This window comes from Vreelandella arctica, assembly GCF_037070215.1.
Classification (GTDB): Bacteria; Pseudomonadota; Gammaproteobacteria; order Pseudomonadales; family Halomonadaceae; genus Vreelandella; species Vreelandella arctica.
In genome coordinates, this window is record NZ_JBANSN010000013.1 from 1 (window position 1) to 114,514 (window position 114,514).

General features: G+C 54.0%; 107 protein-coding genes and 4 tRNA genes (1 of these 111 cut by a window edge). 67 read left to right on the forward strand and 44 right to left on the reverse strand.

All coding sequences use genetic code 11. The annotated features are described in order from the left end of the window. The 3 genes from V8L70_RS12975 to V8L70_RS12985 form a co-directional block, all read left to right on the forward strand. Positions 1-645, forward strand: a 645-nt coding sequence (locus tag V8L70_RS12975) for a hypothetical protein (protein WP_336269559.1), incomplete at its 5' end; no start/stop codon positions are given. Further along, positions 642-935: a DEAD/DEAH box helicase family protein gene (locus tag V8L70_RS12980; RefSeq protein WP_336269560.1), complete on the forward strand. Its 294-nt coding sequence runs from the start codon at positions 642-644 to the stop codon at positions 933-935. The genes V8L70_RS12975 and V8L70_RS12980, both read left to right, overlap by 4 nt. 417 nt (positions 936-1,352) lie before the next feature. Then, positions 1,353-2,021, forward strand: a complete 669-nt coding sequence (locus tag V8L70_RS12985) for a DEAD/DEAH box helicase (protein ID WP_336269561.1) — start codon at positions 1,353-1,355, stop codon at positions 2,019-2,021. Between the two features lie 495 nt (positions 2,022-2,516). On the opposite strand, the gene V8L70_RS12990 is transcribed toward V8L70_RS12985, so the two are convergent. The 3 genes from V8L70_RS12990 to V8L70_RS13000 form a co-directional block, all read right to left on the reverse strand. After that, positions 2,517-2,729 carry a PA3496 family putative envelope integrity protein gene (locus V8L70_RS12990; protein ID WP_008959622.1) on the reverse strand — a complete coding sequence of 71 codons (213 nt, stop codon included), beginning with the start codon at positions 2,727-2,729 and terminating at the stop codon, positions 2,517-2,519. 189 nt (positions 2,730-2,918) lie between these two features. Continuing rightward, positions 2,919-3,353, reverse strand: coding sequence for a PAS domain S-box protein (locus V8L70_RS12995; RefSeq protein ID WP_101147827.1), 435 nt, complete (start codon positions 3,351-3,353; stop codon positions 2,919-2,921). A 184-nt stretch (positions 3,354-3,537) separates the two neighbouring features. Then, the gene (locus V8L70_RS13000; protein ID WP_336269562.1) at positions 3,538-4,851 is read right to left on the reverse strand and encodes an MFS transporter; all 1,314 of its coding nucleotides are present in this window, start codon (positions 4,849-4,851) and stop codon (positions 3,538-3,540) included. Between the two features lie 116 nt (positions 4,852-4,967). On the opposite strand from V8L70_RS13000, the gene V8L70_RS13005 reads away from it, so the two are divergent. Genes V8L70_RS13005 through V8L70_RS13015 form a run of 3 tightly spaced genes read left to right on the forward strand, consistent with a single transcriptional unit; the run spans position 4,968 to position 6,376 of the window. Then, on the forward strand, positions 4,968-5,237 hold the full coding sequence (locus V8L70_RS13005) for an Rdx family protein (RefSeq protein WP_008959619.1): 270 nt from the start codon (positions 4,968-4,970) through the stop codon (positions 5,235-5,237). Continuing rightward, positions 5,234-6,106: a DMT family transporter gene (locus V8L70_RS13010; protein WP_336269563.1), complete on the forward strand. Its 873-nt coding sequence runs from the start codon at positions 5,234-5,236 to the stop codon at positions 6,104-6,106. Before V8L70_RS13005 ends, V8L70_RS13010 begins: the two co-directional genes overlap by 4 nt. Before the next feature lie 18 nt (positions 6,107-6,124). Continuing rightward, positions 6,125-6,376, forward strand: a complete 252-nt coding sequence (locus V8L70_RS13015; RefSeq protein WP_101147830.1) for a hypothetical protein — start codon at positions 6,125-6,127, stop codon at positions 6,374-6,376. A 65-nt stretch (positions 6,377-6,441) separates the two neighbouring features. On the opposite strand, the gene V8L70_RS13020 is transcribed toward V8L70_RS13015, so the two are convergent. After that, entirely contained in the window at positions 6,442-7,140 is a 699-nt protein-coding gene (locus tag V8L70_RS13020) for an arylesterase (protein ID WP_336269564.1), read from the reverse strand. 106 nt (positions 7,141-7,246) lie between these two features. On the opposite strand from V8L70_RS13020, the gene V8L70_RS13025 reads away from it, so the two are divergent. The 4 genes from V8L70_RS13025 (at position 7,247) to V8L70_RS13040 (ending at position 12,831) form a co-directional block, all read left to right on the forward strand. Continuing rightward, on the forward strand, positions 7,247-8,035 hold the full coding sequence (locus V8L70_RS13025) for an ABC transporter ATP-binding protein (protein WP_336269565.1): 789 nt from the start codon (positions 7,247-7,249) through the stop codon (positions 8,033-8,035). Next, a complete protein-coding gene (locus tag V8L70_RS13030) occupies positions 8,032-10,635 on the forward strand; it encodes an ABC transporter permease (protein ID WP_336269566.1) in 2,604 nt (867 codons plus the stop codon). The genes V8L70_RS13025 and V8L70_RS13030 overlap by 4 nt, the downstream gene beginning before the upstream one ends. Before the next feature lie 220 nt (positions 10,636-10,855). Continuing rightward, positions 10,856-11,791, forward strand: a complete 936-nt coding sequence (locus V8L70_RS13035; protein WP_336269567.1) for an alpha/beta fold hydrolase — start codon at positions 10,856-10,858, stop codon at positions 11,789-11,791. A gap of 14 nt (positions 11,792-11,805) precedes the next feature. Further along, entirely contained in the window at positions 11,806-12,831 is a 1,026-nt protein-coding gene (locus V8L70_RS13040) for a patatin-like phospholipase family protein (protein ID WP_336269568.1), read from the forward strand. Positions 12,832-12,834: 3 nt separating this feature from the next. On the opposite strand, the gene V8L70_RS13045 is transcribed toward V8L70_RS13040, so the two are convergent. Further along, on the reverse strand, positions 12,835-13,404 hold the full coding sequence (locus tag V8L70_RS13045) for a Smr/MutS family protein (protein ID WP_008959605.1): 570 nt from the start codon (positions 13,402-13,404) through the stop codon (positions 12,835-12,837). A 175-nt stretch (positions 13,405-13,579) separates the two neighbouring features. Between V8L70_RS13045 and prmB the strand changes: the two genes are divergently transcribed. The 5 genes from prmB (at position 13,580) to phaC (ending at position 18,890) form a co-directional block, all read left to right on the forward strand. Beyond that, positions 13,580-14,539, forward strand: coding sequence for a 50S ribosomal protein L3 N(5)-glutamine methyltransferase (gene prmB, locus V8L70_RS13050; protein WP_101147836.1), 960 nt, complete (start codon positions 13,580-13,582; stop codon positions 14,537-14,539). A gap of 13 nt (positions 14,540-14,552) precedes the next feature. Continuing rightward, entirely contained in the window at positions 14,553-15,644 is a 1,092-nt protein-coding gene (aroC, locus tag V8L70_RS13055) for a chorismate synthase (RefSeq protein ID WP_008959602.1), read from the forward strand. A 90-nt stretch (positions 15,645-15,734) separates the two neighbouring features. Then, entirely contained in the window at positions 15,735-16,142 is a 408-nt protein-coding gene (locus V8L70_RS13060; protein ID WP_101147837.1) for a hypothetical protein, read from the forward strand. Between the two features lie 226 nt (positions 16,143-16,368). After that, entirely contained in the window at positions 16,369-16,779 is a 411-nt protein-coding gene (locus tag V8L70_RS13065; protein ID WP_035563231.1) for a phasin family protein, read from the forward strand. A 203-nt stretch (positions 16,780-16,982) separates the two neighbouring features. Beyond that, a complete protein-coding gene (phaC, locus tag V8L70_RS13070) occupies positions 16,983-18,890 on the forward strand; it encodes a class I poly(R)-hydroxyalkanoic acid synthase (protein ID WP_336269569.1) in 1,908 nt (635 codons plus the stop codon). A gap of 109 nt (positions 18,891-18,999) precedes the next feature. On the opposite strand, the gene ahpF is transcribed toward phaC, so the two are convergent. Beyond that, positions 19,000-20,556 (reverse strand): alkyl hydroperoxide reductase subunit F, encoded by a 1,557-nt coding sequence (gene ahpF / locus V8L70_RS13075; protein WP_336269570.1) that lies wholly within the window; start codon positions 20,554-20,556, stop codon positions 19,000-19,002. A gap of 210 nt (positions 20,557-20,766) precedes the next feature. Next, entirely contained in the window at positions 20,767-21,324 is a 558-nt protein-coding gene (ahpC, locus tag V8L70_RS13080) for an alkyl hydroperoxide reductase subunit C (RefSeq protein ID WP_431313221.1), read from the reverse strand. Between the two features lie 388 nt (positions 21,325-21,712). On the opposite strand from ahpC, the gene V8L70_RS13085 reads away from it, so the two are divergent. The 4 genes from V8L70_RS13085 to V8L70_RS13100 all read left to right on the forward strand — a co-directional run bounded on the left by V8L70_RS13085 (position 21,713) and on the right by V8L70_RS13100 (position 25,891). Continuing rightward, a complete protein-coding gene (locus tag V8L70_RS13085) occupies positions 21,713-22,816 on the forward strand; it encodes a polyamine ABC transporter substrate-binding protein (protein WP_101147840.1) in 1,104 nt (367 codons plus the stop codon). A 102-nt stretch (positions 22,817-22,918) separates the two neighbouring features. Further along, positions 22,919-24,100, forward strand: a complete 1,182-nt coding sequence (locus V8L70_RS13090; RefSeq protein ID WP_176304563.1) for an ABC transporter ATP-binding protein — start codon at positions 22,919-22,921, stop codon at positions 24,098-24,100. 52 nt (positions 24,101-24,152) lie between these two features. Further along, a complete protein-coding gene (locus V8L70_RS13095; RefSeq protein ID WP_101147842.1) occupies positions 24,153-25,064 on the forward strand; it encodes an ABC transporter permease subunit in 912 nt (303 codons plus the stop codon). Continuing rightward, a complete protein-coding gene (locus tag V8L70_RS13100; protein WP_101147843.1) occupies positions 25,061-25,891 on the forward strand; it encodes an ABC transporter permease subunit in 831 nt (276 codons plus the stop codon). The genes V8L70_RS13095 and V8L70_RS13100 overlap by 4 nt, the downstream gene beginning before the upstream one ends. Positions 25,892-25,897: 6 nt before the next feature. Here the strand turns inward: V8L70_RS13100 and V8L70_RS13105 are convergent, their stop codons facing one another. Continuing rightward, on the reverse strand, positions 25,898-26,107 hold the full coding sequence (locus V8L70_RS13105) for a zinc ribbon domain-containing protein (RefSeq protein ID WP_101147844.1): 210 nt from the start codon (positions 26,105-26,107) through the stop codon (positions 25,898-25,900). 144 nt (positions 26,108-26,251) lie between these two features. Between V8L70_RS13105 and V8L70_RS13110 the strand changes: the two genes are divergently transcribed. Further along, positions 26,252-26,680 (forward strand): DUF3617 domain-containing protein, encoded by a 429-nt coding sequence (locus tag V8L70_RS13110; protein ID WP_101147845.1) that lies wholly within the window; start codon positions 26,252-26,254, stop codon positions 26,678-26,680. Positions 26,681-26,763: 83 nt separating this feature from the next. Here V8L70_RS13110 and V8L70_RS13115 read toward each other — a convergent pair whose 3' ends face one another. Both V8L70_RS13115 and V8L70_RS13120 read right to left on the reverse strand, forming a co-directional pair. Then, positions 26,764-29,907 carry an efflux RND transporter permease subunit gene (locus V8L70_RS13115; protein WP_336269579.1) on the reverse strand — a complete coding sequence of 1,048 codons (3,144 nt, stop codon included), beginning with the start codon at positions 29,905-29,907 and terminating at the stop codon, positions 26,764-26,766. After that, positions 29,907-30,989 carry an efflux RND transporter periplasmic adaptor subunit gene (locus V8L70_RS13120; protein WP_101147847.1) on the reverse strand — a complete coding sequence of 361 codons (1,083 nt, stop codon included), beginning with the start codon at positions 30,987-30,989 and terminating at the stop codon, positions 29,907-29,909. Before V8L70_RS13120 ends, V8L70_RS13115 begins: the two co-directional genes overlap by 1 nt. Before the next feature lie 145 nt (positions 30,990-31,134). On the opposite strand from V8L70_RS13120, the gene V8L70_RS13125 reads away from it, so the two are divergent. Next, positions 31,135-32,319, forward strand: coding sequence for a BaiN/RdsA family NAD(P)/FAD-dependent oxidoreductase (locus V8L70_RS13125; RefSeq protein ID WP_336269663.1), 1,185 nt, complete (start codon positions 31,135-31,137; stop codon positions 32,317-32,319). A 34-nt stretch (positions 32,320-32,353) separates the two neighbouring features. Here the strand turns inward: V8L70_RS13125 and V8L70_RS13130 are convergent, their stop codons facing one another. From V8L70_RS13130 to V8L70_RS13145, 4 genes are all read right to left on the reverse strand, one after another. Then, positions 32,354-32,665, reverse strand: a complete 312-nt coding sequence (locus tag V8L70_RS13130; protein WP_101147848.1) for a YqjK-like family protein — start codon at positions 32,663-32,665, stop codon at positions 32,354-32,356. After that, positions 32,640-33,044, reverse strand: coding sequence for a phage holin family protein (locus V8L70_RS13135; RefSeq protein ID WP_101147849.1), 405 nt, complete (start codon positions 33,042-33,044; stop codon positions 32,640-32,642). Before V8L70_RS13135 ends, V8L70_RS13130 begins: the two co-directional genes overlap by 26 nt. Then, positions 33,044-33,376 (reverse strand): ElaB/YgaM/YqjD family protein, encoded by a 333-nt coding sequence (locus tag V8L70_RS13140; RefSeq protein WP_101147850.1) that lies wholly within the window; start codon positions 33,374-33,376, stop codon positions 33,044-33,046. Before V8L70_RS13140 ends, V8L70_RS13135 begins: the two co-directional genes overlap by 1 nt. Before the next feature lie 77 nt (positions 33,377-33,453). After that, on the reverse strand, positions 33,454-34,485 hold the full coding sequence (locus tag V8L70_RS13145) for a phospholipase A (protein WP_101147913.1): 1,032 nt from the start codon (positions 34,483-34,485) through the stop codon (positions 33,454-33,456). A gap of 233 nt (positions 34,486-34,718) precedes the next feature. Between V8L70_RS13145 and mscK the strand changes: the two genes are divergently transcribed. Next, positions 34,719-38,018 (forward strand): mechanosensitive channel MscK, encoded by a 3,300-nt coding sequence (gene mscK / locus V8L70_RS13150; RefSeq protein ID WP_232774971.1) that lies wholly within the window; start codon positions 34,719-34,721, stop codon positions 38,016-38,018. Positions 38,019-38,027: 9 nt separating this feature from the next. Here the strand turns inward: mscK and V8L70_RS13155 are convergent, their stop codons facing one another. From V8L70_RS13155 to V8L70_RS13165, 3 genes are read right to left on the reverse strand one after another with little or no spacing between them, the layout of a single operon-like run. Then, positions 38,028-38,786 carry a TlyA family RNA methyltransferase gene (locus V8L70_RS13155; protein WP_101147851.1) on the reverse strand — a complete coding sequence of 253 codons (759 nt, stop codon included), beginning with the start codon at positions 38,784-38,786 and terminating at the stop codon, positions 38,028-38,030. 30 nt (positions 38,787-38,816) lie between these two features. Continuing rightward, positions 38,817-40,859: a hypothetical protein gene (locus tag V8L70_RS13160; RefSeq protein ID WP_008959581.1), complete on the reverse strand. Its 2,043-nt coding sequence runs from the start codon at positions 40,857-40,859 to the stop codon at positions 38,817-38,819. 30 nt (positions 40,860-40,889) lie between these two features. Next, positions 40,890-42,113 (reverse strand): ATP-grasp domain-containing protein, encoded by a 1,224-nt coding sequence (locus V8L70_RS13165; protein WP_008959580.1) that lies wholly within the window; start codon positions 42,111-42,113, stop codon positions 40,890-40,892. Between the two features lie 206 nt (positions 42,114-42,319). Here V8L70_RS13165 and V8L70_RS13170 point away from each other — a divergent pair, with 206 nt between their 5' ends. The 3 genes from V8L70_RS13170 to V8L70_RS13180 all read left to right on the forward strand — a co-directional run bounded on the left by V8L70_RS13170 (position 42,320) and on the right by V8L70_RS13180 (position 44,035). Then, positions 42,320-42,649 carry a DUF1820 family protein gene (locus V8L70_RS13170; protein ID WP_008959579.1) on the forward strand — a complete coding sequence of 110 codons (330 nt, stop codon included), beginning with the start codon at positions 42,320-42,322 and terminating at the stop codon, positions 42,647-42,649. A gap of 88 nt (positions 42,650-42,737) precedes the next feature. Continuing rightward, positions 42,738-43,373 carry a TIGR04211 family SH3 domain-containing protein gene (locus tag V8L70_RS13175; protein WP_101147852.1) on the forward strand — a complete coding sequence of 212 codons (636 nt, stop codon included), beginning with the start codon at positions 42,738-42,740 and terminating at the stop codon, positions 43,371-43,373. Between the two features lie 29 nt (positions 43,374-43,402). Beyond that, positions 43,403-44,035 carry a class I SAM-dependent methyltransferase gene (locus V8L70_RS13180; protein ID WP_101147853.1) on the forward strand — a complete coding sequence of 211 codons (633 nt, stop codon included), beginning with the start codon at positions 43,403-43,405 and terminating at the stop codon, positions 44,033-44,035. A gap of 50 nt (positions 44,036-44,085) precedes the next feature. Here V8L70_RS13180 and V8L70_RS13185 read toward each other — a convergent pair whose 3' ends face one another. Continuing rightward, on the reverse strand, positions 44,086-44,679 hold the full coding sequence (locus tag V8L70_RS13185; protein ID WP_008959576.1) for a YajG family lipoprotein: 594 nt from the start codon (positions 44,677-44,679) through the stop codon (positions 44,086-44,088). 169 nt (positions 44,680-44,848) lie between these two features. Here V8L70_RS13185 and V8L70_RS13190 point away from each other — a divergent pair, with 169 nt between their 5' ends. Continuing rightward, complete coding sequence (locus tag V8L70_RS13190) at positions 44,849-45,466, forward strand: alpha-ketoglutarate-dependent dioxygenase AlkB family protein (protein ID WP_101147854.1); 618 nt, start codon at positions 44,849-44,851, stop codon at positions 45,464-45,466. A 57-nt stretch (positions 45,467-45,523) separates the two neighbouring features. Here the strand turns inward: V8L70_RS13190 and V8L70_RS13195 are convergent, their stop codons facing one another. The 4 genes from V8L70_RS13195 to cysP are packed head-to-tail and all read right to left on the reverse strand — an operon-like array spanning position 45,524 to position 49,333. Then, on the reverse strand, positions 45,524-46,618 hold the full coding sequence (locus V8L70_RS13195; RefSeq protein ID WP_008959573.1) for a sulfate/molybdate ABC transporter ATP-binding protein: 1,095 nt from the start codon (positions 46,616-46,618) through the stop codon (positions 45,524-45,526). Then, positions 46,615-47,442: a sulfate ABC transporter permease subunit CysW gene (gene cysW / locus V8L70_RS13200; RefSeq protein WP_101147855.1), complete on the reverse strand. Its 828-nt coding sequence runs from the start codon at positions 47,440-47,442 to the stop codon at positions 46,615-46,617. The genes V8L70_RS13195 and cysW overlap by 4 nt, the downstream gene beginning before the upstream one ends. Beyond that, the gene (gene cysT, locus V8L70_RS13205) at positions 47,442-48,296 is read right to left on the reverse strand and encodes a sulfate ABC transporter permease subunit CysT (RefSeq protein ID WP_101147856.1); all 855 of its coding nucleotides are present in this window, start codon (positions 48,294-48,296) and stop codon (positions 47,442-47,444) included. The genes cysW and cysT overlap by 1 nt, the downstream gene beginning before the upstream one ends. 26 nt (positions 48,297-48,322) lie before the next feature. Then, on the reverse strand, positions 48,323-49,333 hold the full coding sequence (cysP, locus tag V8L70_RS13210) for a thiosulfate ABC transporter substrate-binding protein CysP (protein WP_101147857.1): 1,011 nt from the start codon (positions 49,331-49,333) through the stop codon (positions 48,323-48,325). A gap of 275 nt (positions 49,334-49,608) precedes the next feature. Between cysP and rpe the strand changes: the two genes are divergently transcribed. Beyond that, entirely contained in the window at positions 49,609-50,304 is a 696-nt protein-coding gene (rpe, locus tag V8L70_RS13215) for a ribulose-phosphate 3-epimerase (RefSeq protein ID WP_101147858.1), read from the forward strand. Between the two features lie 36 nt (positions 50,305-50,340). Here the strand turns inward: rpe and V8L70_RS13220 are convergent, their stop codons facing one another. After that, on the reverse strand, positions 50,341-51,639 hold the full coding sequence (locus V8L70_RS13220) for an NAD(P)/FAD-dependent oxidoreductase (protein WP_101147859.1): 1,299 nt from the start codon (positions 51,637-51,639) through the stop codon (positions 50,341-50,343). Between the two features lie 116 nt (positions 51,640-51,755). On the opposite strand from V8L70_RS13220, the gene V8L70_RS13225 reads away from it, so the two are divergent. Continuing rightward, a complete protein-coding gene (locus tag V8L70_RS13225) occupies positions 51,756-52,496 on the forward strand; it encodes a phosphoglycolate phosphatase (protein ID WP_101147860.1) in 741 nt (246 codons plus the stop codon). Positions 52,497-52,510: 14 nt separating this feature from the next. Here the strand turns inward: V8L70_RS13225 and V8L70_RS13230 are convergent, their stop codons facing one another. After that, positions 52,511-53,425 carry a metal ABC transporter substrate-binding protein gene (locus tag V8L70_RS13230; RefSeq protein WP_101147861.1) on the reverse strand — a complete coding sequence of 305 codons (915 nt, stop codon included), beginning with the start codon at positions 53,423-53,425 and terminating at the stop codon, positions 52,511-52,513. A gap of 382 nt (positions 53,426-53,807) precedes the next feature. Here V8L70_RS13230 and V8L70_RS13235 point away from each other — a divergent pair, with 382 nt between their 5' ends. From V8L70_RS13235 to trpC, 3 genes are read left to right on the forward strand one after another with little or no spacing between them, the layout of a single operon-like run. Next, positions 53,808-54,443 (forward strand): anthranilate synthase component II, encoded by a 636-nt coding sequence (locus tag V8L70_RS13235; RefSeq protein ID WP_101147862.1) that lies wholly within the window; start codon positions 53,808-53,810, stop codon positions 54,441-54,443. Positions 54,444-54,482: 39 nt separating this feature from the next. Then, complete coding sequence (trpD, locus tag V8L70_RS13240; protein ID WP_101147863.1) at positions 54,483-55,502, forward strand: anthranilate phosphoribosyltransferase; 1,020 nt, start codon at positions 54,483-54,485, stop codon at positions 55,500-55,502. 38 nt (positions 55,503-55,540) lie between these two features. Continuing rightward, a complete protein-coding gene (trpC, locus tag V8L70_RS13245; protein WP_101147864.1) occupies positions 55,541-56,344 on the forward strand; it encodes an indole-3-glycerol phosphate synthase TrpC in 804 nt (267 codons plus the stop codon). Between the two features lie 43 nt (positions 56,345-56,387). Here trpC and ydiJ read toward each other — a convergent pair whose 3' ends face one another. Both ydiJ and V8L70_RS13255 read right to left on the reverse strand, forming a co-directional pair. Continuing rightward, positions 56,388-59,513 carry a D-2-hydroxyglutarate dehydrogenase YdiJ gene (ydiJ, locus tag V8L70_RS13250; protein ID WP_101147865.1) on the reverse strand — a complete coding sequence of 1,042 codons (3,126 nt, stop codon included), beginning with the start codon at positions 59,511-59,513 and terminating at the stop codon, positions 56,388-56,390. 90 nt (positions 59,514-59,603) lie between these two features. Further along, positions 59,604-60,194: a DUF4202 domain-containing protein gene (locus V8L70_RS13255; protein ID WP_101147915.1), complete on the reverse strand. Its 591-nt coding sequence runs from the start codon at positions 60,192-60,194 to the stop codon at positions 59,604-59,606. 177 nt (positions 60,195-60,371) lie between these two features. On the opposite strand from V8L70_RS13255, the gene serS reads away from it, so the two are divergent. Further along, complete coding sequence (gene serS, locus V8L70_RS13260) at positions 60,372-61,649, forward strand: serine--tRNA ligase (RefSeq protein ID WP_101147866.1); 1,278 nt, start codon at positions 60,372-60,374, stop codon at positions 61,647-61,649. On the opposite strand, the gene V8L70_RS13265 is transcribed toward serS, so the two are convergent. After that, positions 61,594-62,496: an SIMPL domain-containing protein gene (locus tag V8L70_RS13265; protein ID WP_101147867.1), complete on the reverse strand. Its 903-nt coding sequence runs from the start codon at positions 62,494-62,496 to the stop codon at positions 61,594-61,596. The genes serS and V8L70_RS13265 overlap by 56 nt on opposite strands. Positions 62,497-62,727: 231 nt before the next feature. On the opposite strand from V8L70_RS13265, the gene V8L70_RS13270 reads away from it, so the two are divergent. Continuing rightward, positions 62,728-63,825, forward strand: coding sequence for an AI-2E family transporter (locus tag V8L70_RS13270; RefSeq protein WP_008959555.1), 1,098 nt, complete (start codon positions 62,728-62,730; stop codon positions 63,823-63,825). A gap of 88 nt (positions 63,826-63,913) precedes the next feature. On the opposite strand, the gene trxA is transcribed toward V8L70_RS13270, so the two are convergent. After that, positions 63,914-64,237, reverse strand: coding sequence for a thioredoxin (gene trxA, locus V8L70_RS13275; protein WP_008959554.1), 324 nt, complete (start codon positions 64,235-64,237; stop codon positions 63,914-63,916). 372 nt (positions 64,238-64,609) lie between these two features. Between trxA and cysB the strand changes: the two genes are divergently transcribed. Next, positions 64,610-65,584 carry an HTH-type transcriptional regulator CysB gene (gene cysB, locus V8L70_RS13280; RefSeq protein WP_101147868.1) on the forward strand — a complete coding sequence of 325 codons (975 nt, stop codon included), beginning with the start codon at positions 64,610-64,612 and terminating at the stop codon, positions 65,582-65,584. 13 nt (positions 65,585-65,597) lie between these two features. On the opposite strand, the gene V8L70_RS13285 is transcribed toward cysB, so the two are convergent. Both V8L70_RS13285 and pabB read right to left on the reverse strand, forming a co-directional pair. Beyond that, positions 65,598-66,218: a phosphoadenosine phosphosulfate reductase domain-containing protein gene (locus V8L70_RS13285; protein WP_101147869.1), complete on the reverse strand. Its 621-nt coding sequence runs from the start codon at positions 66,216-66,218 to the stop codon at positions 65,598-65,600. A gap of 117 nt (positions 66,219-66,335) precedes the next feature. Then, a complete protein-coding gene (gene pabB / locus V8L70_RS13290; protein ID WP_101147870.1) occupies positions 66,336-67,691 on the reverse strand; it encodes an aminodeoxychorismate synthase component I in 1,356 nt (451 codons plus the stop codon). 347 nt (positions 67,692-68,038) lie between these two features. Between pabB and V8L70_RS13295 the strand changes: the two genes are divergently transcribed. The 6 genes from V8L70_RS13295 to prpD all read left to right on the forward strand — a co-directional run bounded on the left by V8L70_RS13295 (position 68,039) and on the right by prpD (position 76,404). After that, positions 68,039-68,725, forward strand: a complete 687-nt coding sequence (locus V8L70_RS13295; RefSeq protein WP_101147871.1) for a GntR family transcriptional regulator — start codon at positions 68,039-68,041, stop codon at positions 68,723-68,725. Positions 68,726-68,783: 58 nt separating this feature from the next. Continuing rightward, positions 68,784-69,674, forward strand: coding sequence for a methylisocitrate lyase (gene prpB, locus V8L70_RS13300; RefSeq protein ID WP_101147872.1), 891 nt, complete (start codon positions 68,784-68,786; stop codon positions 69,672-69,674). 74 nt (positions 69,675-69,748) lie between these two features. Next, positions 69,749-70,876, forward strand: coding sequence for a bifunctional 2-methylcitrate synthase/citrate synthase (gene prpC, locus V8L70_RS13305; protein ID WP_101147873.1), 1,128 nt, complete (start codon positions 69,749-69,751; stop codon positions 70,874-70,876). Between the two features lie 66 nt (positions 70,877-70,942). Then, positions 70,943-73,552: a Fe/S-dependent 2-methylisocitrate dehydratase AcnD gene (gene acnD, locus V8L70_RS13310; protein ID WP_336269600.1), complete on the forward strand. Its 2,610-nt coding sequence runs from the start codon at positions 70,943-70,945 to the stop codon at positions 73,550-73,552. Positions 73,553-73,650: 98 nt separating this feature from the next. Beyond that, positions 73,651-74,850 (forward strand): 2-methylaconitate cis-trans isomerase PrpF, encoded by a 1,200-nt coding sequence (gene prpF, locus V8L70_RS13315; protein ID WP_101147875.1) that lies wholly within the window; start codon positions 73,651-73,653, stop codon positions 74,848-74,850. A 57-nt stretch (positions 74,851-74,907) separates the two neighbouring features. Next, entirely contained in the window at positions 74,908-76,404 is a 1,497-nt protein-coding gene (gene prpD, locus V8L70_RS13320; RefSeq protein ID WP_101147876.1) for a 2-methylcitrate dehydratase, read from the forward strand. A gap of 80 nt (positions 76,405-76,484) precedes the next feature. Here prpD and V8L70_RS13325 read toward each other — a convergent pair whose 3' ends face one another. Next, positions 76,485-76,769 (reverse strand): ComEA family DNA-binding protein, encoded by a 285-nt coding sequence (locus V8L70_RS13325; RefSeq protein ID WP_101147877.1) that lies wholly within the window; start codon positions 76,767-76,769, stop codon positions 76,485-76,487. A gap of 270 nt (positions 76,770-77,039) precedes the next feature. Here V8L70_RS13325 and pyrF point away from each other — a divergent pair, with 270 nt between their 5' ends. Next, positions 77,040-77,741: an orotidine-5'-phosphate decarboxylase gene (pyrF, locus tag V8L70_RS13330; protein ID WP_101147878.1), complete on the forward strand. Its 702-nt coding sequence runs from the start codon at positions 77,040-77,042 to the stop codon at positions 77,739-77,741. A 21-nt stretch (positions 77,742-77,762) separates the two neighbouring features. Here pyrF and lapB read toward each other — a convergent pair whose 3' ends face one another. From lapB to V8L70_RS13345, 3 genes are all read right to left on the reverse strand, one after another. Next, positions 77,763-78,968 (reverse strand): lipopolysaccharide assembly protein LapB, encoded by a 1,206-nt coding sequence (lapB, locus tag V8L70_RS13335; protein WP_101147879.1) that lies wholly within the window; start codon positions 78,966-78,968, stop codon positions 77,763-77,765. Then, complete coding sequence (locus V8L70_RS13340; protein WP_008959541.1) at positions 78,969-79,274, reverse strand: LapA family protein; 306 nt, start codon at positions 79,272-79,274, stop codon at positions 78,969-78,971. Positions 79,275-79,372: 98 nt separating this feature from the next. Continuing rightward, positions 79,373-79,669: an integration host factor subunit beta gene (locus V8L70_RS13345; protein ID WP_008959540.1), complete on the reverse strand. Its 297-nt coding sequence runs from the start codon at positions 79,667-79,669 to the stop codon at positions 79,373-79,375. A 206-nt stretch (positions 79,670-79,875) separates the two neighbouring features. On the opposite strand from V8L70_RS13345, the gene V8L70_RS13350 reads away from it, so the two are divergent. Both V8L70_RS13350 and V8L70_RS13355 read left to right on the forward strand, forming a co-directional pair. Further along, a complete protein-coding gene (locus V8L70_RS13350) occupies positions 79,876-80,169 on the forward strand; it encodes an FAD assembly factor SdhE (protein ID WP_008959539.1) in 294 nt (97 codons plus the stop codon). Then, entirely contained in the window at positions 80,129-80,560 is a 432-nt protein-coding gene (locus V8L70_RS13355) for a hypothetical protein (protein WP_232774969.1), read from the forward strand. The genes V8L70_RS13350 and V8L70_RS13355 overlap by 41 nt, the downstream gene beginning before the upstream one ends. A 9-nt stretch (positions 80,561-80,569) precedes the next feature. Here V8L70_RS13355 and nadB read toward each other — a convergent pair whose 3' ends face one another. The 7 genes from nadB to uvrY form a co-directional block, all read right to left on the reverse strand. Further along, the gene (nadB, locus tag V8L70_RS13360; RefSeq protein WP_101147881.1) at positions 80,570-82,153 is read right to left on the reverse strand and encodes an L-aspartate oxidase; all 1,584 of its coding nucleotides are present in this window, start codon (positions 82,151-82,153) and stop codon (positions 80,570-80,572) included. A 225-nt stretch (positions 82,154-82,378) separates the two neighbouring features. After that, positions 82,379-82,465, reverse strand: a tRNA-Leu gene (locus V8L70_RS13365). A gap of 59 nt (positions 82,466-82,524) precedes the next feature. Further along, positions 82,525-82,598, reverse strand: a tRNA-Cys gene (locus tag V8L70_RS13370). A gap of 77 nt (positions 82,599-82,675) precedes the next feature. Continuing rightward, positions 82,676-82,750, reverse strand: a tRNA-Gly gene (locus tag V8L70_RS13375). A gap of 84 nt (positions 82,751-82,834) precedes the next feature. Continuing rightward, a complete protein-coding gene (gene pgsA, locus V8L70_RS13380) occupies positions 82,835-83,383 on the reverse strand; it encodes a CDP-diacylglycerol--glycerol-3-phosphate 3-phosphatidyltransferase (RefSeq protein ID WP_336269610.1) in 549 nt (182 codons plus the stop codon). Between the two features lie 96 nt (positions 83,384-83,479). After that, positions 83,480-85,294: an excinuclease ABC subunit UvrC gene (gene uvrC, locus V8L70_RS13385; RefSeq protein ID WP_176304403.1), complete on the reverse strand. Its 1,815-nt coding sequence runs from the start codon at positions 85,292-85,294 to the stop codon at positions 83,480-83,482. Positions 85,295-85,334: 40 nt separating this feature from the next. Next, positions 85,335-85,985 carry a UvrY/SirA/GacA family response regulator transcription factor gene (gene uvrY / locus V8L70_RS13390; RefSeq protein ID WP_008959534.1) on the reverse strand — a complete coding sequence of 217 codons (651 nt, stop codon included), beginning with the start codon at positions 85,983-85,985 and terminating at the stop codon, positions 85,335-85,337. Positions 85,986-86,191: 206 nt separating this feature from the next. On the opposite strand from uvrY, the gene V8L70_RS13395 reads away from it, so the two are divergent. Next, positions 86,192-86,267, forward strand: a tRNA-Ala gene (locus V8L70_RS13395). 89 nt (positions 86,268-86,356) lie between these two features. On the opposite strand, the gene argF is transcribed toward V8L70_RS13395, so the two are convergent. Further along, positions 86,357-87,277 (reverse strand): ornithine carbamoyltransferase, encoded by a 921-nt coding sequence (argF, locus tag V8L70_RS13400; protein WP_008959533.1) that lies wholly within the window; start codon positions 87,275-87,277, stop codon positions 86,357-86,359. Between the two features lie 195 nt (positions 87,278-87,472). On the opposite strand from argF, the gene grxD reads away from it, so the two are divergent. The 8 genes from grxD to V8L70_RS13440 all read left to right on the forward strand — a co-directional run bounded on the left by grxD (position 87,473) and on the right by V8L70_RS13440 (position 93,480). Beyond that, positions 87,473-87,823: a Grx4 family monothiol glutaredoxin gene (gene grxD, locus V8L70_RS13405; RefSeq protein ID WP_008959532.1), complete on the forward strand. Its 351-nt coding sequence runs from the start codon at positions 87,473-87,475 to the stop codon at positions 87,821-87,823. Positions 87,824-87,963: 140 nt separating this feature from the next. Next, complete coding sequence (gene dnaX / locus V8L70_RS13410) at positions 87,964-89,913, forward strand: DNA polymerase III subunit gamma/tau (protein ID WP_336269614.1); 1,950 nt, start codon at positions 87,964-87,966, stop codon at positions 89,911-89,913. Between the two features lie 59 nt (positions 89,914-89,972). Beyond that, the gene (locus tag V8L70_RS13415; RefSeq protein ID WP_008959530.1) at positions 89,973-90,299 is read left to right on the forward strand and encodes a YbaB/EbfC family nucleoid-associated protein; all 327 of its coding nucleotides are present in this window, start codon (positions 89,973-89,975) and stop codon (positions 90,297-90,299) included. Positions 90,300-90,302: 3 nt separating this feature from the next. Beyond that, a complete protein-coding gene (gene recR, locus V8L70_RS13420) occupies positions 90,303-90,908 on the forward strand; it encodes a recombination mediator RecR (RefSeq protein ID WP_008959529.1) in 606 nt (201 codons plus the stop codon). A 46-nt stretch (positions 90,909-90,954) separates the two neighbouring features. After that, complete coding sequence (gene rnd / locus V8L70_RS13425; RefSeq protein ID WP_008959528.1) at positions 90,955-92,088, forward strand: ribonuclease D; 1,134 nt, start codon at positions 90,955-90,957, stop codon at positions 92,086-92,088. Further along, on the forward strand, positions 92,088-92,402 hold the full coding sequence (locus V8L70_RS13430) for a YcgL domain-containing protein (protein WP_008959527.1): 315 nt from the start codon (positions 92,088-92,090) through the stop codon (positions 92,400-92,402). Before rnd ends, V8L70_RS13430 begins: the two co-directional genes overlap by 1 nt. A gap of 12 nt (positions 92,403-92,414) precedes the next feature. Next, on the forward strand, positions 92,415-92,990 hold the full coding sequence (locus tag V8L70_RS13435) for an acyl carrier protein phosphodiesterase (RefSeq protein WP_336269622.1): 576 nt from the start codon (positions 92,415-92,417) through the stop codon (positions 92,988-92,990). A 34-nt stretch (positions 92,991-93,024) separates the two neighbouring features. Continuing rightward, a complete protein-coding gene (locus V8L70_RS13440; RefSeq protein WP_336269624.1) occupies positions 93,025-93,480 on the forward strand; it encodes a YcgN family cysteine cluster protein in 456 nt (151 codons plus the stop codon). A gap of 11 nt (positions 93,481-93,491) precedes the next feature. Here V8L70_RS13440 and V8L70_RS13445 read toward each other — a convergent pair whose 3' ends face one another. After that, positions 93,492-93,647: a hypothetical protein gene (locus V8L70_RS13445; RefSeq protein ID WP_008959524.1), complete on the reverse strand. Its 156-nt coding sequence runs from the start codon at positions 93,645-93,647 to the stop codon at positions 93,492-93,494. Between the two features lie 253 nt (positions 93,648-93,900). Beyond that, on the reverse strand, positions 93,901-95,994 hold the full coding sequence (locus V8L70_RS13450) for a S9 family peptidase (protein ID WP_336269627.1): 2,094 nt from the start codon (positions 95,992-95,994) through the stop codon (positions 93,901-93,903). 62 nt (positions 95,995-96,056) lie between these two features. Between V8L70_RS13450 and V8L70_RS13455 the strand changes: the two genes are divergently transcribed. The 15 genes from V8L70_RS13455 to V8L70_RS13525 all read left to right on the forward strand — a co-directional run. Next, entirely contained in the window at positions 96,057-96,482 is a 426-nt protein-coding gene (locus V8L70_RS13455) for a hypothetical protein (protein WP_008959522.1), read from the forward strand. Between the two features lie 46 nt (positions 96,483-96,528). After that, positions 96,529-97,308, forward strand: a complete 780-nt coding sequence (locus tag V8L70_RS13460; protein WP_336269630.1) for a class II glutamine amidotransferase — start codon at positions 96,529-96,531, stop codon at positions 97,306-97,308. 208 nt (positions 97,309-97,516) lie between these two features. Next, entirely contained in the window at positions 97,517-99,202 is a 1,686-nt protein-coding gene (locus V8L70_RS13465; RefSeq protein ID WP_336269631.1) for an AMP-binding protein, read from the forward strand. A 240-nt stretch (positions 99,203-99,442) separates the two neighbouring features. Then, entirely contained in the window at positions 99,443-103,447 is a 4,005-nt protein-coding gene (gene hrpA / locus V8L70_RS13470) for an ATP-dependent RNA helicase HrpA (protein WP_336269633.1), read from the forward strand. A 128-nt stretch (positions 103,448-103,575) separates the two neighbouring features. Further along, positions 103,576-104,697, forward strand: coding sequence for a beta-ketoacyl-ACP synthase III (locus tag V8L70_RS13475; protein ID WP_336269635.1), 1,122 nt, complete (start codon positions 103,576-103,578; stop codon positions 104,695-104,697). 42 nt (positions 104,698-104,739) lie between these two features. After that, positions 104,740-105,579, forward strand: coding sequence for an MlaA family lipoprotein (locus V8L70_RS13480; RefSeq protein ID WP_336269637.1), 840 nt, complete (start codon positions 104,740-104,742; stop codon positions 105,577-105,579). Positions 105,580-105,587: 8 nt separating this feature from the next. After that, positions 105,588-106,781: a PP2C family protein-serine/threonine phosphatase gene (locus tag V8L70_RS13485; protein ID WP_336269669.1), complete on the forward strand. Its 1,194-nt coding sequence runs from the start codon at positions 105,588-105,590 to the stop codon at positions 106,779-106,781. After that, positions 106,771-107,289: an STAS domain-containing protein gene (locus V8L70_RS13490; RefSeq protein WP_336269639.1), complete on the forward strand. Its 519-nt coding sequence runs from the start codon at positions 106,771-106,773 to the stop codon at positions 107,287-107,289. Before V8L70_RS13485 ends, V8L70_RS13490 begins: the two co-directional genes overlap by 11 nt. A 184-nt stretch (positions 107,290-107,473) precedes the next feature. Then, the gene (locus V8L70_RS13495) at positions 107,474-108,664 is read left to right on the forward strand and encodes a multidrug effflux MFS transporter (RefSeq protein WP_336269642.1); all 1,191 of its coding nucleotides are present in this window, start codon (positions 107,474-107,476) and stop codon (positions 108,662-108,664) included. A gap of 41 nt (positions 108,665-108,705) precedes the next feature. Further along, positions 108,706-109,437: a sulfite exporter TauE/SafE family protein gene (locus tag V8L70_RS13500; RefSeq protein ID WP_336269644.1), complete on the forward strand. Its 732-nt coding sequence runs from the start codon at positions 108,706-108,708 to the stop codon at positions 109,435-109,437. A gap of 127 nt (positions 109,438-109,564) precedes the next feature. Beyond that, positions 109,565-110,578: a substrate-binding domain-containing protein gene (locus tag V8L70_RS13505; RefSeq protein ID WP_101147904.1), complete on the forward strand. Its 1,014-nt coding sequence runs from the start codon at positions 109,565-109,567 to the stop codon at positions 110,576-110,578. 153 nt (positions 110,579-110,731) lie between these two features. Further along, the gene (gene pstC / locus V8L70_RS13510; RefSeq protein ID WP_101147905.1) at positions 110,732-111,982 is read left to right on the forward strand and encodes a phosphate ABC transporter permease subunit PstC; all 1,251 of its coding nucleotides are present in this window, start codon (positions 110,732-110,734) and stop codon (positions 111,980-111,982) included. 18 nt (positions 111,983-112,000) lie between these two features. Continuing rightward, on the forward strand, positions 112,001-113,167 hold the full coding sequence (pstA, locus tag V8L70_RS13515) for a phosphate ABC transporter permease PstA (RefSeq protein WP_101147906.1): 1,167 nt from the start codon (positions 112,001-112,003) through the stop codon (positions 113,165-113,167). A gap of 24 nt (positions 113,168-113,191) precedes the next feature. Beyond that, positions 113,192-114,031, forward strand: a complete 840-nt coding sequence (pstB, locus tag V8L70_RS13520; RefSeq protein ID WP_101147907.1) for a phosphate ABC transporter ATP-binding protein PstB — start codon at positions 113,192-113,194, stop codon at positions 114,029-114,031. 191 nt (positions 114,032-114,222) lie between these two features. Beyond that, a protein-coding gene (locus V8L70_RS13525) for an ArsJ-associated glyceraldehyde-3-phosphate dehydrogenase (RefSeq protein WP_336269647.1) crosses the window boundary here: on the forward strand, positions 114,223-114,514 show its start. The gene runs 740 nt beyond the window's last position; 292 of the gene's 1,032 nt are visible here — the first part of the coding sequence; its start codon is at positions 114,223-114,225; the stop codon falls past the right edge of the window.

A 114,514-nucleotide genomic window follows, 5' to 3' on the forward strand; every position in this document is an offset into this window, starting at 1 on the left:
GGCGATTCCGGAAAACTGCCCAAAATCGGTCACGATAAAACGGAATGCGCGGTCACCATCATCCAGAACAGACGGTCACGTTCAAACGGAATGGGCGGTCACGATAGGGCGGAATACGCACGGGATCAGTACATTGAGCAATACGACGTAAATCCAGTGCATAAAGCGCCACTGCGTCGCTTTATTTATGAGCGCGTCAGAAAGTTAATTAAGGCCCAATTTGTAGAGAAGGACAGTGAGATAAAGAGCCGCGGCCAGAAGTACCATGTAAGCTCTATGATGATAGAAGCTGATCTTGATGCTGATGAAGATGACTTTGTCTCATGGCTACAACGTACTCACCCTCAAACACCGAAAGAGCCAGTCATCAATGATGCGAGCCAGTCAAATAGCGAAGAGAACAGGCAAGCACTGAAGGCGCCTGCCGATAGCTACACGGTATTGGAAAAAAAGTTAAATGAGGCTCAAAGTCGGTTTTTGGAATCTTTAGGGGAAGTGGAGGCCTTCCAGCAGCTTATGAAGGATCATCCGGAGCTTAATAATAGCCTTTCAATTGACTACCGCAGTGCTCACGAGCGTAGCTCACGTCTTTTAGGCCATGTCAGCGCTTTAGAAAAGGCCATAAGCCGCCTCAGTGGCTCATGATTGTATTGCGGAAGTGGCAAGCGGACTGTTTAGACAAGGCCAAAGCACACTATCAGAGCCACCGTGATTATTTCGTTCAGGCAACCCCGGGTAGCGGGAAAACGCGTCTTGCTGCCGAATTGGCCAAGTGGATGCTTGAAGAACAGCTTATCGACTTCGTTATCTGCTTTGCCCCTACGCGGGAAGTGGTTGCAGGTATGCAGCGCACGTTTTCTGCTGTTTTAGATCAGCGTTTTGGAAACGTCATTGCATCCGCAGGAGCCGCTTATACTTACCAGTCCATGGAATAACAACAGGAAGAATTTTGGGATATTTTTAAAAAATTCCGCGTATTAGCTATCTTCGACGAAATTCATCACTGCGCAGGTCATGATCCTCTCCTTAGTAACACATGGGGGCAGCAGATTATTCGGAATATCCAGGATCAAGCTACTTATACCCTCGGCTTGTCAGGAACCCCTTGGCGTTCTGATGACCTTCCTATCGCGTTGGCACGGTACTCTGATCCAGAAGGGCAGCTGATCTGTGACTATCGTTATGACCTACAAAGTGCTGTGAATGAGGGCGTTTGCAGAGCCCCACGGATTACGCTGATCGATAACCCTTTAATCAGGCTCGTCGAGGAAAAAGAAAACAATGAGTCTGTTCGAGGGTTTTCATGCTTCTCTCAACTACTCAGTGAGTCACCCGTTAGCTACGAAAACCTGTTGCGCCATGACGACATCCTCCATGCTGTGCTGGATATAGGTATTCAGCAGCTGAGTGAAACCCGACATAAGACCCCTCAAGCTGGGGGGCTAGTGGTGGCAACGGATATTGAGCATGCCCACCAAATTGCTGGAATACTGAATGCTAAGCATCAAAGCTATGTCGTGGTCACCAGTAAAGCACCTCGGGCTCAGCAACTAATCGACCGGTTTAGAAATGACACCACCTGCTGGATTGTAGCGGTTAGCATGATTTCTGAAGGCACAGATATACAGCGTCTTTCAGTTTGCTGTTACCTCAGTCGCATTCGTACCGAGCTTCACTACAGGCAGGTTCTTGGTCGCATCTTAAGAAAGATGGGCAATGATGACAGAGAGGCGTGGCTTTACGTGATCGCTGAACCTACCCTAAGAAAATACTCACAAAGAATTGCTAATGATCTTCCGGAAGATTTGTCGTCGCTACAGGAAAAAAAGATACATGACCGCGTAATTAAATCACACGACAAGCAAGCCAATGGCGATACAGATAGCATGATACAAAATGAAGATAATTCGCTTTCCACGACAGAGCCTACCGGCAAGGAAGAGCTGCACATAGCCGAGACCTCCCTGCTAACTCTCAGCTTTTCTCAATACTACCGGCAGTACCTCTTGTCGCTGATGTAATCACATCTATCCTCATATACCATTTCCACCTAGTGCAATGGGCATGGACAAAGCTGCCTCAAACAAGCGGAAGTGACTCCAATCCCATTCGCGTGAAAATGCCCCTTAACGTATCGACGAATTGCTGCACTGACAATTTATGGAGTGACTAAAAAGTTAAGTTTTGGGGCCTATATTCGTCTCAAGAACAGAGAATTTAACTAAAATTCCAATTTTTTATAGATGTTGAGCAGGATTTGCTGTGTAAGGAGTCCTGAAACTCCTTGTTGTAGGGCATTCCAGCCTCCCATGTACCAAAGTTAACGGAAAAGTTATGGGATAGATTAGAGTATTGCGCCATGGAGATCCGTTAGGTTGTTGATAGAAAAAAGCGACAGCAGCAGGCTACTGGCTAAGGAGTGATGATAGTGGTCTGCGCCAGGAAAGGCTAGGCTGCTTAAGGTGCGCGGCTAGCCAGGCCCACTCATTGGCTGAGAAGGCCAAGCTATTCAACGCTTACTCTTCTTCGTCCCAGTCGTCTTCTATGGCTCGCTGAAGTCGACGCTCTTCTAGCCATGCTTCTACTTGGCGTCGTGCGCGTAAGCTGTCTGCTTTGCTAGGCTTGCTTTTACCGTAATGGTCATCATTAACGGCGTCTAAACTTTCGAACTCGTCTGAGTCGATTGCTTCACTGGTAAACGTTTCACGATTTAGGGGATCACGGCTCATGTGATGTCCTCCAACCCAGCCGGCGTGCCGGCGTAACAACGGCTCCACTTATTAGCACATACGGATCAAAAAGCATGTGTGGATTGCAAAGTGAAGCGCCTAGCGCAAATTAAGCGCCTTGCGGCTATATAACGCCAGTAGGGATGAAGTTCAAGCATTGATCGGTTTTTTTAGTGAGAAAGTTAATAATTAGCGGTTATCTCGCTGTTTTTGTAACTCCACAAGCGCAAGCTGGGCCTCTACACGTTCCGTTACGTCTTTTTGTACGCCAATGTAATACATCAGCTCGTCTGCTTCGTCGTAGACCGGTGTAATGGATAATTCATTCCAAAACATGGTGCCGTCTTTACGGTAATTACGCAGTACTTCGCGAGAAGGGCTGCCATTTTTAAGCGCGTCTCGGATAGAGACCAGGGCATCCTGGTCGCGGTCTTCGTTCTGTAAAAAACGACAGTCGCGATACAGAATTTCATCCGCGCTATAGCCCGTTAAGCGCTCAAAGCCTTTATTGACGTAGATGAGGATATTTTCATCGCCTTCCTGTTCAGCAACAACAATACCGTCTTCCGAGGCGTCAATTATGCGTTCGAGCAGCTCTGGACTGATCAATGGAGATCGTTTCATCAAGGGGTTCCTGTTGCAGCTCCAATCCTTCCCGCCGTTCAAAGTGGCTTTTTTTTGCCTGTGAACGGGCAGGATTTCAAATCATTTATTATCAGCAGCATAGCAAGGGCTCCAATCTACCGCTGCTATCTGGCTCTATCATGGCGAGCGTTGTCACGCATTGCAATCGTGTACGCGCACCGTCTCATTCGACCTCGGGTAATTGGTGGGCGCTCAATACAGCCCCCACAGCGGTTGCAGCAAGTATTAGCAGTAGTATGGTGCTACCAAACCATTGTGCAAGAGCGCCAATAATGCCGCCTACCAAAAGCATTAATACGCCTGTTAGCGTATTAGAGAGCGCAACGTAAAGCGCCCGATTATCTTGACTCGCCATATCAATGAGGTAGGTTTTTCGCCCCAAGCGTACGCCATGGTGAATAATCACTAAGAGCGCGTAAACCACCGCATAGGGCCAAATACTTTGTGCCCACCCGCCTGGCAGCCAGACCACGCTGGCGGCTAATAAACAGCAAATAGCCGTACCTACCGCTGCATCGCGCATAACGCTGCGGCTCGATTGGTCGGCGCGCTTGCCCCAGACCGGGCTTGCCACCATCGCTGCAAGCCCGGATACCACAATCAAAATACCCAGGCCACCGAGGTCGGTGCCACTTTGGTTCTGCCCCAACAGAGCGATGTAAGGCAAGGCGAGTGCACTTGATAGCAGTAATGCCCTGGCAAGGTTGAAGTGTAGAAAAGTGCGATCATTTTTTAGCAGCGACAGACCTAGCTTAATACTGTCCCAGCCGTTTTCTCCGCCTTCAACGGCGCCAGGAGCTTCTTTAATACGGGCTGCGGCTAAGGCATTCATTAGCCAGCCGCTAGCGGCGACTGCGAGTAAGAGCGCCACGATGACATTGCCGGGGCGATTGTCGAACAGCATGAGTACAGCGCCCGCCGCCAGCGTAGCGCCACCGGCAAAGCTGCCGCTCCAGCCCATCAACGTGCCGCGGCGGCGTTTGGAAATAGTCTTACCCAGCACGTCTTTGGTCGCGATAGAGGATAAGCCCCGTGCCAGCGAAAGCAGCACGAGCGCGGCTAACACTAATGCACCGCCCAAAGAGCCGGTGGCGAACAACGCAAGTAGGGCCAGCACTAATGCGGCTAGTGCCTGAATCAGTGCACCTGTTACCCATACCCATTTCCTTTTGGGTTTTAAGCGGATAAAACCCGCCACAAAAATTTGTGGCAGTAGCGCACCCGCCTCACGGATGGGCACTAGCAAGCCTACCATCCACACCGGTGCCCCAATAATGCCCATCAGCCACGGCAAAACTAAGCGTGCGCTAGATAACTCGTCAGCCAACTTATTGCCTAAAGAAGCCCATAAGTGTAGGAAAAAATTGCGTGGCTGTTCGTTGCAAGCACTATCAGGTATGTCATCACACATGCGGCTATCTTCATCGCCTGTTAGCCACTCATAAAGGCGAGACTGTGAAACATCCGGTTGAGCCATGACGGTTCCTTGGCGATTGCTAATTTAAGATGACAAAATGTTTTCTGAGAACGACCAAATAGATGCTGAGAATTACATAGTATCCTGCAAAGGAATTTACCGATAAGGAACTCTCAATGTCACGCATTCAAATCCGCTACTGCACTCAATGTCAGTGGCTATTGCGTAGCGCTTGGTATGCCCAAGAACTGCTATCGACCTTTGGTGAGCAACTGACTGAGGTCGCGCTATCACCCTCTCATGGCGGCACTTTCGAGATATGGTGTGATGAACTACTGCTCTGGGAGCGTAAGCGTGATGGCGGCTTTCCCGATATAAAACTTCTCAAGCAACGCGTGCGAGATCAATTGGATCCAGAGCGAGATTTAGGGCATATCGACCGATGAGTCAGGATAAGCAAGCCGTCCTCTATGGCCTGGGGGCGGTAGCGCTTTGGTCGACAGTGGCAACGGCTTTCAAAGTAGCACTCGCATGGATGAGCCCTTTGGAATTGATGTGGCTAGCGGCATTCGTTTCCTGGGCATTAATGGGAGCGCTAGTCATCAAGCAGGGAAATTTGCCCACGGCGCTATGCAGTGGTTGGAAAACAGCTGCGTGGGCGGGATTGATGAATCCCGTGGCTTATTATTTAGTGCTGTTCGCCGCCTATGACCGACTCCCAGGACAAGAAGCCATGGCGCTGAATTATACCTGGGCGTTAGCGATGGCGTTTTTAGCGGTGCCTTTGCTTGGTCAACGCTTGACTCGAATAGATATCGTTGCTGGGTTCGTCGCTTACGCAGGCGTTTGGGTGATCGCTACACGTGGCTCGGTTTTCAATGTCTCTTTCGCCGATCCATTAGGGGTTGTACTGGCGCTCGCTTCGACGCTGCTGTGGGCACTTTATTGGCTGCTCAATGCACGCGATAAGCGACAGCCTCTGGTAGGCCAATGGCAAAACTTCAGTGTGGGTCTGCCTGTGCTGACGGTTTTGTTACTGCTTGGCCCAGGTATGCAGTGGCATGGTTGGCCAGCGTTTGGGGCGGGCGTTTATGTAGGCCTGTTTGAAATGGGTGTGGCGTTTATTTTGTGGCAGCTGGCGGTACACCAAGTGTCGCGCACCGCCAAAGTCTCCAACCTGATTTTTCTTTCACCGCCTGTGTCGCTGTTTTTGCTTTATCTCGTGGTAGGAGAGCCAATTTTGCCTTCAACCCTGGTCGGATTGGTGCTCATTTTGCTGGGATTAGGGCTTCAGCAAGCACAAAAGAGTAGCTAGCCAATGATTACTCGGTAAGTGAAGACTCTCGCGATAAACCAGCAGTGCGCGACCGAAATAGCGCAACCGATAGTGATTTATTTATTGCCAACCGATTGGGTTGATGTGGTAAATGGTGAGCGCGCTGAATACCCGATTTCACGTGGAGTGGATGCAACTAGAGCTTATGTTAGTGGTGAAACGCTACCTAGCCCAGCACCTCAAAAACAAGACGACTATTTTTCAGCAACACTGCTGATGTTTGCCCATATGGCAGAAGCTATGCGCTAACGTTTATTTCAAAATGGCTGTTTATCCACCCGTCGATAAAGTAGATAAACAGTTTTTTGTTAACCCTAATTAACCGCTGCCTGATGCGTTGTCTCTAATAATGGCTCAATCAGCGGCTCAAGCTCGGGCCACACATTGTCGAGGATAATCGGCTGCGCATCGGCGGTAGGGTGAATGCCGTCACTTTGCATTAGCGCGTCGTTTAGGGCGATATCCTTCAGTAAGAAAGGCACTAGAGAAATGTCGTACTCTTCAGACAACGAGAGGAAAACCCCGGTAAAGGCGTCCCGGTACGCTTGGCCATAGTTGGGCGGTATATCGATCCCTAGTAGCAGTACTTGTGCTCCTGCCTTTTGGCTCTGCTCAATCATGCTGGCTAAGTTCGCCTGCATTTGATTGGGTGCCAGACCGCGCAAACCGTCATTGCCGCCTAATTCCAGTAGAACAATATCCGGCTGCTGCTGTCCGAGAATATCAGAGAATCGTTGTAGACCTCCGGATGTGGTTTCACCGCTAATGCTGGCGTTAATGACGTTCACTTCGCCTTCTAAACGCTCTGCCAGCAGGCTCACCCAACCCTCCTCACGCTCAATACCGTAGGCGGCGCTTAAACTATCGCCCATCACTAATAGGCTGGGTGACTGTTCGGTATTGGTAGGCGCTGCGTTGATAGGCACCGAGGCAAAGGTGACTATCAGCAACACCAGCCATCCGGTTACCATGCGGTTCAGTCCATGCCATGCCACAGGGATGCCACGCTTCATGTCTTACTCCTTAAATCAAAACCCTTCAGATCAAAGCCCTTCAAACTCAGGCTCTTCAAATCAAAGCTCCTCAGATAAAACTGCAGATACTGCTACGGAACTATCAATGTCGAGCGAGTCACCCCGCAGTGAACGCCAGCCTGATAACGACAACCAAGTGTTAAGCGATGTTCCACAAGGCGCCGTTAGGCATCCTGTTCTGCATGCCGACAAGCTGTCTAAAAAAGTGACGAGCGGTGAACGCTCACTAACTATCTTACACGACCTATCGCTAAGCGTGGCGGCAGGTGAAAGTGTGGCGATTCTAGGCAAGAGCGGTGCGGGAAAATCAACCCTACTAGGGCTACTGGCTGGCCTTGATACCCCAAGCGACGGTGAGCTAACACTCTTCGGCCATGCGCTGAGCCGCTTGGATGAAGATGGGCGAGCTGCGCTACGCGCTGGGCGAGTGGGCTTTGTGTTCCAGAACTTCCAACTGCTGCCCACCTTGAGCGCGCTTGAGAACGTCATGCTACCCCTCGAACTCTCACCGCGTGCAGGGGAGACCCAAACCGCTGCTCAGTGGTTGGAGCGTGTTGGGCTTGGCGAGCGAGTCAATCACTTACCCAAACAACTTTCCGGTGGCGAGCAACAGCGCGTTGCCGTCGCCCGTGCCTTTGTTACCGACCCCGAGCTAGTCTTTGCCGATGAGCCCACCGGTAATTTGGACCCTGACACCGGCGCGCAAATCATTGATCTGCTTTTCACCTTAAACCGTGAGGCAGGCACCACGCTGATTTTAGTGACTCACGACCATGCTCTGGCGCGCCGCTGTGATCGCTGCCTACGATTAGATCATGGAAAATTAGAAGCGTTTGTACCCACCGCGGCTCCGATTGACGAGGGCACGCAATGAGTGATGTGAATTGGCGCTTGGCCATGCGCAGCCTCAGGCGAGACCTGCGAGCCGCCGATGTACGTGCGCTGTTTATCGCCCTGGTATTGGCGGTCGCAGCTTCCACCATGATTGCGTTTTTCCTTGATCGCCTAGAGCGCGGCCTAGAGCGCCAGGCGGGCCAGATGCTGGGCGGCGATCTAGTGCTAGAGCAGCGTGATCCGTTTTCAGAGGAGCTGCGAGAACGCCTTGAAAATGCAGGTTTCGTACTGAGTGACCAAGTCGATCTGGTATCAATGATTAGCCGCGATGGACGTTTTCAACCGGCTAGCATAAAAGCCGTGGATGAGTTCTACCCTCATTACGGCGCCTCTTCCGTCGACTTTGGCAATGGCACCGAACAAATAGCGTCTGGTCCAGCCCCTGGTGAAGCATGGGCTGACCCACGCTTGATAGAGCTGGTTGAGATAGGACTGGGGGACCGGGTCCAAGTGGGCCAGACCGAACTTGAGATAACAGGGATCATTGAACGCGAAGCGGACCAGTCCGGCGGTTTCAGTAATTTTAATCCACGTTTGATGATCAATACCGCCGATGTCGAAGCCACCGGCCTGGTTCAAGAAGGCTCGCGGATTGAGTTTGAAATCCTGGCAGCAGGCCCGCCGGAAGCGCTTGAACAAGTGCAAGGCCTGCTTACTGAGCTACGCCGCGATGGAGTAGAGGTGCGGGATGTCCGCGTTGATCGCCCCCAACTTGGCAATGCCTTGCAGCGTGCAGAGAGCTATCTGGGGCTGGCCGGTTTAGCAGCGGTACTGTTGGCGGGCGTGGCAGTGGCGATGTCGACTCGCCGTTATGTGGAGCGCCACCTGGATACCGCCGCACTGTTGCGCTGCTTTGGCGCCAGCCAGCGGCAACTAGTGACGATTTTTTCGCTTCAGCTAATAGGTTTGGCGCTGGTAGCCGCAGTGATTGGGGCGCTGCTTGGGCTGATTGGCCAAGCGGTTCTTATCTGGCTGTTGGTGAGTTTCTTACCCATGACGCTACCGCCGCCGGGTCTTATGCCGTTGGGATTAGGCGTATTTACGGCTCTTGCCGTGCTGGTGGGGTTTGCTGGGCCAACCCTGCTGCGTATCAAACGAGTGAGCGCATTAAAAGTGCTGCGTCGCGAATTAGATCCGCTGCCGCCTTCGGCCTGGCTCGTGGTGGGCGTGGCAAGCCTAGTGTTTGGCGGGCTGCTGTGGCTCTACTCGGGTAGCCTGCCGCTGGCGATTGCGCTGTTGATTGGTGGGGCGGCTCTGCTCGGTGTGCTGTGGATGATTAGTGCGCTGCTGCTTAGCGGCTTGTTGCGCGTTGTACAGCGATTTTCCGGGCGTAGTGAGTGGTCTCAGGCGCTCCGCTTAGGCGGCCGCCAGCTAGCACGGCGTCGCCAAGCGGGCCTAGGCCAGTTATTGGCCTTTTCTGTGACCTTCTTTGCCATGGCGATGATTGTACTGGTGCGGGGAGATCTGCTTAGCACTTGGCAGGATCAATTGCCTGACGATACCCCTAACTACTTTGCCATCAATATCCAGCCTTCCGAACGCGATCCTTTCGAGGCGGCAGTCTCTCCAAGGGTGGAAACCCAAAGCACTCTCTACCCCATGGTGCGTGGGCGAGTGATTGCGATTAATGACCAGGCACCCAGAGATGCCGTGCCGCCTGATGCCCGCGGTGATAACTCGCTGCGCCGGGAGCTCAATCTGACGTGGCAATCTGAAGTGCCCGAAGGCAATGCTGTGGTGGCCGGTGAGTGGTTCTCGCCAGCCCAGTTGGGAGGCGACGCTAACAGTGAGGAGGGTAATGAAGAGGGCAGTGAAGGCCAAGGCTGGATGAGCGCCGTTGAGGCAACGCAGCAAGCGGCGCCAGTGCCCATCTCCATGGAGGATGGGCTCGCTGAAAGGCTTGGCTTAAGCATCGGTGATGAGGTGACCTTCTCGGTGGGTAGCGATGAAATCACCACCCAAATTACCAGCCTGCGCAGCCTGAATTGGGATAGTTTTCAGCCTAATTTCTTCGTCATTTTTCCGCCAGGCGTGCTGGAACAGTTTGGGCATAGCTACATTACCGCCTTTCATCTGCCTGAAGCGGAGCAGGGGTTGATCCGGGAGCTTATTACCGAATTCCCGGGGGTTTCCTTGCTGAATGTTGATGCCATTTTGGGCCAGGTGCGGGATGTACTCGGCCAGGTTACACGGGCGGTGGAGTTAGTCCTCGCATTGGTCCTGTTGGCTGGGGTAAGCGTACTGTATGCCGCACTGACCGCAAGCTTACCGGTGCGTGCCCATGAAAGCGGCCTATTACGCGTATTTGGCGCAGGCAGTAAAATGATTTCAAGGGTGCAGGGCGCTGAATACGCGTTGCTGGGCTTGGCCAGTGGGTTGATGGGCGCGGTGCTGGCCGAACTAACCACGGCTGCGCTGTACATCTTTTTGTTGGATCTAACCCCGCGCCTTCATCTGGGACTATGGATTTTCCTCCCCATTGGCGGTGCTGTGCTGATTGGCGTGATAGGTCATGCACTCTCGCGGGGATTACGTCGCCAAGCGCCAGCGGCCAGCCTGGGGCTACTCGGTGAGGCTTGAGCCTATTTTGCGAGCCAGAAACCGACCACCAGGGCGCTGATGACAGCAACAAAAAAGACCAGATTACGAGCGCGGGTATCGCGGTGTGGTTTCATAATGGCACCAAATGCGGGTGGAGGTAAAAGAGGCGGAAGCATTACGCCGGGCATGGTAACGTTTGTCGCTTACGTCGTCATCTTGCTTGCCTTATGACGTTGCCGTTTGTTCAGGATGGTTGATTATGCCCCACACCGAAACTACGGCTGCACGCAGCGTTGCGCCGCAGCCGCTTTCTCTTGCCCAGGGTCGCCTGGCCGCCCTTAGTTGGGGGCGCGCTGATGCCCCGGTTTGGCTGGCTCTGCACGGCTGGCTGGATAATGCGGCCAGCTTTTCACGCTTAGCTCCCCTGCTGGTGGAAAAGCTCGGTATTCGCATAGTAGCGCTGGATTTTCGTGGTCATGGCCAGTCGGCGCACTTACCACAAGGCAGTGACGATGCCTTTTTTGACTACGCGCTATGGGGCTACTGCCATGATGTTTTGGATGCCATGGAAGACCTCGGCCTTAACCAAGTTAGCGTGTTGGCCCACTCCATGGGCGCCGCAGTGGCCTGCCTGCTTGCTGCTGCGATGCCGGAGCGCGTTGAGCGGCTAACGTTGATTGACGGGCTGGGGGCGCTCAATATGCCCATTGAAGAGACCGCCAGCCAACTGCGCAAAGGATTGATAGCCCACCGTCGGCCACTTTCCCGCGCGCCGCGCTACCCGGATATCGAGAGTGCCATCGCTGCACGTGTTGCCGGAGGTGTCACGCCGGTGGATACCATTACGGCCACACCGCTAGTGGAGCGCAACACCCAGCCCACCGCCGATGGTCATGTGCAAATGCGCACCGACAGTCGCTTGCTGAAGCCTTCATTGGTGCGCTTCACACCCGAACAGGTGTTGTCATTGCTGGCGGAAATTAGCGCTCCAGTGCTATTGGTTGAAGGTGAGCAGGGGATTCTGTGTGAACGTGCCTGGGCGGTTCAGGCGCGGCAAGCAGTCAAGGAATTGACCCGCCACGTGCTTAATGGTGGCCATCATTTGCATCTGGAGCCCCGCGCCGTAGCGCAAGTCTCTGCAGTAATCAGCGCTCATTGGGTTATGAGCGACAGGGTTAAGAGCGATAAGGCCTAGCGATGGATGGCAGTATGAACGAATTGGTGCATGTCAGTAGTGGGAACAAGGTCGCTCTGGTGTTGGGCAGCGGCGGTGCGCGCGGCTATGCGCACATTGGGGTGATTGAAGCACTTGAGGCGCGGGGCTTTGACATCATCGCCGTATCAGGATGCTCGATGGGCGCGCTGATCGGTGGTATTTACGCGGCAGGCAAGCTGCCTGAATACCGCGATTGGGTGTGCAACCTTGACTACCTGGATGTACTTAAACTGGTCGACGTGACCTGGAGCCCCATGGGTGCGATGCGTGCCAGCAAGATCATGAGCAAGCTGGAAGCGCTGGTGGGCGATATATTAATTGAAAACCTCGCGATTCCAGTGACAACGGTGGCAACGGATCTGGTTCGCCAGCGGGAAGTGTGGTTTCAAAATGGCCCCTTATTGCAAGCGATTCGCGCCTCAATTGCCGTGCCGGGAGTAATAACGCCAGTGCATTTGGGTGATCAGGTGTTGGTGGATGGCGGGTTGCTCAATCCGCTGCCGATTATGCCTGTGGTAGCGGCTCATCAAGCGGATTTTGTGGTGGCAGTCAACGTGACCGCGCATAGCCCGCTGCCAGTCACCATGGAGGAGTTGCTGCCTAAGGAAGAGGAGGCGACCGATAGCCGTAGCAAAAAAGAGATTGAGCGCGATCAAAACATGGGTAACTGGATGGGGGATGTGCGCGCCGCTACGCGAAAACTGTGGGCGGGGCTGGGCGCTAATGGGGAGGGGGCAGCCGGAGAGGGCGAAGAGCTGGAGGAGACCACTGAAGCCCGTGGCAAGCGGGAGTGGAGCAAGCTCGATATGATTCTGGAGTCGTTTGATATTACCCAGGCGGCGCTGGCCAAGTACAAGGTGGCGGGCTACCCGCCCGACGTGCTGATCGAAATACCCAAAACAGTCTGCAGTACCTATGAATTCCACCGCGGCAAGGATTTGATTCGCCTGGGCCGGCATCTGGCTGATGAAGCACTGGAGCGGCGCATGCCGAGCATCGCATCCGACGCGACCGAGTAACGGCTACTGACCCCGCTTCCGCAGCAAGATATATACCGCCCCGGTGCCACCATCGATATCGATAGCGGAGCAGAAAGCCAGTACGCCCGGCCACTCACGTAGCCAAGCATTAGTATGGCTTTTAAGTACAGGAAAGTCGGACGTGGTGCCCCACGCTTTGCCATGCACCACCAGTACGCAGCGCAAGCCTTGGCTGGCGGCGTCGCGCAAAAAACTCTCCAACTCCACACGCGCCTCTTCCAGCGTATAGCCGTGCATATCAAGTCCCGCTTGCCACGCCGTTTGCCCACGTTTTAGTTGGCTAAAAGTACGCCATGGTAAATCCGGCACACAAAACTCTAAATACTCAGAAGGGCGCACGGCCTCCACCCGGCCATCAGAGGTGCGCCCGCTGGACTGAGGCGTATTGCTTTCAACAGCCGCATGGCGTCTAGCTTCATGGGCCTTGCCGTCAATTTTAGGTTTGCCAGGGTCGGCCTGGTTAGTCGCGATACGGCGCACGCCTGCCGCCTTTAACGCATCGCGAAAGGCATTGATATCGTCATCGTCGGGCAGGTGGCGGCGTCGCGTCATGGTAGGCTCGGGTGGCAAAAAAGTGGCAAATAAAGGTGAAACAGATAAAGAGGCACAGTATAGCGGGCTGAGCGTTGCTGTGAACCGGGCGGCGTGAAAGGTACAATCTTTTTATTCGTTGCATGAATAAGGCTTTATCAGCTGTATTCATCATTATCGTCAATCAGGAGCCGCTGTGACCACGCATCTAAACGTTGAGCATTCTCACTCAACCCTTTCCCTGTCGGAGTCGTTGCTGGTGAGCCAGCTCTTTACCCTACGCGACTATCTGCGCTGGGTCTCCAGCGAGTTTTATCTGGCGGGCCTGCACTACGGCCATGGCACCGATTCTGCCTGGGATGAGGCGGTAGCGCTCTGCTTAGGCGCGCTGCACTTGCCGTGGAACATCGATCCCGGTGTGCTCGAGGCGCGGCTACTGCCCGTAGAACGGCAGCGGATTATTACTCTGGCGCGGGAACGTGTTACCACCCGCCGTCCGCTCCCCTATTTATTGGGCGAGAGCTTTTTTGCCGGCCATCCGTTCAGTGTCGATGAACGGGTACTGATACCGCGTTCGCCGATTGCCGAGCTGATTGAAGACGGCTTTGCCGCCTGGTTTCCTGAAGAGCCGCCTGCCAGTGTGCTGGATTTATGCACCGGTTCTGGCTGTATCGGCATTGCGACGGCACTTTATTTACCGACCTGCGAAGTGGCGCTTGCCGATATTAGTCAGGAGGCCTTGGCCGTCGCGCGTCAGAATATTACCCGCCATGATGTGGGCGACCGGGTACGGGCGGTAGAGTCGGATGTCTTCAGTGGCTTAGAAGGTCGACGCTTTGATTTGATTGTCTCTAATCCGCCTTATGTCGATGCCCGTGACCTTGCCACCATGCCCGCCGAGTTTCGCCACGAGCCTTCGCTCGCCCTGGGAGCCGGTAGCGATGGGCTGGATATTGTGCGGCGTATTTTGCGCGAGGCGCGGGAACACTTAACCGATGAGGGCTGGCTGATTGTAGAAGTCGGCAACTCTGACCGCCATGTGGAAGCGGCATTTCCGGATGTCGCTTTTCTATGGCTTGAATTCGAGCGTGGCGGCCAGGGTGTTTTTGCTCTGAGCGCCGCTGAACTCGACGCCCATGCGGCGTCTTTCGTGTGAGGAATTAACGGCCATGTCTGGCAATACGTTTGGCAAACTATTCAGTGTGACTACCTTTGGTGAGAGCCACGGACCAGCGCTCGGCGCTATTGTGGATGGTTGTCCGCCTGGGCTGCCGTTAAGCGAAGCCGATTTACAGCTCGACCTGGATCGCCGCAGGCCGGGCAGTTCGCGGCATACCACTCAGCGCAAAGAACCCGATCAGGTGCGCATCCTTTCCGGGGTGTTTGAAGGCAAAACCACCGGTACCTCGATCGGCCTGCTGATTGAGAACACCGATCAGCGCTCTAACGACTACTCGAAAATCAAAGAGCAGTTTCGGCCAGCCCACGCGGATTACACCTACCACCATAAATATGGCCACCGGGACTATCGTGGGGGCGGGCGCTCCAGTGCCCGTGAAACTGCTATGCGCGTGGCAGCGGGGGCGATTGCCAAGAAGTATCTAGCCGCCCAGGGCGTCCAGATTCGTGGCTATATGAGCCAGTTAGGCCCTATCAAGATTGAGTTCAAACAGTGGGAATCGGTGGGTCAAAATGCGTTTTTCTGCCCCGACCCGGAGCGCGTCGCTGAACTGGAAGCCTATATGGACCAATTACGACGCGACCAGGATTCGGTCGGTGCCGAAATTACCGTGATTGCCGAAGGCGTACCGGTAGGGCTGGGCGAACCGGTGTTTGACCGCCTGGATGCTGATCTGGCGCATGCTTTGATGAGTATCAATGCGGTAAAAGGGATTGAGATCGGCGCAGGGTTTGGCTGTATCGCCCAGCGCGGCAGCGAGCATCGTGATGAGATGACGCCAGAGGGTTTTCTTTCCAACCATGCAGGCGGCGTGCTTGGTGGCATCTCTAGCGGGCAGCCGATTGTAGCGCGCTTAGCGCTGAAGCCCACTTCCAGTATCACTACGCCGGGCCGCTCTATCGATATTCATGGTCAGGCAGTTGAGGTGGTGACTAAAGGGCGCCACGACCCTTGCGTAGGGATCCGCGCAACGCCTATCGCTGAGGCGATGATGGCGATTACGCTGTTGGATCACTGGCTGCGTCAGCGTGGTCAGAATGGCGATGTCAGCGTTGATACACCGCGTTTAACTCAGCGTTAACGCATAACGGTGAGGTTTGCAGTTCGCTGCTACACTCAAACAAAACAAATGCATGAGCAGTCGTCATGAAAAACAGTGCAGGAGCCGCCTATGAAGATTAACGTTGAGTTTGATCTTACCCCCGATGAGTTTCGCCAATCACTGGGACTGCCTGATGTCGAAGCTTTCCAGAAAAATCTGCTAGAGAATATTCAACGGCAGATGGAGTCTGGGGTGGAAGGTTACGATCCTATGAGCCTAATGCGGCCTTTCCTGCAGCAACCGATGATGCAGCAGGGGCTTTCTCAAGGGCTAGCTAATTTCGGAACCTACCAGCAAATGATGCTCGATATGTTGCGGCAAGCGGGCAGCGCCAGCGCTTCTTCGGCCCACAGCAATGATGATGAGAAGTCGGGGGGGGCTAGCTCTAAAAGCAATTCAGAAAGCGCTACTTCCAGCAAAGCAAAGTCAACGGCATCGTCACGTTCCCGTTCTGAATCCAAACGCAGCGGCACATAGATTGAAGCAAGCAGTTAACGCGCATTAACTTAACAGGTGGTTCTCCACCTGTTGAGGTAGGGCAGGGTAATATGGCAAAGCGGTTCAGGCTTGCACGGTGATACTGAAATGACACCACTGTTGCAATGCAGCATGCCAAAGATTACTCTTTTTGCAGTGCAGCAAAGCTACATCACGGTGAGTCACTCCAAGGCTCATGCCAAGGAACGATACAGGAGCAGACACTATGCAAGACAATATGATGGACGCCTTTAACGCCCAAACTAAGCAGATGTTTGAGCCCATGCGAAAAATTAATTCGCTGATGCTCAACAATATGGAAAAAATGACCCAGTATCAGCTGGAAGCCATGAAGCGCTACAGCCAGATGGGTACCGAGCGCATTCGTAGCGCCACTGAAATTCAAGACGCAGAAAGCCTGCGTGATTTCGGCACCAAGCAAGCCGAGATGATGAACGAACTTTCCCAGCAGATGCAGGAAGACGCGCGGGTGATGAGCGAAATGAGCCTGCAGTTTAAATCTGAGATGGAAAAGATGTTCAGTGAAGCCGGGCAGCAAATGTCCGACCAAGCCAAGGCTACTGCGAAAGGTGAGCAGCCTGCGAAAGCCTCCAGTCAGTCAACGCGCAAAAGCTGATTGACGACATCATCGCGGCGCCTTAGGGCGCCGCGATGCATTTAAAACGCTGCAACTATAAATAAAACATTGCAACGATAAAACCTTGTCATATAGAAGCCTTATCGTATAAAAACTTTATCGTATTAAAAACTCAGCTATATAACAGCTTGGTCTTGGTCAAAGTGGTTGGTGCGCCTGGAGAGGGCGTAGGGAGAGTTAGTATGCAGTCAGCGTGGCACAATCCGTTCCAGGCATTATCATCAGGGCTTTCTCAAGGGCTAGCCGATGAAATAGCCAAGGGCTTACCTGAAGGGTTATCTCAGGCAGAGCTTGAAGAGTGGAATAATCAGCTCAAAGAGATCGGTGAGCAGTACCAAGGATTGATGCAGGATCTGCTTTCCCGTATCGCACCAAGTGAAGCCGCCGACTCCATTTATAGCGATATGCGCGAAAGCTTTGAAGCGGGTGCGCAGTCGCTGATGCAGAATCCTACCCTGCTGTGGGAAACCCAGGCCCGGTTGGTGCAGGATCAATGGTTGTTGTGGCAGCAAGCCATGCGCGGGATGGCTGGCGAGCAGGTCACTCCGTTGATCACGCCAGCCAAAAATGACCGCCGTTTTAAAGACGAGGCGTGGACACAAGACCCGCACTATATGGCTATCATGCAGCAGTACCTACTGTTTTCGCAGATGGTGGAAGAGCTGGTTGAAAGCCTAAGCGGTTTAGACGAAACCAAAAAGCGTAATCTGATGTTTTACGCGCGCCAGTTGGTCAACGCGATGGCGCCGACAAATTTTATGAGCACCAACCCTGAAGTCATGCGCCGCACGCTTGAAACCCGTGGCCAGAACTTGGTGGACGGGTTAGCCCGCCTACGCGAAGATTTGGGGAATTCTGCCGAGGGTATCAATGTCCGCATGACGGATCGTGGCGCTTTTGGCGTGGGTGAAAATATCGCCGTAACGCCCGGGGCAGTGGTCTACGAAAACGAATTGATCCAGTTGATTCAGTACATCCCCACCACGGAAAAAACTTTTAAAACGCCGTTGCTAATGGTGCCGCCGTGGATCAATAAGTACTACATTCTTGATCTACGTGAAGATAACTCAATGGTTAAGTGGCTGGTGGATCAAGGCCATACAGTCTTTCTGATCTCCTGGCGTAACCCTGGCCCTGAACAGCGAGATATCACCTGGGCCGACTATATGCAGATGGGACCCATCAGCGCGATGGAAGCCATCGAACAGGCCTGTGGTGAGAAGTCGGTCAATCTACTCAGCTATTGCGTGGGGGGCACACTAGCCGCCTCTACTGTGGCCTACCTCACCAGCACGCGGCGTGGGCGCAAAGTAAAGTCGGTTACTTATATGGCGACGCTGCAGGATTTTCGTGACCCTGGCGATATCGGCGTATTTCTTAATGAGCGAGTGGTAGAAGGCATTGAGCAGACGCTGCAGTTGAAAGGCTATCTTGATGGTCGTTCAATGGCTTATACCTTCAACTTGCTGCGTGAAAATGATCTGTTTTGGTCGTTTTACATCAATAATTATTTAAAGGGCGAAACGCCCGCCGCCTTTGACCTGCTTTACTGGAACACCGATGGCACCAACCTTCCTGCCGGGACGCACGCTTGGTACCTGCGCTATATGTACCTGGAGAACCGCCTGGTTGAGCCTGGCGGTATTGAATTGGATGGTGTGAAAATAGACCTGCGTAAAGTCTCCACGCCCAGCTATTTCGTATCCACCAAAGAGGACCACATCGCCAAGTGGAACAGTACCTATTATGGGGCGTTGTTACCTAAAGGGCCGGTTACCTTCGTATTGGGCGGATCGGGCCATATCGCGGGTATTGTTAATCCGCCCCATAAAAACAAGTACGGCTACTGGACGAACGATGCGCTGCCGGAAACGCATGAAGAGTGGCTAGCAAACGCAACGCCTCATGAAGGCTCCTGGTGGCCCCACTGGCAGTCTTGGATGACTGATAATGGCTATGCCGATAGCGAAAAGATGGTGCCTGCGCGCCAACCTGGCGATGGAGAACTCAAAGTGATTGAGCCTGCGCCAGGGCGCTATGTGAAGATGACGATTCCAGAGGTGCTAGGGGAAATTCCAACTAAATCTTAATGGATACCTAAAAGATTGTACGTGGGTATCGTAACGGGTCGCGAGTTAAAGGTACTTCCCAACAGAAAAGCCCGCCGACAAAATGTCAGCGGGCTTTTCTTCGTCACGGTCAGTTACGAATCAAGTAGTCGAAAGCGCCGAGCGATGCTTTCGCACCTTCGCCCATGGCGATAATGATCTGCTTGTAGGGAACGGTGGTCACATCGCCTGCGGCAAACACGCCGGGTACGGATGTCATGCCATGGGCATCGACAATGATTTCACCACGCGGCGTCATTTCGATCGGTGAGCCTTTTAACCACTCGGTGTTAGGTACCAAACCAATCTGAACAAAAATACCTTCTAACGTGATGGATTTGCTCTCATCCGTCGTACGGTCTTTATAGTTCAAGCCATTGACACGGCTGCCGTCACCGGTGACTTCGGTCGATTGTGCGTTGAGAATGATATCAACGTTAGGCAGGCTCTTGAGCTTCTTCTGCAGCACCGCATCAGCACGCATCTCGCCCATAAACTCTACCAGTGTGACGTGGCCGACAATGCCCGCTAAGTCAATCGCCGCTTCAACACCTGAGTTACCGCCACCAATGACCGCTACCCGCTTGCCTTTGAACAACGGACCGTCACAGTGAGGACAGTAGGCAACCCCTTTGTTGCGATACTGCTGCTCGCCGGGTACGTTCATCTCACGCCAGCGGGCGCCGGTCGCCAGTACTAGCGTCTTGCTCTTCAGCTTAGCGCCGGACTCAAATGATACTTCGTGTAGGCCGCCTTCTGTCTCGGCGGCTTTAAAGGAAGTAGCCAGCTGCAGGTTCATGACGTCAACTTCGTAATCTTTGACATGTTCTTCAAGCGCGCTGACCATTTTCGGGCCTTCGGTGTGTGACACCGAAATGAAGTTTTCAATGCCCATGGTGTCCGCCACCTGACCACCGAAGCGCTCAGCGGCAACACCGGTATTGATGCCTTTGCGCGCCGAGTAGATAGCCGCCGCAGCGCCTGCCGGGCCACCACCAATGACGAGCGTATCGAAAGCGGCTTTTTCGCTCAGCTTTTTGGCATCGCGTTCGGCGGCACCGGTATCAACCTTGGCCAGAATCTGTTCAAGCGTCATACGGCCCTGGTCGAACGGCTTACCGTTCAAATAGACGCTCGGCACCGACATGATTTCGCGAGACTCGACTTCATCCTGAAACAGCGCGCCGTCGATAGCGACGTGGCGCACGTTTGGGTTGAAGATGGCCATCAAATTGAGTGCCTGAACCACGTCCGGGCAGTTCTGGCACGACAACGAGTAATAGGTCTCGAAAAGCATCTCGCCATCTAATGCTCGAACCTGATCAAGCAAGTCGTCAGACGTCTTAGGCGGATGACCACCAATGTGCAGCAGAGCAAGCACTAACGAGGTGAACTCGTGGCCCATAGGAATGCCTGCAAACACCACGCCAGTCTCTTCACCGGGGCGGTTGATCGCAAACGATGGCGTACGTGCATCCTGACCATCGCTGTGGAGGGTAATCTTGTCGCTCAGGCTGCTGATATCTTCCAACAGACCGAGTAACTCTTGTGACTTGGCACCGTCATCGAGGGACGCAACGATCTCGAACGGCTGAGTCACTTTTTCCAGATACGCTTTTAACTGGGATTTTAAATTGGCGTCCAGCATGACAGTAGCTTCCTCGCAGATAACAGACGTATTGAACACACGTGTGTGACGGTGCTAATCATTAACATTTTAAAAAACTGTTTTAAAAAACAGTTTTAACAACAGGTTTAATAACAGCTTTAAAACAGAACGCCCGGGCGAAACCCGGGCGTTGAACATACACGCACTTGCGCAGCAAAAAAGAGCAAGGGCGTGAAAACCGCGAGCGGTTTAGATCTTGCCTACTAGATCCAGCGAAGGAGCGAGAGTCTCTTCACCCTCTTTCCACTTGGCTGGGCACACTTCGTTCGGGTTGGCACGAACGTATTGAGCGGCTTTCACTTTGCGCAGCAGTTCTTCGGCATTACGACCGATGTTGCCTGCGTTAATTTCGACGATCTGGATTTTGCCGTCGGGGTCGACAACAAAGGTGCCGCGCTCGGCAAGACCAGCTTCTTCGATCAAGACTTCAAAGTTACGTGAAATGCGCAGCGTCGGATCCGCAATCATCGGGTACTGAAGTTTGCCGATGGTGTCAGAGCTGTCGTGCCATGCCTTGTGAGTAAAGTGGGTATCGGTTGAAACGCTGTAGATTTCAACGCCCAGTTTTTTGAATTCAGCATAGTTGTCGGCTAAGTCGCCAAGCTCAGTCGGGCAAACAAAGGTGAAGTCAGCGGGATAGAAGAAAAAGATGGACCACTGACCCTGCATGTCGGCTTCAGTAACATCAACAAATTCGCCATTCAAATAGGCAGTTGCTTTAAACGGCTTAACTTCAGTGTTGATCAATGACATTCAGATAATCTCCAGGATTGGTAAATGAATAATGTGAAATTGTTGATAATACTAATGGCTAACGACTAATGGCTAAAATTAAGAATAGCCATGCCATCAATAGCATTTCTCTATTGGCCAGGCCGTTGTCGTTGTACTGGCTGGTTAATGGGGTCGATGAAGCAAAATACAAGAATTTTTCACATTGGCTTGCGGTAGGCGTCACTGCACCGCAAAATTCGCACGGTCAGCGTTATGACCTACGCTATTGTTAGCCGTGGGCCAGCTGGCACAAAACAGCCGTAGCCAAGCGTTATTAACAGCGAGAGCTAAAAACGAGTGGCTCAAAAACGTCGCTAATAGAGCTTAGACAAATAGAGCTTTGACATTAGGAGCAGTGATAATGGGGAACATCCACAAACTTTCCGCGGCCGTTGCGGCCATTTCGTTTGCCGCAGCGGCTAGCGCTGCCCACGCCGACGAGGTGCGGGTGTTTAACTGGTCAGATTATATTGCCCCGGAAACGCTGGAAAAATTCACCGAGCGTACCGGCATTGAAGTGACCTACGACGTTTATGACAGCAATGAAATTTTGGATGCCGCGCTGCTCGCTGGGCGCTCCGGCTACGATGTGGTGGTACCCTCTACCCACTATTTTACTCGTCAATTAAGCGCCGGTGTTTACCAGCCGCTTAACCATGAGCTACTGCCCAATTTAGACAATCTCAACTCCGACCTGATGGCCAACTTGGAAGCTATTGATGCGGGTAGCGAATACTCGGTTCCTTATATGTGGGGCACTAACGGTGTTGGCTATAACGTTGAGCGTGTAAAGGAAATCCTCGGTGACGACGCCCCCTTGGACAGTTGGGCGCTGCTGTTTGATCCTGAAATAACCGCTGCGTTGAGCGAGGCAGGTTGCGGCTTGTCGATGTTAGATTCAGGTGATGAAATGCTCTCGCCCGCCATGGCGTATTTGGGCTTGGACCCGCTTAGTGAAAGTATTGATGACCTGGAAGCTGGCGGCGAGCTGATTGCCGACGTTCGCGACGATATGACCTACTTCCACTCCTCGCGTTATGTCTCTGATCTGGCGAATGGCGATATTTGCGTCGCCGCAGGTTACTCCGGTGATATTTTCCAAGCTGCGGCGCGTGCTGAAGAAGCTGGTCGTGATTTCAGTATTGGTTACAGCATTCCCAAAGAAGGCGCTGCCCTTTGGTTCGATATGATGGCGGTACCCGCCGATGCGCCGAACACTGAAAACGCCCATGCGTTTATCAACTTTATTCTTGATCCGGAAATCGCCGCTGAAATTACCGAGTATGTGCGGTATGCCAACCCCAACGCGGCGGCCAATGAATATCTCTCTGATGAGATTATCAATGACCCGGCTATTTACCCGGAAACTGAGGTCATGCAAAACCTGTACGTAGCGATTGAAAAGCCTCAAGATGTGCAACGCGCACGTACACGGATCTGGAATCGTGTGAAGTCTGGTCGTTAAAACCGACATTTATCCGACGGCGAGCCAGAGGCATTTCCTCACCGGCTCGCTGTTCGTCTTTATTAATGCCCGGGTTGCCGGGCCTTTTGATGGGAGTGGCGAATGGTCACTACGCCCCTGTCGAACGAGCCTTCATCTGCTGTGCCAAGCACTCCTTCCGGATCACGTCCTCTGGGTAAAACCCCACGGTTTGCCGAGGATGTCGTGCTGGAAGTGAAACGCTTAAGCAAACGATTTGATGATGCGCTGGCGGTGGATGATGTCAATTTGCAGGTTAAGCGCGGCGAAATCTTCGCGTTATTAGGTGGTTCTGGGTCGGGAAAATCAACCTTGCTGCGGATGCTGGCAGGGTTTGAGACACCAACAGAAGGGCGCATTTTGCTAGACGGTGTCAATATCACCGCAATGCCACCTCACAAGCGGCCCATCAATATGATGTTCCAGTCTTATGCGTTATTTCCGCATATGACGGTTGCCCAGAATATTGCCTTTGGTTTAAAGCAGGACAAACTGCCCAAAGCGGATATCGACGCCCGTGTTGCGCAAATGCTCAAGCTGGTGCACATGGAGCGCTTCGCCAAGCGCAAGCCGCATCAACTTTCCGGCGGGCAACGTCAACGGGTGGCACTGGCGCGCTCGTTGGCCAAGCGGCCAAAACTGCTGCTACTGGACGAGCCCATGGGGGCGCTGGATAAAAAACTACGCACTGAAATGCAGCTGGAAGTGGTCGAGATCATCGAACAGGTAGGCGTTACCTGCATCATGGTGACGCACGACCAGGAAGAAGCCATGACCATGGCTGACCGCGTGGCGATCATGGCCGATGGCTGGATCGAGCAGGTAGGTTCGCCGGTGGATATTTATGAAAGCCCGGTAAGCCGCATGGTGGCAGAGTTCGTCGGTACGGTGAATCTGTTTGAAGGGGAAATTATCGAGGATGCTGCCGACCACTGCCGCATCGTCGCCCCTGCGCTTGAACGCCCCATCTATATTGATCATGGGATAACCACCCAAGCGATGGATCGCCGGGTGTGGGTCGCACTACGCCCCGAGAAAATCTGGTTAACCCGTGAAAAGCCCACCACGGAATATAACTGGGCGGAAGGCAAGGTGGATGATATTGCCTACCTGGGGGGCTTCTCGCTCTACTACGTTCGCACGCCGTCGGGCCAGATGATCAAGGTCAGCATGGCCAATACGGAACGCCGCGGTGATCGTCCAACCTGGGAAGACAGCGTCTATGTCCACTGGGAAGATCACAGCACTATTGTTCTGAATCGCTAGGGTCTTGAACCGCTAGCGTGGTGCCTTTCCTACTGCGAGGAGCCTGCCTTCAATGAAGCCATCTCGTTCTTCAGCACTGCTCAAACGCTTGAAACTGGGGCGGCGGGCAGTGATTGCGTTTCCGCTCGTCTGGTTAACGCTGTTTTTCTTGCTGCCTTTTGCACTGGTACTCAAAATCAGCCTGTCCGAGGCGGCGATTGCGATTCCGCCTTACGGGCCACTGCTTGAGTATGCCGACCAGACGCTGCATGTCTTTTTAAACCTGGGCAACTATCTCTTTCTCCTTTCAGATTCGCTTTATATTGCCGCCTATTGGGGCTCAGTCAAAACTGCGTTCATAGCGACGGTGGCTTGTCTGCTGATCGGCTACCCAATGGCGTATGCCATGGCGCGGGCACCGGCTCGCTGGCAGCTGCTGTTACTGCTGCTGGTCATGCTGCCTTCGTGGACGTCGTTTCTGATTCGTGTCTACGCCTGGATGGGTATTTTAAGCAATAGCGGGTTGATCAATAACCTGCTGATAGGGATAGGTCTGATCGATTCTCCACTACGCATGATGAATACCCAGTTTGCGGTCACGATTGGTATCGTTTACGCCTACTTGCCGTTTATGGTGTTGCCGCTGTATGCCCACCTAACCCGGATGGATAATTCGTTATTGGAAGCCGCTGCTGACCTGGGTTCGCGCAAGATCAATACCTTTGTCAAAGTTACTTTGCCGCTCTCTATGGGGGGGATTGTCGCCGGTTCGATGCTAGTGTTTATCCCGGCGGTAGGCGAGTTCGTGATTCCCGAGTTGCTTGGCGGCCCGGACACATTAATGATCGGTAAGGTGTTGTGGGAGGAGTTTTTCCTAAACCGCGACTGGCCCGTGGCGTCGGCGCTGGCCATGGTGATGCTGCTGCTCTTACTAGTGCCGATTGTCTGGTTCCATCGCTATCAGTCCAAGGAGCTAGCGTCATGAGCAGCCTGCGACGGATCAACTTCTCAACGGTCATGCTGGTGCTTGGACTGCTGTTTCTTTACCTACCGATGTTTGTGCTGGTGGTGTATTCGTTTAACGCCTCAAAACTGGTCACCGTGTGGGCTGGGTTTTCTACCCAATGGTACGGTGAACTATTTCGTGACGAGCAGATTCTATCGGCGGTGTGGACGAGCCTGAGGATTGCATTTTTCGCTGCCAGCATGGCGGTTTGCTTAGGCACCGTAGCGGCCTTTGTGATGACGCGCTACGGCCATTTCCGGGGTAAAACGGCACTCTCCAGCATGGTGACGGCGCCATTGGTCATGCCCGAGGTGATTACCGGTCTGTCGCTGCTGTTGTTGTTTGTGCAAATGGCGCAGATTACCGGGTGGCCTGCTGACCGTGGCATGGCGACGATCTGGATTGCCCACACCACGTTTTGCAGTGCCTATGTCGCGGTCGTGGTGGCAGCGCGTCTGCGCGAAGTGGATCACTCCATTGAAGAGGCGGCCATGGACTTGGGCTCGCCGCCGGTGAAAACCTTCTTTTCCATTACGCTGCCGATTATCACTCCAGCGCTGGCAGCCGGTTGGCTGCTGGCGTTTACGCTCTCACTCGATGACTTAGTGATTGCCAGCTTTGTCTCGGGCCCAGGAGCGAATACGCTGCCGATGGTGGTGTTTTCATCGGTGCGTATGGGCGTATCACCAAAGATTAATGCGCTTGCCACGCTGATTATACTGATCGTATCCCTGGCAACATTTTTGGCTTGGTTTGTTATGCGCCGCAACGAAACCAAGCGAAAGGCTGCCCTGCAAGACGTTTAATGCAAACTATAGAACGTCGTCGTCGCGACCGGCCACTACGCTATCGAGTTCGCCGGTCATCGGCGAAACGACAACTTGTAACTGGATAGGCGCGCAGCACTGGTGGCAATCTTCCCACGTGTCATGGCTGCTTTGTGACGTATCAATGAGAAAGGTCAGCGGTGAATCGCAGTAAGGGCAGTGGAAGTCATAATTGACCAGGGCGTCGTCATGCATCGTTGGCTTCCTTTTAGATGGAGTGCGCTTAATCAAGCATTTCTAAGGAAGTGAGTGTAGCAGTGTGTCCCTCAGGTAGGGCATCGTAGGATTGAATCAGGTAGGATATTCGCTGGTTCCTAAAGCAACGCAGTGAGAGTAGCGATGATGTTACGTAACATGGCAGTAGCGGCCCTAGTGGCCTTTCCGATGGTCGCGTTGGCTGAAACCCCCAATGTGAAAGCTGGCGAGTGGGAATTTGTCAGCAAAACCAGCGTCAGCGGCGAAATGGAAATTCCGGATCAAACGGAAACCGAGCGCCAGTGTATTACTCAGGAAGAACTTGAGGGGGCTGAATTCGGCTTCATCGAGGAAGAAGAGGGCTGTGAACTGCTCGATCAAGAATTGAACGCAGACGGCCTTAGCTACAGCATGGTATGCCGTGCTGAAGGCGGCGAAGCGACCATCGATGGCGAAATGCGGTTTATGGGCGAACGTATTGAAGGCAGTGTCGATATCCTGACTCAGTCGCCTATGGGCGAGCTGAGCATGAACACGGTCATTGAAGGCGAGTACCTCGGCGAGTGTGAGTAACCGCCAGCAGCAACGCTAGTTCAAAGCAAGGGCTTCCCGGTTAACCGGGAAGCCCTTTTCATTGGTAGTTACTGCATAGGTACTTATTGCCTGTCTGCAGCGCCTTCATGGGAAGGGGCGTTGGCGATTTCCTCTTCGAGCTGTCGCTTCACTGCGCCTGGCGATCCCGTATGGCGTGCCAGCAGGTCGTAAGCCACGGGCACGACAAACAGTGTAAACAGCGTGGCTGAACCGACCCCCGCCATAATCACGGTACCGATGACCAAGCGCGACTCGGCCCCCGGTCCTGTCGAGATAATCAATGGAATGGCGCCGGCCATGGTGGTGACGGCGGTCATTAAGATAGGTCTCAAGCGTGTCACAGAGGCTTCAATCAATGCGGCTCGAAACACTTTTCCCTCATCACGCAATTGATTGGCAAACTCGACAATCAGAATGCCGTTTTTAGCGGCTAAGCCAATCAGTAGCACTAAGCCTACTTGGCTGTAGATGTTCAACGACTGACCAGTGAGCAGTAGGGCAAGCAGCGCGCCGCTCATTGCCAGTGGCACCGTGAGCATGATAACAAAGGGGTGGATTAGGCTCTCGAATTGGGCAGCGAGTACCAAAAACACCACCAGTGCGCCCATTATCAACAGGAAGGCGGTAGCGCCACTAGCCTGCTGGAAGTCGCGTGATGCGCCTGCCACATTGGTTTGTGCCTCTTCTGGCAGCAGCTCTGCAGCGCTCTCCTCTAGGTACGCCAACGCTTCGCCGAGTGGGTAACCATCTGCCAGATTGGCCTCAATGGTAATCGCGCGTATGCGGTCAAAGCGATTCAAGGTGCTGGCGCCAGCAAAGTCGGAAAGCGTGACAAGGCTGGCCAGAGGAATCAGCTCACCGGAGCGCGCCGAGCGAACCTGAATGTTATCCAGCGCCCTGGGGCTGTTCTGGCTGCCGCGGTCGCCTTCCAGGATGACATCGTACTCCTCACCCTCATCCACATAGCGGGTGACATTGCGACCGCCCAACAACACTTCCAGCGTTCTGCCGATCTCCGAGACAGTCACCCCTAACGAGGCAGCACGCTCGTAGTCGATCTCCACCCGCAGTTGCGGTTGGGTCTCGTTGTAGTTGCTTTCCAGGGCTGTTAAGCGCGGATTGTTTTCACGCACATGGTCGATCAACATATCCCGCCAGCGGGCAAGTTCCTCATACGTGCCGCCACCCAGTACAAACTGGACCGGTTTTTCGGTGCGTTGCCCAAAGCCCTGGCGCATGACGGGGAACGCTTGTACGCCGGGTAGGGTGCTCAGTGTCTGGCGTACGTCGGCCATGATTTCCCAGGCGCTACGGCGACTGCCCCAGTCGGCCATATTGACGATAATAAAGCCGCTGTTGAAATTCTCGATATTGCCGTAGCCACGTGGCGCACGAACCACCACACGCTCCAGCTCGCCGCTCTCGATCAGCGGTGTCATACGCGCTTCGATTTCATCCATATAATCCATCATGTAATCGAAGGTAGCGCCTTCAGGGCCATTCACTAATACGATAAAGTTGCCGCGGTCCTCCTGTGGGGTGTATTCATTCGGCAACGCTGTCGCCAACCAGGCCGTAGCCGCAATCAACAGCACAAACATGGCGACGACCAGCCAGCGCATCTTGAGCATCCACTCCAGTGAGGCCTGATAGCGGCGCTGGGTGGCATTAAGCAGCCACTGTACGGCTTTACCAATGCGGCTATCGTGCATGCCTGGCTTAAGAATTTTAGACGCCATCATCGGCGTAAGCGTCAACGCGAGTAGGGTAGAAATCACCACCGCGGCGGCCATGGTCAGCGCGAATTCGGAAAAGAGCCGGCCAATATCCCCCTGCAGCATACTCAGGGGCACAAAAACCGCCACCAATACCAGCGTGGTGGCGATGACTGCAAAGGCGATCTGCCGGGTACCGCGAAAGGCGGCGACCAGCGGTGTTTCACCGTAGTCGTGCATACGCCGGTTGATGTTCTCAAGCACTACGATGGCGTCATCCACAATCAGGCCAATGGCAAGCACCAGGGCCAGCAGGGTTAACAGGTTGATGGAAAAATTCATCGCGGCAAGGGCGGTAAACGCGCCAATAACGGCAATGGGAACCGTCACGGCGGGTACCAGCGTGGTGCGCAAATTGCCCAGGAACAGGAAAATCACCACCACCACCAAGCCCATGGCGATAAACAGCGTCATGACGACCTGATCAATCGCGCCGGAGACGAACAGTGAGGCGTCGTAGTTCAAGCTAAGCGTCATTCCCTCCGGCAGCGTGCCCTGCAGCCTTTCAAGCTCTACCTGTACCGCCTCGGAAAGCTCGATGACATTGGCTGTGGACTGCATGATCATGCCAAGCCCGACCATGGGCACACCGTTGGAGCGGAAGACAGAGCGATCTTCTACCGCACCGACTTCCACTCGGGCTACGTCGGCAAGGCGCACCAGGTAGCCGTTTTCGCTCTGGTTTTGAGGAGAGTTGATCGCAAGGCGCTGAAAGTCGTCAGCGCTGGCAAAGCTGCGGGGAAGGCGAACGATAAACTGGCGATCGACAGATTCAATCGAGCCTGCCGGGAGCTCTACGTTTTCGGCCCGCAGGGCATCCTCGATATTGCCGACGGTAAGCCCTCGGGCAGCCAGTGCATTGCGATCCAGCCAAACCCGCATCGCGTAGTCGCTGCCGCCGCCAACGCGTACCCGTGCCACGCCTGGTTGCACGGAAAGGCTGTCGACCAGAAAGCGGTTAGCGTAATCGGTGAGTTCGGTAATGGAGTAGTCTTCACCGGAAAGGCTGAGCCACACCACTATCTCCTCACTGCTGTCAGCCTTGGTGACCTCGGGGTTGTCAGCATCGTCGGGCAGGTTGCGCAGGGCGCCGGAAATTCGGTCACGAATATCATTGGCGGCGGCATTGATATCCATATCGATGCCGAATTCGATTTCAATCTGGGAACGGCCATCTTCGCTTTGCGAAGTAATCAGCTCGATGCCTTCCACCCCGGCTATGCGATCCTCAAGCACCTGGGTGATGCGCGTTTCGACCACGCTGGCCGAGGCGCCTGGGTAGCGGGTGTCGATAGTGACCACCGGCGGGTCAATGGTGGGGTACTCCTGCAATGGCAGGCGATTGAGCGCCAAAAGACCAAACGCGATAATCAGCGCCGCGATCACCATCGCGAGCACAGGGCGCTGAACGGAGATATCCGAAAGGCGCATCAGCGGTCAGCCTCTAGCAACGCTCGAATACCGGTCTCGTCATCGACAATCCCGATCAGCCTGGCTTCTTGTCCATCCCGGGCCAGTTGCAGGCCGTGAACGACAATTAACTCATCGGCAGACAACCCCTCTAGAATTTCTACCTCGCCATTGCGTCGTTCACCAATCGCCACTTCGCGGCGTGCCAAGCGAGTCGTGCCGTCACTTTGTTCGATAAGCATCACAAAATGACGGTCTCCACTGGGTTCGATAGCGGCTTCAGGGATCACAATAGTGTCGCGCACGTGTTGCTGAACGATGACTTCCATCAGCATGCCAGGGCGCAACCGGCCGTCAGAGTTGTCGAGTTCGGCGCGGACATCAATACTGCGCGTCACCGGGTCGACCCGAGTGCCGATGGTGGCAATTTCACCGCTGAAAATATCGTCTGGGAAGGCAGCGGTAGTGGCATTTAGTATTAATCCTGGTGCAAGGCGGCCTAGAAACACCTCGGGTACGCTGAAGTCCAGTTTCATAACTTCTAGTTTATCCAACGTCACCAGATCCATTCCTGGGGTGACCAGCGCACCGACGCTGATATTACGAAACCCAACGCGGCCACTGAAGGGAGCTTCTATTTGGTAGTTGGCTAGTTGGGCCTCAATGGCTTGAATGTCGGCTTCTGCCTGACGCAGGCGGGACTGGCTATCTTCTACGTCGGCTCTGGCCGCCAGATTACGGTCTTGCAACTGCGTGGCACGGTTCGAGGCATTGCGTCGCTCTTCGCGTAGCGCTTGCGAGGCCCTTAGTTGCGCCTGCTCTTCGGCATCTTCTAGTCGGATAAGCAGTTGTCCCTCGTCAACCTGTTCACCGTCCTGGAAATTGATCTCGGAGACAATTTCCGTGACGGTGGTGGAAAGCGTGACGCTTTCATCGGCACTCAGCGTCCCCAGCGCTTCAAGGGGGTCAGACCAGGTGGTCATTTCTGCCCGTGTCCCGATGACAGACGGTGCCGATTGGGCAAACGCCACCTGCGCTAACAGCAGGGCAAAAGGAACAAGCGTGAGTCTTAGAAGCAGTCGTCGTCGAACTGGTAAAGACATAGTGATCTCAGTGTTGTAAATAGTTATACGTTTATTATGCAGAGTATTTTTTTAATATAAAAATTTATCAAGCATGCCCCTGGTAGAATGCCTGTTTTTTGCACTCGGAGCCGCCCTGAATGTCGTCAAATTTGAACTGCCCATTATGATCTATGATGTCGTTGTTATTGGCGCTGGCGCCGCAGGGTTAATGTGCGCAGCGCAAGCGGGCTATGCCGGTAAACGGGTCTTAGTGCTTGATCATGCTAACAAAGCGGGCAAGAAGGTTCTGATGTCCGGCGGCGGCCGCTGCAACTTTACCAATCTAGGCACGACGCCACAGCATTTTTACTCTTCAAATCCTTACTTTTGTATCTCAGCGCTCAAGCGCTACCGCCCAGAACACTTTGTCGAGCTCGTTGAGCGCCATGGCGTTGAGCATGTTGAGAAAACACCGGGGCAGCTGTTCTGCGCAACCTCCGCCAAGGAAATTGTTCGCACCCTACTCACCGAGTGCGAGTGGGCCGGGGCTGAAATAAAACTCAGTACTCAGATTACCCGTGTGGAACAGCAGGGCAATGCCATGCGGCTGTCGACGTCGATCGGTAAAATTGATGCGGGTGTGGTGGTAGTGGCCAGCGGGGGGCTTTCTATTCCGAGTATGGGAGCGACGGGATTTGGTTACGACATAGCGCGTCAATTTGGCTTGGAAGTGTTCGATACTCGGCCGGGGTTGGTGCCGTTCACCCTTAGCGATACCTGGAAAGCGCGTGCAGCATCACTTTCTGGTGTCAGCGTACCAGTGGTCGCCAGTGCTGGCAGCCGTCGCTTTGTTGATCCTATGCTGTTTACCCACCGCGGCCTGTCTGGGCCCGCGATGCTGCAGGTATCCAGCGTTTGGCAGCCAGGGGAGAGCCTTACCGTTGATCTGTTGCTCGGTGAAGATGTGGCGGAATCGCTGCGTGAGGCGCGTCAAGCAACGCCCAAGCGTCAACTTTCTACGTGGCTGACGGAACGCTTTCCGAAGCGCTTGGCGCAAGCATTGCTTGAGTGGTATCCCGATCATGATCCTGCGCGGCCGCTCGCTCAATATGCCAATCAGGCCTTGGACGAATGGGCTGGCAGGCTTAATGCTTGGCAACTGAAACCGGCAGGTACTGAAGGGTGGCGCACTGCTGAAGTGACCATGGGGGGAGTCAATACCGACGCGCTATCATCCAAAACCTTTGAAGTGAAAGGCTTGCCACAGCTGCGGTTTATCGGTGAAGTAGTGGATGTTACAGGCGAGCTCGGTGGGTATAACTTTCAGTGGGCATGGGCGAGTGGCGTAGCCTGTGGTCAGTCTTGCTAGGCAACGCCGCTCGCTCAGGGTATTAGCAACAGGCTTAAGTAGCCACTTTGGCTAATAACTTAAGCTTCTTGAGTAGCATATAGCCCGCAAGCACTTTTCTACCTGCCGCCATTGCTCCACCTGGGTGGCGCATTAGTTTGAATGCGGCAAAACCACCGACGGCGTAAAGCGGCAGCTTGAAACTTTGCCAGTTTTTATCCAGGGGCGAGGCGGCTTGCTGCAGGTATTCGCTATCGACCAGAATATCCACACGCTGCTGCTCCAATTCCGCCAGCAGCAGGGCTTTACGTTCAGCGCGGCTTAGTGGCTTTGTTGGCGGGTTAGCGGTGTCTGCGGATGGTTTCATCACTTGGCTCCTCAAGCAGTGCTCGATCTGCGGCAAGCTGTTTGAGTGTTTCTTTCAAAAGAGAGTGGCGCTTCGACTGGCGAACAGCGATCCACGCTAGTAACAAACTGGCGCCTATCAATACCCCAGCGCTTATCACGATGGCGGTTAAGCGATAGCTATCCCAGAACAGAACCACTACCAGCGCTGTCAGTGTGGCAATACCCAGCAACAGCAGCAGTAAGCTCGCACCTGCAAGAAGGAGTAAAACCAGTAGCCGCGCACGCTCTTCTTCTAACTCAAACACCGCCAAACGCAGGCGAGTTTCGCTATTAGCGATCAGCGATTTTAGTAAGCGTTTGGCAGCAGAGAAGACGCGTTGGGTTGGACCCAAAGCCATTAGCGACGACCGAGCAGCATACCCACAACCATACCCACTGCCGCACCAATGCCAATACTCGTCCAGGGGTTCTCATGAACATAGCGGTCGCAGGCATCTGCTTGCTGTGTCAGTGAGTCGCGCGTGTCGTCATAGAGGCGTTCGCCGCGAGCTTCAAGGCGCGCACGGGTATCTTTTAATCGACGCTCGGCGCGTGTACGTAGATCGTTCATCTCTCCGCTGGCATCTTTAGCGGTCGCGTTGACGAGTTCTTCAACGGTTTCGCTCAAATGGCGCAGATCATCTTTAAGTTGATCGGCTTGCGTAGAGTAAGTTTGCTGACGTTTGGCCATGAAGTCTTCCTTTGACGAATGAATGAGAGGGCTGCTACAAGCATAGCAGCCACCTGACAACAGACAAGCAGTTACACCTATCGGTTCAGCCCTGTGGCACTAAATAAGGGATTTAAACTGAACCCCAAGCTTAAGCGATGCACACGATGATCGTAATCAATCATGCTTTCGCCGTAGCCATAGTAATACTGTACATGTGCTCGCAAGCTGTTGAAAGCAGGCCAGCTGTAATCTATCTGTGTGCCTATATTGCCAGCGCTTGGGTTGCCACGCAGCTGTCCACTCACTTCATGGTTGTTATTAAGGCGCTTGGCGAGGCGAATATCGCCGTACCCCATGTAGCGTTCGATATCTGGGTTGTCGTCATCCTTTGTGGATTCCGGTATCCGCCAATGGGGTGCCAGGGTAAAAGCCCAGTCACCGCGCTGGAAAGTACTTTCAAGATAAACCCGGTTCCAGCTACGGGAGAGAGGATCTGAGCGTCCATTAGACTGGTGATTGAGGGAAACTCGGTTGCGGGTATTCACCCAGCCCAGCGCCCCCCAGGCATTGTCAAAGTCGATAAACACTTCCGGCTCGTAGTTGGTTTCCCGGAAAGGCGATGAGGCGTCAGTATTATAAGCCTGCCACCAACTGCGCTGGGTGTAGCCGAAGTAAACATCGCCATAGTTGCCCAATACCTGCTCGGCCAGATTAACCTTGGCACTAAACTGGAATTTCAACTCAACGTTATCAATCGGGGTATCACCAGAAATATTTCGGAAGCTTTCACGGTTTTGATTGGCGTTATAGCTAACTGGAAAAAGGTAGTTGGTGCGGTGGGTAGTGATGGAAAACGGGTTGCGGGTTGATGCCTGTTCAAGCTCACGGCGCTCGCTTAAATCTTTCCGTGCAGCTTCTTCAGGCAACTGTTCAAACGGCATGCCCTGCGCGGCATCTTCGGGGCTCTCAATCTGCTGCAACTGTTGATGCAGGTCATACAGCTCGGCGTTGAGGGCACGGATACGCTCCTCAATCTCTTGTTGAGACTCAGCGACGGCACTCGCACTAAAAGTAGCAAGACTCAGCAGGACAATAAGTTTCGTTAACGGCAGTTTTCGGGTGACCATCAAGGTGACTCGCAAAATAAAGGAATAGGCAAATGCCAAGCGTGTTTCTATCACGCCGCCTGAGGAAGTCAACACCTCTGATTGCGCTGACCATCAGAACGCCTGACAATAGCATCATTCTCCGTCTCTGCGGAGCATTTGATGTCAGCGAGGCCCTAAGTAACGTGTTGATACGTAACGTGGTGAGATGCGCCTGTCAGTGGAGTATAACCTGTTTGTTCCTGCTGTTTGTCATGAGCAGTGTCGCTTTTAATCCAGCACACGCTGCGCTTCAGTCCAATATGCTTGAGCTAGTGCCCGAACAGGCTGAATTGGCATCAAGGCTTGCTCAGTTAGAAGCTCTTGAAGAACCCTTGACCGCCCAGCAGGTCAGCGATAAAGAGGCCCTGGAAGCGGCTCTTGAAGCTTATGAGCGGCTGGCTTCTGTGGACGAGCGTCTAGCGGCTCTAGACACCCGAGTAGAACAAGCCCCTGAAATGTTAGCACGACTGCAGCGCGAGTTGAGCGAAGCGGAAGAGGCTTCCCAGCAGCTAACGGTGGCTGACTTGAGCAACCGCCCCCTTGATGAGCTGGAAACGTTGCAAACTAACGCCGTGGTCGAGCTGCAGCAGTTGCAAAGCCAACTGGCAGAAGTGAACTCGCAACTGCTGGCCGCCCAAACACTGCCTGAACGTGCCCAGCAGTCCATCGCTGAAACTCTCCAACGCGCAGAAAGTCTACGCCGACAACACGATGAGCGCGAGGCTTTGCTAGCGGATCGCCAACTTTCTGCACTGAGCGATGCACGGCTTATCCAATTACGCCTTGAGCGGGCACTGGCCGAACGTGAAGTAAGCTTTTATCAGCGTGAGCTAAGCGCTAATAGCCGCCTGCGCGAATTAGCCCAGGAGCGCCGTGATGTGCTGATGGTGCAGATCGATTATCAACAGCAGCAGCTAACGATGTTGCAAGGCGTTATTGATCGGCAACGCCGATTGGCCTCTGAGCAAGCCATTGCCGATGCCGCCAGGGATAACCCGTTAATCGCCGCTGGGCATCCGGTGCTGGTGCAAGAGCAGCAAAACAATCAAATGCTAAGTTTAGAGCTGCTGCGGGCGACAGATCGCGCAAACAGTATAGTGCGCGACAATATTGAAGCCCAGCGACAGTTAGAGAACGTGCGTCAGCTTCAGCGCAGCCTTAATGAGCAAATTGAGGCTATCCGCGGCAGCCAGCTGCTGTCGCGTATTCTGCGTGAACAGCGCAAGTCCTTGCCTCCCTTGTCGGCACCACGAGATTTACAGGACGAAATTGCCGACCTGCGCTTAAAACAGTTTGATTTGGTTCGTCAGCGCGACCAGCTACGTCAAAGTGACCAGTTTGCCACGCAGCGTCTGGCAGAGGCGGGCATAGAGGTAACGCCTGGATTAGTCGATTCTCTCTCTCGTCTTTATCAATCACGTCGGGAGCTAGTCGAACAATTGGAGCAGTCTTATGGAAGCTTGTTGAGTGCAGCGATCGAGCTACAGCTGAACCAGCAGCAGGTATTAACGACCACCAGTGAGCTACGCGAGACGATTGATGAACATCTCTTTTGGGTCGCCAATAGCCGCCCGCTGGACGTTAATTGGCTGCGCCAGTTACCGCGTAATTTACTTTTAGAGTGGCAAGAGGGAGAGTGGCGCGCCATTTTGCCCACCCGTTGGCAAGGGCTCTCTTGGCAAGTGCTTAACGGGGCACCGCTGGTGTTGGTGGGGCTTGTGCTGATGGGGTTACGTCGCCAAATTAAGACGCGCTTGGCGAACCTGCATTCACAAATCGGACGCTTGAAAAGCGATACCCAGCTGCACACGCCTAAAGCGGTGCTGTTCAATGCGCTGCTGGCGCTGCCTGGCCCATTAGCGTTAGCGGGCATTGGGGTTGGGTTATTAGGCGCGGTGGGGCCGTTGGCGACTAGCGTTGCTCCGGCACTGCTTCAGTTAGCCCTGAGTTGGGGCGTAGTGGCATGGGTGCGCCGACTATTGGTTGCTGATGGGGTGGCTGAACGTCATTTTACCTGGTCGCCTCAATACACCGCTCGCTTACGCCAACTGTTAGGCGGGTTAGGTATCGCTTTGGTGCCCGTCATTGCCATTGCGGCTATGTCGGGTGAGATGGAGACTCCGTTAGCACAGCGCCCCGTTGCGCTGGCGTTACTGTCACTTGGATTGATAGCCATGAGCTGGTGGCTGACGCAGTTGATACTGGCGCATATCCCCATTTTTGGCGTGCGCCTGTTTCGTTTGTTTTTGGGGCTGGCGATGGCGTCGGTACCGCTGATGCTGCTGGGATTAGTCGCCTGGGGCTATGAATACACTGCTTTGCGTCTAGTAGGCAGGTTCGCCATTACGCTTTACCTGTTGGGGCTGTGGGTAGTGGTGGAAGCCACGTTGGTGCGCAGCCTTGCCGTGGCCGCGCGGCGACTTGCCTATCGTCGTGCGCTGGCGCGCCGACGCGCTCAGGTACAGGAGGGCGCTGAAGGTGGGTTAGAAGTTGTCGAAGAGCCACCGCTTGATATGGCGCAAATCAACAGCCAGTCGCTGCGGCTTTCCAAGCTGATTGTGTTGATTGGTTTTAGTGCCCTGCTTTATCTGGTCTGGGCAGACTTGCTTTCAGTGCTTGGCTATTTGGACAACGTGTCACTATGGGAGGCGCAAGAGGGGGACCTGGTTGATAACGCGCTATCGATATCCGACATCTTTGCTGCCCTGCTGATTGTCGCTATTACGTTTATCATGGCGGGCAACTTACCCGGCTTGCTAGAAGTGATGGTGTTATCCCGCCTGTCATTGAAACAGGGCAGCGCCTATGCCATTAGCTCGCTGCTCTCCTACACTATTGTGGGCACGGGGATTGTGATGGGGTTATCGACCCTTGGCGTTTCCTGGGACAAACTGCAGTGGCTGGTGGCCGCTCTGAGTGTGGGCCTAGGGTTTGGATTGCAGGAGATTTTCGCCAACTTTATATCCGGCTTGATCATTCTGTTTGAACGCCCCATCCGTATTGGCGACACGATCACGATTGGCAATTTGCACGGTACCGTCAGCCGTATCCGCATTCGGGCGACCACCGTCACTGATTTTGACCGTAAAGAAATTATTATCCCCAATAAAACCTTTGTGACTGACCAGCTAATCAACTGGTCGCTGTCGGATAATATTACCCGAGTCGTGCTGACTTACGGCGTGGCTCATGGGTCGGACATGCCGAAGGTGCATCAATTGCTGCGCAAAGCTGCAGATGAAAACCCGCGCGTGCTGGCGGACCCAGAACCTCAGGTTTTCTGTTTAAGCTACGGGCAGCATAGCCTCAATTTTGAGCTGCGTATTTTCGTCAACGACCTGCTCGACAGGCTGTTTGCGGCCGATGAAATTAACTGTCGGGTTGATGCACTGTTTCGTGAGGCGGGCGTACGCGTGGCCTTTGAGCAGATGGACGTATGGCTACATCCTGATAAGGGCGAGGCTATAAAAGTGCAGTCTGCAAATCAGCTCACGCCTCCTTCGTCGACTTGAAGCTTTTTATTAAGCGCCTTTTACGGCATGCAGGAGAAACTCCCGATTGCCATCGCCGCCGGTAATCGGGCTCTCCTGCCAGTGGCGTATGGTAAATCCGCAGGCGTGACAGGTGCTGCGAATATTGGCTTCAACGTCGTTAAAACGGCTAGCGTCACGCACCACGCCGCGCTTATCGAGAGCTTCTGCGTTCAGCTCAAACTGAGGTTTAACCAGCGAAATCAATTGCCCCTCCAGCGGCAGCAGAGTAGCAATTTCAGGCAGAATTAGCGTTTGCGAGATAAATGACACATCCATAATGGCGCTATCGATGGGTTGAGCGGCAAGCACGCTTTTTAGTGCTTCATCGCTACTCATGTAACGCGCATTCAATCCCTCCAGGCACGTCACGCGTGGGTCGCCACGTAGCTCGGGGGCCAGCTGCCCATGGCCAACCTCTATACCAACGACATGGCGCGCGCCAAAGCGCAGCGCGCAGTCGGTGAAGCCACCGGTCGATTGGCCTATATCGAGTACCACCGCTTCATTGAAATGCATTTGTAGCGTTGTCAGCACCGCTTCCAGTTTCAAACCCGCGCGGGAGACATAGCGCTCTTCAGGGTCGTCCTCCACTTCAAAGCGAGTATCTTCGGGCCACTTTTCTGACGCCTTAGTTAACGGCTTACCGTTACTGGCAAGACGAACCCGCCCATGTCGAATAAGCCGCTGGGCGCGGGTACGCGAATTGGCCAGCCCTTGGCTGACCAATAGTTGATCGAGTCGCATCATAATGATTAAGAGTGTCGTTAATAGGGCGGCTTATTCTGCATCCGGTGGGGCGTTAGGGCCTTGATCAGCCTGCAGTTCGACAGGCGGTAAACGCGATGCCCCCCAGCTACGGTGGAGGTAATATTTCACATTTTCCAACTCTTCATCGGTGACAGACACTACTTCACCACGCTCGAGTGGGTCGTAATGATAAATATACAGCCGCGATGCAAAGCGTTCGAAAGGCAGCGATGCTTCACCAAAGCGTTCACCGTTACCCGAGGTGCTGACAATGACGCCGTCGCCCCAATCCTGGCCGCTATCGTTGTTGGGATTATAAAAATAAACCCGCATAACGTCAGATGGGTCGAGGGAGGCCCGCAAAATGGTGATCGCGTGCCAGCCAATAAAGCGTGCTGCGCTATCGGTGACCGCAATGCCCGCTGGCTGGGGATGAATCAGCGGTTGGTTGCCATTGTAGTAGGGGTGATAGCTGGCATAGAAGTGGCGTACAAAATCATCCACATCGCTTAGCTGCCCGGTGGCCACATCGACATTGATGCGGAAACCGCGTCCTGACCACCAGCCATGAAATTCAGGATTCACCCAGCGGTGAGGGTCACCCTCACGACCAATGCAACGTCGGCCCATTTCGGCATAAATGCGATCAAGGTGTGGCACCACAATCAGCGACACGGGATCTAAATCCATTGGCAATTCAGTCGCAACGCCAGAAAGGCTCTCCATCGATGAGATGGCCTGGCCCTCGAAATGCATAATGAGTTCGTCATCGCGCGCTGCCCACGCCACCATCTGCAGCAGATAGTCCGGATCATTGTAGGCCCACATGGAAAGGGCGCGTGCCGATTGGCAGGTAGGGTTATTACCCTGTCCAACGCCTAACGGTAGACCCAGCATGCATAGCACGCCTTCAATCAGCCGTGCACGGGGCGAAACAGTGTCGCCATAGGCGATAGTGAGTCGTGACTGGGCCCACTCTGAGAGCGGTAGATTAAGCTGGCGCCACATGGCCGGTGCCACCGGCGGCTGATAAAGAATGCCGCGTTCGAGCATGAGCGCTAGGCCATAGACCGCCTGCGACGTAGCAGGATAAACACCACCACGAATCAACGCTTGAACCAGCTCACGGTAGCAGAGTAAGCAATCACGCCCGGTAGACGACAAGCCCAACGCTTCAGAGAGTAAATGATCACCCTCTTCAAGCAGGTGGCGTAGCAACACGGCGTGGTAGGGCGAAACTAGCCCGGTATCGTGCATCGCCCTGGCAAAACCCGTGGATTCAGCCTGCAGCGCCGCCTGATCCATGTGCTCCAATCGGTCGCGATAAACATCGACACCAGGGTCTTCTCGGCAGGCCTGAGTGGGCCCGTAAAGCGAGCTGACCAAACGGTCGGCGCCTTGGCCACTGGCGCCAAGATCAATCGCCGGGTTGGCTTGGCAAAGGGCAATTTGGGTGATCATTTGTTTGATCGAGTCAACCTGGATGGGACGCTGCTTTAAAATGCGCCAAATCTCATCAATCAGTTGATCGACGATATGTTCGTAGCCGATTCGATCCGCTAAGTGCTGGAAAAGCTGGCGAGGAATGGTCGCCAGGCGCCCCTGGGTTTCCCGCTCCGCCTCACTGGGCGGTAAAAATAGCAGCCATAAATTAATGGCCATGACCTGAGTCAGGTAATGGTGCGCATGATCGGCGGAAATCAGGGGATGAATAAAGTCGCCTTTAGCGACGGCGAGAAGCCGAAGCTCGCTTAATGCTTCGATGACGACCACATTGGCATCCGCGCTTTTCAGCGCAAAAGTTGTCAGGGTCGGCACCAGATATTGGGGAGTTTCCCAGTCGGAGCCTAAAAACACACCAGCCTCCTCGAACGCTTGCGCGCGGGATTCCAGTGCTTCACAACCGCCATCCTGAAGTAATATTCGCCGCGCAGTATCCATTACTCGCGGCAGCTTGGCGGGCTTTGAGAAGGCGGGCGCCTGCGTAAGCAGGCGCACAGCGTCATCAAATTTGCTCAACAGTCCATTGAGCTTGCTATCTTCTTGAGAAGACGTAACTTGATCAGTCTCCACGGTGACTCCTTATCCCAGCGTTAGCAGGGATTATACATAGAAGTCGAGGTCTTCTTGGCGTTTTAATAGGTCGCGTATGGTATGCGCATCCTCGCCTTTAAAGTAGACCAGACCCCAATGGGTACCAAACGCGGTGCGTTTGGTAACGGTTTCTTCTACTGGTGAGGTTAGCTCATGAGACTCAAAGTAGGGGTGATCTTCGGTCTCTTCGGGAATTTCCAAACGGCTGACCACACGACGGCGTGGGTATACGCCAAAGCAACCGGCAAAGCCATCGGCATCGACCACTTCTTTCGGGAAAAACTTGGCCACTTCTTCTTTCGTGGTTTTCGGGTCGAACACTAGCATTGACGCTTGATAAGCATTAAAGCCGTAAACACGTTCTAACAATTCAAAGACTTTGAAACCGGGCGGACGGTAAGCCACTTCGCCAAAATACATCTCACCATCGCTGGTGACAAAGTATTCGGGGTGAATCAAGCCAAACTCAATATCAAATGCTTTAACTAGCTTTTCGATTTGCACGGTGATCTGTTCGCGATACTTCTCAAGCTCTGGAGACGCAGGCACAAATACAGAGTAACCCAGCGTTACATATTCTGAGATGTTCAAGAAGGCGATTTTGCCATCATGAATCCACGCTTCGACAGCAAACTCCCAGCCGTCCAGGTGCGATTCCATCAGCACCGGGAACTCTTCGTCCGGGATGGTATCCACTTCATCCGGTGTGCGAATAACACGGTGGCCCAGGCAGCCTGCTTTATCGAAGGCCTTGAGGTGAATGGGGTCGTTGGGGTCACCATCCAGCTTAAGCAGCGTCTGGTTAACGCGTTTGAGAAAGCGCACCACGTCTTCTTTATCGTGGGCTTCTTCAAAGATACCGACGCGGATGCCGCCTAACTGGGCCCGACGCTTCATCAACGCCTTGTCGCGAAGCAGTAGCGATTGACCATAAATACGTGGGTTATCAAGCAGTACGGAGTTGATGGCCCCAGCCCATTCTACGGTTTCTTCATAGAGAGGGATCGCGACATCAACACCCTTTTCTTTGAGTGTCTCGGCGATTTCCATTGAGCGGTCATTGAGGCGCTCGAAATTCCAAGGCACATAGGGAATGTCGTGTTTTTGGCAATACTCTTCGGCCCAGTCAGGTGCAACGACAATGTAGCGACGATCAAAATTCTCAGCCGCTTCAATCGCATTGAGGCTCCAACCGAGCAGAGCGATATAGCCCTTATTTGGATCCTTTTGCATGTTGATGACTCCTACTTGGTGAGTGAAAAGAATTGCCAAAACACCCAGCCCACCATACACGAGGGCGGCTGGTGCGGCTAATGAGCCCATTATCCGCAGCATTAACGCAACACTCGCTAAAGGCTTTGCGTAAAGTCGTAGCGGTAGGAATATGGTAAGCTAGTCGGTTCAACTTCATGTACAAATGGCAAGAGGAATAGGCCAAGATGGCGGCCAAGCCGATCTACCGTGTGGTGGTTCACCAGCAGGGTGAAATTTGGGATTTATACGTCCGAGAAATCTTTCAGAGCGAACTTTGGGGCTTTATTGAAGTCGAGGAGTTTGTCTTTGACGATGCTTCACGGGTAGTCGTCGACCCTGCGACTGAAAAATTGCAGCGAACCTTTGATGGTGTCAAACGTAGCTACTTACCATTAAATGCTATTGTGCGCATTGATGAAGTAGAGCGTGAAGGCCCATTGAAGGCGGTTAAAACTGATGCCCGAGTAGCAGAGTTCCCCCGTCCCTTTTCGTTGCCACCGCGCGGAGAAGGGTAAGCGTATGAGACAAGCGCACCGCTAAGTTAGGCGATAAGCGCTGTTGGCTTCGTCCGCCTTGCAGCGTTTTAAATCAGGACATGATGTCATGCAGGTAAATAAAATTCGTTTTCGATATTACGCCGCTGCGGCCGGCGTTTTACTAAGTGTGGCGAGCATTAATGCTAACGCCCAATCCGACAACCAGGCATGGGTGACCGACGAGTTAAGTACCTACGTGCGTAGTGGCCCAACGGACGGTTATCGCATCATCGGTACGTTGAATGCCGGTGAGCAGGTCGATGTTCTTGAAACCAGCGGGAATTACACCCGGGTTCGTAATAGCGATGGCAATGCGGTCTGGGTATTGAGCGACGAGCTTCAGCAGACGCCGAGTGCGGTTGAGCAGCTACCCGCGTTAGAAGCGCAGGTCGAAGAGTTAACGGCTGAGCTTGAAGGCATCAATGAATCCTGGGAACAGCGTGTTTCTTCAATGACCGAAACTCTTGAGGTTCGTGAGCGGCGTATTGCCGAGCTTGAAGCGAGTAATCAAGAGCTGGACAGTCAGGCTGAGCAGTCACGCCAGCAGGTAAGAGGGCTTCAGGCGCGCTTAGAAACCCAGGAAGAAGATCTTTTGATGCGCTACTTTATGTACGGCGGTGGTGTGGCTGGCGCGGGCTTGTTGGTTGGTTTGATTGTGCCGCACCTACCACGTCGGCGTAAAAAGCGTGACCGTTGGTTTTAATAGCGCGATCAACGACAAGGTAGCAAAAAATGAGTGATCAATGGCGCAAGCGCTGGCAAGAAGGGCGCATTGGTTTTCACCTGCGGCAGGCGCACCCGGCACTACTGCGTCATTGGGGCTCTCTTGGTGTTGCCAAACGCACCAAGGTACTTGTACCGCTGTGTGGCAAGAGTCTGGATATGCGCTGGCTGGCTGATGAAGGATATCCGGTATTGGGTATTGAGTTTGCCCCAGAAGCCATTGAGCAGTTTTTGGCTCAGCGCAGTACCTCAGTATCACGATATCGCCAGGCAGGGTTCAATGTCTCCCGTCAAGGTAATGTCGAACTCTGGTGTGGGGACTTTTTTCATCTACATATTCAGCAGGCAGCAGAAATTGGGGCGTTTTATGATCGCGCTTCACTGATAGCGCTGCCGCCAGCAACCCGTCAGCGCTATGCTTTCCATCTTGCTCAACTGGTACCGCCCGGTGCCAAAGGTCTGCTGATTAGTTTGGCCCACAACGAGGGTGATGCTGGGCCTCCCTATAGTGTCCCCGCCAGCGAAATTGAAAGCCTGTTCGCCCCTAATTTCACGTTAACATTTCTAGAGCAGGGCAACCCCGATGAACGCGGCTACACGGAGAGCGTGTGGGCGCTGGAACGACGCGGGCCGCGCCTCTAAGTGTTTAGAGGGGCAGCCCGCATGTGTGCGGCTTGTGCGAAGGAGATAGCTTAGCGGGCGAGCAATTGGCCCAGTTCAGGGTCGCTAAAAGCACGGTTCATACCATCGCTAAGTAGATCGCTCAGCATGCGTGCATTACTGTCGGCGTCGGGTTTAAGCGCATAACCCTGTGTACGGCGCGATGTGTAAGTGCCGGTATAAGTAGTGCCCTTGTTTTGCGCGATAGCGCGGAAGACACCTTCAAGACGCGCTTCGTCTACCAACGGCTGGCCGCTCTCGCCACGCGCGTAATTCAGGCTGGCAAGTTCCAGCGTCAAACTCGGACGCCCCTCGGCTTGCTCAGTCGTGGGCGTAAAGCCCATATCGCTAACGGCGCGCTCTGCTTCTTGCTGTAAGCGCGGAATTAATTCGTGGCTGCTCACGGTGATATGCGCGGTGGACATTCCGCCGCCAGCACGATTGCCAATAATATCGCTTTCGCGCCCATCCTGAGCAATTACCGTGACTTGCTGGCCAGAGCCAACCTGAGGCACCTGGGCGCTGCGTTCAGGGCTGAGTTGCAGGTACTGCGGGCTAGTACAACCGGCTAGCCAGGCGCTGGCAAGCAGAACACCTGAAATCCGTAAAAAGTGACGCCGAAGCATAGTCTTCCTCCGCTATGGCTAAAAGGCCAGTATAACGCGGCTAGCGCGCTGACGGTATGTTCTGGCGTTGCGGCTTTGCCAACGATGGCAAAGGGTTGCTGGATCGCTTCGCTGCTGGCAGCTACTGGTCCTAATTTTTTACAGTCCTGAATGCAAAATAGGCACCGCTATGACGTATACAGATCTGTTTGAAAACGACGATATGAAGTTGATTAATCTGCTCCCATGGGATGGGGCGGCTTATTACCACGGCAAAATCCTGGATACAGTCACAGCGGCTATGTATTTAGATAAATGCATAAGCGAATTAAGCTGGGAGCATGATCGCACGTTTATTTACGGCAAAGAGATTGTTACAAAGAGGAAAATAGCCTGGTATGCAGACAAGCCGATTTCCTATACCTACTCCGGCTACACAAAAATGGCGTTAGTGTGGCCGGACTTTTTGCGTGATCTTAAACAGGTTGTGGAGAGCCACTGCAAAGAGGGCTTTAATTCGTGCCTGGGTAATTATTACAGCTCCGGTGAGGAAGGCATGAGCTGGCACAGTGATGCCGAAAAAGACCTTGTTGAAAATGGGGCAATCGGGGCGTTGACCCTAGGCGGCGAAAGGAAATTCTCGTTTAAACATAAACAAACAGGGGAGAGTGTGTCGCTTACTCTAGAGCACGGCAGTCTGTTGATTATGAAAGGTACTACACAGCAAAACTGGCTACATAGCCTGCCTAAAACCAAAAAAAGTATCGAGCCGCGGGTGAGCCTAACGTTTAGGCAAATGCGCTTTTGAGCTAATCCGAGTAGTTATTAACGCAAGCCACCCCTGGGCGGGGCGGCTATTGAAACGTCATGCGACGCGTGTCTGCTCCGTCGTTTTCTCAGTGACTTTGGGGAAGCGACGCCAGTGGCGCGGGTGAGCAAACAAGCGCTGCCCACGGCGTAGCGCCAAGTGTTCAAAGTCAGTGTGGCGCACGGTAGCCAGCCACGGCTGGGCCAGCCAGTCGGCTTCTAGCTCCACGCGTACTTCGGCACCTACCGGGGAGATCGCTGTGATGGTAACCGGCAAGTGGCTCTCTGAGGTGGGCTGCTCGGTTAAGCGTACTTCATGCGGGCGCAGCAACAGCTCTTCATGACCATCGGGCAGATCAACGTGCCAATAGGCATCGCCGCAGGTCAATACGCCGTTACTCACTTTGCCTTCCAGGTGGTTGACATCGCCTAAAAATTCAAACACAAAGCGATTTGCTGGCGTGCGGTAGAGCTCGTCGGGGGTGTCGATCTGCTCTATACGGCCATTGCTCATTACCACGACGCGGTCGGAAAGCTCCAGTGCCTCTTCCTGATCGTGAGTTACAAAGACGCTGGTGAAATTGAGCTCATCATGCAGATGACGCAGCCAGCGGCGAAGCTCCTGGCGTACTTTGGCATCAAGGGCACCAAACGGTTCGTCCAAGAGCAATACTTCAGGCTCCACCGCTAAGGCGCGGGCCAACGACACGCGCTGCTGCTGGCCGCCCGAAAGCTGGGCAGGGTAGCGGTTGGCAAGATGCTCCAGCTTGACCATTTCAAGCAGCCTGAACACCCGTGCACGAATCTCACCGCTGCTGGGGCGGCGTTTGCGCGAGAGCACGGTCAAGCCAAACGCCACGTTATCGTAAACGCTCATATGGCGGAACAGCGCATAGTGCTGGAAGACAAAGCCAATCCGCCGGTCGCGAACATGTACATTGGTCACGTCGCGGTCGCCAAACAGAATTTTACCCGGTTGGGTGGTACGGTCGGCATTTTCCAATCCGGCGATAATCCGCAGCAGGGTGGTTTTGCCTGAACCCGAAGGGCCGAGCAGGCCGACCAGCTCACCTTCATGAATATCCAGATTGATGGGCTCTAATGCCTGGGTATTGCCGAAGTGCTTAGCGATGTTGTGTAAGCGAATGCTCATGCAAATGCCTCCCGGCGCGCTGCGCGCCATTCCAGCCCGGCCTTCGCGGCGAGCGTCAATAGGGCAATGAATGCGAGTAAGGCCGCGCAGGCAAAAGCCCCTACGGCGTTGTAATCCTGATAAAGCTGCTCAAGGTGCAGTGGCAGTGTATTGGTCTGGCCGCGAATGGCACCTGAGACCACCGAAACGGCACCGAATTCGCCGACTGCACGAGCATTGGTGAGGATGACGCCATACAGTAGTGCCCAGCGAATGTTGGGTAGCGTGACGCGACGAAATGTCGTCCAACCGGAAGCGCCAAGCGTCACGGCCGCTTCTTCTTCACGCGAGCCTTGAGCCTGCATCAGCGGAATCAATTCCCGGGCCACGAAAGGGCAGGTCACAAAAATAGTCACCATCAGAATACCCGGCCAGGCAAACATCAACTGAATATCGTGGCCATCCAGCCACGTGCCGATCCAGCCGTTGCGCCCATACAGCAGCAAGTAAATCAGACCTGCCACCACAGGTGAGACCGCAAAGGGAATATCGATCAGGGTCTGTAAAATGCGTCGCCCGGGAAAGCTGAAGCGTGTTACCAGCCACGCCAGCGCTACACCAAACACCAAGCACACCGGGATAGTGAGTAGCGCTATCATCAGCGTTAAGCCAATCGCATGCAGCGTGAAGGTATTACTTACATTGGTCCAGAAGACCATGACGCCCTGAGAAAATGCCTGAGCAAAAATAGCGACCAATGGTAGCAACAAAAAAAGTGCTGACAGCACTAGGGCGGCACCTATCAGCAGACGCCGGATAACCGGTGCATCACCAATTCGACGCATTACCCCTTACCTCCATGCAGGCGGCGTACAAAACGTCCCTGCCAAATATTGATAGCCAGTAGCAGCGCCAGCGATACGAACAGCACGACCGAGGCAATCGCCGATGCGCCCGCATAGTCGTATTCTTGCAGTTTGACGAAGATCATCAGCGCGGTGATCTCGGTTTCATAAGGCATATTGCCAGCGATAAAAATGATCGCGCCGAACTCGCCTAGTGAGCGCACAAACGCAAGCCCGGTCCCGGTCACCAAGGCAGGCCAGATATGCGGCAAGATCACACGACGAAAGGCGACACCGTCAGTTGCCCCTAGTGACATGGCGGCTTCATCAACTTCGGCGGGCAAGTCTTCCAACACTGGTTGAACGGTGCGCACTACAAACGGAATACTGGTAAAGGCCATGGCTAGTGCAATGCCCACCCAGGTATAGGCGACCTGAAAACCAAGCGGTTCAAGCAGTTGGCCCATCCAGCCGCTGCTGGCGTAAAGCGTTGCCAAGGTAATGCCTGCCACCGCGGTGGGCAACGCAAAGGGCAGATCCATCAAGGCATCCAGTAAGCGCTTGCCAGGGAACTCGTAGCGCACCAGCACCCAGGCCAATAACAGGCCAAAGATGGCATTGATAATGGCCGCGACGGCTGCCGCGCCAATGGTCACCATATAGCTTGCGACCACACGACCTTCAGTGATAATCGCCCAGTATTCGGCGAAGCTAAGCCCCGCTAACTGGCCGAACAGGCCGGTAATCGGTAAGAGCAGCACCAGCGAAATAAACAGCACGCTGATACCCATAGAAAGGCCAAAACCCGGCAGCACGCGTGTGCTGCCGGTTCGCCAAGTGGCAAGTTGACTCATAGTTCAGGCTGGCTCATAGGTGAATATTAGCGGCGCTGTAACTGGTCGAGAAGGCCGCCGCTGCCGAAGTGAGTTTCCATTGCTTCATCCCAGCTACCAAACACGTCGTCTACCTCGAGTAATTCGGTCTCCGGGAACTCGTCGGCAAACTCTTCGACCACGGCTTCGTTATGCACCCGGTAGTTGAAGCCCGCGAGTAGGCGCTGAGTCTCTTCGGTGTAGAGGTACTCAAGATAGCTCTGGGCCAAGTCGCTGTTGCCGTTGCGCTCAGCGTTTTCGCCGACAACAGCAACGGGGAATTCGGCTAGGATACTGACAGGCGGCACGATCACTTCGTAATCGTCGCTGCCGTACTCGCTACGAATATTGTTAACTTCAGACTCGAAGCTAATCAGTACATCGCCAATTTCTCGCTCAATAAAGCTGGTCGTCGCGCCACGGCCGCCGGTATCAAATACCGCCACATTGGCTAAAAAGGTGCTCATGAACTCTTCGATTTGCTCTTCATCGCCATCAAATTCGTTCTCGGCAAAGCCCCAAGCGGCTAAATAGGTGTAGCGGCCATTACCCGAGGTTTTCGGGTTAGGGAAGACCACTTCTACGTCTTCTTGGACTAGATCGTCCCAGCTTTCGATGCCTTTGGGGTTGCCTTTACGCACCAGGAAAGCGGTAGTGGAGTAGTAGGGCGAAGCATTGTTCTCAAATGCGTCTTGCCAATCTTCTGCTACCAGCCCGGCATCCGCGAGTACTTGCACGTCGGTCACCTGGTTAAAGGTCACTACATCGGCACGTAGGCCCTGCAAGATGGCGCGTGCTTGTGCAGAAGAGCCGCCGTGAGACTGGCTAATGGCAATTTCTTCACCGTGCTCTTCCTGCCACCACGCTTGAAACTCAGGGTTGATCGCGGCAAACAGCTCGCGAGCGATATCGTAGGACGAATTGAGCAGCTCCCGCTCCTGGGCAACGGCGGAACCGCTGACCGTAACGCCCATGGCAATGGCTATCAGGCTGCGGCGGAAAATTGTCGGCAATGTCATCGTTAACTCCTTAAATTAGTAAGCGCATAGGATCGCCAAAAAGTAGTGTCGCAATAGCCGCAAGGTTAAAGCTATCAATGTGGAATTACAATCATGTTTTATATTCTATTTAAGAATATGCCTGTGATGACTATGCTCAGCCGCTCTTAGGCCGCAGATACGTGGTTCTAGTAAGCGGCTCTGATAAGATAGATGTTTGGCTTTGCTCTTTAGCCTGTGCTCGCAGGCATAGGGGTCGCTACTCTCGTCTACTGTTTACTCTTCAGGAATGGAATATGACCGCTGCGCATGATTTTCTCATTGCCCCCTCTATTTTATCAGCTGATTTTGCCCGGTTGGGTGAAGAGGTGGATAACGTGCTGGCTGCAGGCGCCGATGTGGTGCACTTCGATGTAATGGATAATCACTATGTGCCTAACCTCACGATTGGCCCCATGGTGTGCAAAGCGCTGCGTAAGCACGGCGTAACGGCGCCCATTGATGTGCATTTGATGGTCAAGCCGGTCGACCGCATGATCAGCGACTTTATCGAGGCAGGCGCCAGCTACATCACCTTTCACCCTGAAGCCTCTGAGCACGTTGACCGTTCGCTGCAGTTGATCCGCGATGGTGGCTGTAAGGCTGGTTTAGTGTTTAATCCCGCGACGCCGCTCTCTTATCTTGACTACGTGATGGATAAAGTCGATATGGTACTGCTGATGAGCGTTAACCCAGGCTTTGGTGGCCAGTCATTTATTCCTGGTACGCTAAACAAGTTGCGCGAGGCACGGGCGCGCATTGATGCATCACACTATGATATCCGCTTGGAAATCGACGGCGGAGTAAAAGTGGACAACATCGCCGAGATTGCCGCCGCTGGCGCCGATACCTTTGTAGCAGGCTCCGCTATTTTCAGTGCCCACCAAGCCAGCGACCCGCACGGTTACGACACAGTACTCAAACAACTGCGGGCGGCGCTAGCGACGGCTTAATACTGCGTTTCAAGCGAAAATTAACGGGGTGTTTGTTTAGTGTAATTTCATGCGCGGTTTTAAATACTTATTAAGTTTATCCACCAGCCATGACAGCCCCGTTTTTGTCGCCCCATGAATTGAGAGCTGATGCGTACGATATAACGAAGCATACGCTTTGCGTGCCAGCCAGCCTTCCAAAAACAGACCTTTGGAGGCTCCGCTACGCATCAAATTACCCACTGCATCGTAGCGCGCCAGTGAGACCAGTGAGCCATGATCACGGTAGCGAAAATCCTGTAATGGCTTATCTTCCAGTTGGTTAACCAGGTTTTTGGCTAATAACTTGGCTTGTTGATGCGCCGCTTGAGCGCGAGGCGGCACGGTACCCTCGTCTCCCATCGGGCAACTGGCGCAGTCGCCAAGCGCGAATATTCGTTCATCGTCGACACTTTGCAGGCTACGTTTCACTTCGATCTGATTTTTCTTGTTAGTCGTCAGGCCAAGTTCGGTTAGAAATGGCGGCGCTTTAATACCCGCTGCCCACACATTAATATCCGTCTTTATCTCCTCACCGTTGTCGGTAATCAGCCGATGCGCTTGTGCTTCCTTGATCGCCGTATCGGTATGAACGGTGACGCCCATTTTCTCAAGCTCTGTTTTAACGGTCTGGCTGACCCGGTCAGAAAGCCCAGGCAGCAAGCGTGGCGCAGCCTCTAGCAAGTGTACGCTAATGTGCTGATGATCTATCGCCGTTACGCCATAGGCATTGAGCATACGTGAGGCATCAAATAGCTCGGCGGCAAGCTCTACCCCTGTTGCGCCGCCGCCCACAATGCCAATAGTCAACTGGGTATGCTGGCGCAGGGTGGGGTCGGTATAGCGCAGGAAGGTATTGATCATATCGCGCTGAAACGCTTTGGCCTGCTGGGGCGAATCAATAAAGTGGCAGTGCTCGGCGACGCCGGGCGTGCCGAAGTCATTGGAAACACTACCCAACGCCATCACTAAGTAGTCATAGGTTAACTCGCGGGCAGGCAGTACCTCAGCGCCATCTTCGTCTTTAACGGGGGCTAAACGTAGGACTTGCTGCTGGCGATCCACACCCGTCAGTGAACCTCGCTGATAACGGTAGAAGTGAGCAGACGAATGTCCGCGATAATCCACCTCGTCCATACTGGAATTAAGCACGCCGGTCGCCAGTTCATGGAGCAAAGGCTTCCAAACGTGGGTGGTGTTACGATCCAACAACACAATCTCTGCGCGTTTACGCTTGCCTAATGTATGCCCTAGCCGCGTAGCGAGGGCTAGCCCACCCGCGCCACCGCCGACAATCACAATCCTGGGTATGGCCATCATTATCTCCTTGGCTAAGTTAGCTCCAGCATAGAAGCTTCTTACGCTTCTGACTAATGCGAACGTTTACCTTGAACAGGTAAGATAGTTTTCTAAACACGATGAGGCAGAGGGCAATGACGGTGCATTCCATACGATTGACAGAACGATATTCAGGACTACATTCAGCACTGCAGGGTAAGCGGCTGATTGCGTTCGACTTGGATGGCACGTTGATTGATTCGGTACCTGATCTTGCCGCCGCGGTGGCGCATGCTCTAAAGGCGCTTGATCTACGCCAGCCAAGCGAAGCAGAGGTGCGCGATTGGGTCGGTAATGGGGCGCCGGTATTAGTCGAAAGAGCCCTAACCTGGGCGTTACAGACACCGCCCACGCCCGCACTCCAGCAGCGCGGCTATGATACTTTTATGGATTACTATGGCGCCGCGCCCCATGTTCTCACAACGCTCTATTCGGGCGTTCAACAAGCGCTTCAGGGGCTGCACCAGCAAGGAATGACACTGGTGCTAATTACCAATAAGCCTGAGCGTTTTATTGAGCCGCTCTTACAGCACTTTGAACTGCTGGACTATTTTGCGCTCTGGGTGGGTGGTGATTCACTGGCTGAAAAAAAGCCTCATCCACTGCCGCTGCTGCATGCTGCCCGCATGTGCCAGATTCCAGCCGATGAATGTGTGATGGTGGGCGATTCCCGGCATGATATTGCTGCTGGTAAAGCGGCAGGCTTTACTACCGTAGCGTTACCGTACGGCTACAACCACGGCGAGCCAATCGAAGAGAGTCACCCTGACCTAGTGCTCTCTTCGTTAACAGAATTGCTGGCAACTACTTCCCAGACGACAAAGGCGATTGAGTAATGACAAAGGGCTGATTACTCGGCCGTTGCGCCGCCTAAAGCGGTATGCAGTACCTCTGCGTTATGACGCAGCATGGCCGAATAGTTGGCAGCTGGGCCATCTGTGCTACTCAGTGAATCGACATACAACGGCCCCGCGAGTGGAATTGAAGTCTCCCGAGCTAAAGCATCCATATGAATACTGGGTGTCGTGCTTTCAAAAAAGAGTGCCGAGAGACGTTTTGCAGCAAGTTGCTCGCTCATTTTGGCCATTGCCTGGGCACTGCCTTGGGTCTCATGATTAACGCCCCATATTCCCTGGGCTTGAAATGAGAAAGCACGTGCGAAATAACCAAAGCTTGCTTCACTAGTGATTAGTGTGCGGTTGGTTTGAGGGATACCATCGAGCCGCTCTTTCACCTCTGAGCTCAGAGTAGTCAGCGCTTTGCGAGCTTCTTCGGCGCGCGCATAAAACACATCTGCCTGCTTGGGCAGGTGCTCGGCCAGCGTGGCGGCAATCACATCAATGTAAGCGGCGGCGCCGGCGGGGTCCATCCACATGTGCGGATCTGGTTCGCCTTTATATTGCCCGGTCGAGATCATCAGCGGCGCGTAGTCGGCCTTTTTCGCCACTTCCACGAGGGTTAACTGATCGTCTGACATCGCTTCAATATGACGAATCCAAGGCTCTAAGCCCAACCCGTTATAAAAGACGATATGGGTCTCTTCTAACGCAAGCACATTGGGGGGTGTTAACTCCCAGCGGTGAACGTCTTCACCCACAGGAACAATGACATTGACGCTGACCGCGTCTCCTGCCACCCGTTTGACCAACTCCTCCATGACTGAAAACGAGGCAATAACGCGTAGCGTTGTGTTGGCATAGGCTGGCGCAGTGCTGATCAATGCGACAAATAAGAGCGTACACATCCAGGTAACCCGCTTTGTCATCTTACGCTCCTAACTTAATTGTAAACTAACGTAAATGTCGGTAGATAATAAAGACTGCGGTGGTTCGTTGCTAGTACCAATCTTCGGGCAGGTCGAGCGAGGTAAGGTATAAGGTTGGATTTCCTCTAAAGGAAAGTGCCACTATGCTTAATAGTCTTACACTCCTAAGCATAGCGTGCCTGATGACTGAACGAACGGTTTCTTCTGTGCGCCGCTGGTGAGTCCCATTTATGGGGCGGTTCGTAAGCTCGCTGGGGGAGCTTCTGATCATTACTGCCCGGCGCGGCACTTAACCCCTGCAACGCAGCGCCCGGTTGCGGTATCATCAAGTCATTAGTGGTTTCATCTGTGATCTGAATGACGCAACGGAGTAAGTGGGGCAATGGCGCAAGCTCAGTCGGGGCAGAAACTGTCAGCGCAGAATCAGCCAGCGCGTAAAGTGGTGATGATAGACAATTACGACAGTTTCACGTTTAACATCGTCCAGTACCTGGGCGAGCTGGGCGCGAAAGTAATCACTTACCTTAATGACGACATCACCATTGAGCAGATTGAAGCGCTGGCGCCGACGCACTTGGTGGTGTCGCCCGGGCCCTGTACGCCTAACGAGGCAGGTATCTCCATGGCCGCCATCGAACATTTTGCTGGCAAGCTACCTATTTTAGGTGTCTGCCTGGGCCATCAGGCGATTGGGCAGGTCTTTGGTGGCAAGGTCGTGCGCGCCCCACAGGTCATGCATGGCAAAACCTCTGCTGTACTACACGCGAACCAAGGTGTATTTGAAGGGTTGGATAACCCTGTTGAGGTGACCCGCTATCACTCTCTGGTCGTCGATAAAGCGAGCCTGCCTGACTGTTTGGAAGTCACTGCCTGGACAGGCGATGACGACGTTACTCCCGGCTTAGTCATGGGGTTTCGTCACCGCGAGCTAGATATTGAAGGGGTGCAGTTTCACCCCGAGTCGATTCTTACCCGCCAAGGCCATGAGCTATTGGCCAATTTTTTAAAACGCGGCTGATGGCCGGTTTCACACGCTTTTTTAGGGGCCCCTCTGCTCATGCAAATGCGAGACGCAATTAATGCGGTGATGCGCCGCGAAGACCTTTCTTTCGATGCCATGCACGCCTTGATGCGCCAAATCATGACCGGCGATGCTAGTGATGCGCAAATCGGTGGCCTGCTGGTGGGCCTTGCCATGAAGGGCGAAAGCGCCGTTGAAATCAGCGCTGCTGCCCAGGTCATGCGCGAGCTGATGAAACGCGTTGAGCTGCATGCTGAAAACGTTGTCGATATTGTCGGCACCGGTGGCGATGGCGCGAACCTGTTCAATGTTTCCACCGCTGCCAGTTTTGTTGCCGCTGCCGCTGGCGCACACGTGGCCAAGCACGGTAACCGCAGCGTTTCGTCGTCATCCGGTAGTGCAGACTTATTTGATGTGGCGGGTATCTACCTGGATCTTAAGCCTGATCAGGTGGCGCGCTGTATTGAGCAGGTGGGCGTTGGCTTTATGTTTGCCCCTAATCATCACCCGGCCATGCGCTATGCCATTGGGCCCCGCCGTGAAATGGGCGTGCGCACGCTGTTTAATATTCTGGGCCCACTGACCAACCCGGCTGGTGCTCCCAACCAGGTACTTGGCGTTTATGCGCCGGAGCTGGTACCGCTAATGGCAGAAGTGCTGAAAACCTTGGGTAGCCGCCACGTGATGGTGGTCCATTCAGACGATGGTTTGGATGAAATCTCCCTGGCAGGCCCCACCTTAGTCGCCGAGCTTAAGGAGGGTGAGATTACCCAGTACACCATTACGCCCGAAGAGCTGGGCATTGAGCGCCAGAGCTTGGCAACACTGAAAGCCAATAGCGCCGAAGATAGCCTGCGCTTAGTCAAGGCCGCGCTTTCCGGTGAAGGCGCCGCCGCCGATATGGTCGCGCTAAACGCTGGCGCCGCACTTTATTGTTCGGGCGTGGCGGATACCTTAAAAGAGGGGGTGATGGTGGCCCAGGACGCGCAAGCCTCCAAGCTGCCGCTCGAAAAACTCAAAGAGCTTTCGCACTTTACCAGCGTTTTTAAGCAGTAGGTTCTTAAACAAGATAAGTTTTAAAAAAAGAGATCAACATGACTCAACAGGCAACGCCAACTATTTTAACGCGCATTCTGGCTCGCAAAGATCAAGAAGTGGCTGAGCGTCGTCAAGCGGTTTCAGAATCAGACCTGCTCGCGCTAGGAGAGAAGCAGAGCGCCCCGCGTGGCTTTATTGAAGCGCTTAATACACGCATCGCAACGGGTGATCCGGCGATTATCGCCGAGGTGAAAAAAGCCTCTCCCTCGAAAGGCGTTATTCGTGAAGAGTTTCACCCGTCCGATATCGCCAAAAGCTATGCGCAAGGGGGCGCTGCCTGTCTATCGGTGCTCACCGATGCCGACTTCTTCCAGGGCCACGAAGACTACCTGATTGCCGCGCGGGATGTGTGTACGCTACCGGTGATTCGTAAAGACTTTATCACCCACGGTTATCAGGTCAGTGAAGCGCGAGCTATTGGTGCCGATTGCATCCTATTGATTGTCGCCGCCTTGGATGACTCACAGCTGCGTGATCTACACCAGCAGGCCAATCAACTGGGAATGGATGTGTTGGTAGAGGTGCACGATGCAGACGAGCTGGAGCGCGCCTTGGCGCTGGAGCTAAAGTTAGTGGGTATCAACAACCGCAATTTGCACACCTTTGACACCAGCCTCAATACCACGCTGGATCTGCTGCCGCGCATTCCTGAAGGCGTCACGGTGATTACCGAATCGGGTATTCATACCCGCGATGACGTTGAGCTGATGCGTGACCACAACGTTAACGGGTTCCTGGTTGGCGAAGCCTTTATGCGCGAAAGCGATCCGGGTTTGGCGCTGAAAAGGCTCTTTTTCTGATTGCTGAACTCAAGCAGCACCAAGCCTGACTACCGGAACCTCATCACTGCTGCTTCAGGGCTTTCAATAGGGCTTGAAGTGGGTGAGGTAGTTTTTGTGCCGAATAGCGCTTCACCTGGCTGCGGCAGGAGTAGCCGGTGGCCAGTAGCTTGCCTGTGTTTTCTTCGGCTTCCACCTGGGGCTGCCAAGACTGGGCGTAGATCGTTTTTGATGTAGCGGCGTTGCGGGTTTCGTGGCCGTAAGTGCCTGACATACCGCAGCAGCCGGTGGCCATCAGCTCAAGCTCTAACCCAAACGCCGAGAACACTTGCTGCCATGCTTTAGGGCTGCCCGGCGCGTTGGTTTTCTCGGTGCAGTGGGCGAGCAGCTTAAAGCCGGGGTCGGTTAGCTTTAGCGGGGTGGGCGCTAGCGTATTGATGCGGGTCGCCAGCCACTCTTGCAGCATCAGCACCTCCGGCACGGCTTCATGGCCTAACGCTTTGACGTACTCCTGGCGATAGGTGAGCGTCATCGCCGGGTCGATGCCCACCAGGGGAATATCAAAGCGGGCCAAGGTGCGTAGCCGCTCGGCCTGCTTGGCGGCGGTGCGCTCGAAGGCGCCCAGGAAGCCCTGTACCTGGAGGGGTTTGCCGTTAGCCGAATAAGGCATCACAAACACACGTAGATTGAAGCGCGAGAGTAGCTCCACCACGTCCATCACCAGCTTGGCTTCAAAGTGGGTGGTGAAGGCGTCCTGCACAAGTATCACGCTGTTGGCGCGCTGCTGTTCGGTTAACAGGGCCAGCGAGAGCGGTGTTGCCTCGGCGACGCCCCAGGCCTTCAACTGCTTTTTAACACTGGCCCGCGAGAGCGCCGGGGAATCGCTCATGCCCAGCGTGCGGCGCATTAGTTGCTTTACCCAACGTTGGCCAATTACCGCGTTATACAGCGGCGCCGCCTTGGCCAGGGTGGGCAGCATAAACTCGGTGCCACCAATCACATAGTCGCGCAGCGGGCGCAGGTAACGGCCGTGGTAGACCTCTAAAAACTGCGAACGGAACTGGGGCACGTTGACCTTGACGGGGCACTGCCCGGCGCAGGACTTACACGCCAAACAGCCCGCCATGGCGTCATAAACTTCGTGGGAGTAGTCGTGGTGCTGCTTGCGGCTTAGCGTATTCGCCACCCGTAGTGGAAAGCTTTTAATAAACCCCCAGCTGCCCTCGGCTTTTTTCTTCCGCGACTCCTCAACAACGTCGATCCCTGCTTGGGTCTGCAGGCGCAGCCATTCGCGGATCAGGCTGGCGCGGCCTTTGGGAGAGTGGCGGCGATCCCGCGTTGCCTTCCAGGAAGGGCACATGGGGTCATCAAGGTCGTAGTTGTAGCAGGCGCCGTTACCGTTGCAGTACACCGCGGCGTCGTAGGCCTGCCAGGCGTGCTCGTCGATGGTGCGGTCAAACTGGCCGCGCATGGGCACGCCATCGACCGTCAGCAGATCAGGGTCGCTATCCTTCGCGATTAGCTCACCGCTTTCGGCGGGCGAAGCGATTTTGCCAGGGTTGAGTTGGTTATAGGGGTCAAAGGCCGCTTTTACCCGCTGAAGACTGGGATAGAGCTCGCCAAAGAATTTAGGCGCGTACTCAGAGCGCACGCCTTTACCGTGTTCGCCCCACAGCAGGCCACCATATTTTTGGGTAAGCGCGGCGACTTCATCGGACACTGCGCGAATCAGTTTTTCCTGCTCGGGATCCTTCATATCAATGGCGGGGCGCACATGGAGTACGCCAGCGTCTACATGGCCAAACATCCCGTAGGAGAGCCCTCTGGCATCCAGCGCGGCACGAAATTCGGCAATAAAGTCCGCCAAGTGCTCCGGCGGTACGGCGGTATCTTCCACAAACGGAATCGGCCGTTTCTCGCCCTGCACGTTGCCGAGCAAACCGACCGAGCGTTTGCGCATACCGTAGACTTTCTGGATCTGCTCGCGCCCTTCGGCCAGGGTGTAGCCCAGTCGCTCTACGGTGGTGTCTTGGCTTAGATGGTTGGTGAAAGCGCGCACTCGTTCGGCGAGGGGGGCTTCATGGTCGTCATTAAATTCGATCAGGTTAATGCCGCGAATTGCCGTGTTAGCGGTTGCCGGGAAGAACTCCGCTACGCTGTCCCAGACGAAGTCTTCCATGGCCAGTTGCAGTACTGTGTCGTCGATGGTCTCTATGGAAGTCGGGCGCAGCGCCTGCGGCTGGTTTTGTGAAGAGCTAGCCGCCATGAGCGCTTTGGCATCCCGCAGTGCGTCCATAAAACTGGTGTAGCGCACATTAACCAGTGTTGAGTGCTTGGGGATTGGCAGCACGTTCAACACCGCTTCGTTCAAAAAGCCCAGCGAACCTTCCGAACCGCACAGCAGGCTATTGAGGTTTAGTTGCCCTTCATCATTGCGCAGGTGGGCCAAGTCATAGCCGGTCAGGCAGCGGTTGAGCGGCGGGAACTTGGCTGCAATCAAGTCCCGCTGCTGGTCGACAATGGCGGCGGCGGTGGAATGTACGCGGCCCAGAATGCCTTCCTGCTGGCATTCAGCCTGCTCTTCGTCACGTGTTAACGCACGGCTGTGCAGGTGCTTTCCACCGATCAGAATAGTATCGAGTTCCAAAACATGGTCGCGGGTTTTACCATATTCGCAGCTGCCCTGGCCGCTGGCATCAGTGGAGATCATGCCGCCGATGGTGGCGCGGTTAGAGGTCGAAAGCTCCGGGGCGAAAAACAGCCCGTGGGGTTTGAGCGCAGCGTTGAGCTGGTCTTTCACCACCCCGGCCTGTACACGCACTCGACGGTTTTCAGTGTCGATCTCGATGATCTTGTTCATGTGGCGTGATACGTCCACCACGATGCCGTCGGTAAGTGACTGGCCGTTGGTGCCGGTGCCGCCGCCACGTGGGGTCAACACAATGCCCCGGTGGGAGGTTTGCGCGGCTAGTCGGGTCAGGCGTTCAAGGTCTTCGGCATGCTTGGGGTAGACCGCCGCCTGGGGCAGGCGCTGGTAAATCGAGTTATCTGTCGCCAGCACCGTGCGGTTGGCATAGTCGGGGGCAATTTCGCCTTCAAATCCGCGAGTTTTGAGGGCTTGAAGAAAACGTAAATACGAATTTCCCAAGCGTTCAAACGGGGCGGTACGGGTATCCAAGGATGCAATCATAGTTGAGCAAGCCGTCAGTGCCGGGGGCGCAAAAAAAGAAGATGGCTACTTTACCGCAGCGACTGCCCGGCTGCACCTTACGGTAACACCTTACTCAACACCCAGGGCTTCTTTTACCAGCGCTGATGAGGCGTCTGACATCGGCAGTGCTAGCGCCAGTTCGTGGGCACGGGGTGACATTTTGCGCCAGGTCATCTGCACAATACGCACCATGTGGTCGTGCTCGATCTTGCGCGAGAAATCAGCAAAGTAGTTCTCTAGAAACACCAGGCAGGCGCAATCTTCCAGCGCTTGTACGTCTGGGTCGCGGCCTAAGCCTTTCTTGCCAATCATCTTCGCGGCTCGGGCGGCGTCTTGGTCCGCATAGCCTGCGTCGCGCATAAGTTGAGCGGTAGTATCGCCAGCACGAATTCCCTGATCGCGCCGCCAGGTTAAATAACCCACACGCCCTTCGGGGTACTCATCGCGCGGCACTAACCAGCGCTGCAAGTGCTGGGCGCGAACGGCCAGGCGCAGCACTTCATCTGGGGCATCGTGAACGCGGTCTAACCAGCCACTCATACGCTGGGCGTAGGCCAGCTCCTGGGGCATGGAGGTGCCATCGGCAAGCGTCGTGGAGCGCGGATCCTCGGCATGCAAAGCATCAATGGCGGCAAGCGTTTGATCAAAGGCAGTAGACATAGTTGCGTTGCTCGGCTTTGAGTGAATAAGGGCTAGGTTGCCGAGAAATCGCATGAATCACAACTGCAGCGTGACACTGCCCATAGCTCCCCGCCGCGCTTTTGCCTACAATAGTCGCCTTTCTGCACGTGCGTTGGCGCGTTGCTCTTATTGATTTCAGGCCAAGGGACAGGATTCATGCTCGATCCGAAACTGCTGCGCGGTGATCTTGACACGGTTGCTCAACAACTGGCCCGCCGGGGCTTTGTGCTTGATAAAGCGGGACTGCAGGCGCTGGAGTCGCGTCGCCGTGAGCTGCAAACGCAAACCGAGCAGCTGCAAAACGAGCGCAACATGCGTTCCAAAGCGATTGGTAAAGCCAAGGCTAACGGTGAAGATATTCAGCCGCTGCTGGATGAAGTCAGCGATTTGGGCGATCGCTTGGATAAAGCCAAGCGTGAGCTGGCCGAGGTGCAGGAGGAGTGGGACGACGCCATCAGCGGTATTCCCAACCTGCCCCATGAAAGCGTGCCGGAAGGCAAAAGCGAGAACGATAATGTTGAGCTGCACCGCTGGGGCACGCCGCGGGAGTTTGATTTCACGGTACTCGATCACGTCGATCTGGGTAAAAAATCGGGTTATCTCGATTTTGAGTTGGCAGCTAAGATTACTGGCGCTCGCTTTGCGGTAATGCGCGGGCCGATTGCACGCCTGCACCGGGCGCTGGCGCAGTTTATGCTGGACACCCAAACCGAACAGCACGGCTACGAAGAGTGCTACGTGCCCTATATGGTGAATCGCGAATCGCTCATGGGGACTGGCCAGTTACCGAAGTTTGGCGAAGATCTGTTCAAGCTGGACGATGAGCGCGAGTACCACCTGATTCCCACCTCGGAAGTACCGCTGACTAACTTCGTGCGCGATGAAATTGTCGAGCAGGCGGCATTGCCGATGAAGCTTACCGCGCATACACCGTGTTTCCGCTCTGAAGCAGGCTCACACGGCCGTGATACCCGCGGCATGATCCGTCAGCATCAGTTCGATAAGGTCGAGATGGTGCAGATCGTCGAACCGGAGAAGAGCTATGAGGCGTTGGACGAGATGCGTGGTCATGCGGAGGCAATCCTTCAGGCGCTGGATCTGCCGTATCGTGTGGTGACGCTGTGTACTGGGGATATGGGCTTTGGGGCGACTAAAACCTACGACTTAGAAGTGTGGTTGCCCAGTCAGGAAACGTACCGGGAGATTTCTTCGGTTTCCAACTGCGAGGATTTTCAGGCGCGGCGTATGCAGGCGCGTTATCGCCACCCGGATACCAAAAAGCCACAGTTGCTGCATACCTTGAATGGTTCTGGACTAGCGGTGGGGCGTTGCCTGCTGGCAGTGCTTGAAAACCACCAGCAGGCGGATGGGTCGGTGACTATTCCTGAGCCGCTACGTCGCTACCTGGGCGGCCTGGAGCATTTGGTCCTTTAAGCGCCCACACAACGTTAACGCCAGCATCAATACGAATGGTGCCAGGGCTGTAATCACTGGTGGCAGCGGATTGGCTGGCACCAGCGGCATCGCTCTCCGCCCGCATCGACATCATCTGCGGTTGGAAGATAGGTGATTGCGTTTCTTCAATGCGCTTCACATGGCCCAGTTCGGCATCCAGGCTATCGGCCATCAAGTTTGCCTTGTGCTGCGCTTTTTCTAGCGCTTTGACCAATGCTTCATCGGTGGCGGCATCACGGTCCTGTAGGTCGAATTGCACGCCGTCCAGCGAGTTAACGCCCGCTGCAATCAGTGCGTCTAACACTTCGCTTAACTGATCAAGGTCGGTAAGTTCGACGGTGATAGGGCGCTCCAGTCGTGTGCGCTGGAGTGTTTCATGTTCGCCGTCTTCGTTGCGCGGTCCTTGAATATGCTCTGGATAGACGTTAAGCGATCCAGCGTTGATGGCGTTGCGTTCAAGACCGGTGGCTTCCATTTTTTCGATTAATTCGCTGGCGCGGCTCTCTAAACGCTCGCGTGCATCACTAAGTGCGCTACTATCGCTCCCTTCCAAGGTGGAAAGGGCTGGCGTGTTTTCCCATAAGCGCGCGTTGAGGGTGGCCTTGTTGGGTTCTACCTCAACCCAAGACTGTGCTTGAACGTGCAGGCTGGGGGGCGCTTGGTGTGCCGGTGCCGCGTGAGCAAAAGGCGCACTTAGGAGTGCTAATAAGGTACCACCTAGCAGGCCGTAACCTAGAAGTTGAGAGCGTAGTCCTGAAGAACCTGACCTTTGAGAACCTAGTGTTTGAGAACCAGCGTTTTGAAGACTGAGTGGAATTGCTTTCATAAATGGCTTCCTAAGTAAGAGGGCAGCAGTGAGTGGACAGCCGCGCCGCCAAGTTAAATCATCGTTTTAAAAGCTGTTTCAAGAAGTTAGGGCAGACACAACTTGGAAGGGTAGTAGAAAAGAAAGTTCAGCAAGGAAGAGTGGACGCACAACAGTTGCTTATTGTTTGCACGGTTTGTGCACTATGATCAAAGCAGCCATTATGTACCAATAACAGGCTAGGGAAAGATTATGTCGAACGTGTCTGATGAGGATTACCGAAGTATTCCGCTCAATGCCACCTTGGCGCTTGCCGCGTTGGTAGTGATTATTGCTGGAATGAAAGTTGGTGCTGATTTACTGGTGCCGTTGCTACTGGCGATATTTATCGCGGTGGTGTGTACCTCGCCGGTGCAGTGGCTGCACCGCTGTGGTCTGAGCATGCGAATGTCGGCCTTTCTGACCTTAATGGTATTGCTGGCGTTTATATCGCTCATTGGTCTGCTAGTGGTTAATAGCTTTAGCACTTTTTTGACGGCGCTGCCGGAAATTGAGTCTCGGCTATATGAACAGTATTGGAACTTGCTTAATGCGCTCTCTTCACGCGGATTAGCAATCAACCCTGACCAGATCAACTCCCTCTTTGAAGGCGAGGATGAAGGCTCCTGGATGCCAGCGCTACTGAGCCAGCTTGGCAATCTCTTCATGCAGAGCATTATTGTTGGGCTGCTGGTCATCTTCATGCTGTTTGAGACGCTCAACGTGCGCGACAAAATATCTCGAGCACTGGAAAATCCCGCGCCCAGTTTGAAGCGTTTCAGTGAGTTCAGCTTAACGCTAAAGCGCTACCTTGCAGTTAAGACGGTAATTAGCCTTGCCACGGGTGCGCTGGTTTGGCTCTCTTGCTTGATTGTTGGTGTTGAATTTCCACTGCTGTGGGGGGTGTTAGCCTTTGCGCTAAACTTCATTCCTAATATTGGTTCTGCTCTGGCCGCCATACCGCCGGTGCTGTTACTACTGGTTGCCCAAGATGGCGGCGCGTTTCAGGCGATGCTGTTGGCATCGGCCTATCTGGTCATCAACTTTGTGCTTGGCAACCTAATTGAGCCACGGGTAATGGGGCAGGCGTTAGGGCTCTCCACTTTTGTGGCGTTTTTATCGTTGGTCGTGTGGGGCTGGATCTTTGGTGCGGCGGGGATGTTACTTTCGGTGGTGCTGACAATGACACTTAAAATCGCGCTTGATAGCCACCCACAAACACGCTGGATCGCTCGGCTGCTAGGGCCTGGGAGGCGGCGTATAAAGGATAGTAGGGCGAGTGACGCAAGCTTGCCGCCGTGGAAGCGCTGAAGTTGAGGTAAAGAGTAGTGATAACACTACCGCCGACAGCGTCGGCGGTAATTGTACGTACTAAATTGCACGTACTAAACGGCTGTCATCAGGCGTTCTGTTCGATGAACTGCGTCAGTTGTGATTTGGATTGCGCGCCAACCAGTGAGGCGACTTTGGTGCCTGCTTTAAACAGCATCACGGTAGGTACACCGCGTACGCCTTGCTCGGCAGCAATTTCAGGTGCATCGTCAACATTGACACTAACGACTTTCAGGCTGTCCTGACGCTCTGCAGCTACTTCATCAACGACCGGGGCCATGACTTTGCACGGGCCACACCAGGGCGCCCAGAACTTCATTAGCACAGGCTGTTCAGCGTTGAGGACTTCTTGCTCAAAATTGGCGTTGGTGACATCAACATTATTAGCCATTTGCTTCTCCCGTTTGCGTTGCTCTTACTGTTTCGTTGCCTCAAATGGAGCAACGGTCATTACGCGATCAATTGGCGCTCGTTCACCGCGCCTCATCTCTATCACGATAAGCGTGGTCAGATGTTAGCGGGCGCGGAGGTTGCTGGCAAATTTCCCGTGTGGTGATTTATCTGAATAGCAGAAATTAATGGATGCTGGTAGGAAGATTTTTTATAATATAAAAGTATTATCCATTGGTTTTTTATTCTATCTAGTGCTGTAAAGTGCCGCACCAGCGCCGCTTTCCATCAAACGCATCGTAGTAGCTGCGCAAGGATGTGTTTCAAAGCGCATCCTACATAGATCTGTTTAGAGAATAAATAAGGTGAGGATATGAAGCTACAACAGCTACGCTATATCTGGGAAGTCAATCGACATAACCTGAACGTCTCAGCCACGGCGCAAAGTCTATTTACCTCACAACCGGGGATCTCCAAACAAATTCGTTTATTGGAAGACGAGCTTGGCGTTGAGATTTTTGCCCGCAGCGGCAAGCACCTAACGCGAGTAACGCCTGCTGGCCAATCGATTATTGAACTGGCCGGGCAAGTGCTGCGCCTGACCGATAATATCAAGCAGGTTGCCCAGGAGCATAGCGACGAGCGTCGTGGCAGCCTGTCGATTGCAACCACACACACTCAAGCTCGTTACGCGCTACCACCGATCATTAGCGAATTCACGCTGAAATACCCTGATGTAGCCCTGCATATGCAGCAGGGGACGCCCAAACAGATTGCACAGATGGTTAGCGAAGGGCAGGCAGACTTTGCTATCGCCACCGAGTCACTGGAGCTGTTTACCGATTTGGTACTGCTGCCATGCTATCGCTGGAACCGCTGCGTACTGGTGCCTAAGGGGCACCCTTTAGCGACTCATGATGGCCCGTTGACCCTTGAGGCGCTTGGCGAGCATCCGTTGGTGACTTATGTGTTTGGGTTTACTGGTCGTTCTCAGTTAGATGATGCCTTTAAAGCGAAGGGGTTAACGCCTAACGTAGTGCTCACGGCAGCCGATGCCGATGTGATAAAAACCTACGTGCGCCTGGGAATGGGCGTGGGTATCGTGGCGCATATGGCCGTGGATGAGGCGCTTGACGATGACTTGGTAGCACTGGATGCAAGCCATCTGTTTGCCAGCTCCACGACCAAGATTGGTATTCGTCGTGGCACTTTTATGCGCGGCTATATGTATGACTTTTTAGAGCGCTTCGCGCCTCACTTAACCCGTGACCGTGTGGATGAAGCGCTAACAGCAGGCCCACGCCATGAACAGTCGCTGTTTGATGACTTAGACCTGCCCGAGTATTGATTATTGACGAGTATCAGTGCTGTAAATGCAGCCCGCATTCGCGCTTCTCTTCCACCTTTGTGGGGTCAAAGTAGTCGAAGTTGTTGGGTAGGTTATGCGCCTGTAGGTACTGATACATATCTTTAGCGCTCCACTGTAGCAGCGGGGCCACTTTTAACAGGCCGTCGCTGTTGCGGCTAACCGCCTGCATTTTGGCGCGTTCGGGGGTGTCTTCAGCGCGTAGCGCGGTAAACCATACGTCAGGCTGCATTTCACGCAACGCACGCTCGAAAGGTTCGAGTTTCACTTCCTGAGTAAAGGCTGCATGGCGCGGGTCGTCAATGCCCGGCATGGGGCCGTCCAGCGCTTCGCGGTGGGCGCGAGTACGACGGGGCACAAAGCTGACGATATTGAGGTTGAGCTGTTTTATCACCTCGTCGGCGAATTGATAGGTCGCCTCGGTGTTGTAACCGCTGTCCATCCAAACAATTGGTATATCCGGGCGTACCTGGCTGACCATGTGCAGAATCACCGCCTCAAAAGGGCGAAAGTTAGTGGTGCAGATAGGCCGCGCGCCCTGGGCTAATGCCCACTCAACCAAACCCTGCGGGTTGTTAGCAAATTCGTTATTGATCGCTTCAAGCTCTGAGGACATGCTGCCTCCTGTTCGGGTGTAGAGTTATGGTGACTAGGCTATCAAACCCGACCCCTGACGCCCCAATACCGTTTAGTTAGGCTTTTATATTCCTTTTAGATATAGAAATTTAATTGCTTATTCCAGGGCGCCAATTAGGTGGCGAATCTTATCCAGTGTTTCGGTGTACTCTTCGTCCGCTTGTGAGTCTGCCACTAAGCCGCCGCCGCCCCATACATGCAATCTTCCCGCCTCGGCAACCATCGTGCGAATGGCGATGGAGGTATCCATACTGCCGCGTACATCGACATAACCTAAGCTGCCGCAATAGACGCTGCGCTGGCAGGGCTCTAATTCATCAATAATCTGCATGGCGCGAACCTTGGGTGCGCCGGTAATCGAGCCGCCGGGAAAAGCGGCTTCAAGAAGTGACAGTGGGGTATAGCTATCGGCCAGCGTTCCCTGCACGACGCTAACCAGGTGGTGCACGTTGGGGTAGCTCTCCAAGCGGCACAGCTGCGGCACGCGAATGGAGCCAGGCTTACACACGCGGCCTAAGTCATTGCGCAACAGGTCAACGATCATCACATTTTCAGCGCGGTCTTTAGTGCTGCTCAATAGCTGTTCCGCTAACGCCTGATCTTCTTCTGGCGTTGCGCCCCGCGGACGGGTGCCTTTGATGGGCCGCGTTTCGACTTCTCTATTGCGGCATTGGATAAAACGCTCCGGCGAAAGTGAGAGAACGGCTTTATCTCCCCAGGCCATGAAGCCCGAAAAAGGCGTGGGCGTTGCCTGACGCAATCGCAGGTACGCTTGCCACTCATCCCCCTCATAGTCGGCATAAAAACGCTGCGCTAAATTGATCTGGTAGCAATCTCCCGCCCGTATATAGCGCTGCACGGCGTTAAAACCCGAGACGTACTGGTCATGGCTAAGCTCGGCCTGAAAGGCATTATTAAGTGCAAATGTGCCTGGCTGGTCTGGTGACGTGGCAAGCCAGGTTTTTACCTGGTCACGACGTTCCGGCGTGGCAATTAACCATGCCTGCTGGGCCACGTGATCTAGCGTAATACACCAATCGTAAAGTCCTAGGCGGGCTTGTGGTAGTGCGACCGGGCTCGTTTGACCGCTAGGTATTGATAAGGTTTTACGTCCTAAATCGTAGCCCCAATAGCCAATCAAACCGCCAAGAAAAGGGAGTTCACTGAGCTCATTAGGAATATCTAACTGATCCAATAGCCACTGCTGCAGCGCAAACGCATCGTTGGCTAGGTGTGGTGGAGGGCTGAACTGATGAGATGAGAGGCTCGGGTTGCCGTCGCTCGTCACTTCCAGCGTAGCCAGGGGGTCGCTGCTGATAATATCAAAGCGACCATTGGCAATCGGGCGACCACTATCGAGCAGCACCGCGCCGGGTCTGGCGCGCAGGCGGGCGAATACACCCAAGGGGTCGGGTGAATAGGGCAGGGAAGTCATCGACAACGCCTTGATCATTAAACAAACGCCTCGCCAGTAAAGGGCGAGCCATTTTAGAGGGGCGTAGGCAATGACACCAGTGTTAGACGCCTGTCGCATTTAACGCTATGCAACCGCAACCCACCACTCGTTACCTAACAATAACTGCTTGATTGTTGACAGAGCTGATCTGATTTTCCCTATCAGTACAACGAAAGGCGTACAAAATCGGCTATCTAGGCTAGTTGACGGTTCAAATGACACGCGCTAGAGTTTGTTTACTTTTCAATTGTCGACAATTAATCATGGCAACACTCGCTTCTAACTCGTCTACTGCCGCCAACGCTTCCTCAGCAACAGCAGGTTCTGAGGCAACCGCCTCGGAAATGGCTGTACCCGAAGTACGCACGCTCGCAGAGCGGGTATTTCATCAATTGCAGGATGCCATCGTGCGCGGCGAACTCGCCCCTGGAAGCAAGATCACTGAACCGGGGCTTTCCAAGACCTATGGTATTTCACGCGGGCCGCTGCGCGAAGCGATGCGTCGCCTGGAAGCACACCGCCTGATTGAGCGAGTTCCTCATGTAGGCGCGCGCGTGGTTCAACTCTCAATGAAAGAGCTTCTAGAGCTGTTTGACCTGCGTGAAGCTCTGGAAAGTATGGCGGCGCGCCTGGCGGCGGAGCATATGTCGCCGGAAGAGGTGCAAGGTTTGCGGGATGTACTGGCGCTGCATGAAGGACAAGCCGACCTGAAACGCGGCGAAGCTTACTACCAGCGCGAAGGCGATCTCGATTTTCACTACTGCATTGTTCAGGGCAGCCATAACAAAATGCTGATGAACCTGTTGTGCGACGATCTCTACTATCTCGTGCGCCTTTATCGCACCCAATTCAGTGCCAGTGGCACGCGACCGCAGCGGGCTTTCGTGGAGCACCATCGCATTGTGGATGCCATTGAAGCCGGGGACGCCGAGTTGGCCGAGCTGTTGATGCGCCGTCATGTCAGCGCCTCCCGCGCCAATGTGGCGGATCGCTATGCAGCTTCTCTCGAACAGTCAGCGTCCAAATCGTAACGCTCTCAATTATACAGCTAAAACATAACTAAAAAATTAACAACAGGAGAAACTCCTCATGTCCCAGATGACTCCCGGCGCCCGTTTTCGGGCCGCGCTAGAAGCGAATCGTCCGCTACCGATACTCGGCACCATCAATGCCTATACAGCACTGATGGCTGAAAAAGTCGGTCACCAGGCTATCTACCTTTCCGGTGGCGGTGTCGCCAATGCATCGTTCGGCCTGCCGGATCTGGGCATGACGACCATGAATGATGTGGTGGAAGATGCTCACCGTATCTGCGGCGCGACCGAGCTGCCGCTGCTGGTGGATATCGATACCGGCTGGGGCGGTGCTTTCAATATCGCCCGCACCGTGAAAGAGATGCAGCGTGCTGGTGTCGCCGCGGTGCACATGGAAGATCAGGTCGCGCAAAAACGCTGCGGCCATCGCCCCAATAAGGCAATTGTCACTCAGCAGGAGATGGTCGACCGTATCAAAGCCGCCGCCGATGCCAAGATCGACTCCGAATTCTATTTGATTGCCCGTACCGATGCGTTTCAAAAAGAGGGTCTCGATGCGGCCATTGAGCGCGCTAATGCCTGCGTTGAAGCCGGGGCGGATGCTATTTTCGCCGAAGCCGTTCACACACTGGATGATTACAAAGCTTTCTGTGAAAGGGTCAACGCGCCGATTTTGGCCAACATCACCGAGTTCGGTGCTACCCCGCTATTTACTCAAGCGGAGCTTGGCGACGTTGGATGCCGCATGGTGCTTTACCCGCTCTCCGCGTTCCGCGCTATGAATGCCGCGGCACTGCAGGTCTATCAAAGCATCTTCGACAACGGCCATCAAAAAGACGTTGTGCCAATGATGCAGACGCGCGATGAACTCTACGATTTTCTGAACTACCACGACTTTGAACAAAAGCTCGATGCACTGTTTGCCGAACAGGGCGACGACCAGTAAGTCAAACGCCAGTTAACGTTCGATCATATTTGAAAGACACAATTTAAAATAAAAGCAGTAACAGGAGACTCACCATGGCTGATAAACCCGTGACAGGTGCAGGATTGCGTGGCCAGAGCGCCGGTACCACCGCGCTGTGTACGGTAGGCAAAACCGGCTCAGGCCTGACCTACCGTGGATTTGATATCAAAGAGCTCGCCGAAAAAGCCAAGTTTGAAGAGGTTGCTTACCTGCTGCTAAAAGGCAAGCTGCCCAACCAGGGTGAATTAGATCACTACATCAGTAAGCTCAAAAACCTGCGCGGTTTGCCCGATGCGTTGAAAACGGTGCTTGAGCAGATTCCTAAAGATGCTCACCCGATGGATGTGATGCGCACCGGCACCTCAATGCTGGGCAATCTAGAAACCGAGGAGAACTTTGATCAGCAGCAGGACGTGGCCGACCGCCTGCTAGCGGTGCTGCCCTCGATTATTTGCTACTGGTATCGCTTCTCTCATGACGGTGTACGCATTGATACTGAAACGGATGATGACTCGGTAGGCGGTCACTTCCTCCATATGCTGCGCGGCGAACCTGCTTCTGAACTGCATGCCCGGGTCATGAACGTCTCGCTGATTCTTTACGCCGAGCACGAATTCAATGCCTCTACCTTCACAGCACGAGTTTGTGCCTCAACGCTTTCCGATATGCACTCCTGCGTGACCGGTGCGATTGGTTCGTTGCGCGGCCCGCTACATGGCGGCGCCAACGAAGCGGCCATGGCGATGATCGAGAATTGGCAGTCGCCGGAAGAGGCGGAAAGCAAGATCATGGGCATGTTGGAGCGCAAGGACAAGATCATGGGCTTTGGTCATGCGATCTACCGCGAGTCCGATCCGCGCAACGCGATTATCAAGCACTGGTCCAAGAAGCTCTCCGACGACGTAGGTGACAAAGTGCTTTACCCGGTTTCCGAGCGGGTCGAAGCGGTAATGTGGCGCGAGAAAAAGCTGTTCTGTAACGCGGACTTCTTCCACGCCAGCGCATACCACTTTATGGATATACCCACCAAACTGTTCACGCCGATTTTTGTCTGTTCGCGGCTGACTGGCTGGGCGGCACACGTATTTGAGCAGCGCGCCAATAATCGCATCATCCGCCCCAGTGCCGATTACACCGGCCCCGAGAAGAGCGAGTGGGTGCCGATAGAAGCGCGAGACTGACCTGCGTGATGCCCGGTGGCTTGGCTACCGGGCTTTTTTCAGCCCCTTCTTGTGAGTCTGCCTGTTATGAATACCCAATACCGTAAACCCCTGCCTGGCACAGCGCTTGAATTTTTTGATGCTCGCGAGGCGGTGGAAGATATCCAGCCCGGTGCCTATGCTCAGCTGCCCTATACCTCGCGTGTGCTGGCCGAGCAGTTGGTGCGCCGCTGTGATCCAGCACTGCTCACTGATGCGCTGAAACAGCTGATCGAGCGCAAGAGTGACCTGGATTTTCCTTGGTACCCGGCGCGTGTCGTCTGCCACGATATCCTCGGCCAAACCGCACTGGTCGATTTGGCCGGGCTGCGTGACGCCATCGCCGAAAAGGGCGGCGATCCCGCCAAGGTTAATCCGGTGGTGCCCACCCAACTGATTGTCGATCACTCATTGGCGGTGGAGCACGCAGGCTCAGAAGAGGGCGCCTTTGAGAAAAACCGTGCCATTGAAGATCGTCGCAACGATGACCGTTTCCATTTTATCAACTGGACCAAGACGGCATTCGAGAACGTCGATGTGATTCCCCCCGGCAACGGCATTATGCACCAGATCAATCTGGAGAAGATGTCACCGGTGGTGCAGAACCGCGACGGCATTGCCTATCCCGATACCTGTGTGGGGACCGATAGCCACACGCCGATGGTGGACGCACTCGGCGTTATCTCAGTAGGCGTGGGTGGCCTGGAAGCCGAAAGCGTGATGTTAGGCCGCGCTTCCATGATGCGCTTACCGGATATCGTCGGCGTAGAGCTGACCGGCAAGCTGCAACCAGGGATAACTGGCACCGATATGGTGCTGGCGATTACCGAGTTCCTGCGTAAAGAGCGCGTCGTCGGGGCGTATCTGGAATTTTACGGCGAAGGTGCCGATGCGCTCACCGTGGGTGATCGCGCCACGATTTCGAATATGACCCCCGAATACGGCGCGACTGCGGCGATGTTCTACATCGATGGTCAAACCATCGATTACCTGAAAATTACCGGCCGTGAAGATGAGCAGGTGGCGCTGGTGGAAACCTATGCCAAACACACCGGCCTATGGGCGGACAGTTTGACCGAGGTTGATTACGAGCGGGTGCTGACCTTTGATCTTTCATCGGTACACCGCACTCTGGCAGGGCCGTCCAATCCTCATGCACACTTGCCCACTTCAGAGCTGGCACAGCGCGGTATTGCGGTAGGGCTTGAGGCAGCGCGGGAAGAGGAGAAGGCGGGCAGAATGCCGGATGGCGCGGTGATCATCGCCGCCATTACCAGCTGCACCAACACGTCCAACCCGCGCAACATGGTCGCCGCCGGGCTGATCGCCCGTAACGCCAACCGGCTAGGGTTGCTGCGTAAACCCTGGGTGAAGTCGTCGCTGGCGCCGGGCTCGAAAACCGTCAAGATGTACCTGGAAGAAGCTGGGTTGATGAGCGAGCTGGAAAATCTCGGCTTTGGGGTGGTGGCTTACGCCTGCACCACCTGTAACGGCATGTCTGGCGCGCTGGAACCAAAAATCCAGCAGGAGATTATCGAGCGCGATCTCTACGCAACCGCCGTACTTTCCGGTAATCGTAACTTCGATGGCCGTATTCATCCCCATGCCCAGCAGGCGTTTTTGGCCTCACCGCCGCTGGTGGTCGCCTACGCCATTGCGGGCACGATTCGCTTTGATATCGAAAAAGATGCCCTGGGCGTGGATCAGGCGGGCAACCCCGTCACGTTAAAGGATATCTGGCCAGCGGATGAAGAGATCGACGCGATCGTTAAGTCATCGGTGAAGCCGGAGCAGTTCCGCCAGACCTATATTCCCATGTTCGATTTGGACAAGAGCGCCCGCGCTCAGGTCAGCCCCCTATATGACTGGCGCCCCCAGAGTACATATATCCGTCGCCCGCCTTACTGGGAAGGTAATATGGCTAAAGAGCGCACCCTGAAAGGCATGCGCCCACTGGCAATCCTGCCGGACAATATCACGACCGACCATCTCTCTCCCTCCAACGCGATACAGCTCAACAGCGCGGCGGGTGAGTACCTGGCCAAAATGGGCGTGCCGGAAGAAGACTTTAACTCCTACGCGACGCACCGCGGCGATCACCTCACCGCCCAGCGCGCTACTTTCGCCAACCCTAAGCTGTTTAACGAAATGGTGCGCGATGCCGATGGCAAGGTAAAACAGGGTTCGCTGGCGCGGGTAGAGCCCGAAGGCGAAGTGACCCGAATGTGGGAAGCGATTGAAACCTATATGGCGCGTAAGCAGCCGCTGATCATTATTGCCGGTGCGGATTACGGTCAGGGATCGTCGCGGGATTGGGCGGCCAAAGGTGTGGCCCTGGCAGGTGTGGAAGCGATTGCCGCTGAAGGCTTTGAGCGTATTCACCGCACCAACCTGATCGGTATGGGCGTGATGCCGTTGGAGTTTGAACCGGGCACTACGCGCATGACACTCGGTCTGGATGGCACCGAAACCTTCGATGTCGAAGGCGCCGTTTCGCCAGGGGCAATGCTCACGCTGGTAATCCACCGCCAACGCGGAGACAGCGAGCGCGTCGCGATGAAGTGCCGTTTGGATACCGCCGAGGAGGTGTCAATTTACACCGCTGGTGGCGTACTGCAGCGCTTCGCCCAGGATTTCCTCGAATCGACGGCAGCTTAAAACCGTATCTGGCCAAGAGAGCCCGGTGTCTTTAGCTTTTCGAACCTAGCTTTTCGAATCAGGCTTAGAGCACCGGGTTATTTTTAGGAGTGGTAATAATGAGCGAGTCAGTTCAAAACAAACATGTGCCGCAGATAAAGATCCCGGCCACCTATATGCGCGGCGGCACCAGTAAAGGCGTATTTTTTAAGCTCAATGATCTACCCGAAGCGGCCCAGCAGCCGGGCGTAGCGCGGGATCAGTTGCTACTGCGCGTCATCGGCAGCCCCGACCCTTACGAAAAACAGATTGATGGCATGGGCGGGGCGACCTCAAGTACCAGCAAGACGGTGATTCTGTCGAAAAGTAAGTCAGCCGAACACGATGTAGATTACCTGTTTGGCCAGGTCTCTATCGATAAGCCCTATGTTGATTGGAGCGGCAACTGCGGCAACCTATCGGCGGCGGTTGGCCCCTTTGCGATAGCCAACGGCCTAGTTGATGCATCACGCATTCCGGAAAATGGTGTCGTCGAGGTAAGAATCTGGCAGGTCAATATTCAGAAAACCATCGTTTCCCAGGTACCTGTTGTGAATGGTCAAGTGCAGGAGACAGGCGATTTTGAGCTGGATGGGGTGACATTTCCCGCGGCTGAAATTCCAGTAGCTTTTAAGGATCCGGCGGACGGCGAGGGAGCAATCTTCCCCACTGGCAACCTAATCGATGAACTGGACGTCCCGGGCGTGGGAATGCTGAAAGCCACCCTGATCAATGCCGGTATACCCACGATATTCATTAATGCCGACGATATTGGCTACGTGGGTACCGAGCTTCAGGATGTCATCAATGGCGACGGTAAAGCGCTTGCGATGTTTGAAGCCATTCGTGCCCATGGCGCATTACGAATGGGGCTGATAAGCGACATCAGTGAGGCCGCTAACCGTCAGCACACACCCAAAGTGGCGTTTGTGGGCCCGCCAGTGGATTACCTCTCTTCGAGCGGTAAGAGTGTGAATGCTAGTGATATCGATCTGGTGGTGCGAGCGCTCTCGATGGGCAAGTTGCATCACGCCATGATGGGCACGGCCGCCGTCGCCATTGCCGCTGCAGCTGCCATTGAAGGCACGCTGGTGAATCTGGCAGCAGGAGGTGGCGGTCAACGTAACGCGGTCACTTTTGGACACCCTTCCGGCAGCTTGCGTGTTGGCGCTGAAGCAAACTTGGTCGAGGGGCGGTGGCATATCGAGCAGGCGGTGATGAGCCGTAGTGCCCGGGTATTGATGGAAGGAGTGGTGAGAATTCCTGGGGACAGCTTTTAGGGCGCGTTTCTTGAGCCATACTGAGTAATAGGTGATTCAACAGTAGGAGAGAGCGCTATGTCTACCAGACCATCTGCCACATCCGAAGCCAATGAGCGGCCCGATTACGATCCCGAGCTGCAGGCCATTGCCGATTATGTCCTGAACTATCAGGTGGGTTCCCAAGAGGCGCTGGAGACTGCGCGTTACTGCCTGATGGATACGCTTGGCTGTGGGCTCTTGGCACTACGCTTTCCGGAGTGTACCAAGCACCTTGGGCCGATAGTTGAAGGCACGGTGGTGCCGTTTGGAGCGCGAGTCCCAGGCACAACGCTGCGTCTTGATCCAGTCAAAGCGGCATGGGATATCGGCTGTATCATCCGCTGGCTGGACTATAACGATACCTGGCTTGCCGCCGAGTGGGGCCACCCCTCCGATAATCTTGGTGCCATTCTGGCGGTAGCCGATCACCTCTCTCAGCGGCGAGTTGCTCAAGGTGAAGCACCGCTTGTGATGCGTGATGTGCTTGAAGCAATGGTTATGGCCCATGAAATACAGGGTGTACTGGCGCTGGAAAACAGCTTTAATCGGGTTGGACTCGATCACGTGGTGCTAGTAAAGGTGGCGTCTACTGCGGTGGCCGCCAAGTTGTTGGGCGCCAATCGTGAGCAGGTGCTGTCGGCGCTTTCCCATGCGTGGGTCGATGGTCAGAGCCTACGAACTTATCGTCATGCGCCCAACGCAGGTTCGCGGAAAAGCTGGGCCGCGGGGGACGCCACTTCACGGGGCGTGCGCTTAGCGGATATCGCCCTGCGCGGTGAAATGGGTATTCCCAGCGCGCTGTCGGCGCCCCAATGGGGCTTCTACGATGTGCTGTTTAGCCACACCAATAAAGATTTGAGCCTGAAACCAGAAGCGGAGCGACGGCTGCGTTTCCAGCGCGAGTTCGGCAGCTACGTGATGGAGAATATCCTGTTCAAGATCGCTTTTCCTGCTGAGTTTCATGCTCAGACGGCTTGTGAAGCTGCGGTAATCCTTCATCCTCAGGTGAAAGATCGTCTGGCTGACATCGATAAGATCGTGCTGACCACTCATGATTCGGCTATCCGTATCATTTCCAAAACCGGGGCGCTCGCTAACCCAGCGGACCGCGACCACTGCTTGCAGTACATGACCGCGGTGCCGCTTATCTTTGGCGAGCTGACCGCTGATCATTATGAAGATAGTTTTCACGCGGCTCATCCGCTGATTGATGAGCTGCGGGGCAAGATGGTGGTAGAGGAAAACGCGGGATATTCGGCGGATTACCACGACCCAGAGAAACGCTCGATCGCTAACGCGGTGCAGGTCTTTTTTAAGGATGGTAGAGCGACAGATAAAGCCGTGGTGGAGTATCCATTAGGCCACCGGCGTCGGCGTGAAGAGGGTATGCCACTGTTAGTTGATAAGTTTAAGCGACATTTGGCGATGCGATTTCCAGCAAGTCGTTGCCAAAAAATTGTTGATGTATGCAGTCACCGGTCAACGCTTGAAGCATTACCGGTACACAAATTTATGGATGAATGGGTGATATAGCCCTTGGTGCTCAATGCATCTCACTAAAAATACCCGGTGCGCTTAAGCGCTACCGGGTTATGGTTGTTTGCACCGTTAAATTACTCTTCAAACGTTACTTGATCGCGCATGCGATCGACGGTGGCAGGCCCAATGCCACTGACACGTTCAAGGTCTTCAGCGCTTTCAAAGGCACCATTGGTTTCGCGCTCTTCAATAATGGCTTCTGCTCGGCTTGGGCCAATGCCCGGTAATTCGGCCAGCAGTTCAGCATCGGCGGAATTCACATTGATGGGCGCCACCTCTTGTGCCAGCACGCCACTGGAAATTCCCAAGCTAAGGCTAAGCAGAAGTGCGGCTAAGGTTCCTTTAATAGTCATGTTCATCCTCGATAATCCTTTTAATAACATTTGGTGTCATAGATGTGGTGCGCGAAGTTCAGAGGAGGTGATGTTATGCGCCTGAATTGTCGTTTAGCGTTATGAACGCTGCTGCACTATCAACTTAGCTTTTTTTAATGAGTGAATATGTCAGCGATGTACGACAGCGGTTGTAAGTTTTTAGCTATAGCTCTATGGCAAATAGCTTACATCGTGAGGAGGCGAGGAGGGGTGAGAGGCTGGTATAATGACAAAAACTACTTTCGGAGCAACTATATGGCCACTGAATCCCCGATCATTATTGCGCTTGACTACCCTTCGCTAGATGCGGCGCTGTGCATGGCTGATCAGTTAGACCCTGCCCGCTGCCGCGTTAAAGTAGGTAAAGAGTTGTTTACTCGCAGTGGCCCCGCCGTGCTTGAAGCGTTGCATGGACGTGGTTTTGAGGTGTTTTTGGACCTTAAATTTCACGATATACCCAACACGGTTGCCAGCGCCGTGCAGGCAGCGGCGGAGCAGGGTGTTTGGATGGTCAATGTTCATGCCAGTGGCGGTCAGCGGATGATGGAGGCGGCTATGCAGCGTCTGGAGCAACACGGTTTAACCACCTACTTAATTGCGGTTACCGTATTGACCAGCATGCAGGCCGAGGACTTAGCAGATGTTGGTATTAATGCACCGCTGGCTGAGCATGTAGAGCGCTTAGCGCTGCTGGCGAAGCAAAGCGGCTTACACGGTGTTGTCTGTTCGGCTCAAGAGTCCGCTCGAATTAAAACACTTTGTGGTGATTCGTTCTTAAAAGTAACCCCTGGAATTCGCCCTAGTTTTGCAGCGTCTAATGATCAGCAACGGATTATGACGCCTAGCCAAGCTATACAGGCAGGAAGCACGCATTTAGTTATTGGCCGACCCGTTACTCAGGCCGCAGACCCTATGATAGCTCTTGAGGCGATTGAGGCCGAACTAGCGATTGCATAAACGGCGCTGTTTATTCTGTCGCTATTCACCTTCTACGCCGATAACTGGCTTGATAGTCCCCCAGTAGCGGCAACTGGGGCATTGCCACTGGAGCGCATCACTCGCAAATCCACAGTGTCGGCAGCGGTGGCGGGTGCGATTAAGCAAAAGCGCATCGGTGTGGTGTTTTAGTAGCAATAAACGCGTGTCAGGAGAGGATTTTCCGTTTAGCCGCTGGCTCTCAATATACAGGTCAATCAAATAATCCAGCCCGCCCAAGCTTGGCACTGCGCGCAACCGTTCGCCGATCAACTCAATGGCTTTGTCGACGCCGTCGCGCTGATGCACGAGCTGTCCTAGTGCAATAATAATGCTGGTGTAGGGCGCTTGCTCAAGCAGGCGGTAAAGGTGCGCCTCAAACCCCGCTACATCGTTACGACGCAAATAGGCATTTTTAAGAGCAGGCAGCATAGTAGGAATATGGGCTATTTCCTGGCGCGGGATATTATCTAATCGCTCAATAGCGCGCCCATAGTGGCCGTTATCCATCTCCAATTCAGCCAAGAGCAGGGTGGCGCGAACGCAACTTTCATCTAGCTGTAGGGCTTTTTTTAGATGCTTTTTAGCAAGCGCTCGACTGGCTTCGCTGATCTCCTTAATGGCCAGCTCGCACAGCCAATGCGCGGCAGGGCGACGCAGCTTGGGGTGCTGTTTAAACAGCGGTTGAATCACTTCCAATGCTTGGTGCCAGGCTTTTTCACGCTCTAATAAATCCACCAGTAGCTGTTTGGCAGCATAGCGGAGCTCATCGTTGCTGCTGTGCTCCAGCAGTGTGTTAAGAAGACGCTGTGCGCGATCGTGTACCCCCAGCGCCATGAAGTCTCGGGCAAGCTCCAGCTGAACCTGTTCATTGGTATGCTGCGACAGCGCAGGACGCGCTAAGAGGTTTTGGTGAATGCTGACCGCTTTATCCGCCTCGCCACGGGCGCGAAAAAGTTTGCCAAGAGCAATGTGGGTATCCACCGTATCGCTGTTAACGGCTAGCACGTTGATGAACGTGTTGATCGCTTCGTCGGGCTGCTCGTTAAGGAGGTAGTTTAGCCCGACAAAGTAATCTCTCGACAGTGCCTGTGAGGACGCTGAGGGCGGTTGAGAGCGATGTCGACGGCGTCCAGCTTGGTGGTAGCCCAAGCCATAACCGATGGCAATAGCGACCAACAATACGCTTAGCAGCGCGACATCCAGCATTTATGCTAGTTCCTTGAACTCCTGGGTGCGCAAGCTATCTAGCTCTTTGCGTTGCTGCTTATTATGGCGCTGGCTACGGGCCAATGTTGCTTTTAGGCGGACATACACACCTAACATGGCCAGCATGCCCAGTACGACGCCAAGCACCAGTGTCGCCAATAACCAAACAGAGAGCGATACGGCTGGCAGCTCCAGCCAAATAAGGTTCAAGGCAATCGTTTGCTGATTGTTAACGGCAAACAAAATACCTACGAGCACTACGATCAGCAAAATAACGGCCAGAATAAGCCCTTTGATCCAACGCATGTGAGTTTCCTAGTCTGTGACGTTCACGGTAGCGCTATTGTGTACGACTCAAGCGGCGGCGTCATCCCGCAGAAGGTCGGATAACGCAAAAGCCGCCTCTAATAGCCGAGTGCGCGACTAGCGTCTACCTGTTCACGTAGCTCTTTCCCAGGCTTGAAATGCGGCACATATTTGCCTTCAAGATCAACCGCATCGCCTGTTTTTGGGTTACGCCCTACGCGCGGTTCCCGGTAGTGCAAAGAAAAGCTGCCGAAGCCACGGATCTCAACGCGACCACCGCTGGCGAGAGAATCCGTCATATCGTCCAGGATAATACGCACCGCTGTTTCAACATCTTTGGCGGACAATTCCGGCTGACGCATCGCAATTTGTTCGATTAATTCAGATTTAGTCATCGGTTAGCTCCCTGCGAACATTGAAGGCCGTGACGCGCTCTCGGCCTCACTCACATCAAATTCAGCATACTGCTCAATTCAGTATAAAACAATTCAGATAAAACAAGGTTCTAGACTGATTAATAGCATAGGCGAAGGAGGGCGCTGGCGCGACCCCACAGCTTAGGTATACTGGTGCTTCATTTATTTGATCGGAGCGGCTGACGTTGAACGACGACAATTCCCCTGCAGCCATTTTGCGCAAACGGCTTTATTGGCACTCGCGTCGCGGTATGTGGGAGCTAGACCTTCTGCTAATTCCGTTTCTTGAACAGCGTTTTGATCATATTAGCGAAGCGGATCAACTGGCCTATCAGCAGCTAATTGAAGGTGAAGACCAGGACCTGTTTGTCTGGCTAATGCATCGAGAGTGGCCTGAAGAACCTAGCCAGCGGCGTATCGTACAAATGATTGTTGAACATGCTGAAACCACCGATAATTCTGCCTATCGTACCCTCTAGGCAGTGGCGGTTAACGCAGTGCTGTCTGTTGATTGGAATAGCGGGGCTTAGCTACTGGGTTGGGGGCAAACCAGCGGTAGTGGCTGTAGCCGTGGTTGGGGGTGCTCTTGTGTGGCGTGGTTATCAGCGTCAACCGACAGGAGTGCTCTCTTTGATATCAACAGGCTCGCTGTTTTATGGCCGCTGGTTGCCGTGCGAGCAGCGGCCTGCTGAGAACGACCAGCCGCTGAACGCGCTTAACAATAAGGAGTATCAAGTGCGCTGCGACTATTTAGGGCCCTGGTTAATAGGGCTTTATGTTGGTAAGCAGCGGGTTTGGTTATGGCCTGATAGCGCTCCTTCTGAGCAATTGCGCGAAGTACGCAAGTTATTTCATCGCCCCGGCCAATAGTGCCGTGATCTAGCGCCTTTTTTCTAAATCTTGCAAAGTCAGTGTCGAAGCAGCGGCTATCGTCTGCTGCTGTGGCCAATCCGTGGTGTAGTGCAAGCCACGCGACTCATGCCGCTGTTGAGCCGCAAGTACCGTTAGGCGTGCTAACTGCAGGGCTTGATGTAAGCGTTTACCTTCCGGGGCTGCTAATGCGCTTTCTACTTCTTCCAGCGAATTTAACAGTACCTTCAGCTGCTTTTGAGCCGTATTTAGCCCTGTCGCGTTACGCACAATGGAGACATGCTGGCTCATGATGGCCCGCATGCGTTGGCGGATATCGCTAAGCATTACTGTGGGTAAAGTGGCTGTTGCCGGTAAGGCAGGGGGCTGAAATTTCTCTACGGGTGTGAGGTCATCTTGGGCCAGTAGAGCACGAGCACAACTGCGTGCAAACACTAGGCATTCTAACAATGAATTGCTGGCCATCCGGTTGGCACCATGTAGGCCCGTGCAGGCCGTTTCGCCAATGGCATATAGGTTCATGACATGAGTGGCGCCTTGCAGGTTGGTTGCGACACCGCCGCAGCTATAGTGTGCCGCAGGTACTACCGGAATAGCTTGCTGGGTAATATCAATGCCGCGTGAGGCGCAATGGGCCAGAATGGTGGGGAAATGGTGGTGAATTGCCTGCTTACCTAAATGGCGAATATCCAGCCATACATGGCCCCGCGTGCCGCGCTGTATTTCGGCGTCAATAGCACGAGCCACTACATCGCGGGGGGCGAGCTCTGCGCGTTGATCCAGCGCCAGCATAAAGCGCTGCCCATTTTCATTGAGCAAATGGCCGCCTTCACCGCGAACCGCTTCGCTAATTAAGAACGCCGGGCCTTCCGGATCAAAGAGGCAGGTCGGGTGAAACTGCTGAAACTCAAGGTTCATCAAGCAAGCGCCTAGTTCGGCAGCCATCATCATGCCTTCGCCGCTGCTAGGAGCTGGCGTGGTGGTGTGACGGTAAAGACCACTGGCCCCGCCGGTCGCTAATACAGTATGACGCGCAATGAGCGAGTGCCACTGCAGGTTAGCATCGCAGCCATAGGCGCCGCGGCAGGCGCCCTGTTCATCCTGCAGTAATCCCACCACGGTGAGATCGTTGCGCTGGGTAATGTTGGGGTGCTGCGCCACGTTGTTTAACAGTGTATCCACCACGGCGCGGCCGGTGGCATCATCCGCGTGGATAATACGCCGGGCATTGTGGCCGCCTTCACGGGTCAGGTGATAAGGGTAGCGAGCGCTGGGGTCAGTCTCTGGCGTAAAGGGCACGCCATTATCAATCAGCCACTGAATGGCGGCGGGGCCATGGGTAACGGTAAAGCGAACCGCTTTTACATCGCATAGTCCATCGCCAGCAATCAGCGTGTCGCTGATATGCGCTTCGAGATCGTCATCCGGAGAGAGAACCGCTGCTATACCGCCTTGCGCCCAGCGGCTGGCGCCCTGATCATCTTGAGCGGGGCGAACCAGCGTTACTGACATATGGTCAGCAATTTCTAGGGCAAGAGTTAATCCCGCTACGCCGCCGCCAATGATAAGGACATCAGATATTGGCGTGCTCATAGTGCCCGCTCCTTCATCATGCTGACTAAAATCTTGTAAGCCGTTACTGTTGCTAGCTTCGCGTCGTGCTCATTGACAGAAGGCAGGCATCATAGCGTGGTGATACGCGTTTAGCGATATTTAGGCGCTGATAAATGCTTAGTAAGGTGCCGCGGGAAAAGATTGCAGAATAGCGATAGCAGAAGGGGGAGTGATACTAGAAAGGATAAGAATGAAACTAAGAAATGGTGCCCGGAGCCGGACTTGAACCGGCACGGGGTTGCCCCCGAGAGATTTTAAGTCTCTTGCGTCTACCGATTTCGCCATCCGGGCAAAACATCGTAATGCTGTTTTAAAAAAGAGGTCTTTAAAACATCACTACTACACAAAGATGGAGGCTGGAGTCGGAATCGAACCGGCGTACACGGAGTTGCAGTCCGCTGCATAACCACTCTGCCATCCAGCCTCAAAAGTCGTTGAAGCGAGAAAGTAGATTCGACCGGGCTGGCGTTCCAGCTTACGACCTCGTCTTCAATTTCGCTTTGGAGCGGGAAAGGAGATTCGAACTCCCGACCCTCGCCTTGGCAAGGCGATGCTCTACCACTGAGCTATTCCCGCTCGACTCGAGGGCGAATTATACGGATCACCGCCAGCTTGTCAATCAATGAATTGGGGCGTGTTCATTATTTACTTATCAGCAGCTTACATTGAGCGGCTAAGATGTGGCCAGGCGGCTTTCAAGTACTGGATCATGGACCATAACGTGAGAATAGCAGCGGCATAGAGCACCATAATACCTAACAGTGCAAATTCGTGCGCTGGTGGAAGCGCCAGCAAGATTAGCAGTGACACCATTTGTAGTGTTGTTTTCAATTTGCCCACCCAGGACACGGCCACCATGCCACGCTTGCCCATTTCGGCCATCCATTCACGCAGCGCCGAAATGACAATTTCACGACCAATAATCACCAGTGCTGGGAGCGTGAGTACCAGAGTGTCATAGCGCTCTATTAATAGCGCCAGGGCCACGACGACCATAAGTTTGTCGGCCACCGGATCTAGAAAAGCGCCAAATGGCGTTGACTGATTCCAGCGCCGCGCTAAATAGCCATCCAGCCAGTCGGTGACGGACGCTAACGCAAATAGGCTAGCCGCTATAGGCATGCTCCAACTGAAGGGCAGATAAAACAGCACCACTAGCAGCGGAATAAAGGCGATTCTCGCCAGTGTCAGTATGTTGGGTATATTCATCGCAGGGTGCGATCCTTGCCGGAAAATCAGAGGATTCGAAGTGTCTGGCGCTTATTCTATCCCCCTTGGCCGATAGCATCTATGCCAAGAGGCGGTTTATCCATTGAGCGCCCGGTAAATGCTCTCGGCTAGCGAGGCATTAATACCTGGAACGCGGGCGAGTTCATCGCGGCTAGCCTTTTGCACCCCCTGCAGGCCGCCAAAGAAGCGCAGCAGCTCACGCCTGCGCTTGGGGCCGATGCCCGGAATATCCTGAAGTGTCGAAGTACGTCTCGCTTTATCGCGCTGGGCGCGGTGGCCAGCAATGGCAAAACGGTGTGACTCATCGCGAATGTGTTGGATTAAATGCAGGGCCGGTGAGGCCGGATCCAAATCAAGCGGATTGTCCGCTGTTTCCAAAAATAGGCTTTCAAGCCCCGCTTTACGCGTGGTGCCTTTGGCGACGCCCAATAGAATGATATTGGTGATCTCAAGCGTTTTAAACACCTCACGTGCCATGTTGAGCTGCCCTTTGCCACCGTCAACGATCAATATGTCGGGGGCTACCGCTTCACCACTTTTCACCCGTTTAAGGCGCCGTGTGAGCGCTTGTTGCATGGCGGCGTAATCATCACCTGCGGCCACCCCTTCAATGCGGAAATGGCGGTAGTCGCTTTTACGTGGGCCTTGATGATCAAACACCACGCAAGAAGCAACCGTCGCTTCGCCATGGCTGTGACTGATATCAAAGCACTCCAGGCGTTGAGGCGTTTCTTCCAAGCCGAGTGCTTTTTGTAGCGCGGTAAAGCGCTGAGTAAGTTGCGTTTGATTGGCAAGCTGCGATGCCAATTGCTGCTCCGCGTTAGTAATCGCAAGCTGTTGCCACTGGGCACGGTGGCCGCGTACCTGGCTGGTGACGCGGATGCGTTTACCCGCCTGCTGCGTCAACGCTTCGGCAATCAGCTCACTATCGTCGAGTGGGTGGCTGGTAATGACTTCGCTAGGAACGTTATGCGGTTGGCCAAAATAATATTGGCTAACCACTTCAGTGAGCAGTGTCTCTAGCGGGAGATCGAGGTCGTTTTTTGGCGTGTGATGGCGTGCCCCCAGCAGGCGTCCGTCGCGAACGCTGAGAACAGAAACGCCTAGCGCGCCGGGTCGCTGTGCCAGGGCAAAAATATCTGCATCACCACCGCCTGTATCGACAAACTGACGCTGCTGAAGCTGTCGCAGCTGCTGAACTTGATCGCGTAGGCGAGCAGCTTCCTCAAAGTTCAGCGCTTGGCTGGCCGCTTCCATTGCCTCCATCAATTCTTGGGTGACATTTTCGCTTTTGCCTTCCAGGCACATCACCGCATGTTCAACGTCGCGCTGGTAATCCTCGGCGGAGATATAGTCGACGCAAGGAGCACTACAGCGCTGAATTTGATACTGCAAGCAGGGGCGCGAACGGTGCGCGAACACACTGTCTTCGCAGTTCCGAATATGAAATATTTTTTGCATCAGCGCTAGGCTTTCCCGTACCGCACCACTGCTGGGGTAAGGGCCTAAATAGCGACCGTCATCGCTACGTTGACGAGCGCGTTTATACTCAAGTGCCGGGTAAGGGTGGCGGTCGGTGACAAAGACAAAGGGGTAGGACTTATCATCGCGCAACAAAATGTTGTAGGGCGGACGCAGCTGCTTGATCAGCGTCTGTTCGAGCAGCAGGGCTTCAGTTTCAGTCCGCGTCACGGTGACCTGAACGTCGGCGATGCGTCCGACCATGGCCTGGGTTTTGGTATTCAGCTGGCCACGGAAATAGCTGGCAAGGCGCGCTTTTAAGCGCTTTGCTTTGCCCACATAGAGCGTGTTGCTTTGTTCATCAAGCATGCGATAAACACCAGGAGAGGTACTTACCGAGCTTAGAAACTGTTTTGCATCAAAGGTCATATCAGCGTGTCGGTACCCGATAACAGCAGGGAAAATTGAGTTATATCTGGGCGGCGTCAAACCCCTCGACTAACCCGTGGCGGAGCGCTAAATGAGTGAGCTCAACGTCAGTAGCAATCTGTAGTTTATCAAACAGTCGATAGCGATAGGTATTTACTGTTTTAGGGCTTAAGTGCAGGCGATCTGAGATGTCTTGTACGCGTTGGCAGTTAACAATCATCAGGGCAATCTGTAGCTCACGGTGGGAGAGGTGGCTAAACGGATTATCCTCATTGGTAAAGTGTGAAAGGGCTAAGCGTTGCGCAATTTCCTGACTGACATAACGCCGACCATGAAATACTTGGCGTATGGCGTCGGTCATCTCTATTGCGTCTGCGCCTTTGCTTAAAAATCCTGAGGCACCAGCTTCCAGCATGCGACGCAGTACGCTGTCTTCCATGTGCGCGGTCAAGATCAATACCTTGACGTCCTCCATTGTGCGGTGAATGCGGCGTGTCGCTTCCAGCCCGCCGATGCCCGGCATGCGGATATCCATTAGCACAATGTCGGGCTTCAAATGGCGACACTGTGTCACTGCATTTTCACCATCGTCGACCTCGCCCACAATTTTAATGTCACACTCTTCGTTTAGCAGGTGCGCAATGCTGGTTCTTACTAAATGATGATCATCGGCGATAAGTACACTGATCAATGGATAGGCTCCTGCATGGAAACATCGTGGGCTCAGGCGTTGGCCTTGTACGCTACTTTATATTGCTAACTACATATCTTGCTAACGACATATAGAGTGCCACAGCTGGCGACAAAGGAGAATTAGTCATCGCTGGTGGTTCAAAAACTTGACCGAGGTAAATGTTCATCGTAGTATCCGCCTCGCTGTCGAAAAGAGCAGCATGTGGGGCCTTAGCTCAGCTGGGAGAGCGCAACACTGGCAGTGTTGAGGTCAGCGGTTCGATCCCGCTAGGCTCCACCAAAATTAAATATAATCCTGATAATATTTATCAGGATTATAGAAAAAAGCCTCGTTGATTAAACGAGGCTTTTTTTCGTCTTCGGTAAAAATTACTCAGCAACCCTGCCCAGCAGTAAGAACTCGATCAGCGCTTTTTGTGCATGTAGGCGGTTACCGGCTTCCTGCCAAACAACGGCGCGGGGGTCATCAAGCAGCGTCTGGCTGATCTCTTCGCCGCGGTGTGCTGGCAGGCAGTGCAGGAACAGCACCTCTTGATTCGCCTGATCAAGCATCGCTTCGGTTACCTGGAAGCCAGCGAAATCCGCCTCACGTTTGGCCTGTTCTTCTTCTTGGCCCATGGAGGCCCAGACATCGGTGGTGATCAGGTCGGCGTCTTTGACCGCTGCTTGCGGGTCATGCAGCAATGTTATCTGGTCACCAGCGGCCGCCATGATGTCGGCGCGTGGCTCGTAGCCTTTCGGGCAGCATATGCGCAAATGAAAACCGAACTGACGGGCCGCATTGATCCAGGAGTGGCACATGTTATTGCCATCACCAATCCATACTGCCGTGCGTCCCTTTACACTGCCGCGCAGCTCGGTCCAGGTCATTACGTCGGCTAGCAACTGGCAGGGGTGATAGTCATCACTCAGAGCGTTAATAACCGGCACGCTGCTGGCGCTGGCGTAGGCCTCCAGGCCTGCGTGGGAGAAGGTGCGGATCATTACCGCATCGACCATTTCCGACAGTACGCGAGCGGTATCTTCGATCGGCTCGCCGCGGCCTAGTTGGGTGTCGCGAGGGGAGAGAAATAGCGCGTGACCACCAAACTGTGCCATACCCGTTTCGAATGAAACACGCGTACGTGTTGACGATTTTTCAAAGATCATCGCCAGGGTGCGGTTGGGTAAGGGTGTATAAACAGGGCCTTGGGCTTTAAGGTTGGTCTTGATGGTAATGGCGCGCTGGATCAAATAATCCAGCTCATCCGGGGTCAAATCCAACAACGTCAGGAAATGGCGTGTCGCCATAAGAGCTTCTCTCCACGCAAAAACACTATCCTAGCTATGCAGCAGGGGATGCGCAACGCGAACGGCATGCGTAGAATAGCCCCACACGTTAAAGCCGAGCGCTTTACTCAGGTACTTTTTAAACTGCTACGCTCTAGTGCTATGTTTCAAGAACGTAGAGAGTGAGCATCGGCCATCAATAAGCGAGGAAATAGTATGAGCACTACCGCCGAAAACATTCAGCGTCAAATCAGCGAAAACCCGATCCTTATTTTCATGAAAGGGTCGCCACAGTTGCCACAGTGCGGGTTTTCCGCCCAGACCGTGCAAGCCTTGATGAGCTGCGGTGAGCGCTTTGCATTCGTTAATGTTCTGGATAACCCGGACATCCGCGCGGAACTGCCTAAGATTGCTAACTGGCCGACATTTCCTCAGTTATGGGTAGAAGGCGAGCTAGTCGGTGGCTGTGACATCGTGGTGGAAATGCATCAAAACGGTGAGCTGGAAAAACTGGTGAAAGCAGCTGCCGAGCGCGCTGGTGCTGCAGAGGGTGGTGACAACGCTTAAGTGTTGTTGAGCACTCCGCCCTAAGCGGTTGGCGGGCTATGGTGCAACCGCTAGAATGACACATTGTTATGCACCGTGGCACTTACCTTGCGCTGTCTTCAGCGCGAGGTAAGTTAGCCCGCTGAAGGAAGTACAGCTTCATGAGCTATCAGGTTCTGGCCCGCAAGTGGCGACCCCGCACATTCCACGAACTCGTTGGTCAGGCCCATGTTCAACGCGCCTTGGTAAATGCCCTTGACCAGGGGCGTTTACATCATGCGTATCTTTTTACAGGTACCCGTGGGGTGGGTAAAACCACCTTGGCGCGCATACTCGCCAAATGTTTGAATTGCACGGCCAACGGGCGTGGTGATGAAGGCATTACCTCTACCCCCTGTGGGCAGTGCGATAGCTGCCAAGCTATTGATGAAGGACGCTTTGTTGATCTGATTGAGGTCGATGCAGCCTCTCGAACCAAGGTGGAAGATACCCGCGAGCTACTCGATAACGTTCAGTACGCGCCGACCCAAGGGCGCTACAAGGTGTACCTGATTGATGAGGTGCACATGCTCTCCACCAGCAGCTTTAATGCGCTGCTGAAAACGCTGGAAGAGCCGCCCCCTCACGTTAAATTCCTACTAGCGACCACCGATCCGCAAAAGTTGCCGCCGACGGTACTCTCGCGCTGCCTGCAATTTACCCTCAAACATATGCCGCCTGAGCGCGTAGTGGAGCACCTCACTTACGTACTAGGGGAAGAGGGCGTTGCATTTGATGAGAGCGCGTTGTGGCTGCTGGGTAAAGCGGCCGAAGGTTCAATGCGCGATGCCATGAGCCTGACCGACCAAGCCATCGCGTTTGGCCAGGGGGCGGTTCGCCATGCGGATGTGGCTGCCATGCTGGGCACCTTGGATCATCGTCATATTCTTGGGCTAGCAGAAGCCCTGGCCGATGTGGATGTGCAGCGCTTACTGGCCGAAGTGGCTGAGTTGGCAGAACAAGGCCCGGATTTTGCCGCGGTGCTGGATGAGCTTTCCAGCATTCTGCACCGCTTGGCGGTGGCGCAAATGGTGCCGGATGCGGTTGATAATAGTCACGGCGACCGCGATGTTATTCTGCAGCTAGCGAGCCGCTTTACCGCCGAGGATATTCAGCTTTATTACCAAATCGGTATTCAGGGCCGCGGGGATATGGTGCACGCACCGGATCTGCGCAGCGCCCTGGAGATGACACTGCTGCGCATGCTGGCGTTTCGTCCTCAAGGCGTGCCGAAACCGCCACGTACGCCGCTGCCCCTGCGTCGCGAGCCTACGGGCGAGGTGGCGTCAGAAACGAATACTCACGTTCCTGCGCCGGCCACGGTTGCATCAGCGCCAGCGCCCACGCCAGAAACGAAAACAACGCCTGACGTTCAGTCCATTCCAGAAGCGCAGTCCACGCCAGAAGCGCAGTCAGAACCCCAGCCCGAGCCCCCACCTGCTGCTGAAGAGGGGGCGCCGTTACAAGAGCTCCCTCCTTGGATTGTCGAGAATGAAACACCATCGTCAGAGGTTGGCGCGCCTGATCAAGGCCCCGAGTCCGCGGCTATGGTTGAGCCAGCGCCTGTAGCAGAATCAACAACAGCGCCGGAACCGGTTTCATCGCCAGCGCCCGAGTTGACAGCTGATCCTGCTCCTGCGCAGGAGGAACCTGCTTCGGTGGCCCCGGCTGGTATGCTGGACAACGCAAAATGGTTGCAATGCTTTGATGCACTCGGGTTGGGCGGTTTGACGCGAAATCTAGCAGGCAACTGTTTGGTCGAGAGTGATGATGGCACGCTGTTGACCCTTCGCCTGGATCCTAGCCAGGAGGCCATGCGGGCGGAGGTGCACCAAACACGTATTGAACGGGCGCTAAAAGAGCAGGGCATGCCGCGGCGAATAGCGTTTTACGTGGCTGAGTTGTCTAATAGCCTGGAAACACCCCGGCAGCGCGAAGAGCGTCTTAATCAAGAGCGGCATGCCCAGGCGGTTGATCTACTCAATCACGATCCCCATGTACAGAAATTACAGCAGGCGTTTGGGGCAAAGCTGATAGAATCCAGCGTTAAGCCAGCCGATGAAATGCGCTAAGCTGTCTCACATACCATCGCAATATCGACCTATCTTTTAACCACGTTGGAGACTAGACCATGCTTAAAGGTGGAATGGGCAACTTGATGAAACAAGCCCAAGAGATGCAGGAAAAAATGCAGCAAGCCCAGGAAGAAGTCGCCAAAGCCGAAGTGCAGGGCGAGGCGGGTGCCGGTATGGTCAAGGTCACGATGAATGGTCGGCACGACGTGTCAAACGTGACCATTGACCCCAGCGTCATGGAAGAAGACAAAGAGCTTTTGGAAGATTTGTTAGCCGCGGCAGTCAACGATGCGGTGCGTAAATTGGAAGTTAGCTCTAAAGAAAAAATGGAAGAAGCGACCGCTGGCTTGAGCCTTCCGCCCGGCTTTAAGATGCCGTTCTAAGCAATGCGTTTTTCTCCTCTCGTTGAGCAGTTGATGGATGCTTTTCGCGTACTGCCAGGCGTTGGGCCTAAAACGGCCCAGCGCATGGCGATGCACCTGCTTGAGCGTGAACGCCCAGGGGGGCAGCGACTCGCTGCAGTTATTCAACAAGCCATTGAAGAAGTCGGCTATTGTCAACGTTGCCGCACGCTCACTGAAGCCGACATCTGCATGCTGTGCGAAAGCCTACGCCGCGATGATGCGTTGCTGTGTGTGGTGGAGTCACCTGCCGATCAGTTAGCGATTGAAGAGGCCGGAGGCTTTAAAGGCCGCTATTTTGTACTGCACGGTCACCTTTCGCCGTTAGATGGCATTGGCCCAGAATCGATTGGTTTGGATTTGTTAGAAGCACGTGTCGCAGAAGGGCTCGTCGAAGAAGTGGTGTTGGCGACGAACCCTACTATCGAGGGGGAGGCGACAGCTCACTATATTGCCTCACAGTTAGCAGAATATGGCGTCAAACTCTCGCGGCTTGCCTATGGCGTCCCGATGGGCGGTGAGCTGGAGTATGTTGATGGCGGCACCTTGAGTCGCGCGTTTAATGGTCGCCTGCCTTTTGCCAGCGAATAAGCCTATCTAAACGCAAGCGCTTCAGCGCTTGCGCCAACTTGGAAGAATGCTTTTGTCCTCTCTTACTCCCTCTTTTCAATGGCTTGATACTCCAGAGGCGCTTGATGCTGCGTGCGATCAAGTAGCCGATGCTTCTGTGATTGCTCTGGATACCGAGTTTTTCCGAGAGAATACGTTCTTTCCAGTGCCTGCGTTGATTCAGTTCACCGCGGGTGAAGAGGCTTATCTGATTGATCCGGTGGCTGTCCCGTGTACTGATAAATTCCGTGCTCTACTGCAAAACAGGGCGATTAAGTTACTCCACTCCTGTAGCGAGGACCTGGAGGTTTTTCAGCACTGGGCAGGGGTGTTACCCGTACCTTTAATTGATACCCAGGTAGTACAAGGCTTTTTGGGTGAAAATCCAGGAATGGGGTATCAAAAACTGGTCGAATTTTGGGTCGGTGAAACGCTGCCTAAAGAGGAAACACGCTCAAACTGGCTAGTGCGTCCGCTGTCGCCTGCGCAGTGCCATTACGCCGCGCTGGACGTTATCTATTTATTAAAAGTCTGGACGCTACAGGCTGAAAAGCTCACTACGCTAGGCCGTCGCGAGTGGGTGGATGCTGAGTGCGCTAGCTTGATTGAGCAGGCCGGCCGTAGCGTTGATAACGATCAACAGTGGTATACCCGTCAACGCCAATTATGGCGCTTACTGCCCCGTCAAATGGAAGCGTATCGGCTGATGACTACGTGGCGTGAAGGCGAAACACGCCGTCGCGATTTGCCACGCAATTGGCTCATTAGCGATAAGTTACTGTTCGCCATCGCCGAAAAGATGCCCAGCAACCGCTTCGAGCTCGCTGAAGTGGAAGGCGTTAAGCCGGTGCTAATTAAAAAAGAGGGTGATGCTCTTTTGGCAATGGTGAAGCAGGCGCAGCATTGCGATGAAGCGTCACTGCCGACACGTTGGCCAGACCCTATGCATCCATCATTTAAAACGCGCTTTAAGGCACTTAAAAAAGCGGTGACGGCGAAAGCCAATGACTTAGGTGTGGCACCGGAAATGCTGCTGCGCCGCCGTGATATTGAAACACTGGTGATGCAGGACTTGGCGGGCGAGCCTTGCACCTGGCCGAGCGGTTGGCGGGGAGAATATTTGAATGCTGCGCTGGCCCAGGCCCTTGAGGAGCGACCATAATGAGCGACAAAATGATTTGCGAGGTGTTCAAAAGCTCCCGTAAAGATGAAATGTATTTGTACGTAGATAAACGTCAAGGATTGGCAAATATTCCAGAGCCACTGCTGGAAACGTTTGGTAAGCCGGTGCCGGTTTTTACCATGCTGCTAACAGCTGATAAAAAATTGTCACGTGTTAATGCGGCCGATGTGGTCGAAGGTATTAACGATAAAGGCTTCTATTTACAGATGCCACCGCCTAAAGAGGCCTACTTGCTCGACGTACATCGCGCCCATGTGGCCTCGCATTCTAATGCGCGTTCTGACAATGAGTAGCGTCAGCTTTACATGAACTTTCTTGCCCATGCTTGGCTCGTCAGGGCGGGTAGCGATGATTTTCTCTACGGCAATTTAATTGCCGATGGGGTTAAGGGGCGCGACTTAAGTGAATGGCCGGCGGCCACGGCGCTAGGCATTCGCCATCATCGCCGGGTGGATGCCTGGGTGGATAGTCATCCGAGCGTTGTGAATGCGCGGCGACGCGCCCCGCCTGCTCAGCGCCGCTATGCGGGCATTGCGCTCGACATGGTGTGGGATCATTTTCTGGCCCGTGATACGGCGGGGCAGGCTGACCAGGAAGTGATTGTAAAACGCTGCTATCGACTGCTCTTAGCACGCTCTGCGCCGAACCGGCTGGCGGGCATGGTGCCATCACTTGTCGAGCACGACTGGTTAAGAGGCTACGCTGATTTCGCGTTTACCTGCCGCGCTGTTGCGGGAATCGGCCAGCGATTGTCTGGCCCGAATCAGCTTGCCGCTCTGGTGCCCTGGCTGCACGACGATTACCAAGCGCTAGAGGGCGATTTTCAGGCTTTATGGCCAGCGCTGTTGGCAGAATTAAGCCACACTGATACACCACTATAGGACGTGTTTCTGTGTGGTAGTGAAGGAGAAAACGATGGAAACCGCGATGCGTGAGCGTTTTTGGGAGCGCTATACCCTAGAAGAGTTGACGCCCCAGGAGTGGGAAGCGCTATGCGACGGCTGTGGGCAGTGCTGCCTGCTAAAGTTGCACGACGAGGATACCCAGGAACTGGCAGTACTGAACGTAGCTTGCCGCCTGCTGGATACCCATAGCTGCCAGTGCAGCGATTATGCGAACCGTTTTAAAACGGTTCCCGACTGCACCCAGCTTACTCCCGCCTTGGTCAAGGAGTTCACTTGGTTACCACAAAGCTGTGGTTATCGGCGGGTGGCAGAGGGGCGCAAGCTGTCGGGCTGGCATCCGCTGTTAAGCAATGACGCCGAACGGGTTCACCGTAAAGGCATCAGTGTGCGTGGTTTTGCTGTTTCTCAAGATGAGGTACCTGAGCAGCAGCTGGAGTCACACATCATTGCCGTGCTGCCGATGTAATCCCTTACGTTTTAAGCGCTGGGCTGGCGCTTTGGGGTATCCCAAATAGATAAAAACGCTTCTTTAACCGGTGAAAGTGCTTTTTTAGCTGGCGCCTGGCTAGCGGGTTTGGCGCTAGTTTTACGAGGAGCGTCCCAAATTGTCGGGAAGTGATCTTGGTATTTCATGGCTTCTATTGACTCCTAAAGAGCTGTCATAAGCATTTTTTATAAAACGAGCTTATAAATCGGGCTTACAGACAGGGACTAGACGTTAGTGTATGCGACTAAGGTGTAGTATGACGCAGAGCCGTGAGCGAGTGAATAGTTTGTGGAAAATATTTTCATAAAACTTTTCATCAAATTAAGTCTAGTTATTAAAAAGCAGCGCCGTAGCACTGCCAAGAAGTAGAAATAAGTTATAATTAGCAATTTATGTCAGCTAAGTTTGAGAGTGCTTTGCCAACCCCAACGCCCAAAGAATAAACGCATCTTGCCGCGCCGTATCGCGCCAGGCTTTGAAACGCCCGGATGCGCCACCGTGTCCGCTGCTCATATCAGTACGCATTAGAATCGGCGCTGAACCCTGCTGCTGCCGTGATACCTGGGCATAAAATTTGGCCGGCTCCCAGTAGCTGACTCGGGTGTCAAACCAGCTGCCTTCAATCCACAGGGCTGGGTACGCCTGCGCCTTGATATTGTTGATAGGGGAGTACGCGGCTATTCGCTCGGTCACTTCTGGGTCTTCGGGGTTCCCCCACTCGCTGTACTCTGCGGTCGTCAGGGGAAGTTCCGGGTTCTGCATCGTGCGCAGCACGTCCAAGAAGGGCACATCCAGCAGGGCGGCGCAGAATGCATCAGGTGCACGGTTAATGCAGGTGCCAACCAGTAGCCCACCTGCGCTGGCGCCATAGGCAACGACATGCCGCGGATCACTGACGCCTTGCTCAACCAGTGCCTCGCGCGCTGCCAGGAAATCATGGAAGCTGTTTTCCTTATGGACCATCTTGCCGTTTAAATACCAAGGTTCACCTCGCTCACCGCCACCTCGCACGTGAGCAACAGCAAAAGCTGCGCCGCGCTCTAGTAACTCTAACCGGGCGATAGAGAACCAAGGATCTAGCGCCTCGCCATAAGCACCGTAGCCATACAGCAGCGTGGGTAAAGGCTGATTCGCTAGGTCGGCGCGCATGACCACCGATACCGGTACTTGCTCACCGTCATGGCTGGTGGCCCATAGGCGCTTACTGATTAATTGCTCAGGCTGAAGATTGCCGTAAACGGGGGCACGCTTGAGTAGCGTTCGCTCGCCGCTGGTGAGATCAAGCGCGAACCAGCTGGGTGGCTGGGTAAACGACTCTTCGCGCAAGCGCAGTATCTGACTATCAAAGTGCGGTGCATCTTCCAGCAGTTGTGAACATGGCTGTTCGGGCAGGGCAAGATACTCATCCAATGTGCAGGCATGCTGCGCGTCAAACACTAATCGCCTTAAACGCACCTGCGCTTGGTCATGGTCGCGCTCACCCAGCATTAGCCCCCAGGAGAACGCATCAACGCCTTCAAGCGTGGCCTCTTCACGGTGATCGATTAAGGTTAGCCAACCTAATTGGCGCTGGCCAAGCTGGCTTTCCGGTAGATAATCAAGCTGGAAGTGAGCACCTGCTTGATTATGCAGGCGATAAAAGTTGCCCGGGCGATGGTCGATACTGTACTCGACGCCGGCTTGGCGGGGCTGGATACAGGTCGGCGTTGCTATTGGCGTATGCGCTGGCAGCAAGTGAATCTCACTGGTGTCCTTTGAGCCGCTTTCGAGCAGCAGCCATGACCGTGAACGTGTTTTGCCAATGCCAACCCAAAACTCCGGATCCTCCTCGCGCAGCACCAGCTCAGGCGCCAACGAGGCCCTGGGGTTATCCAGGCGTAGCGGTATGCGCCATACGCTGTCGGGGCGCTGGGTGTCATCAAAGCGGGTGAAGAACAGGGTAGCCGTATCGGCCGTTTGGTCTTCTGCCCAACATAGGCCAGCGCCAATATCGCTGAGCAATTGAACGGGTGCCCCGTTGGGTAAGGCTTTCAACCAGAGCGTAAAACGTTCGTCTCCTTGGGTATCTTCTGTCCACGCTAGCCACTGCTCGTCGGGTGAAAGCGCCATGTCGCCCATGTCGTAAAAGTCATGCTCGGCGGCGCGGGCGCTAACATCGAAGAAGCATTCATATTGCTCAGGTTGGTTATTGGGGTGACGCCACCAGCTTGGGTAGTCGTCTTTGGCGCCGGTCTTGCTCCAGAACGTAAAGTGATCAAGTGGTGTCTTAAGACTAGTGATGGCTAATTCGCGCCGCGCTAGATGGCCCTGGTATAACGCTTCTTCTAGCGGGGCTAGCGGGGTAAACCAATCGGCTTGTTGCTGGTTGGCGGCTTCTAAAAAGTCGCTCACTTCAGTGTTTTCGCGCTCTTCTAACCAGTGCCATTGCGGGTCATTAGCGCGATAATATCGCGCAGCGGGTAAGCCTGATTGTATGCCTAGCTGTGCTTTCATAAATTGATAGGTACCATAACGGGAAATCAACGTCGGGTGAGTTCACCCACATGAGGGGTATTATGCTGTTTGCAAATTCAACATCACTGCTGTGGTTGAGTTATTACGGTCTGTCGCTGTTAGTGATTGTCGCGGTCTACTTTGCGTTTACTTTCCTGCCTCGCTTGCCGCGCTTAGTGATGACGTGGGCTGTCGCTGGAGCGATATGGACACCCGCCAGTTTCCGGTTGCCGTTGATTGAAGAGGGTGAATTCTATACCGGTTGGGCACCTTCGGCGATGGTGGCAGCGGTTGGCTTTCTAGAAAATAACGGATCAGCGCTGCGTGGCGGGCTGATGTGGCTGGTGTTGGGTATGGCGCTAGGCGCGCTTATTGGTGTCGCCCTGTGGTGGTGGCGTCGTTCTAGCAATGCTGAGTATGTGACACAAGAAGAGGAACCTAATGATGACCAGCCGCCTTCTCGTCGTCGTGAACCGGTGATTGGTTAATGAACCCCTTAACCAGCTGTTCGGTGTTTAAGCATGTGTGAAGCGTATGTGTGAACTGCTTGGCATGAGCGCCAATGTGCCTACGGATATCTGTTTTAGCTTTTCGGGCTTTTTGCATCGTGGTGGGGGCACCGGCCCCCACCGCGATGGATGGGGAATCGCCTTCTATGAAGAGGGCGGTTACCGCGATTTTCGTGATCCCCATCCCTCAGTTGACTCGCCCATCGCGAGGCTGATTTGCGACTATCCCATTAAGTCTAACGTGGTGATCAGTCACATTCGTCAAGCGAATGTGGGCGGCGTAAAGCTTGCCAATACCCATCCTTTCACCCGTGAAATGTGGGGGCGCCCCTGGTGCTATGCGCATAATGGCCAATTAACTGGCTGGGAGAGCCTAGTATTAGGGAACTACACGCCGGTTGGCGGCACTGATAGTGAATACGCCTACTGCTGGTTAATGGGAGAGATTCGTCGTGAGTTTCCTACCCCACCTGCGGAACCCGAAGTTCTTTGGGAGCGCTTGCATCAGCTATGTGAGCAACTCAGGGCATTGGGCGTCTTCAATATGCTGCTCTCGGATGGTCGCTATTTATATACGTTTTGTGCCACCAAACTGGCCCATATCACCCGCTGTGCGCCTTTTGGCGATGCGGAACTTTCTGACGCTGAAATGACGGTGAATTTTGCCGAACATACCACGCCTGACGACATCGTTTCAGTGATTGCCACTGAACCTCTCACCCACAACGAAGCCTGGCAGCGCATGGTGCCGGGTGAGCTATTGGTATGGCGCGATGGAGAAATCCAGGCGCGTTACTGTCCATAAACGAACGAACTACTAAATTGTAATGAGAGAAGCAGCCAATAAAGCGAACCCGACCATGGGCTAAAGTTGAAACGTAAGTTTCAATCGATCGTTTTACAGCCTGTTGTAGGTCGTATATCGTTGGGCTTCTTGACTTATTTTTCAGACAGAGCTTAGCGACAACAACAAGGTCGGTGACTTACGCCGACACCAATAGCGGAGATTGCCCATGAGCGAACACGCCAACGCCGCCGTTTTACGTGGCCCAGCGCTTGAAGGGTTGGATCAATACGATTCAGTCACGGATGTTTTTCATACCGCAGTAGAGCGTTTTAAGGACAAGCCTGCGTTTTCCTGTATGGGGAAAACGCTAACCTTCGCCGACCTTGACCGCCTGTCAGCAGACTTTGCCGCTTGGCTGCAGCACGAAACCGACCTCGTGCCCGGGGATCGGATCGCGATCCAGCTACCTAACGTACTGCAGTTTCCGGTGGCGGTATTTGGCGCGCTTCGGGCGGGGCTGGTGGTGGTCAATACCAACCCGCTATATACCGAGCGGGAAATGGCTAACCAGTTCAAAGACTCCAATGCTAAAGCCATTTTAATCTTGGCCAACATGGCGGATAAGCTGGAGAAAGTGCTCGATAAAACAGACATCAAACACGTGCTAGTCACGCAATTAGCTGACTTGCACGATGTGCCCAAGCGCTGGCTAATCAATGCAGTGGTGAAGCACGTTAAAAAAATGGTGCCGGCCTATTCGCTACCCAGTGCAATTGGCTTTCGCGATGCGCTGAAAAAAGGTGCCTCGTTAAGCCATACCGAGGTCAAGAGAACGCATGATGATCTAGCTGCGCTTCAATACACCGGGGGTACGACGGGAATGCCGAAAGGGGCGATGCTGACCCATCGTAATCTAATCGCCAATATGCTCCAGGCCCGCGAAGCCATTGGCGCCCATTTAACCGATGGCGAAGAGCTAGTCATTGCGCCGCTACCGGTTTATCACATCTACACATTTACCGTTAACTGCTTATTTTTAATGGAAACGGGCAACCACTCTCTGTTGATTACCAATCCTCGCGATTTGGATAGCTTTGTCAAAGAGCTTAAGGGATTGCCGTTCACCGCTTTCATCGGCCTCAATACGCTGTTTAATGCGCTATGTAACCGGGACGATTTCAAGCAGCTCGATTTCTCCAAGCTGAAACTGACAATCTCCGGTGGTATGGCGCTGACCAAAGCCGCGGCGCAGCGCTGGGAAAAAACCACCGGTTGCCCGATTGCTGAGGGCTACGGCCTAACGGAAACATCACCTATTGTAAGCTTCAATCCCACCGATGCGATTCAGTTGGGCACCATTGGCAAGCCGGTAGCAGGCACCGCAGTAAAAGTTGTTGACGCGGATGGCAATGACGTGGCGATGGGCGAGCCTGGGGAGCTGTGCGTGCAAGGGCCGCAGGTGATGAAAGGCTACTGGCAGCGTGAAGACGAAACCCAGGTTTCTATTGATGAGAATGGCTGGTTCCACACCGGTGATATCGCCGTGCTGCAGGATGATGGCTATATCCGCATCGTGGATCGTAAAAAAGACATGATCCTGGTCTCCGGCTTCAATGTTTATCCTAACGAAGTCGAGGATGTGGTAGCTGCCCACCCGGACGTTCTTGAATCGGCAGCGGTGGGTGTGCCGGACGAAAATGCTGGCGAAGCGATTAAGCTGTTTGTGGTGAGCAAAAATAGCCAGCTTGATGAGAAAACGCTGCGTGACTGGTGCAAAAAAGAGCTAACCGGCTATAAAGTGCCTAAAATCATCGAGTTTCGAGATGAGCTGCCCAAAACCAACGTGGGCAAAGTACTTCGCCGCCAGCTGCGCGACGAAGAGCCTTCAAAAACGTCATCAGATAGTCATTAATAAACACTCGATTAGCGGGCGAGGGCAGGTTGTAACAAGGGTCTTTCGCCATGGATGGCGAAAGTAGCGCCCACGGACGGGTTCACAGCGCCCTTGTGGAGACCTGGACTCGCCCACTTTCTGTTTGCTTTGTGGTTAGGCGTCGTGGAGATGAAAGCGTTACACTATACGACCCGCTCAATTGAGCGGGTTGATTTTTTATATCTCTAGCTAAATGTCTCTTGTTAAATGCCCAAGTGAATGGAAGCCGACTCAATCGTGACCACCGACACATCCCCAGCCCCTACCGATAGCCAACGTCTCGCGTCGCTGCAACAGGCGGCAGGGAGTGTGATGCTGCGCGATGCAGAGCGGCTGGAGCGTCGCTTGGCGGGCTTATATCGCCGTCAGCGCGACAACAAGCCCATCAGCCGTGGTTTGGATGAAGTGCAGCGTGAACTCGACCGTTCTCAGCAACAGCTTAGCCTGCGTGAAACCCAGCAAGTCGCGCTGAACTATCCCCCCGAACTACCGGTAGTTGAACGCAAAGAAGACATCGTTAACGCGATACGCGATCATCAAGTGGTGGTGGTGGCAGGGGAGACCGGGTCAGGCAAAACCACCCAGCTACCTAAAATGTGTCTGGAGCTTGGACGTGGTCGCCGCGGTTTGATTGGTCACACCCAGCCGCGTCGTCTGGCTGCCCGCAGCGTTGCAGGGCGTTTGGCTGAAGAGCTGCAGGTCTCTCTCGGCGACCAAGTAGGCTATCAGGTGCGCTTCACTGACCAGAGCAGCCCGAGTACGTTGGTTAAATTGATGACTGATGGGATCTTGTTGGCCGAGACCCAGCACGATCCGCTGCTGCTGCGCTACGACACCATCATTATCGATGAAGCCCACGAACGTAGCCTCAATATCGATTTTCTGCTCGGCTATTTAAAGCGTTTGCTACCTAAGCGCCCCGACCTGAAGATCATCATTACCTCAGCGACAATCGACGTCGATCGCTTTGCTAAACACTTTGGCACTGCTACAACGCCTGCCCCGGTGGTTGAAGTCACCGGGCGTACTTATCCTGTTGAAGTGCACTATCGGCCGCTAATACGTGACGACGAGGATGAGGAAGACCGCACGCTCCAAGAGGGAATCCTGCACGCGGTGGGTGAGATCGAAGCTATTGAGCGTGAGAAAGGCTGGCTGCATGGCCCCCGGGATGTGCTGGTGTTCTTACCCGGCGAGCGTGAAATTCGTGAAACTGCCGATATTCTGCGCCGTGCCGATTTAAAGGGGACCGAGATTCTGCCGCTTTACGCCCGGCTCTCCAATGAAGAGCAGAATCGCGTGTTTGCGCCTCATCGAGGGCGGCGTATCGTGCTGGCCACCAACGTCGCGGAAACTTCGCTAACGGTGCCCGGCATTCGCTACGTGATCGACCCAGGGCTGGTGCGTATCAGTCGCTATAGCTACCGCTCCAAAATTCAGCGCCTGCCGGTGGAAGCGGTCAGCCAAGCCAGCGCCAATCAGCGAAAGGGGCGCTGTGGCCGGATCGCCGAAGGCGTGTGTATTCGCCTCTACAGCGAAGAGGATTTTCTATCCCGGTCTGGTTTTACCGACCCCGAAATTCAGCGCACCAACTTAGCATCGGTGATTCTCTCGATGCTGGGCCTCAAACTTGGCGATATTGAGGCGTTTCCGTTTGTAGATCCGCCCGATAGCCGCTTTGTTAAAGATGGCTTTCGGCTGTTGTTCGAGCTGGGTGCCGTCGATGAGCGACAGCATCTCTCGCCGCTTGGCCGTAAGCTGGCGCGGCTGCCGATTGACCCACGCCTAGCGCGCATGGTGTTGGCGGGTGCCGAATTCGGCAGCCTGCGCGATGTGCTGATCGTGGTGTCGGCGCTGGCCATTCAAGACCCGCGTGACCGGCCTGCTGACAAACGACAAGCCGCCGATCAAGCCCACCAACGCTGGCACGATCCGGACTCGGATTTTGTCGCCTTGCTGAACCTCTGGCACGGCATTGAGAACGCCCGGGAGGCGCTGTCGGGCAATCAACTGCGCCGCTGGTGCCGTGATCACTACATCAACTACCTGCGCATGCGCGAGTGGCACGATACCTTCCGTCAGCTTCGTCAACTGCTGCGCGATATGGATATCGACGTGCCCGCGCCGCCTGTACGCGATGAAGAAGAGAGCGAAGAGCAGGCTAAGCAGGCACGACGTAAAACCTCCGGTAAAGTTCATCAGGCGCTGCTTTCAGGGCTGCTCTCCAATTTGGGTACTCTGGTGGAGAACCGCGAGTATCTCGGCGCCCGCAATCGTAAATTTATGATCCACCCCGGCTCTGGATTGGCCAAGAAGTCGCCCAAATGGATCATGGCGTTTGAGATGGTGGAGACCTCCAAGCTGTTTGCCCGCACCGTGGCCAAAGTCGAACCGCAGTGGATTGAGCCCCAGGCGCAGCACTTGGTTAAGCGCAGCTACAGCGAACCGCACTGGGAGATGAAGCGGTCGCAGGTCGTGGCCTTTGAGCAGGTTACATTGTTTGGACTGCCGATCGTGGCGCGGCGCCGGGTGCACTACGGGCCAATCGCGCCTCAAGAGTCCCGGGAGCTGTTTATACGCCGGGCGCTGGTGGAAGGAGAGTTTCTCACCAAAGGCGCCTTCTTTGCCCATAATCGCGCGCTGATTGACGAAGTCGAAGCCCTGGAAGACCGTGCTCGGCGTCGAGATATTCTGGTCGATGAAGACACGCTCTATGACTTTTACGACCAGCGGATCCCGGCGGAGATCGTTAACGGCAAGGGCTTTGAGCACTGGCGCAAGCAGGCCGAGCAGCAAGATCCGCAATTACTGCATTTTGATATCGATTCGCTTAAAGCACGCAACGCGGACGACGTTACCCAAGCGCAGTACCCTGATCATTTAACCCTTGCTGGCGTCGCCTATCCGGTGAGCTATCACTTTGACCCGGAAGCTGAAGATGACGGTGTCACCCTGACCGTTCCCGCCGCTATGCTGCCGCAAGTACCGGTGCATTCGCTGGAGTGGCTGGTGCCGGGGCTTTTGCGCGAAAAGTGTATTGCGCTGCTGAAGTCGCTGCCAAAAAGCATTCGTCGCCAGGTAGTGCCGATCCCAGACTGGGTGGATGCCGCGCTGGAAACCTTGGTGCCCGATCAACGCCCGTTAACCGAGGCGTTAGGGGAATTTATTCGCCGCCGCACATCAACGCGGGTGCATCCGGACGACTGGCGCTTGGATTTGCTCGAACCGCATTTGATCATGAATATTCGCGTGGTGGATCATGCGGGAGAAACCCTTGGCCAGGGGCGTGATCTACGGGCGCTGGAACAGCGCTTTGAAGCTGCAGCCAGCGCTGGTGCCCAGGCGTTAGCCGAACAGGTGAGTTCTGAGCCTGCCGTTGCAGGGTTGCCTAAAGCGCCGCTGCCTGCTTCACGTGTCACCACCCAGGCAGGTATTCGTGTTGAGGCGTATCCTGCGCTAGTCGCCGACGCCAGCGAGTTCAAAGTCGCTCTGTTTGATCACCCTGCAAAAGCTGACGCCGCGCACCAGGAGGGCATCGCCCGACTGGCGATTGCCAAGCTGCCCGAACAGATAAAAGCGATAAAGCAACTGCCAGGTGTGGAGAAGTGCGCATTGCTATTTGCCAAAGTGGGCAGTAAGCAAGCCCTGTTTGAAGACTTGCTGTTAGCGGTGTTTACCCTGGTCGTTGCACAGCACCCACTGCCGCGCTCAGAAGGGGAGTTCAGTGAGCGGCTGGCCGCCACTCAGAATCAGCTCATTGAAGAAGCAAAAGCACTGCTGGTGAAGGTAGAAGCCGCACTACAAGGTCATTTGGCGGTCAGAAAGGTGTTAAAAGGTAAGCTCAATTTTGCCTTGGCCCTGGTCTACAGCGATGTTAGTGCGCAAATGCAGCGTTTGGTTTATCCAGGGTTTATACGCGATGCTGGCGAGTGGCTGGATGAATATCCACGCTACACCGAGGCGGCGCTACTTCGTCTCGAAAAAGCCGCTCGTGAACGCGGTCGCGATCAAATGATGACGCAGGACGTCCAAGCACTAGAGGCCCGTTTTGACGCCCGCCGAGAAAGTGAGCGGCGGGGACATGTAGAAGACCCAGCGTTAGTGACCTTTGGCTGGTGGTTGCAAGAACTAAGGGTGTCACTGTTTGCACAGCAGTTGGGCACCCGTATGCCCGTATCAGTGAAGCGCCTTGAAAAGCGTTGGCAAGAGCTCATCAGCGTTTAGCAAGTGGTTGAAAAAGGCGCTGGAAAAAGGGCTATTTTACGCACACAGTAACGTTATGGGTTCGTCGCAGGTTATGCGCTAGCCATCAATGGCCAGCCACGTCGGCAAGCCGCTTAAAGGAGATTGGCATGACACATGTGGTGATTACCGGTACAGGACTCTATACACCGGAACACGCCATTGATAATGCGGCCCTGGTGGCGGCATTTAATGCTTGGGTAGATGGTGAAAATGAGCAGCACGCCGAGGCTATTGCGCGAGGAGAACGAGAGCCGCTGGCGCACTCAAGCAGCGAGTTTATTGAAAAAGCGTCTGGGATTAAGAGCCGCTATGTGCTCGATGCGTCAGGTATCCTTGACCCACAGCGTATGCGGCCTAAACTGCCACAGCGGAGTAACGACGAGCCCTCACTTCAGTGTGAGATGGCGACTGAGGCGGCACGCCAAGCACTGGCCGCCGCTCAAGTGGATGCCGCTGATGTCGAGCTAGTGATCGTTGCCTGCTCAAACCTAGAGCGTGCCTATCCTGCCGTGGCCGTTGAAGTGCAGCAAGCACTGGGTACCGCTGGCTATGGGTTTGATATGAACGTGGCCTGCAGTTCAGCCACGTTTGCTTTGGAAATCGCGGCAAACGCGATAGCCTCAGGTAGCGTTAAGCGCGCCCTGGTGGTTAATCCTGAGATTTGCTCAGCGCATCTAAATTTTCGAGACCGTGACAGCCACTTCATTTTCGGCGATGCTTGTACTGCTGTGGTACTAGAAAATAGCGCTGTTGCCGTTGCTGATGAGCAGTTTGAAATCCTCGGTACGCGTTTGGTCACTAAATTTTCCAACGCGATTCGTAATAATGCAGGTTTTTTAAATCGCGTGACGGACAGTGATCCGATGGCTTTGGATAAGCTGTTCGTGCAGGAAGGGCGGCGAGTATTTAAAGAAGTTTGCCCCATGGTGGCCAAATTGATCACCGATCATCTGGCGTCCTTGGAGCTAAACGGAAGCGACCTTAAACGCATGTGGCTGCACCAAGCTAACCGGCATATGAATGATTTGATTGCTCGTAAAGTATTGGGGTATGACCCCAGTGAAACCCAGGCACCGATCATTTTAGATCGCTATGCAAACACCAGCTCAGCGGGCTCCATTATTGCTTTTCACCTTCATCGTGAGCAGTTCAATCAAGGCGATATAGGCGTAATTTGTTCGTTTGGCGCTGGCTATAGCGCGGGCAGTGTCGTCATCCGTCGGGTGTAGGTCTCTGTAACGTGCAGCGGAATTGGAAAAAAGGAAAATGTCATGTGGCAGTGGTTAAGTAACGACAAGACAACGCTTTCGTGGCGCTCAAAAGGGTTGCCGCTACTGCTGGTGGCGTTATTAGCAAGCAGCGGTTGTGCCAGCACGCAAATGGCAGAAAACGCCAACCCAGACGACCCATGGGAAGGCTTTAACCGCAAAGTGTTTGCGTTCAACGACGTATTGGATCGTTACGCGCTTAAGCCGGTGGCAAAAGGCTATCGCACGATTACCCCTGATCCGGTTGAAACAGGTGTCGGTAACTTTTTCTCCAATTTAGGCGAAGTACGTACCGCGCTAAATAGCGTGCTGCAGGGTAAGCCTGCGAATGCAGGCCTCGCTACCTCGCGCTTTTTGATTAACTCCACCGTGGGCATTGGCGGGTTGTTCGATTACGCAACGTTGATGGAAATTACCGCGGATAAAGAGGATTTTGGCCAAACGTTGGCGGTATGGGGCTGGGACGATTCACGCTATTTGGTGCTGCCTTTCTTGGGTCCCAGTACGCTGCGTGATACCACGGGCTTACCTGCTGACATAGCCGCGTATCCGGTGACCTACGTAGAAGATGATACTGTTCGCATAAGCCTGACAGCGCTCAACCTGATTGACACCCGTGCTGGGCTGCTCGACCAGGAGGAGTTGATTCGCGGTGATCGCTACCGCTTTATTCGTGACGCTTACTTACAGAGCCGCCAGTTCGAGGTGAGCGATGGAGAATTGGGCGATGACCCCTTTGCCAGCGATACCTTCGACTTTGATGATAGCGACTTTGATGACAGTGACTTTGAAGATAGCGACGCTGGTGACGACGGCGTTGGTGGCGAAAATAGCGCCGATTGAGGCTTATGATGGAGCATTCTAAGCAGTTGATCGCGGTGATCGACGAGCCGGGTCGAGAGCGCGATGCGCTGGCCGAAGCGATTACCTGCGACGGTATGTGGGTCTTTGCCGCTGAAGACATCGACCACTTGCCTGCGGATACGGCGCTGATTGTGGCCCACGCCAGAGCCGTGCCTCGCCAGCAGTGGTCGCAGCTTACGCGACGCTTACCAACGCTGGTTGTAAGTGACTCGCGCCAGGATGCTGACCTTATCAAAGCCATTGATGTTGGGCTGGTGGATTATATCGTCCACCCTTTACGCCATGCCGAGCTGCTGCGGCGCATGATCCGTAAAGCCATCGAGCTAAATGATTTGGCCTTGGAACGTGAGCGTGACCACGAGCGTCTTGCCGAGTTAAATGAGAGCTTAGAAACGCATTTGGCGCTACTGCGTATGGATCAGCAGAGTGGTGGTCATATCCAGCGGCGTTTACTGCCGTTACGCCCTAAAGTCATCAATGGGGTGTATTACGACTATGTATTTGCACCTTCTCTCTATTTATCCGGTGATTTTCTAGACTATCAACGTTATAACGATCGTTATAGCGCCTTCTATTTTGCCGATGTGTCGGGGCATGGTGCGTCGTCAGCCTTTGTCACGGTACTGCTAAAATATTTATGCAATCGTTGGCTGAATGAGTGGGATGGCCAGCAGCCAGAAAATCTGCCGCCGGATTGGCTAAAGGCGATGAATCGCGAATTACAGGGTACGGATATAGGCAAACATGCCACCTTATTTGTCGGAGTTATTGACCATGAGGCGCATACTCTGCACTATTCGCTCGGCGCTCAGCTTCCTATGCCGCTTTTAGCAGCAGAAGGAGAGTTACGGCGTCTTGAAGGCGAAGGAATGCCGGTAGGCCTTTTCCCCGATGTGGAGTATCCTTCGCTTAGTTGTGTGTTGCCGAACAAATTTCGTTTATGGCTTTGCTCTGACGGTGTATTGGAATGCTTGCCGGGTAAAACGCTCGACACGCGGCTCAAGGAGCTTGAGCAATTAGTAAGCGAGAGTGTCACGCTTGAGCAGTTGCGCGACCGGCTGGCAGAGACGAATGCGCTCCTTGCAGAAGGGGATGCAGAATTCGATGCTAACCAGGAACGCGATGCTTTACCCGATGATCTAACAATCATGATGGTGAGCGGATTTGGTCATGCTGAGTGAAGAAGGCCGCATTAAAGCGGCGTTCGATTCTGGTGTTTTTGTTTTGAAATTGTGTGGCGATGTGCGTTTAACGCTCTGCGCTACGCTGGACACCCAAGCCCAACGTCTTGCTGAGACGCCGGGGCTGCGTGCCGTACTGATTGACCTGCGTGAGGCTACCAATGTGGACTCAACCGCGCTGGGTTTCTTGGCCAAGGTCGCAATGGCAGTAAAAGGGCGCTTAGAGCAGTCCCCGACCATTATTGTCGATAATGATGACGTTCGAAAAATGTTGAACGTGATGGGGTTTGCGCGCTTTTTCACCTTGATGGAAGCGCCTCTGCAGCAGGCAACAACGCTTAACGATGCTCTCGAAGAGTTACCTGAAGAGCCTGCCGACGAAGAGGGGCTGCGTGACCGTATTCTCGAAGCCCACCGTATTTTGATGCACATGAACGAGCATAATCGCGAGCAGTTTCAGCCGCTGGTTGACATGCTTGAGTCCCAAGACGCCGCCACGCACCACTAAACACCCCCTCTTTAATTTGATCTGGCTACCTCAGGGCTATCGCAGTGGGCGCTCCATCGTTATTACCCACTGCGGTAGCGCTGTGTCCTGTGTCGATAGCGTTTAGCCCCGACAAGTGTCTTAAAATCAGCTATGATTAGCGGCCTATCTATTCCGTGCGTTCGTTATCGCTGTAAGGAGACCCATGCATCTTAATCCCCGCCGTGTAGCGTTGTTAGTTGCCGCCAACACGGCGCTTGCCCCCTTTGCGATCGACGCCTACTTACCTGCGATGGGAATCATCGCCGAGAGTATCGGCGCTAGTATTCACCGCACTGAACTTTCCATCAGCGTGTTCTTGTTCGGCTTTGCGCTGGGCCAGCTATGTTTTGGGCCATTATCAGATCGTATGGGTAGAAAGCCTGTACTACTGGGCGGCCTAGTGGTGTTTATGCTGGCAAGTCTAGCGATCACCACGGTCGATAGTCTCTCCTCGCTGCTGGCCTGGCGATTTGTGCAGGCATTGGGCGGCGGTGCCTGTGTGGTGAACTCGGCAGCGATTGTGCGCGACTGCTTTAGCGGGCGAGAGGCCGCCAAAGTGATGTCGACGATGGCGATGATTATGATGTTGGCACCGCTGGTGGCGCCCGCCGTGGGGAGCCTATTGTTGCATGTGGCCGGTTGGTGGTTAATTTTCGTTTTCTTGGCTGTTTATGCAGGCTTTTTACTCTGGCTGCTGGGCACGCGCCTGCCTGAGACCCGTGATATGTCGCTTCCTGCGGCGTCACCGCGCCAAGTCATTCGCAATTACGCCAGCGTGCTCAAGCATCGTGAAGGGATGGGGTATATCTGTGCCGTAGCGGCTTCCTTTGCCGGTCTTTTTGCATTTGTGACCGCTTCGCCGTTTCTCTATCTCGACTATTTTGGTCTATCGCCCGGCACCTATCCGCTCGTGTTTGGTGTCAACGTATTGGTCATTGCGCTCTCCAACCGCGTCAATATTCACCTGCTGCGCAAACGCACGCCACAGCAGAATTTACGCTTGGGGCTGCTTATACAGTTAGTGGCGGCGCTAGGGTTGGTGTTGGCCACCGCGTTAAATATCGCGTCACTCATGGTCGTTGTGCCACTGATTATGCTGTTCACCGGCATGATTGGGCTGATTACTCCGAACGCAATATCGGCGCTTTTAGATCACTTTGGTCATATCAGTGCCACTGCGACAGCGCTGTTAGGCGGCATCCAGTTTACCTGTGGTGCTCTCGCTGGGGTAATGGTTGGGTTGTTTGAAGTGGAGCACCTTTGGCCAATGGTACTGACGATGTTGGGCGCCGCTCTGTTGGGGAATATCGGCGTGCGCAAGCTAACCAAGGCGCCCGTTGTAAATGAGCAATAGGAATGAATAACAGGGATTAGCAGTTGGGATGAATAACAACGATGGATAGCATGTTGGCCTGGGTCAATATGCCAATGAGTACCTGGTTAGCCTGTGCAGCCGTGTTACTGCTGGGGGCCTTTGTCCAGCGCGCGACCGGTTTCGGTTTGGCCGTTATCGGGGCACCGTTGCTGCTGATGCTTGAGCCACGATTGGTGCCGGTCATTTTAGTGCTGTTTGGCTTTACCGTTTCGCTAATGATGGTGCGTCACTATTGGCACGAGGTGCGCCTGGATTCCATTGGCATGGCGTTAGTAGGGCGCCTGCCTGGCAATGCGCTGGGAATTTGGCTGCTACTCGCCGCGCCGATGTTTCTGTTAGAAAAGCTAATCGCCATCATCGTGCTGTTTGCTGTGCTGGTGACGCTGTGCCGATTTAAGCTGCCGGTAAATCAAATAACGCTATTCGGCGCTGGCGTACTTTCAGGGATCTTTGGCACCGTTGCGGCTATCGGGGGCCCGCCCATGGTGATATTGATGCACGGCTTGCCTGCTGATCAGGTGCGGGGAAACCTGGCGGCCTTTTTCATTTTGACCTCACTATTGACCATTATTACTCTCGCCTTCGCTAACCAGATTCAGCTATGGCATTTTCAGGTTGCCCTTACCTTTCTCCCCGCGGTACTGGTTGGTAACGCAGTGGCGGACGCCATTGCTCATCGCTTGGATAGACGTTTACTGCAAGGCGCTTCGCTGGCGCTGTGTACCTTGGCGGCATTGGGTTTGCTGCTGTAAGCGAAAGCGAATTCCCCGCGTAGCGAAAAATCTTTCACGTATTACTCACTGTCATGAAGTTGTCATGGAACCAGTGCAAGGTATGCCTTGCGAAGGTTAGATCCCTACATGAACAGGAGTTTTTCGCATGAACCGTATTCTAAAAACCACCGTTATCGCGGCTGCTGTAATGAGCGTTGCCGGTGTTGCCCAAGCCCGTGATCAAATCCGTATCGTGGGCTCCAGTACCGTTTACCCGTTTGCCAGCTACGTAACTGAAGAGTTCGGTGCCACTACCGGCAACCCGACACCTGTTATTGAATCAACCGGTTCGGGCGGTGGTTTGCGTCTGTTCTGTAACGGTATTGGCGAAGGTACGCCCGATATCACCAACGCTTCACGTCGCATGAAAGTTGCTGAGTTTGAGCGTTGTGAAGAGAACGGCGTGACTGATATTACCGAAGCTAAGATCGGTTCTGACGGTATCGTGTTGGGCCAGTCAAGCTCCAACGATGGCGTTGATTTCACTCTTGAGCAAATTTTCCTGGCAGTAGCCGCTCAGGTGCCGGTTGATGGTGAGTTAGTCGATAACCCCTACACCAACTGGAGCGATATCGATTCCGCGCTGCCTGACCGCGAAATCTCCATTTATGGACCTCCAACCACTTCCGGTACGCGTGATGCGTTTGAAGAGCTGGTCATGGAAAGCGCCTCTTCAGAAATGGAAATTTATGGCGAAGAAGGCTATACCGATATCCGTTCTGACGGTATTTACATCGATGCTGGTGAAAACGATAACCTGATCGTTCAGCGCTTGTCAGAAGACACCGGTGCCTTTGGTATTTTCGGTTACTCTTTCCTTGAAGAGAATACCGATACTATCAGCGCGGCCACTATTGGCGGCGTAGAGCCTGAAGCTGATGCAATCAGTTCCGGAGACTATCCTATCGCGCGTTCACTTTGGTTCTACGTGAAGAACCAGCACGCTGAAGAAGTACCGCCGATGTATGAATATGTCGACATGTTTATGAGCGAGATGATGATTGGCTCAGATGGTTACTTGAAAGATATTGGCTTGATCGCACTGCCGGAAGACGAACGTGAAGAGTGGCGTCAAGCGGTAGCAGATCGCACTACAATGTCAGCAGACGTTCTTAAGTAAGTCGTTAAGTTAGAAATGAAAGTGGTCGGCAGCGAAAGCTGCCGGCCTTTCGTTTTATGACAGCGATATATTGGCGTTTGTCACATTGCTGTAATGTTTGTGCCCCAAAGTAGTCGCCAATACGATTTCATTAAGTAATGCGAGAGAAATTCGATGCAGACTAACCAGCTTCTTCTGATTTTTTGCGGTGCGTTACTACTGCTGGGGCTGCTGGCGTTTTTTGCTGGCCGTTCAAAAGCCACCCGTTTACGCAGTGCGGGCACGGCTATGTTTGCTCAGCCAGATCAATACGCCTGGTTCACCGTGCTCTCGACCGCTGGTCCAGCCGTGGTAGTGAGTGCGCTGGGGGCTTTTGTGCTGCTTTTGATGGGTGCTGATATCCCCACGCTCTATTTGCTAGCGTCAAGTTTGGTGGTCGCAGCTATAGGGCTAATGGTAAGCCTTAACCATGTAAAACCTGATTTTCACGCCCGTCAGGCCATTGAGCGGGTCATCCGCATGGTTTTGGCCGGGGCAGCGTTAATCTCCATTTTCACTACGTTCGGCATTTTGTTCTCGATTATCTCCGAGGCGCTGCGCTTTTTCCAAATGCACAGCTTCTGGGAGTTCATTACAGGCACCACATGGAACCCAGGTGCGAGCTTTCTAGCGTCAGCGGGACGTGGCGATGGTAGTGGGGCTGAGTTTGGCTCGGTACCGCTGTTTGCCGGTACCTTTATGATTACTGCTATTGCCATGCTGGTCGCTGTTCCTATCGGTCTGCTTTCCGCGATTTACATGTCTGAGTTTGCGCCACGTAATGTGCGCACCATTGCCAAGCCCGTGCTTGAAGTTCTGGCGGGTATTCCTACCGTGGTTTACGGCTTTTTTGCCGCAATTACCGTAGCGCCCATTATCGTTAACATCGCTGGTTTTTTTGGGCTCGATGCTTCCTATAACAACGCCGTCGCTCCAGGTGTCGTGATGGGTATTATGATCATCCCGTTTATCTCGTCACTGTCTGACGATGTGATCAACTCGGTGCCCGATAGTATGCGCCAAGGGTCGCTGGCATTAGGCATGACCAAAGGTGAAACCATTCGAGACGTGGTTATTCCTGCTGCTCTACCGGGGATTATTTCAGCGGCGCTCTTAGGCATGTCGCGTGCGCTGGGTGAAACCATGATTGTGGTAATGGCAGCAGGTATGCGGCCCAATCTCACCGCTAATCCGCTGGAAGATATGACCACGGTGACCGTGCGTATTGTGGCGGCTTTAACCGGGGACCAAGAGTTTGCAAGTGCTGAAACGCTGTCAGCCTTTGCCCTCGGGTTGGTGCTGTTTGCGGTAACGCTCTCGCTGAACCTGGTGTCCGTCCTGATGATCCGTCGTTTCCGCGAAAAATACCGCGTGAATAACCTGTAACGCTGAGGAACTGTTTCGATGAGCCATACTTTTGACGGAATCAGCCAGCAGCTTAAGCGGCGTCACCGTAAGTCTGCCCGCCTTAAATGGATCTCGATGGGATCATTGGGCTTGGCAGGTCTGTTTCTGATTCTGTTTTTTGCCGATATGTTAAGCAAAGGCTTACCAGCCTTTCAGCAGGCGTATATCCAGACCGAGATTAGTTACACCGAAGAAGCGCAAAGCGATGGGCGGCAGGCGTTTGATCAAGAGCTGCTACCATTAATCAGTCGCACGGTGGTGCGAGTGATTCCTATGGAGTTGCGCAACAATCCCGAAATGATCGGTACCAGCGAAGCGCAATGGGTGTTGGCAAACAGTGAGGTCGACCAGTATCTGAAGGGGCACCGGCACCGCCTGAGTGAAGAAGAACAAGCGGCGCTTGATGAGCGTGTCGAAGCGGGCCAGGTTGACCTTCGCTTCAATAGCACCTTTTTTGGATCCGGGGATTCAAAAATAGCTGAGAACGCAGGTATTCTCTCGGCAGTGGTCGGCACCGTGATGACCATGATCGTGACGCTATTAATTTCGTTCCCTATCGGGGTAATGACAGCCGTTTATTTGGAAGAGTTTGCGCCAGATAACCGCTTCACCCAGGCGATTGAAATCAACATCAATAACTTGGCCGCTATCCCATCTATTCTGTTTGGTTTGCTAGGCCTGGCTATCTTTATCAACTTCTTCGGGGTGCCGCGTTCGTCGCCGTTGGCCGGTGGTATGACACTAGCGCTGATGACGTTGCCGGTGATTATTATCTCAACCAGAACAGCGCTGCGCAGCGTGCCGGACTCTATCCGCCATGCGGCCTTTGGGGTGGGTTGTTCGCGCTGGCAAGTGGTACGCGATCACGTTCTGCCCTTGGCAATGCCGGGCATTATGACGGGCTCCATCATCGGGCTTGCTCAGGCGATGGGTGAAACAGCACCGCTGATTATCGTCGGGATGGTGGCGTTTATCCCGGATGTCGGCGCATCGTTTACCAACGCGGCCACGGTTATGCCTGCGCAAATATTTACTTGGTCAGGTGAGCCTGAGCAGGCGTTCGTAGAGAAAACGGCCGGCGGTATTTTGGTGCTACTCACCATACTCATCTCACTCAACGCCTTCGCCGTTGTGTTACGTAAGAAATTTGAGCGTCGCTGGTAGGCCAGCGCGATAGAGGACATGACTATGAATAGCCAAGCACCTGTAATGAACGACCAGCATGCACCTGCGGTTGGGCAGCCCTACACGCGTAACAATCAGGCCTGCCACGATTTGAGTATCCGGGTTCGCGATTTGAACCTGTGGTATGGCAAAAACCAAGCGTTGAATAACCTTAATATTGATCTGTTTCAGAAAAATGTGACGGCGCTAATTGGCCCTTCCGGGTGTGGTAAATCGACCTTCTTACGCTGTCTGAATCGCATGAACGATTTGATTCCTAGCGTGCGTACCGAAGGTTTGGTTGAGATGGATGGGCGGGATGTAAATGCTCCCAAAATGGATGAAGTAGCGCTGCGCCGCCGGGTGGGGATGGTCTTTCAAAAGCCGAATCCATTTCCTAAATCGATTTATGAAAATGTTGCTTACGCCCCGCGCATGCACGATTTGGTTAGCCGCAAAGCGGAGCAGGATGAGCTGGTTGAAAAGGCGTTGCGTAGCGCTGGCCTTTGGAACGAAGTGAAAGACAAGCTACAAGAACCTGGTACTTCGCTATCGGGTGGCCAACAGCAGCGCTTATGTATCGCCCGCGCTATTGCCGTTCAGCCTGATGTGATCTTGATGGACGAACCAACGTCGGCGCTTGACCCGATCTCGACCGCGACTATCGAAGACTTGATGGATAAGCTAAAGGAAGAGTTCACCATTATCACCGTGACCCACAATATGCAGCAGGCAGCGCGGGTAGCGGACTATACGGCGTTCTTCCACCTGGGAGAAATTATTGAGTACAACGACACCAAAGTGATGTTCTCAACCCCCGCTAAGAAAAAAACCGAAGACTATATTTCCGGTCGTTATGGTTAATTAATGTCGTTCAAACAGGCCCATCGTCATCCGGTGGGCCTGTTTTTAATGTGTATTTTTTTATACACTCATATATGTTTATGCGTATATAAGCGAGATCCTGCTTAGAAATGAACAGCTTTAAAAATAGAAAACCAAGAAACTAAAAATCTGCAAATAAACACCAAAAAGCAGCGATTCTAGGAGGCACCATGGCACTTCGAATTGGTATCAATGGATTGGGACGTATTGGGCGCTTAACGCTGAGAATTTTGTGGCAAAAAGTGTCGACGGGTGACGTTGAGCTTGTGCGCATTAATGATCCGGGTGGCGATGCGGCAACCTTTGCCCACTTATTTGAATTTGATTCTGTACATGGCCACTGGTCTCCGGGGAAGGGCATTACAGCCGCCGATGACGCTATTGTTTTCGACGGTAAATCCGTTGCCTTTAGCGCCAACAAAGCAATTGCCGATAGCGATTGGTCCGGCTGCGATGTAGTCA

Bases quoted from the DNA above. Each gene is read 5' to 3' on its own strand.
- V8L70_RS12980 (WP_336269560.1), top strand. From the start codon at position 642: ATGATTGTATTGCGGAAGTGGCAAGCGGACTGTTTAGACAAGGCCAAA.
- V8L70_RS12990 (WP_008959622.1), bottom strand. From the start codon at position 2,729: ATGAGCCGTGATCCCCTAAATCGTGAAACGTTTACCAGTGAAGCAATC.
- V8L70_RS12995 (WP_101147827.1), bottom strand. From the start codon at position 3,353: ATGAAACGATCTCCATTGATCAGTCCAGAGCTGCTCGAACGCATAATT.
- V8L70_RS13000 (WP_336269562.1), bottom strand. From the start codon at position 4,851: ATGGCTCAACCGGATGTTTCACAGTCTCGCCTTTATGAGTGGCTAACA.
- V8L70_RS13005 (WP_008959619.1), top strand. From the start codon at position 4,968: ATGTCACGCATTCAAATCCGCTACTGCACTCAATGTCAGTGGCTATTG.
- V8L70_RS13010 (WP_336269563.1), top strand. From the start codon at position 5,234: ATGAGTCAGGATAAGCAAGCCGTCCTCTATGGCCTGGGGGCGGTAGCG.
- V8L70_RS13020 (WP_336269564.1), bottom strand. From the start codon at position 7,140: ATGAAGCGTGGCATCCCTGTGGCATGGCATGGACTGAACCGCATGGTA.
- V8L70_RS13025 (WP_336269565.1), top strand. From the start codon at position 7,247: ATGTCGAGCGAGTCACCCCGCAGTGAACGCCAGCCTGATAACGACAAC.
- V8L70_RS13030 (WP_336269566.1), top strand. From the start codon at position 8,032: ATGAGTGATGTGAATTGGCGCTTGGCCATGCGCAGCCTCAGGCGAGAC.
- V8L70_RS13035 (WP_336269567.1), top strand. From the start codon at position 10,856: ATGCCCCACACCGAAACTACGGCTGCACGCAGCGTTGCGCCGCAGCCG.
- V8L70_RS13040 (WP_336269568.1), top strand. From the start codon at position 11,806: ATGAACGAATTGGTGCATGTCAGTAGTGGGAACAAGGTCGCTCTGGTG.
- V8L70_RS13045 (WP_008959605.1), bottom strand. From the start codon at position 13,404: ATGACGCGACGCCGCCACCTGCCCGACGATGACGATATCAATGCCTTT.
- aroC (WP_008959602.1), top strand. From the start codon at position 14,553: ATGTCTGGCAATACGTTTGGCAAACTATTCAGTGTGACTACCTTTGGT.
- V8L70_RS13060 (WP_101147837.1), top strand. From the start codon at position 15,735: ATGAAGATTAACGTTGAGTTTGATCTTACCCCCGATGAGTTTCGCCAA.
- V8L70_RS13065 (WP_035563231.1), top strand. From the start codon at position 16,369: ATGCAAGACAATATGATGGACGCCTTTAACGCCCAAACTAAGCAGATG.
- phaC (WP_336269569.1), top strand. From the start codon at position 16,983: ATGCAGTCAGCGTGGCACAATCCGTTCCAGGCATTATCATCAGGGCTT.
- ahpF (WP_336269570.1), bottom strand. From the start codon at position 20,556: ATGCTGGACGCCAATTTAAAATCCCAGTTAAAAGCGTATCTGGAAAAA.
- V8L70_RS13085 (WP_101147840.1), top strand. From the start codon at position 21,713: ATGGGGAACATCCACAAACTTTCCGCGGCCGTTGCGGCCATTTCGTTT.
- V8L70_RS13090 (WP_176304563.1), top strand. From the start codon at position 22,919: ATGGTCACTACGCCCCTGTCGAACGAGCCTTCATCTGCTGTGCCAAGC.
- V8L70_RS13095 (WP_101147842.1), top strand. From the start codon at position 24,153: ATGAAGCCATCTCGTTCTTCAGCACTGCTCAAACGCTTGAAACTGGGG.
- V8L70_RS13100 (WP_101147843.1), top strand. From the start codon at position 25,061: ATGAGCAGCCTGCGACGGATCAACTTCTCAACGGTCATGCTGGTGCTT.
- V8L70_RS13105 (WP_101147844.1), bottom strand. From the start codon at position 26,107: ATGCATGACGACGCCCTGGTCAATTATGACTTCCACTGCCCTTACTGC.
- V8L70_RS13110 (WP_101147845.1), top strand. From the start codon at position 26,252: ATGATGTTACGTAACATGGCAGTAGCGGCCCTAGTGGCCTTTCCGATG.
- V8L70_RS13115 (WP_336269579.1), bottom strand. From the start codon at position 29,907: ATGCGCCTTTCGGATATCTCCGTTCAGCGCCCTGTGCTCGCGATGGTG.
- V8L70_RS13120 (WP_101147847.1), bottom strand. From the start codon at position 30,989: ATGTCTTTACCAGTTCGACGACGACTGCTTCTAAGACTCACGCTTGTT.
- V8L70_RS13125 (WP_336269663.1), top strand. From the start codon at position 31,135: ATGATCTATGATGTCGTTGTTATTGGCGCTGGCGCCGCAGGGTTAATG.
- V8L70_RS13130 (WP_101147848.1), bottom strand. From the start codon at position 32,665: ATGAAACCATCCGCAGACACCGCTAACCCGCCAACAAAGCCACTAAGC.
- V8L70_RS13135 (WP_101147849.1), bottom strand. From the start codon at position 33,044: ATGGCTTTGGGTCCAACCCAACGCGTCTTCTCTGCTGCCAAACGCTTA.
- V8L70_RS13140 (WP_101147850.1), bottom strand. From the start codon at position 33,376: ATGGCCAAACGTCAGCAAACTTACTCTACGCAAGCCGATCAACTTAAA.
- V8L70_RS13145 (WP_101147913.1), bottom strand. From the start codon at position 34,485: ATGGTCACCCGAAAACTGCCGTTAACGAAACTTATTGTCCTGCTGAGT.
- mscK (WP_232774971.1), top strand. From the start codon at position 34,719: ATGAGCAGTGTCGCTTTTAATCCAGCACACGCTGCGCTTCAGTCCAAT.
- V8L70_RS13155 (WP_101147851.1), bottom strand. From the start codon at position 38,786: ATGATGCGACTCGATCAACTATTGGTCAGCCAAGGGCTGGCCAATTCG.
- V8L70_RS13165 (WP_008959580.1), bottom strand. From the start codon at position 42,113: ATGCAAAAGGATCCAAATAAGGGCTATATCGCTCTGCTCGGTTGGAGC.
- V8L70_RS13170 (WP_008959579.1), top strand. From the start codon at position 42,320: ATGGCGGCCAAGCCGATCTACCGTGTGGTGGTTCACCAGCAGGGTGAA.
- V8L70_RS13175 (WP_101147852.1), top strand. From the start codon at position 42,738: ATGCAGGTAAATAAAATTCGTTTTCGATATTACGCCGCTGCGGCCGGC.
- V8L70_RS13180 (WP_101147853.1), top strand. From the start codon at position 43,403: ATGAGTGATCAATGGCGCAAGCGCTGGCAAGAAGGGCGCATTGGTTTT.
- V8L70_RS13185 (WP_008959576.1), bottom strand. From the start codon at position 44,679: ATGCTTCGGCGTCACTTTTTACGGATTTCAGGTGTTCTGCTTGCCAGC.
- V8L70_RS13190 (WP_101147854.1), top strand. From the start codon at position 44,849: ATGACGTATACAGATCTGTTTGAAAACGACGATATGAAGTTGATTAAT.
- V8L70_RS13195 (WP_008959573.1), bottom strand. From the start codon at position 46,618: ATGAGCATTCGCTTACACAACATCGCTAAGCACTTCGGCAATACCCAG.
- cysW (WP_101147855.1), bottom strand. From the start codon at position 47,442: ATGCGTCGAATTGGTGATGCACCGGTTATCCGGCGTCTGCTGATAGGT.
- cysT (WP_101147856.1), bottom strand. From the start codon at position 48,296: ATGAGTCAACTTGCCACTTGGCGAACCGGCAGCACACGCGTGCTGCCG.
- cysP (WP_101147857.1), bottom strand. From the start codon at position 49,333: ATGACATTGCCGACAATTTTCCGCCGCAGCCTGATAGCCATTGCCATG.
- rpe (WP_101147858.1), top strand. From the start codon at position 49,609: ATGACCGCTGCGCATGATTTTCTCATTGCCCCCTCTATTTTATCAGCT.
- V8L70_RS13220 (WP_101147859.1), bottom strand. From the start codon at position 51,639: ATGGCCATACCCAGGATTGTGATTGTCGGCGGTGGCGCGGGTGGGCTA.
- V8L70_RS13225 (WP_101147860.1), top strand. From the start codon at position 51,756: ATGACGGTGCATTCCATACGATTGACAGAACGATATTCAGGACTACAT.
- V8L70_RS13230 (WP_101147861.1), bottom strand. From the start codon at position 53,425: ATGACAAAGCGGGTTACCTGGATGTGTACGCTCTTATTTGTCGCATTG.
- V8L70_RS13235 (WP_101147862.1), top strand. From the start codon at position 53,808: ATGGCGCAAGCTCAGTCGGGGCAGAAACTGTCAGCGCAGAATCAGCCA.
- trpD (WP_101147863.1), top strand. From the start codon at position 54,483: ATGCAAATGCGAGACGCAATTAATGCGGTGATGCGCCGCGAAGACCTT.
- trpC (WP_101147864.1), top strand. From the start codon at position 55,541: ATGACTCAACAGGCAACGCCAACTATTTTAACGCGCATTCTGGCTCGC.
- ydiJ (WP_101147865.1), bottom strand. From the start codon at position 59,513: ATGATTGCATCCTTGGATACCCGTACCGCCCCGTTTGAACGCTTGGGA.
- V8L70_RS13255 (WP_101147915.1), bottom strand. From the start codon at position 60,194: ATGTCTACTGCCTTTGATCAAACGCTTGCCGCCATTGATGCTTTGCAT.
- serS (WP_101147866.1), top strand. From the start codon at position 60,372: ATGCTCGATCCGAAACTGCTGCGCGGTGATCTTGACACGGTTGCTCAA.
- V8L70_RS13265 (WP_101147867.1), bottom strand. From the start codon at position 62,496: ATGAAAGCAATTCCACTCAGTCTTCAAAACGCTGGTTCTCAAACACTA.
- V8L70_RS13270 (WP_008959555.1), top strand. From the start codon at position 62,728: ATGTCGAACGTGTCTGATGAGGATTACCGAAGTATTCCGCTCAATGCC.
- trxA (WP_008959554.1), bottom strand. From the start codon at position 64,237: ATGGCTAATAATGTTGATGTCACCAACGCCAATTTTGAGCAAGAAGTC.
- cysB (WP_101147868.1), top strand. From the start codon at position 64,610: ATGAAGCTACAACAGCTACGCTATATCTGGGAAGTCAATCGACATAAC.
- V8L70_RS13285 (WP_101147869.1), bottom strand. From the start codon at position 66,218: ATGTCCTCAGAGCTTGAAGCGATCAATAACGAATTTGCTAACAACCCG.
- pabB (WP_101147870.1), bottom strand. From the start codon at position 67,691: ATGATCAAGGCGTTGTCGATGACTTCCCTGCCCTATTCACCCGACCCC.
- V8L70_RS13295 (WP_101147871.1), top strand. From the start codon at position 68,039: ATGGCTGTACCCGAAGTACGCACGCTCGCAGAGCGGGTATTTCATCAA.
- prpB (WP_101147872.1), top strand. From the start codon at position 68,784: ATGTCCCAGATGACTCCCGGCGCCCGTTTTCGGGCCGCGCTAGAAGCG.
- prpC (WP_101147873.1), top strand. From the start codon at position 69,749: ATGGCTGATAAACCCGTGACAGGTGCAGGATTGCGTGGCCAGAGCGCC.
- acnD (WP_336269600.1), top strand. From the start codon at position 70,943: ATGAATACCCAATACCGTAAACCCCTGCCTGGCACAGCGCTTGAATTT.
- prpF (WP_101147875.1), top strand. From the start codon at position 73,651: ATGAGCGAGTCAGTTCAAAACAAACATGTGCCGCAGATAAAGATCCCG.
- prpD (WP_101147876.1), top strand. From the start codon at position 74,908: ATGTCTACCAGACCATCTGCCACATCCGAAGCCAATGAGCGGCCCGAT.
- V8L70_RS13325 (WP_101147877.1), bottom strand. From the start codon at position 76,769: ATGAACATGACTATTAAAGGAACCTTAGCCGCACTTCTGCTTAGCCTT.
- pyrF (WP_101147878.1), top strand. From the start codon at position 77,040: ATGGCCACTGAATCCCCGATCATTATTGCGCTTGACTACCCTTCGCTA.
- lapB (WP_101147879.1), bottom strand. From the start codon at position 78,968: ATGCTGGATGTCGCGCTGCTAAGCGTATTGTTGGTCGCTATTGCCATC.
- V8L70_RS13340 (WP_008959541.1), bottom strand. From the start codon at position 79,274: ATGCGTTGGATCAAAGGGCTTATTCTGGCCGTTATTTTGCTGATCGTA.
- V8L70_RS13345 (WP_008959540.1), bottom strand. From the start codon at position 79,669: ATGACTAAATCTGAATTAATCGAACAAATTGCGATGCGTCAGCCGGAA.
- V8L70_RS13355 (WP_232774969.1), top strand. From the start codon at position 80,129: ATGCTGAAACCACCGATAATTCTGCCTATCGTACCCTCTAGGCAGTGG.
- nadB (WP_101147881.1), bottom strand. From the start codon at position 82,153: ATGAGCACGCCAATATCTGATGTCCTTATCATTGGCGGCGGCGTAGCG.
- pgsA (WP_336269610.1), bottom strand. From the start codon at position 83,383: ATGAATATACCCAACATACTGACACTGGCGAGAATCGCCTTTATTCCG.
- uvrC (WP_176304403.1), bottom strand. From the start codon at position 85,294: ATGACCTTTGATGCAAAACAGTTTCTAAGCTCGGTAAGTACCTCTCCT.
- argF (WP_008959533.1), bottom strand. From the start codon at position 87,277: ATGGCGACACGCCATTTCCTGACGTTGTTGGATTTGACCCCGGATGAG.
- grxD (WP_008959532.1), top strand. From the start codon at position 87,473: ATGAGCACTACCGCCGAAAACATTCAGCGTCAAATCAGCGAAAACCCG.
- dnaX (WP_336269614.1), top strand. From the start codon at position 87,964: ATGAGCTATCAGGTTCTGGCCCGCAAGTGGCGACCCCGCACATTCCAC.
- V8L70_RS13415 (WP_008959530.1), top strand. From the start codon at position 89,973: ATGCTTAAAGGTGGAATGGGCAACTTGATGAAACAAGCCCAAGAGATG.
- recR (WP_008959529.1), top strand. From the start codon at position 90,303: ATGCGTTTTTCTCCTCTCGTTGAGCAGTTGATGGATGCTTTTCGCGTA.
- rnd (WP_008959528.1), top strand. From the start codon at position 90,955: ATGCTTTTGTCCTCTCTTACTCCCTCTTTTCAATGGCTTGATACTCCA.
- V8L70_RS13430 (WP_008959527.1), top strand. From the start codon at position 92,088: ATGAGCGACAAAATGATTTGCGAGGTGTTCAAAAGCTCCCGTAAAGAT.
- V8L70_RS13435 (WP_336269622.1), top strand. From the start codon at position 92,415: ATGAACTTTCTTGCCCATGCTTGGCTCGTCAGGGCGGGTAGCGATGAT.
- V8L70_RS13440 (WP_336269624.1), top strand. From the start codon at position 93,025: ATGGAAACCGCGATGCGTGAGCGTTTTTGGGAGCGCTATACCCTAGAA.
- V8L70_RS13445 (WP_008959524.1), bottom strand. From the start codon at position 93,647: ATGAAATACCAAGATCACTTCCCGACAATTTGGGACGCTCCTCGTAAA.
- V8L70_RS13450 (WP_336269627.1), bottom strand. From the start codon at position 95,994: ATGAAAGCACAGCTAGGCATACAATCAGGCTTACCCGCTGCGCGATAT.
- V8L70_RS13455 (WP_008959522.1), top strand. From the start codon at position 96,057: ATGCTGTTTGCAAATTCAACATCACTGCTGTGGTTGAGTTATTACGGT.
- V8L70_RS13460 (WP_336269630.1), top strand. From the start codon at position 96,529: ATGTGTGAACTGCTTGGCATGAGCGCCAATGTGCCTACGGATATCTGT.
- V8L70_RS13465 (WP_336269631.1), top strand. From the start codon at position 97,517: ATGAGCGAACACGCCAACGCCGCCGTTTTACGTGGCCCAGCGCTTGAA.
- hrpA (WP_336269633.1), top strand. From the start codon at position 99,443: ATGGAAGCCGACTCAATCGTGACCACCGACACATCCCCAGCCCCTACC.
- V8L70_RS13475 (WP_336269635.1), top strand. From the start codon at position 103,576: ATGACACATGTGGTGATTACCGGTACAGGACTCTATACACCGGAACAC.
- V8L70_RS13480 (WP_336269637.1), top strand. From the start codon at position 104,740: ATGTGGCAGTGGTTAAGTAACGACAAGACAACGCTTTCGTGGCGCTCA.
- V8L70_RS13485 (WP_336269669.1), top strand. From the start codon at position 105,588: ATGGAGCATTCTAAGCAGTTGATCGCGGTGATCGACGAGCCGGGTCGA.
- V8L70_RS13490 (WP_336269639.1), top strand. From the start codon at position 106,771: ATGCTGAGTGAAGAAGGCCGCATTAAAGCGGCGTTCGATTCTGGTGTT.
- V8L70_RS13495 (WP_336269642.1), top strand. From the start codon at position 107,474: ATGCATCTTAATCCCCGCCGTGTAGCGTTGTTAGTTGCCGCCAACACG.
- V8L70_RS13500 (WP_336269644.1), top strand. From the start codon at position 108,706: ATGGATAGCATGTTGGCCTGGGTCAATATGCCAATGAGTACCTGGTTA.
- V8L70_RS13505 (WP_101147904.1), top strand. From the start codon at position 109,565: ATGAACCGTATTCTAAAAACCACCGTTATCGCGGCTGCTGTAATGAGC.
- pstC (WP_101147905.1), top strand. From the start codon at position 110,732: ATGCAGACTAACCAGCTTCTTCTGATTTTTTGCGGTGCGTTACTACTG.
- pstA (WP_101147906.1), top strand. From the start codon at position 112,001: ATGAGCCATACTTTTGACGGAATCAGCCAGCAGCTTAAGCGGCGTCAC.
- pstB (WP_101147907.1), top strand. From the start codon at position 113,192: ATGAATAGCCAAGCACCTGTAATGAACGACCAGCATGCACCTGCGGTT.